The sequence below is a fragment of the Deefgea piscis genome (assembly GCF_019665785.1).
In the GTDB taxonomy this organism is placed as follows: Bacteria; Pseudomonadota; Gammaproteobacteria; order Burkholderiales; family Chitinibacteraceae; genus Deefgea.
Genome location: NZ_CP081149.1, coordinates 2,015,911 through 2,131,253, shown reverse-complemented (window position 1 = coordinate 2,131,253; position 115,343 = coordinate 2,015,911). Strand labels below are relative to the sequence as shown.

96 protein-coding genes and 2 pseudogenes (2 of these 98 only partly in view) are annotated in these 115,343 nt (G+C 47.7%); 33 read left to right on the top strand and 65 right to left on the bottom strand.

Annotated elements, in window-relative coordinates:
- Positions 1-3,775: the 5' portion of an NAD-glutamate dehydrogenase gene (locus K4H25_RS09860; protein WP_221020354.1), read on the bottom strand. It extends 953 nt beyond the left edge of the window; 3,775 of the gene's 4,728 nt are visible here — the first part of the coding sequence; its start codon is at positions 3,773-3,775; the stop codon falls past the left edge of the window.
- Between the two features lie 234 nt (positions 3,776-4,009).
- Between K4H25_RS09860 and K4H25_RS09855 the strand changes: the two genes are divergently transcribed.
- The 3 genes from K4H25_RS09855 to K4H25_RS09845 all read left to right on the top strand — a co-directional run bounded on the left by K4H25_RS09855 (position 4,010) and on the right by K4H25_RS09845 (position 8,931).
- Positions 4,010-6,148, top strand: coding sequence for a DUF1631 family protein (locus tag K4H25_RS09855; protein ID WP_221020353.1), 2,139 nt, complete (start codon positions 4,010-4,012; stop codon positions 6,146-6,148).
- Between the two features lie 298 nt (positions 6,149-6,446).
- Positions 6,447-8,378, top strand: coding sequence for an ATP-binding cassette domain-containing protein (locus K4H25_RS09850; protein WP_221020352.1), 1,932 nt, complete (start codon positions 6,447-6,449; stop codon positions 8,376-8,378).
- 61 nt (positions 8,379-8,439) lie between these two features.
- Positions 8,440-8,931, top strand: a complete 492-nt coding sequence (locus K4H25_RS09845) for a retropepsin-like aspartic protease family protein (protein WP_221020351.1) — start codon at positions 8,440-8,442, stop codon at positions 8,929-8,931.
- Positions 8,932-8,975: 44 nt separating this feature from the next.
- Here the strand turns inward: K4H25_RS09845 and K4H25_RS09840 are convergent, their stop codons facing one another.
- From K4H25_RS09840 to pnuC, 12 genes are all read right to left on the bottom strand, one after another.
- The gene (locus K4H25_RS09840; protein WP_221020350.1) at positions 8,976-11,756 is read right to left on the bottom strand and encodes a M16 family metallopeptidase; all 2,781 of its coding nucleotides are present in this window, start codon (positions 11,754-11,756) and stop codon (positions 8,976-8,978) included.
- Between the two features lie 118 nt (positions 11,757-11,874).
- On the bottom strand, positions 11,875-13,425 hold the full coding sequence (locus K4H25_RS09835) for an MFS transporter (protein WP_221020349.1): 1,551 nt from the start codon (positions 13,423-13,425) through the stop codon (positions 11,875-11,877).
- Positions 13,426-13,578: 153 nt separating this feature from the next.
- Positions 13,579-14,340: a flagellar brake protein gene (locus tag K4H25_RS09830; RefSeq protein WP_221020348.1), complete on the bottom strand. Its 762-nt coding sequence runs from the start codon at positions 14,338-14,340 to the stop codon at positions 13,579-13,581.
- Positions 14,341-14,362: 22 nt separating this feature from the next.
- Positions 14,363-14,929: an SCO family protein gene (locus K4H25_RS09825; RefSeq protein WP_221020347.1), complete on the bottom strand. Its 567-nt coding sequence runs from the start codon at positions 14,927-14,929 to the stop codon at positions 14,363-14,365.
- Between the two features lie 18 nt (positions 14,930-14,947).
- Positions 14,948-15,652 carry a dethiobiotin synthase gene (gene bioD, locus K4H25_RS09820; protein WP_221020346.1) on the bottom strand — a complete coding sequence of 235 codons (705 nt, stop codon included), beginning with the start codon at positions 15,650-15,652 and terminating at the stop codon, positions 14,948-14,950.
- Positions 15,649-16,545 (bottom strand): malonyl-ACP O-methyltransferase BioC, encoded by an 897-nt coding sequence (bioC, locus tag K4H25_RS09815; RefSeq protein WP_221020345.1) that lies wholly within the window; start codon positions 16,543-16,545, stop codon positions 15,649-15,651. Before bioC ends, bioD begins: the two co-directional genes overlap by 4 nt.
- On the bottom strand, positions 16,542-17,183 hold the full coding sequence (locus K4H25_RS09810) for a DedA family protein (RefSeq protein WP_221020344.1): 642 nt from the start codon (positions 17,181-17,183) through the stop codon (positions 16,542-16,544). Before K4H25_RS09810 ends, bioC begins: the two co-directional genes overlap by 4 nt.
- A 77-nt stretch (positions 17,184-17,260) precedes the next feature.
- Positions 17,261-18,196, bottom strand: a complete 936-nt coding sequence (secF, locus tag K4H25_RS09805; RefSeq protein ID WP_221022920.1) for a protein translocase subunit SecF — start codon at positions 18,194-18,196, stop codon at positions 17,261-17,263.
- Positions 18,197-18,213: 17 nt separating this feature from the next.
- Positions 18,214-20,037, bottom strand: a complete 1,824-nt coding sequence (gene secD, locus K4H25_RS09800) for a protein translocase subunit SecD (protein WP_221020343.1) — start codon at positions 20,035-20,037, stop codon at positions 18,214-18,216.
- Positions 20,038-20,082: 45 nt separating this feature from the next.
- Positions 20,083-20,409, bottom strand: coding sequence for a preprotein translocase subunit YajC (yajC, locus tag K4H25_RS09795; RefSeq protein ID WP_173534178.1), 327 nt, complete (start codon positions 20,407-20,409; stop codon positions 20,083-20,085).
- A 279-nt stretch (positions 20,410-20,688) separates the two neighbouring features.
- Complete coding sequence (locus K4H25_RS09790) at positions 20,689-21,204, bottom strand: AAA family ATPase (protein WP_221020342.1); 516 nt, start codon at positions 21,202-21,204, stop codon at positions 20,689-20,691.
- Positions 21,201-21,752, bottom strand: coding sequence for a nicotinamide riboside transporter PnuC (gene pnuC / locus K4H25_RS09785; RefSeq protein ID WP_221020341.1), 552 nt, complete (start codon positions 21,750-21,752; stop codon positions 21,201-21,203). The genes K4H25_RS09790 and pnuC overlap by 4 nt, the downstream gene beginning before the upstream one ends.
- Before the next feature lie 193 nt (positions 21,753-21,945).
- Between pnuC and K4H25_RS09780 the strand changes: the two genes are divergently transcribed.
- Both K4H25_RS09780 and K4H25_RS09775 read left to right on the top strand, forming a co-directional pair.
- On the top strand, positions 21,946-24,240 hold the full coding sequence (locus tag K4H25_RS09780; protein WP_221020340.1) for an HDOD domain-containing protein: 2,295 nt from the start codon (positions 21,946-21,948) through the stop codon (positions 24,238-24,240).
- A 94-nt stretch (positions 24,241-24,334) separates the two neighbouring features.
- Positions 24,335-24,871 carry a phasin family protein gene (locus K4H25_RS09775; protein WP_221020339.1) on the top strand — a complete coding sequence of 179 codons (537 nt, stop codon included), beginning with the start codon at positions 24,335-24,337 and terminating at the stop codon, positions 24,869-24,871.
- A gap of 93 nt (positions 24,872-24,964) precedes the next feature.
- On the opposite strand, the gene bamC is transcribed toward K4H25_RS09775, so the two are convergent.
- Complete coding sequence (gene bamC / locus K4H25_RS09770) at positions 24,965-26,113, bottom strand: NlpB/DapX family lipoprotein (protein ID WP_221020338.1); 1,149 nt, start codon at positions 26,111-26,113, stop codon at positions 24,965-24,967.
- Between the two features lie 31 nt (positions 26,114-26,144).
- Positions 26,145-27,020 (bottom strand): 4-hydroxy-tetrahydrodipicolinate synthase, encoded by an 876-nt coding sequence (dapA, locus tag K4H25_RS09765; RefSeq protein WP_221020337.1) that lies wholly within the window; start codon positions 27,018-27,020, stop codon positions 26,145-26,147.
- 531 nt (positions 27,021-27,551) lie between these two features.
- Here dapA and nagE point away from each other — a divergent pair.
- From nagE to K4H25_RS09735, 6 genes are all read left to right on the top strand, one after another.
- On the top strand, positions 27,552-29,054 hold the full coding sequence (nagE, locus tag K4H25_RS09760) for an N-acetylglucosamine-specific PTS transporter subunit IIBC (RefSeq protein WP_221020336.1): 1,503 nt from the start codon (positions 27,552-27,554) through the stop codon (positions 29,052-29,054).
- The gene (locus tag K4H25_RS09755) at positions 29,054-29,575 is read left to right on the top strand and encodes a PTS sugar transporter subunit IIA (protein ID WP_221020335.1); all 522 of its coding nucleotides are present in this window, start codon (positions 29,054-29,056) and stop codon (positions 29,573-29,575) included. The genes nagE and K4H25_RS09755 overlap by 1 nt, the downstream gene beginning before the upstream one ends.
- A 102-nt stretch (positions 29,576-29,677) precedes the next feature.
- Complete coding sequence (locus K4H25_RS09750; RefSeq protein WP_221020334.1) at positions 29,678-31,708, top strand: prolyl oligopeptidase family serine peptidase; 2,031 nt, start codon at positions 29,678-29,680, stop codon at positions 31,706-31,708.
- A gap of 88 nt (positions 31,709-31,796) precedes the next feature.
- Positions 31,797-32,729, top strand: coding sequence for an IS5 family transposase (locus tag K4H25_RS09745; protein ID WP_221020333.1), 933 nt, complete (start codon positions 31,797-31,799; stop codon positions 32,727-32,729).
- A 282-nt stretch (positions 32,730-33,011) separates the two neighbouring features.
- Positions 33,012-34,163, top strand: coding sequence for a response regulator (locus tag K4H25_RS09740; RefSeq protein WP_221020332.1), 1,152 nt, complete (start codon positions 33,012-33,014; stop codon positions 34,161-34,163).
- A gap of 348 nt (positions 34,164-34,511) precedes the next feature.
- On the top strand, positions 34,512-40,127 hold the full coding sequence (locus tag K4H25_RS09735) for a PAS domain S-box protein (RefSeq protein ID WP_221020331.1): 5,616 nt from the start codon (positions 34,512-34,514) through the stop codon (positions 40,125-40,127).
- A 196-nt stretch (positions 40,128-40,323) separates the two neighbouring features.
- On the opposite strand, the gene K4H25_RS09730 is transcribed toward K4H25_RS09735, so the two are convergent.
- The 5 genes from K4H25_RS09730 to K4H25_RS09710 all read right to left on the bottom strand — a co-directional run bounded on the left by K4H25_RS09730 (position 40,324) and on the right by K4H25_RS09710 (position 45,080).
- Positions 40,324-41,058: an SDR family NAD(P)-dependent oxidoreductase gene (locus K4H25_RS09730; protein ID WP_221020330.1), complete on the bottom strand. Its 735-nt coding sequence runs from the start codon at positions 41,056-41,058 to the stop codon at positions 40,324-40,326.
- 195 nt (positions 41,059-41,253) lie between these two features.
- Positions 41,254-41,997 carry an SIMPL domain-containing protein gene (locus tag K4H25_RS09725; protein WP_221020329.1) on the bottom strand — a complete coding sequence of 248 codons (744 nt, stop codon included), beginning with the start codon at positions 41,995-41,997 and terminating at the stop codon, positions 41,254-41,256.
- A 312-nt stretch (positions 41,998-42,309) separates the two neighbouring features.
- Positions 42,310-42,570, bottom strand: coding sequence for a DUF2164 domain-containing protein (locus K4H25_RS09720; protein ID WP_221020328.1), 261 nt, complete (start codon positions 42,568-42,570; stop codon positions 42,310-42,312).
- 61 nt (positions 42,571-42,631) lie between these two features.
- The gene (locus tag K4H25_RS09715) at positions 42,632-43,726 is read right to left on the bottom strand and encodes an anhydro-N-acetylmuramic acid kinase (protein WP_221020327.1); all 1,095 of its coding nucleotides are present in this window, start codon (positions 43,724-43,726) and stop codon (positions 42,632-42,634) included.
- Positions 43,727-43,745: 19 nt separating this feature from the next.
- The gene (locus K4H25_RS09710) at positions 43,746-45,080 is read right to left on the bottom strand and encodes a M23 family metallopeptidase (protein WP_221020326.1); all 1,335 of its coding nucleotides are present in this window, start codon (positions 45,078-45,080) and stop codon (positions 43,746-43,748) included.
- A 318-nt stretch (positions 45,081-45,398) separates the two neighbouring features.
- On the opposite strand from K4H25_RS09710, the gene K4H25_RS09705 reads away from it, so the two are divergent.
- Positions 45,399-46,223, top strand: coding sequence for a class I SAM-dependent methyltransferase (locus K4H25_RS09705; protein ID WP_221020325.1), 825 nt, complete (start codon positions 45,399-45,401; stop codon positions 46,221-46,223).
- 181 nt (positions 46,224-46,404) lie between these two features.
- Here the strand turns inward: K4H25_RS09705 and tyrS are convergent, their stop codons facing one another.
- From tyrS to K4H25_RS09680, 5 genes are all read right to left on the bottom strand, one after another.
- Entirely contained in the window at positions 46,405-47,679 is a 1,275-nt protein-coding gene (gene tyrS, locus K4H25_RS09700; RefSeq protein WP_221020324.1) for a tyrosine--tRNA ligase, read from the bottom strand.
- Between the two features lie 64 nt (positions 47,680-47,743).
- The gene (gene lolD, locus K4H25_RS09695; protein ID WP_221020323.1) at positions 47,744-48,418 is read right to left on the bottom strand and encodes a lipoprotein-releasing ABC transporter ATP-binding protein LolD; all 675 of its coding nucleotides are present in this window, start codon (positions 48,416-48,418) and stop codon (positions 47,744-47,746) included.
- The gene (locus tag K4H25_RS09690; protein ID WP_374706345.1) at positions 48,411-49,652 is read right to left on the bottom strand and encodes a lipoprotein-releasing ABC transporter permease subunit; all 1,242 of its coding nucleotides are present in this window, start codon (positions 49,650-49,652) and stop codon (positions 48,411-48,413) included. Before K4H25_RS09690 ends, lolD begins: the two co-directional genes overlap by 8 nt.
- Before the next feature lie 108 nt (positions 49,653-49,760).
- Positions 49,761-52,397 carry a bifunctional acetaldehyde-CoA/alcohol dehydrogenase gene (gene adhE / locus K4H25_RS09685; RefSeq protein WP_221020321.1) on the bottom strand — a complete coding sequence of 879 codons (2,637 nt, stop codon included), beginning with the start codon at positions 52,395-52,397 and terminating at the stop codon, positions 49,761-49,763.
- Positions 52,398-52,768: 371 nt separating this feature from the next.
- Positions 52,769-53,539, bottom strand: coding sequence for a hypothetical protein (locus K4H25_RS09680; protein WP_221020320.1), 771 nt, complete (start codon positions 53,537-53,539; stop codon positions 52,769-52,771).
- A gap of 137 nt (positions 53,540-53,676) precedes the next feature.
- Between K4H25_RS09680 and K4H25_RS09675 the strand changes: the two genes are divergently transcribed.
- Both K4H25_RS09675 and K4H25_RS09670 read left to right on the top strand, forming a co-directional pair.
- Positions 53,677-54,759, top strand: a complete 1,083-nt coding sequence (locus K4H25_RS09675) for a class I SAM-dependent methyltransferase (protein WP_221020319.1) — start codon at positions 53,677-53,679, stop codon at positions 54,757-54,759.
- A gap of 118 nt (positions 54,760-54,877) precedes the next feature.
- Entirely contained in the window at positions 54,878-55,171 is a 294-nt protein-coding gene (locus tag K4H25_RS09670) for a RepB family protein (RefSeq protein WP_221020318.1), read from the top strand.
- Here K4H25_RS09670 and K4H25_RS09665 read toward each other — a convergent pair.
- Positions 55,168-56,214: a tRNA dihydrouridine synthase gene (locus tag K4H25_RS09665; protein ID WP_308443205.1), complete on the bottom strand. Its 1,047-nt coding sequence runs from the start codon at positions 56,212-56,214 to the stop codon at positions 55,168-55,170. The genes K4H25_RS09670 and K4H25_RS09665 overlap by 4 nt on opposite strands.
- A 38-nt stretch (positions 56,215-56,252) precedes the next feature.
- Between K4H25_RS09665 and K4H25_RS09660 the strand changes: the two genes are divergently transcribed.
- From K4H25_RS09660 to dapD, 5 genes are all read left to right on the top strand, one after another.
- On the top strand, positions 56,253-56,840 hold the full coding sequence (locus K4H25_RS09660) for a LexA family protein (protein ID WP_221020317.1): 588 nt from the start codon (positions 56,253-56,255) through the stop codon (positions 56,838-56,840).
- 57 nt (positions 56,841-56,897) lie between these two features.
- Positions 56,898-57,725: an NADPH-dependent 7-cyano-7-deazaguanine reductase QueF gene (gene queF / locus K4H25_RS09655; RefSeq protein WP_221020316.1), complete on the top strand. Its 828-nt coding sequence runs from the start codon at positions 56,898-56,900 to the stop codon at positions 57,723-57,725.
- A 9-nt stretch (positions 57,726-57,734) separates the two neighbouring features.
- Positions 57,735-58,259 carry a peptide-methionine (S)-S-oxide reductase MsrA gene (gene msrA / locus K4H25_RS09650; RefSeq protein ID WP_221020315.1) on the top strand — a complete coding sequence of 175 codons (525 nt, stop codon included), beginning with the start codon at positions 57,735-57,737 and terminating at the stop codon, positions 58,257-58,259.
- Between the two features lie 87 nt (positions 58,260-58,346).
- Positions 58,347-59,540 carry a succinyldiaminopimelate transaminase gene (gene dapC, locus K4H25_RS09645; RefSeq protein WP_221020314.1) on the top strand — a complete coding sequence of 398 codons (1,194 nt, stop codon included), beginning with the start codon at positions 58,347-58,349 and terminating at the stop codon, positions 59,538-59,540.
- A 121-nt stretch (positions 59,541-59,661) separates the two neighbouring features.
- Positions 59,662-60,483, top strand: a complete 822-nt coding sequence (dapD, locus tag K4H25_RS09640) for a 2,3,4,5-tetrahydropyridine-2,6-dicarboxylate N-succinyltransferase (RefSeq protein WP_221020313.1) — start codon at positions 59,662-59,664, stop codon at positions 60,481-60,483.
- Between the two features lie 125 nt (positions 60,484-60,608).
- Here the strand turns inward: dapD and rpoS are convergent, their stop codons facing one another.
- The 8 genes from rpoS to K4H25_RS09600 all read right to left on the bottom strand — a co-directional run bounded on the left by rpoS (position 60,609) and on the right by K4H25_RS09600 (position 70,979).
- Positions 60,609-61,568 carry an RNA polymerase sigma factor RpoS gene (gene rpoS, locus K4H25_RS09635; RefSeq protein WP_173534153.1) on the bottom strand — a complete coding sequence of 320 codons (960 nt, stop codon included), beginning with the start codon at positions 61,566-61,568 and terminating at the stop codon, positions 60,609-60,611.
- 7 nt (positions 61,569-61,575) lie between these two features.
- Positions 61,576-62,550 (bottom strand): peptidoglycan DD-metalloendopeptidase family protein, encoded by a 975-nt coding sequence (locus K4H25_RS09630; RefSeq protein WP_221020312.1) that lies wholly within the window; start codon positions 62,548-62,550, stop codon positions 61,576-61,578.
- A gap of 39 nt (positions 62,551-62,589) precedes the next feature.
- Positions 62,590-63,255, bottom strand: coding sequence for a protein-L-isoaspartate(D-aspartate) O-methyltransferase (locus tag K4H25_RS09625; protein ID WP_255587493.1), 666 nt, complete (start codon positions 63,253-63,255; stop codon positions 62,590-62,592).
- Entirely contained in the window at positions 63,240-63,983 is a 744-nt protein-coding gene (surE, locus tag K4H25_RS09620; RefSeq protein ID WP_221020311.1) for a 5'/3'-nucleotidase SurE, read from the bottom strand. Before surE ends, K4H25_RS09625 begins: the two co-directional genes overlap by 16 nt.
- A 63-nt stretch (positions 63,984-64,046) precedes the next feature.
- Entirely contained in the window at positions 64,047-64,925 is an 879-nt protein-coding gene (locus K4H25_RS09615; RefSeq protein ID WP_255587492.1) for a DMT family transporter, read from the bottom strand.
- A 115-nt stretch (positions 64,926-65,040) separates the two neighbouring features.
- Complete coding sequence (locus tag K4H25_RS09610) at positions 65,041-66,180, bottom strand: aromatic ring-hydroxylating oxygenase subunit alpha (RefSeq protein ID WP_221020310.1); 1,140 nt, start codon at positions 66,178-66,180, stop codon at positions 65,041-65,043.
- Between the two features lie 228 nt (positions 66,181-66,408).
- Positions 66,409-68,994 carry a bifunctional aconitate hydratase 2/2-methylisocitrate dehydratase gene (acnB, locus tag K4H25_RS09605; protein ID WP_221020309.1) on the bottom strand — a complete coding sequence of 862 codons (2,586 nt, stop codon included), beginning with the start codon at positions 68,992-68,994 and terminating at the stop codon, positions 66,409-66,411.
- A gap of 500 nt (positions 68,995-69,494) precedes the next feature.
- Positions 69,495-70,979, bottom strand: coding sequence for a DNA recombination protein RmuC (locus K4H25_RS09600; RefSeq protein WP_221020308.1), 1,485 nt, complete (start codon positions 70,977-70,979; stop codon positions 69,495-69,497).
- 71 nt (positions 70,980-71,050) lie between these two features.
- Here K4H25_RS09600 and flgA point away from each other — a divergent pair, with 71 nt between their 5' ends.
- The 6 genes from flgA (at position 71,051) to K4H25_RS09570 (ending at position 78,947) form a co-directional block, all read left to right on the top strand.
- Positions 71,051-71,746, top strand: a complete 696-nt coding sequence (flgA, locus tag K4H25_RS09595; protein WP_221020307.1) for a flagellar basal body P-ring formation chaperone FlgA — start codon at positions 71,051-71,053, stop codon at positions 71,744-71,746.
- 87 nt (positions 71,747-71,833) lie between these two features.
- Positions 71,834-72,751 carry a bifunctional riboflavin kinase/FAD synthetase gene (locus K4H25_RS09590; RefSeq protein ID WP_221020306.1) on the top strand — a complete coding sequence of 306 codons (918 nt, stop codon included), beginning with the start codon at positions 71,834-71,836 and terminating at the stop codon, positions 72,749-72,751.
- A gap of 24 nt (positions 72,752-72,775) precedes the next feature.
- On the top strand, positions 72,776-75,655 hold the full coding sequence (gene ileS, locus K4H25_RS09585) for an isoleucine--tRNA ligase (RefSeq protein ID WP_221020305.1): 2,880 nt from the start codon (positions 72,776-72,778) through the stop codon (positions 75,653-75,655).
- On the top strand, positions 75,648-76,130 hold the full coding sequence (gene lspA / locus K4H25_RS09580) for a signal peptidase II (protein WP_221020304.1): 483 nt from the start codon (positions 75,648-75,650) through the stop codon (positions 76,128-76,130). The genes ileS and lspA overlap by 8 nt, the downstream gene beginning before the upstream one ends.
- Positions 76,127-77,056 carry a 4-hydroxy-3-methylbut-2-enyl diphosphate reductase gene (gene ispH / locus K4H25_RS09575; RefSeq protein ID WP_221020303.1) on the top strand — a complete coding sequence of 310 codons (930 nt, stop codon included), beginning with the start codon at positions 76,127-76,129 and terminating at the stop codon, positions 77,054-77,056. Before lspA ends, ispH begins: the two co-directional genes overlap by 4 nt.
- A gap of 121 nt (positions 77,057-77,177) precedes the next feature.
- Entirely contained in the window at positions 77,178-78,947 is a 1,770-nt protein-coding gene (locus tag K4H25_RS09570; protein WP_221020302.1) for a GGDEF domain-containing protein, read from the top strand.
- A 60-nt stretch (positions 78,948-79,007) separates the two neighbouring features.
- Here the strand turns inward: K4H25_RS09570 and rfaE1 are convergent, their stop codons facing one another.
- From rfaE1 to apaG, 31 genes and pseudogenes are all read right to left on the bottom strand, one after another.
- Positions 79,008-79,937 (bottom strand): D-glycero-beta-D-manno-heptose-7-phosphate kinase, encoded by a 930-nt coding sequence (gene rfaE1 / locus K4H25_RS09565; protein ID WP_221020301.1) that lies wholly within the window; start codon positions 79,935-79,937, stop codon positions 79,008-79,010.
- Positions 79,938-79,940: 3 nt separating this feature from the next.
- Positions 79,941-80,633 carry an orotidine-5'-phosphate decarboxylase gene (gene pyrF, locus K4H25_RS09560; protein ID WP_221020300.1) on the bottom strand — a complete coding sequence of 231 codons (693 nt, stop codon included), beginning with the start codon at positions 80,631-80,633 and terminating at the stop codon, positions 79,941-79,943.
- Between the two features lie 51 nt (positions 80,634-80,684).
- On the bottom strand, positions 80,685-81,857 hold the full coding sequence (gene lapB, locus K4H25_RS09555; RefSeq protein WP_221020299.1) for a lipopolysaccharide assembly protein LapB: 1,173 nt from the start codon (positions 81,855-81,857) through the stop codon (positions 80,685-80,687).
- An 18-nt stretch (positions 81,858-81,875) separates the two neighbouring features.
- Positions 81,876-82,181, bottom strand: coding sequence for a LapA family protein (locus K4H25_RS09550; protein ID WP_221020298.1), 306 nt, complete (start codon positions 82,179-82,181; stop codon positions 81,876-81,878).
- 123 nt (positions 82,182-82,304) lie between these two features.
- The gene (locus K4H25_RS09545) at positions 82,305-82,589 is read right to left on the bottom strand and encodes an integration host factor subunit beta (protein ID WP_173534136.1); all 285 of its coding nucleotides are present in this window, start codon (positions 82,587-82,589) and stop codon (positions 82,305-82,307) included.
- Between the two features lie 14 nt (positions 82,590-82,603).
- Positions 82,604-84,295 carry a 30S ribosomal protein S1 gene (rpsA, locus tag K4H25_RS09540; protein ID WP_254456631.1) on the bottom strand — a complete coding sequence of 564 codons (1,692 nt, stop codon included), beginning with the start codon at positions 84,293-84,295 and terminating at the stop codon, positions 82,604-82,606.
- A gap of 152 nt (positions 84,296-84,447) precedes the next feature.
- Complete coding sequence (cmk, locus tag K4H25_RS09535) at positions 84,448-85,119, bottom strand: (d)CMP kinase (RefSeq protein WP_221020297.1); 672 nt, start codon at positions 85,117-85,119, stop codon at positions 84,448-84,450.
- Between the two features lie 68 nt (positions 85,120-85,187).
- Positions 85,188-86,177 (bottom strand): aldo/keto reductase, encoded by a 990-nt coding sequence (locus K4H25_RS09530; protein WP_221020296.1) that lies wholly within the window; start codon positions 86,175-86,177, stop codon positions 85,188-85,190.
- Complete coding sequence (locus tag K4H25_RS09525; RefSeq protein ID WP_221020295.1) at positions 86,174-87,055, bottom strand: prephenate dehydrogenase; 882 nt, start codon at positions 87,053-87,055, stop codon at positions 86,174-86,176. The genes K4H25_RS09530 and K4H25_RS09525 overlap by 4 nt, the downstream gene beginning before the upstream one ends.
- Before the next feature lie 19 nt (positions 87,056-87,074).
- Positions 87,075-88,091: an N-acetylneuraminate synthase family protein gene (locus K4H25_RS09520; RefSeq protein ID WP_221020294.1), complete on the bottom strand. Its 1,017-nt coding sequence runs from the start codon at positions 88,089-88,091 to the stop codon at positions 87,075-87,077.
- A gap of 158 nt (positions 88,092-88,249) precedes the next feature.
- Positions 88,250-89,398, bottom strand: coding sequence for an MFS transporter (locus tag K4H25_RS09515; protein ID WP_221020293.1), 1,149 nt, complete (start codon positions 89,396-89,398; stop codon positions 88,250-88,252).
- A 112-nt stretch (positions 89,399-89,510) separates the two neighbouring features.
- Positions 89,511-90,083 (bottom strand): CDP-diacylglycerol--glycerol-3-phosphate 3-phosphatidyltransferase, encoded by a 573-nt coding sequence (gene pgsA, locus K4H25_RS09510; RefSeq protein WP_221020292.1) that lies wholly within the window; start codon positions 90,081-90,083, stop codon positions 89,511-89,513.
- A gap of 12 nt (positions 90,084-90,095) precedes the next feature.
- Positions 90,096-91,991: an excinuclease ABC subunit UvrC gene (uvrC, locus tag K4H25_RS09505; protein WP_221020291.1), complete on the bottom strand. Its 1,896-nt coding sequence runs from the start codon at positions 91,989-91,991 to the stop codon at positions 90,096-90,098.
- On the bottom strand, positions 91,988-92,482 hold the full coding sequence (locus tag K4H25_RS09500; protein WP_221020290.1) for a phosphatidylglycerophosphatase A family protein: 495 nt from the start codon (positions 92,480-92,482) through the stop codon (positions 91,988-91,990). The genes uvrC and K4H25_RS09500 overlap by 4 nt, the downstream gene beginning before the upstream one ends.
- Positions 92,479-93,441, bottom strand: a complete 963-nt coding sequence (gene thiL / locus K4H25_RS09495) for a thiamine-phosphate kinase (protein WP_221020289.1) — start codon at positions 93,439-93,441, stop codon at positions 92,479-92,481. Before thiL ends, K4H25_RS09500 begins: the two co-directional genes overlap by 4 nt.
- A 48-nt stretch (positions 93,442-93,489) precedes the next feature.
- The gene (gene nusB, locus K4H25_RS09490) at positions 93,490-93,966 is read right to left on the bottom strand and encodes a transcription antitermination factor NusB (RefSeq protein WP_221020288.1); all 477 of its coding nucleotides are present in this window, start codon (positions 93,964-93,966) and stop codon (positions 93,490-93,492) included.
- On the bottom strand, positions 93,963-94,430 hold the full coding sequence (gene ribH / locus K4H25_RS09485) for a 6,7-dimethyl-8-ribityllumazine synthase (RefSeq protein WP_173534125.1): 468 nt from the start codon (positions 94,428-94,430) through the stop codon (positions 93,963-93,965). Before ribH ends, nusB begins: the two co-directional genes overlap by 4 nt.
- Before the next feature lie 2 nt (positions 94,431-94,432).
- Positions 94,433-95,533: a bifunctional 3,4-dihydroxy-2-butanone-4-phosphate synthase/GTP cyclohydrolase II gene (gene ribBA / locus K4H25_RS09480; RefSeq protein WP_221020287.1), complete on the bottom strand. Its 1,101-nt coding sequence runs from the start codon at positions 95,531-95,533 to the stop codon at positions 94,433-94,435.
- Positions 95,533-96,141, bottom strand: a complete 609-nt coding sequence (locus tag K4H25_RS09475) for a riboflavin synthase (protein WP_221020286.1) — start codon at positions 96,139-96,141, stop codon at positions 95,533-95,535. The genes ribBA and K4H25_RS09475 overlap by 1 nt, the downstream gene beginning before the upstream one ends.
- Before the next feature lie 8 nt (positions 96,142-96,149).
- A complete protein-coding gene (locus tag K4H25_RS17125) occupies positions 96,150-96,317 on the bottom strand; it encodes a YfgJ family double zinc ribbon protein (RefSeq protein WP_221020285.1) in 168 nt (55 codons plus the stop codon).
- A 2-nt stretch (positions 96,318-96,319) separates the two neighbouring features.
- On the bottom strand, positions 96,320-97,429 hold the full coding sequence (gene ribD, locus K4H25_RS09465) for a bifunctional diaminohydroxyphosphoribosylaminopyrimidine deaminase/5-amino-6-(5-phosphoribosylamino)uracil reductase RibD (RefSeq protein WP_221020284.1): 1,110 nt from the start codon (positions 97,427-97,429) through the stop codon (positions 96,320-96,322).
- Positions 97,430-97,431: 2 nt separating this feature from the next.
- Positions 97,432-97,884 carry a transcriptional regulator NrdR gene (gene nrdR / locus K4H25_RS09460; protein ID WP_173534120.1) on the bottom strand — a complete coding sequence of 151 codons (453 nt, stop codon included), beginning with the start codon at positions 97,882-97,884 and terminating at the stop codon, positions 97,432-97,434.
- 207 nt (positions 97,885-98,091) lie between these two features.
- A complete protein-coding gene (gene glyA / locus K4H25_RS09455; protein WP_173534119.1) occupies positions 98,092-99,339 on the bottom strand; it encodes a serine hydroxymethyltransferase in 1,248 nt (415 codons plus the stop codon).
- Between the two features lie 117 nt (positions 99,340-99,456).
- Entirely contained in the window at positions 99,457-101,106 is a 1,650-nt protein-coding gene (locus K4H25_RS09450) for a CorA family divalent cation transporter (protein WP_221020283.1), read from the bottom strand.
- Between the two features lie 63 nt (positions 101,107-101,169).
- Positions 101,170-102,078, bottom strand: a pseudogene (locus K4H25_RS09445) (NCS2 family permease); the annotation flags it as partial.
- A 78-nt stretch (positions 102,079-102,156) separates the two neighbouring features.
- The gene (locus tag K4H25_RS09440) at positions 102,157-102,726 is read right to left on the bottom strand and encodes a TMEM165/GDT1 family protein (RefSeq protein ID WP_221020282.1); all 570 of its coding nucleotides are present in this window, start codon (positions 102,724-102,726) and stop codon (positions 102,157-102,159) included.
- Positions 102,727-102,986: 260 nt separating this feature from the next.
- The gene (locus K4H25_RS09435; protein ID WP_255587476.1) at positions 102,987-103,448 is read right to left on the bottom strand and encodes a low molecular weight protein-tyrosine-phosphatase; all 462 of its coding nucleotides are present in this window, start codon (positions 103,446-103,448) and stop codon (positions 102,987-102,989) included.
- Between the two features lie 22 nt (positions 103,449-103,470).
- Entirely contained in the window at positions 103,471-104,838 is a 1,368-nt protein-coding gene (locus K4H25_RS09430) for an L-serine ammonia-lyase (protein ID WP_221022915.1), read from the bottom strand.
- A gap of 113 nt (positions 104,839-104,951) precedes the next feature.
- Positions 104,952-106,187, bottom strand: a complete 1,236-nt coding sequence (locus tag K4H25_RS09425; RefSeq protein WP_221020281.1) for an amino acid permease — start codon at positions 106,185-106,187, stop codon at positions 104,952-104,954.
- Between the two features lie 202 nt (positions 106,188-106,389).
- Complete coding sequence (locus K4H25_RS09420; RefSeq protein WP_221020280.1) at positions 106,390-108,165, bottom strand: ABCB family ABC transporter ATP-binding protein/permease; 1,776 nt, start codon at positions 108,163-108,165, stop codon at positions 106,390-106,392.
- Positions 108,165-108,542: a Co2+/Mg2+ efflux protein ApaG gene (gene apaG, locus K4H25_RS09415; protein WP_182077262.1), complete on the bottom strand. Its 378-nt coding sequence runs from the start codon at positions 108,540-108,542 to the stop codon at positions 108,165-108,167. Before apaG ends, K4H25_RS09420 begins: the two co-directional genes overlap by 1 nt.
- A 153-nt stretch (positions 108,543-108,695) precedes the next feature.
- Between apaG and rpe the strand changes: the two genes are divergently transcribed.
- The 8 genes and pseudogenes from rpe to trpC form a co-directional block, all read left to right on the top strand.
- A complete protein-coding gene (gene rpe, locus K4H25_RS09410) occupies positions 108,696-109,373 on the top strand; it encodes a ribulose-phosphate 3-epimerase (RefSeq protein WP_173534109.1) in 678 nt (225 codons plus the stop codon).
- Complete coding sequence (locus K4H25_RS09405) at positions 109,373-109,711, top strand: ArsC/Spx/MgsR family protein (RefSeq protein WP_221020279.1); 339 nt, start codon at positions 109,373-109,375, stop codon at positions 109,709-109,711. Before rpe ends, K4H25_RS09405 begins: the two co-directional genes overlap by 1 nt.
- Positions 109,712-109,770: 59 nt before the next feature.
- Positions 109,771-110,436 carry a phosphoglycolate phosphatase gene (locus K4H25_RS09400; protein ID WP_221020278.1) on the top strand — a complete coding sequence of 222 codons (666 nt, stop codon included), beginning with the start codon at positions 109,771-109,773 and terminating at the stop codon, positions 110,434-110,436.
- Between the two features lie 357 nt (positions 110,437-110,793).
- On the top strand, positions 110,794-112,263 hold the full coding sequence (gene trpE, locus K4H25_RS09395; protein WP_221020277.1) for an anthranilate synthase component I: 1,470 nt from the start codon (positions 110,794-110,796) through the stop codon (positions 112,261-112,263).
- Between the two features lie 46 nt (positions 112,264-112,309).
- Positions 112,310-112,686 (top strand): annotated as a pseudogene (locus K4H25_RS09390) (GxxExxY protein).
- 43 nt (positions 112,687-112,729) lie between these two features.
- Positions 112,730-113,299, top strand: coding sequence for an anthranilate synthase component II (locus K4H25_RS09385; protein ID WP_221020276.1), 570 nt, complete (start codon positions 112,730-112,732; stop codon positions 113,297-113,299).
- Between the two features lie 177 nt (positions 113,300-113,476).
- Complete coding sequence (trpD, locus tag K4H25_RS09380; RefSeq protein WP_221020275.1) at positions 113,477-114,502, top strand: anthranilate phosphoribosyltransferase; 1,026 nt, start codon at positions 113,477-113,479, stop codon at positions 114,500-114,502.
- A 112-nt stretch (positions 114,503-114,614) separates the two neighbouring features.
- Positions 114,615-115,343 carry the 5' portion of an indole-3-glycerol phosphate synthase TrpC gene (gene trpC / locus K4H25_RS09375; RefSeq protein WP_221020274.1) on the top strand. Its footprint extends 81 nt past the window's final position, so only the first 729 of its 810 coding nucleotides appear in the window; the start codon lies at positions 114,615-114,617; its stop codon lies off the right edge, out of view.

Genomic DNA, 115,343 nt, shown 5'->3' with positions numbered 1-115,343 from the left:
TCACAATTTTGGCGTAAGCCATTAAAACGGCAATTTCGGGGCGAGAAAGTCCCAATCCAAGCGCTTGGCGTTCGATGAGCTGATTATTGCTTGGCAGGTATTCAATACGGCGCGATAGCTTGCCAGCCGCTTCCATCGATTGCATTAGGCGTAAATGGACCGAAGCCAATGATAAGGACTGCGAGAACTCTAGCGAAATGGCCAAAGTTTGCAATTCATTATCACGCAGTACTAAATGGCCGACTTCGTCAGTCATACTGGCGAGCACTTCATTACGCTGCTTGAGCGTTAAATCACCATCAGCAACGATGCGGCCCAGTAAAATCTTGATGTTCACTTCATGGTCTGAGCAATCCACGCCGGCGGAATTATCAATGGCATCTGTATGAATTCTGCCGCCGTTAAGTGCGTACTCAATACGGCCGAGTTGCGTAAAGCCTAAATTACCGCCTTCAGCAATCACCTTGCAGCGTAAGTCGCGACCATCGACGCGGACGGCGTCGTTATTGCGATCATTCACTTCGGCATGAGTTTGTGCGCTCGATTTAACATAAGTGCCAATGCCGCCGTTGTAGAGCAAGTCAACCGGCGCTTTGAGTAGGGCTTGAATCAGCTGATCGGGCTCAAGCTCGGCATCCTCAATGTGCAATTTTTGACGTATTTGCTCAGAGATTTTGATTTTCTTCAGCGTTCGGGCGAATACCCCGCCACCTTCTGAGATGAGCTCTGGATTGTAATCAGCCCATGAAGAGCGCGGTAGCGCATACATCCGAGCACGCTCAGCAAAAGCCGCGGCGCTATCTGGCTGTGGATCTAAGAAAATGTGGCGATGATCAAATGCGGCAATCAACTGAATGGTCGGCGTGCGAAGCAAGCCATTGCCAAACACGTCACCGGACATATCGCCAATACCCACGGCGGTAAAGGCGTCGGTATTGGTGTCGACCCCCATCTCACGGAAGCTGCGCTCAACTGAAATCCATGCGCCACGCGCGGTAATGCCCATTTTTTTATGGTCATAACCGACTGACCCACCAGAGGCAAATGCATCGTCCAGCCAGAAGTTATATTCTTGCGAGATGGCGTTGGCAATGTCAGAGAAAGTCGCTGTGCCTTTGTCGGCGGCAACCACCAAGTAAGGATCGTCGCCATCGCGGCGCAAAACATCGGCCGGAGGGATGATTTGTCCGTTGATAAAATTGTCGGTTAAATCCAGCAGGCCGCGAATAAAGGTTTGGTAGCAGGCAACGCCGCTAGCGAGTAAGGCCTCGCGCTCGAGGGGTGGGTTTTTAACGATAAAGCCACCCTTTGAGCCGACCGGCACAATCACTGTGTTTTTAACCATCTGCGCTTTCACCAAACCCAGCACTTCGGTGCGGAAGTCCTCACGTCGGTCAGACCAACGCAAGCCGCCACGCGCCACTTTACCGCCGCGTAAATGCACGCCTTCCATTTGTGGTGAATACACAAAAATTTCAAACATCGGTACCGGTTGCGGCATCATTGGCATTTGGCCAGAAGCGATTTTGAGCGATAAGTAAGTTTTGTTGCCGTTGTCTTGATAAAAATTGGTCCGCAGTGTGGCTTGTATTGCAGACAGTAGGCCGCTAATGATTTTTTCATCATCAATATTGGGCATGGCGCGCGCCGCTTGGGCGATTTCTTCGAGCGTAATTTCGGCCACAGCTGGCTCGGCCTGCTGTGGATGGTTCAGCAGTTCAAACGCATGCACTAATTGCTGAGCTTGTGTGCCATAGCGCAATAAGCAATCGGCGATGGTGTCCATATCGTATTTGAGTGCGACTTGCTTTAAAAAGCGCGAATACGCACGCAAAATCAGTACATCACGCCAAGCCAAACCGTTATGCAAAATCAGTTGATTGAGCTTGTCGTTTTCCGCTGCGCCTTTTGAAAGCGCGATAAAAGCCGCTAAAAACCGTAGCCGTTGCTCTGCAGATTCAAGCGAAGCTTGTGCCGGTAGGCGAATGCCGATGTCGACAATCCATGCGGTTTGATTTTCAAAGTGGATGGTGTACGGGCGCTCATCAAGAATGCGTACACCAAGGCTTTCGAGTAGCGGCAAAAAGTCGGATAACTCAATAGCTTGATGTTGATAAAGCTTTAGGCGCCAGACCATTTCATCGAGCGCGCTGCCCGGGGTAAGTGTGGCGACGAGTTGCTGCGATTGTAATGCGCGCTCTAACGCCTCTACATCATGAATGGCAACGCGCGCTGAAAAGTCAGCGCAGTAGGCGGCAGGGAAGGCATTTAAGTATTTTTGTTGTAGCGTGCCGCCTTTTTCTTCACCAAAACTTTGAATTAATTGTTGGTGTAGACCGTCTTGCCAGCGCTGTGCGAGGTGTTCAATTTCGATTTCAATGGCTTTTGCATCGTATTGCATGTCGCCAACGGCCGAGCGGCGAACAATGTAATGAATGCGCGCCAGTGGGTTGTCGCTCAGTAATACATTAAATTCAGTGGCGTTGCCATTGAGGTGCTGCATTAAGAGATTGCCGATTTTGATGCGCACGTCGGTACTGTAGTTGTCGCGCGGCACAAAGACCATGACCGATACATATCGACGGTAAATATCATCTCTAAAAAACGCGCGAACGCGATTTCGTTCGTGCAAATTGACGACGCCATTGGCAATGCGTGCTAGCTCAGCGACCTCAATTTCAATCAGCTCATCGCGTGGGTAGGTATCCAATACATTGAGTAGCGCTTTGCCGCGATAGCCGGTTAATTCTGCGCCGCACAGGGCCATGGCATGGTCGATTTTTTGCCGCAAAATCGGGATTTGTCGCGGCGGCGCGGTATAGGCGCTGGCCGAATACAGTCCAACAACTCTTAATTCACCCATCAATTGGCCATCGGCATTGATGTGCCGTAGCAAAACGGTATCTAAATAAACCGGCCGATGCACCATGGAGCGATGGTCTGATTTGGTGAGCATTAATAAGCGATCAGGCGTGTAAGCAATTTGCCGTAAATCCGGCGATAAACTGGCCCAAATATGAGAGGGCTGAGCTAAGCCATTGTCGCGCAGTAAGCCTTTGCCTGAGTGCGGCACAACATTAAGTGACTCGCCGCTAAATTGGTAGTCGCGCAAGCCAAGAAAAACAAAGTGTCCAGATAATAGCCATTCAAGATAGGCAATGGTTTCGGTGACGACCGAACGGGGTAGTGGGGGTGGGTCGCTGCGCAATTGTTCAAGTGCCGTCATAACGCGATCAGTCATGGCTGGCCAATCCGCTACCGAGGTGGCGATACTGTCGAGCGCTTGATTGATCTCTTGTTCGATGTGGGCCATGTTGGCGGCGTCACTGATGCGATTGATTTCAAAGTGCATCCATGATTCGGCACGACCTTTGGGATCGAGTTGAGTAATTCGCCCCTCGGCATCTCGCAACACTTTAAATACGGGGTGTATAACGCTGTGCGCTGTGTATTTTAAACGCGCTAGAACAATACCCACTGAATCGACTAAAAACGGCATGTCATCTTGGACGATTTCAATCACCGTGTGCGGGCATTGCCAGCCGTGTTCACTTAAATTGGGGTTGTAAACGCGAATCAAGCGTTGCTGTGGCTGGCGTGGAGCCGCCATGCGCCAGTGTGCGAGTAGCGCGCCAGCTAAATCTTCTGTGGCGCGGGACTGTAAATCGTCCTCTGGCACGTTGGCATAATATTGTTGTAGCGCCGTGGCGATATCGCCTGAAACATGTTCGGTTGCCCACGTTTGTAGGGCTTGCAAAGGCGTGCTTGTGCTCATTTTGACTGTGGCCTATCGACTGGATGCAGTCCTCCACTGTAGACGGAGTTGCAACTCCTTCCAACAAGGGTTACCACCTATTTAATGGCTTAATTGCTTTGGTGACAGCGTCATAAGGTCTTGAAGTAATGAGTGTTTGAATAAAACACACAATAAAAATGACCAATGGGTAATAATTCTATATTATTGAATGCTAATGTGTGTATTGTCCGCAGACAACAAAGAGGCCGTAGCATGAGCCAAGTTCGCTCTATCCTTGCTGATTCCACATCAGCCGTCATGACCGCATCGACCGATGTCGATCCAATGTTGCTCATGTGCCGTGATTTGGCGTTAAAAATGTTAAGCCAATCCATGGAAGGTTTTTTTGAGCGGCTAGAAGACACTTATTTTGAGTTGGCCGATACGACTTTTGATCGCAAGCTGCGCGATGATTACTTTGCGGCACGCGAAGAAACACATCAAAAGCGCGACATATTGGCTGAGCAATTTAAGCGCAACTTTTTATCGAGTTTTAATGATCGAATGAATAAGGCGGCCAGCACTGACGCTACAGAAGCAGGCAGTCCGTTTTATCGTGTTCAAGCCCATCCCGATCAACTGAGTTTGGTCGCCAACGAAGAATATGAAGAGCATCTTTCGGCAGATTTAATTGTTAAGGCCTTTAAACACACCGGGGGCGATGCGCTGACCGAGCTTGAGCAGCGTTTTGCCGGTTTAATGCCGGAGCAAGCCGATGGTGCAACGAATCCGATCTCGCCAGAAGCGATTTGCGATGCATTTATGCAAGCTTGCAAACAACTTGAAACAGGGATCGACGCTCGCTTAGTGGCGCTCAAAGCCTTTGAAAACGAGCTGTCTAAGCAAGTGGCCGACGTATATCGGCACGTCAATCAATACTTGATTGCGCAGAATGTTGAGCGGGTGATGCCTGGCTCGATTAAGCGTCAAAACCATACGGCACCAGCATTTTCGCCGCAAACCAGTGTCGATGCTATCGACACGGAGCAGGCATCGAGCGTGGCGACGCCAATGCCATTAGCGGCGCATTTAGCGCATTTGGCACAAACACCAATAGCCGAAAACGCAGTCGAGACTGCACCAGGCTGGATGTCGTTTTTGGATGTGTTGCAACATAAGCCACCGGTGGCGAGTGCGCTAAATGGCGCTGATGCTGCGGTTTTTGAGCGCAATATGTTGGGGGTATTGCGGCATTCAGGTTGGGCCAAAAATCTACCGCAAATGGACGCAATGACATTAGAGCTGATTGCTTTGCTGTTTGAGCGCATGTTTGATGATGCACGGCTCTCGGCGTCGGTAAAGGGCTTGATTGCACGGCTACAAATCCCGATTTTGAAAGTAGCCATGCTTGATGCGGGGTTTTTTGCCAATAAAAAACACAGTGCACGAGTCTTGCTCGACACCTTGGCGCAAATTACGCTCGACGCGCCCGATATGCTCGCTGGCGACGCACGTTATGATCAAATTGCCGTCATTGTTACCCAAATAAGCCAGCAATTTACCGATGATATTGCTGTATTTGATCAAGCGCTTGCCGCGCTTCAAGCACTGCAAGATGCAGAAGTTGCAGCGCTTGAAGACGCATTGCAAAGTAATGCTCATGCCTTACTGCAAAACGAAATGGCCGAGTTGGCAACGGTCACCAGCGAGGCCTTGGTGCAGTCGCGGTTGAGCCAACCGGATATACCCGCTTTGGTGCGAGATTTTTTGGCGCAGTATTGGCCCCTCGCTTTGGCGCAGCGCTTTGGCGTTGTTGGTGAGAGTGCGCCAGAATTTATCGCCGCACTAAAAACCATGGACGATTTGATTTGGAGTATTCAAGCCAAGCAAGGTGCAGATGAGCGTTTTGCCTTGGTTAATGTGTTGCCCGGCATGCTTAAATCACTAGAGGACATTGCCCGCGAGCAGGGTATGAGTGATGCGGCAGCTAAGTCGTTTTTTGCCGAATTAGTGCATTGCCATGCAGCGGCCATTCGCAATGGTTTACGCCCAGCAGTCGTGCCCGTTGCTGCTTCTTCCGAGCCTACTTTGCCATCGAGCGATAATGCAATCGCTAAAGAAAATAAAGCGGCCGTGCCGTGTGAATCTTTGCCGCCGCACAGTGAGTTTCCAGTTCGGGGAGAGTGGGTGGAGTGGGTCGGTGAGCAAAATGAAGTTTTACGTTTGCGTTTGTCGTGGATTAGCCCGAAGGCCACGCGCTATTTGTTTACCAATCGCCATGGCGGCAATAGCCAAGCCTTTTTACACGCTGAGTTGCTTGCAGCGCTCAATAGCGGCCGAATTCGCCGGATTCAAGCAGGCAATAGTTTGATGGATCAAGCTTTGGATGAATTAAAAAGCAATTTGAAATGAATTTGAAATGTGTTGGCTGAAAAACGACGGCGTGGATATGTCCATCGGCTTTTCCGATTTGCCATAAGGCGGCCCACTACCTTTATGCCTACGGTGGCGCCGTGCTTTAGCTAAAGTCTTCGTCGCGCACGTCGATCGTTCTTGGTGGGTAATCTCGATCATTTGCCGTGTTGATACGCATGGATTGGGCTGATCTTCGCGTTAGATGCATTCAAGTGGCATTATTTTTCAGTAAACTGGGTAATTTTCCTGGTCGCAAAGGCAATCCCTGCGGCTAGCTCTGTTAGAATCTTGCCCTATGATCAGACTTAAAACACTCACACTCCGTCGCGGCACCAAGGTGCTCCTTAATCGTGTCGAACTCACACTACAACCTGGCTCAAAAACTGGGGTAGTTGGAGCCAATGGCGCGGGTAAATCCAGTTTTTTTGCCTTATTGCGTGATGAAATTCATGCTGATGAAGGCGATTTAGAAATGCCACCTCGAGTGGCGATTGCGCACGTTGCGCAAGAAACCCCAGCTTTGCCGTGCTCGGCGCTGGATTACGTTCTTGATGGTGATGTTGAGCTGCGCAAAATCGAAGCCGAAATTGCCGCGATTACTTACGACGCCGATGATGATGGCATGGCGCATGGTGAGCTATTTGCTCGCCTTGAAGCCATTGACGGCTATACCGCGCAAGCGCGCGCTGCCAAATTACTCGCCGGTTTAGGCTTTTCTTTAGAAGAAAATTCACGTCCGGTATCGAGTTTTTCCGGTGGCTGGCGAATGCGTTTAAATTTGGCGCAAGCGTTGATGTGCCGCTCAGACTTGTTGCTGCTGGATGAACCCACCAATCACTTGGATTTAGAAACCGTGGTTTGGCTGGAAGAATGGCTCAAAACCTATCCTGGCATGTTGTTGATTATTTCGCATGATCGCGACTTCTTGGACAGTACGATCAAACAAATTTTGCACGTTGATAACGCGCAACTCACCGTTTACACCGGTACTTACGAAGATTTTGAAAATCAATGTGCTGAGCGATTAGCGCAGCAATCACAAGCTTTTGATAAGCAGCAACGACAAATCGCCCATTTAGAAAGCTTTATTACCCGCTTTAAAGCCAAGGCCAGTAAAGCCAAGCAGGCGCAAAGCCGAGTGAAAGCATTAGAAAAAATGGAGAAAATCGCTGCCGCCCATGTCGATTCGCCATTTAATTTCTCTTTCCGCGAACCAGATTCAAGCCCTAATCCTTTGGTGCATCTCGAAATGGCGTCAGCAGGTTACAGCGCAGATCATCCGATTTTATCGGGCATTAATCTTTCCGTTGATAACTCTGCGCGTTTGGGTTTGCTCGGGGTGAATGGTGCTGGTAAATCAACGTTTATTCGCTCATTAGCCGGTGAGCAAGATTTGCTGTCGGGGATTCGTACTGAAGGTAAAGGCTTAAAAATTGGTTACTTTGCCCAGCATCAGCTGGAATACTTGCGCATTGATGAGTCGCCGCTGTGGCATATGCAAAAAATCGACCCAACCACCCGCGAGCAAGAGCATCGTAATTTCTTGGGTGGATTTAATTTTCACGGCCAGATGGCGCTCAATCCGATTGCGCCATTTTCTGGCGGCGAAAAAGCACGTTTGGCCTTGGCTTTGCTGATTTGGCAAAAACCAAATCTCTTGCTACTCGATGAACCAACCAATCACTTGGACATCGAAATGCGTGAAGCGTTAACCTTTGCGCTACAAGATTTTGATGGCGCTTTGATTGTCGTTTCGCATGATCGGCACATTTTGCGCGCCACGGTTGATGATTTTTGGTTGATTGAAGACGGCAAAGTTCAGCCTTTTGATGGCGATTTGGACGATTACACGCGTTACAGTCAAGAAAAACGCAGTAGCGACAAGTCTGCCGTAGTGGCCGCCGCCAGTGTAAGCAGCAATAGCACAGCGCCAACGGTGAATCGAAAAGAGCAAAAACGCCTTGAAGCCGAAGCACGGCAAAAATTGGCCAATGCGCGAAAACCGCTGGAAAAAGATTTAGCGCGTATTGAAGCTGAAATGGCGCGAATTAGCGCCGAGCAAGCCTCCATTACCAGTACTTTGGCCGATGAAACCTTGTATTTGCCTGAGCGTAAAGACGCGTTGCAAAAAATCTTGGCGAGCGAACTCAAGCTCAAAGAAAAACTCGCCGAGCGTGAGCTCGCCTGGGTGAGTGTGAGCGAAGAAATCGACAACCTGTCAGTGTGATGATGTATTGCCCGCCAAGCAATGATGATATTAATCTGGCGGGTAATACCTAAGGGTGGTTATGCGATCAAATTGGGTTATTTTCTTGGTTTGGGCGCTGGTGTTAGCGTTGATTTATTGGGTGTTTAGTAGCTTTATTGCTCAGCAATATCAGCCCAAAATGCAGATCGTCCAAACTGGCAATACCACTGAGCTCACTTTGCAGCGAGCCAGAGATGGTCATTTTCGGATTAACGGCCATATCAATGGTGCTGCGGTCACGCTATTGCTCGATACGGGGGCGACTTCCATCACGCTAAGTGAGCGCTTGGCTGAACGCCTAGACTTGCCGCGCGGCGAATCGTTTATTGCCCGCACCGCCAATGGCGAGGTGGCCGGTTACGAATCTAGACTGAGTGAGTTAAGTTTTGGCCCGTTTCGTTTTGAAAACGTCCGAGTGGGTGTGTTGCCCAACTTGGGTGATGAAGTATTGCTGGGGATGAATATCATTCGACACTTTGATATTCGCACCCAAGACCAACAAATGCATTTAAAACTGATCGATAAGAATTGATTGATTGTGAATAAAAATAGGCCGCTTAGATCGCGGCCTATTTTTTATTGGGTGCTAACTAGTTGCTGTAAATCGACGACATCGTCACACATATAATTGCCAATCGCCCAGTGCTGAGGCTGAAACCAGATTTGTGCTGCGGAGTGTAAAGACTGCGCGGTGATTTGGCTTAAATCGGGTTGATTACTCGACGCATTACCATTTCTTAACCAAGCTGTGGCGTAAGACAGTGCGTATAGAATAGGCATATTGACCCGTTCGGCGTTAGATTTTCTTAGTCGATCATGAATGGCGCTAACTTCGGTTGTGCTAGGCGCGGTTTGTCGCAGCTTAATTAATTCATTGAGAACTGTTTTGCTACTTTGTTCGCAGTGCGCAGCATCGGTACGATAGGCAAAGCCTAGGGTTAAACCTTGCGGTGTATTGCGATTGGGAACCAGTGAAAGCCAATAAATATTGCCCGTTTTCTCTCTTAGTCCGTCGAGAAGGCGCTGATGCAATAAATCAGCCATCGCGGTTAACTGCCATTCATTTTCTGCGTTTGCCTTTACAGGTAGATATGCTTGCCAATGGCGATATGCGCCTGTATTGGCCCATCCTAATTGCACTTCTTTGACCGGCACTTGAGGTAGTGTACTTATCTGTGGCAGATTTGACTTCTGGCTAGGTAGGCTTGCTAGGTACTGCTCGAGCAAAGCTTCGGTGTTTTTATCATTGGCGACACCGGTGATGACAAAACGAAACGCCCCCGGATTGCCATAAAGCTGCTGCTTGGCCGTTTTTAATTGGGCTAACGAGGCTTCATAAAAAGGGCTGAGCATTTTTCGATTGCTAGGAAATAAATCCGGCGTTTGATAGCGTAATTGATTTAAGGTATTGGCTAAACTTAATTCATCATTTTTAGCCATGTTTTGTAAAGCCAGTTCACGACTCACGTTAGCAGCTTCTGCATTGTCATCGCTGGCGGTGGTCAATGCGAGATAATTAAGCTGTAATAATGCTTCAATATCTTTTGGAATACTCACTCCAGAAAAACCATGGGTGTCCACGCCAACAAACGGTAGTAGTTTGGTTTGTTTGTTGCTCATGATGCGCTCAATGTCATTTGGGTGCATTCCATCTAGTCCGGCGCGTAATAAATACTCTGGCAATATTCTAGCTGCGGGGTATAAATCAGCGCTCAGCGCGGTGATTCCGCCCAAAGCCTGCGCAGCAAAACCAATGTTTTCTGTTGTACTTTGTGGCGCAATGGTGAGGACTTCAATGCCATTACTTAATTGCCAAAGTGTACTTTTATTGGCGTCATCCTCTATTGAACGAATAATTTTACCTTTGGTGGGTAAGGTGCCCAGCAATTGATTTCGTGTGGTATTCGTTGTTACTGGTGTTAAGGTTTCTGCTTGGACTTCAGCGATTAAGTCCTTTAGCCAAAGTCGGTTAATATGATCTTCCGACTGGACTCGCGTGGATTTTAGTGCGTAAACCACTTGATCAGGATAGGCCAAAATATCAGTCATTAATTTTTGCAAATCAGCAGCTTGAGTCGCATCAAAAAAACGCTGGTGTTGAGTTGGGTAATCTGCTGGATTGCGAACTGACTCAGCAAAACGATAATGCATAAATAGTTGATTGGCCCAAGCTAAGTTATCCCAATTTGTTCCAATCATGGCTTTTCTGGTTTCAAATGCACTGTTTAATTCTTCAGCACTAAAACCAAACTGTTTGGCGCGAACAATTTCTCGATATAACTGGCGTAATGCCTCTTGGCTGCGATTATTTTTTGCATTAACAAAAAAACCATATTGAATTTGTCTAGTTGGTAAATCCGTGCCGTGCGAATTTAGCCAAATAGCGTCACTGAGTGCACTGTCTTGGTTTTGTGCCAAATTAGAAAGTCGGCGCTGCAAAATAATGCCGATTAATTCACGTTGATAGTCGCGTAAAGCTGCGTCGGCATCACTCATGGAGTCGCTAGGTAAAACCCAATTCCAGCCAACACGTGCTTGTGATAAAGACTGCACTTCATTTTCATTAACTAGGCGTAACTGATCGGTTGCGGCGGGGCTTGGGTAGTTAACGGCATGATTGCCGGCAGGCACGGCATTAAAATTTTTTTTGATTTGAGTTTCAATTTGACGTGGATTGATATCGCCAGAAACTAAAATAGCCATTTTTTGCGCTTGGTATTCGCGCTGATAAAAAGCGTTTACTTTTTCGAGAGGAATGCTCTTTATGATTTTGCTATCACCAATTGGCATTCGATTAGCGTAGTTTTGATTAGGGTAAATTGTTTTATATATTGATTGATAGATTGCATGGTCGGAGCGACGAATACGCTCTTCATTCAGTACGACTTCTCGCTCGGTATTGAGCTCGTTTTCATCGAACTCGATTTGATATGCCCAATCTGCAAGTAATTGCAGTGCCTGAGCCGCATCATCTGGTGAAACGGATAAAATATAAACTGTATTTTCATGACTGGTAAAGGCATTGCTATCGCCCCCCCAACGCATACCATGGCTATCTAAAAATGATTTGACTTGTCCTGCTTTAAAGTTTTTGGTTCGACGAAATGCCATATGCTCAAGTAAATGGGCGACACCTAATTCATCATCTTTCTCACTCATTGAACCAACATTAACGACTAAACGCATTTCAACTTTATTGCTCGGCTGTTGATTGGGCTTAATAAAATAACGTAGGCCGTTGTTTAGTTGCCCCTGAATAATATCTGGTGCAAGAACGGGTAAGATTTTAACTTGGGTTTGGGCGTAGCCAACAACTGATGCCAAACATAAAAATACCGTTGCACAAAAATTACCCATTATTACGCACACCTTGTTAATTTTTGATGTATATTCCAGCATCATTTCAATGGGTGCAAGTATTAAAATCTAAAATAAAATTTATGCAACGCCGTATGGGTTTAAAAAACCGATAAATTTATTGCCAATCGCCACGCAATAGATGCGTTTCTTGTTCTAGTTTTAATCGGGTAACTGATTCCGGTGCAATGGGCTTGCCAACGATTAGGCCGATTTTAGAGAAAATGCCGCGTGGCATCTTGAGCATGGCGGCACCATCTTTACGACTAAAAAAACTACCCCACAAGCCTTGTAGCGCCATTGGAATGACCGGCACGGGTGTAGTTTTAATTATTTGCTCAATGCCCGGCATAAAGCGATTAATTTTGCCATTGCTGGTAATTCGCCCTTCAGGAAAAATAGCCACGATTTCGCCATCCGCTAGAGCTTGAGCATTTAAAATGCCAGCGAGTAATAATAGTTGCGACACACTCAAACCGGCTTCAAGCAAGGCAATACTCATTCCTGCTGCAACGACCATAAATAATGAATTTAAAATATTATTGGCTGCAATCGCGCGTGAGGTAAATTCATGTTCAGTACGAATTTGAATTAGTGCGTATAAAGGCACAATAAAAAATCCGCCAAAAACACCGATCAATAAAATATCAATAATAATTCTCCAGCTAGAGAGTCCGGTCAAGAATGTATAGGCGGTATAACTGGCCGGAGCTAGATTTTGGCTGGCAAAAAATAAATCAATGGCAAATACTGAAAGTCCAATTGAGCCGAATGGCACCAATCCCAATTCAACGGTCGCATCAGATAGCTTTTCACATAGTAGTGAGCCAATGGCTACGCCAAGTGAAAATAATGTCATTAATAATGTGTATACAGTCGCATCACCATGCAATGTGTCTTTGGCAAAATTTGGAAATTGCGTCAGATAAATTGAGCCAAAAAACCAAAACCAAGAAATACCCAATAAGCTATTAAATACGGTTTTGTTTTTTCGGGTGTGGGAAAGAATTTTTGCGGTCTCGGCAAACACATTCCAGCCAATTTTTAGATTTGGTGCGGTGGGCGGTGCGGCAGGCATGGCGCGGCTGCAAAAGTAGCCAATGATTGCAAAACCAAGGCAGGCGATAATAATATAAATTTCGCCATAAGGTTGTTGCTGAATAATCAATGTGCCGGCAATTTGTCCTAATAAAATCGCCACAAAAGTACCCATCTCGATTAAGCCATTGCCGCCAAGGATTTCATTGCTCTTTAAATATTGCGGTAAAACGGAATATTTTAATGGGCCAAAAAAAGCAGAATGCACCCCCATCAAAAATAGACAGCACATTAAGATTGCAGCGTTATGCCAAATAAATCCAAGGCCCGCTAGCAGCATAATGATGATTTCTATGCCTTTAATCCAACGCGCCAATAATGCTTTGTCATATTTCTCTGCAAGTTGCCCAGCTAGCGTTGAAAAAAGAAAAAAGGGTAAAATAAAAATCCCGGCGGCCATATTAATCAGCACCGCACTATTGAGCCCAGCCGTGGAGAGACCATAAAATGCAATTAAAACCAAAAACGCATTTTTAAATAAGTTGTCATTAAATGCGCCAGTAAACTGCGTGAGAAATAAGGGTAGAAAACGCTTCTGACCCATTAGGTCAAACTGATTTGGCTTATGCATGATGATATCCACAGGGGGCAACAAAAAAAATCGATTGCGCATGGCAATCGATTCCGGCTATCTTCTTTTCGCTCAATTGGCAATAGTGCCTAGCCCCTGGGGCGTGATTAATGCGTTTTTGATGCAAGTAAAGATAACTTAAAAAGTCTAAAACTAGCCAATCAAGGCTTTACGTTCTCGCTCTAAATTAGCGAGCAAACGCTGCAAACTATTCTCGATTGGGCGCGGCAAGTCAACAAAACGTACACCCAATAGCCAACGCACTTTACCATCGGCCATGGTAACTGAATGTGTAGAGCGAATTTCAATATCTACTTTTGCAAAGCCAGCACTGGCTAAGTCAAAATTAACTTGATTTAAAATCAGACCGGACGGAAAATCATCTTTGGGCTCGTCTTTCAGCCAAATGCCAGCGCCACCTAAAGAAATATCATGCAGCTCAAGCTGCATTTTTTGCGAATTAGGCAGACTTAATTCACAAGTTAATGGATTGGTGATGGGGGTGAGTAAGCGAAAGAATTCTCTGCGCTGTAATTTAATCAGATCGCTAGGAAATTGAATCGTAAACGCCGCTTTGCCTTCAAATTGGCAGCGTTTAACAAGACCAACAGAAAATTGGATTTTGACGTTGTCCAATGCCGTAACAAATAAGACTTTACTCGCTTGAGTGATCGCTGTATTGGTGGCCTCGTGACCGCCAACGTCAATAATAAATTGCTGCGCTTTAGTATCGACACTTAATACGCGCGATAACATCATGTCGCGGCCAGCATTAAAATACAGCGCCAAATTGGCATTGCTTTGCGCTAAATTGCGCAATACAAAGGCAATTTCCATAATGGCGGTGATGCGGTAGGGGGCAATGTCTTCTTGCTCGCCAATTGGGGCAATGCCGCCATTCACTTCATCTGACATCGTATATCCTGTATTGATATTTTTATTCTGCTAATAGTAAATCTAAATCATGCGCAAATACAGCTGCACCGGCGCCATAATTAATCATGACACGGGTTTTTCCTTCTGGATCGATTAAATAACTACCCGCCGTATGATCCATCGTATAGCTATCTCCCTGTGGCTGCTTTTGGTAAATGATTTTATATTTTTGGGCAATATCCGCCAATTGGCTGTCGTTGCCGCGTAAACCTATAAATCGAGAATCAAAAGCGGGGACATACGCCGCAAGGATTGTTTGGCTGTCACGCTCTGGATCGACCGTAACAAATAAAACTTGAACGCGATTGGCTTTTTCGCCCAATTGTTGCATTGCTGATTTTAGTTCAGAGAGTGTGGTGGGGCAAACTTCAGGGCATTGGGTGAAGCCGAAAAATAAAACGACAACTTTGCCTTTAAAATCTTGTAGTGACCGTGGCTTACCGTGATGATCGGTGAGTTTAAAATCGCCGCCAATTGGGCCATTGCTGATGTCAGCCCCTTTAAACTCCGGTTTGCTGCAGCCACCCAATAAGATCAACAACAGGGTCATCAGAATTATTTTTTTCATATGATGCTCTAATTGGCGTTAAATTGAATCGGGCGACGATTTAAATTGTTCAAGTTGCGCGATTGCAGCTGGCGAAATGGCCGCATTTATTGCTTCTGACGAATAGCTGAGTTCTGCTAATAACGGCGCGGCAAGCTGTTGTTTTAAATAGGCTAAATTTTCATCGTATCGGCTAAATTGTGGATCGACTGGATTGGCGATCCAGCCGGCTAGCGTTAAGCCCTGCTGCTCAATGGCTTTTGCCGTGAGCATGGCGTGATTTAAACAACCAAGCCGCATGCCAACCACCATAATGACCGGCGCTTGCAAAACCGTTGCCAAATCAGCAATCGTTGCCTGTGTCGATAGGGGAGCGAACCATCCGCCCGCACCTTCAATAATGACGCGATCGGCAATGCTTGTCAGCTGCTCGGCACAATTTTTCAGATGCTGTAAATCTATAACGACACCAGCATCATGCGCCGCAATGTGTGGCGAAATCGCCGGCTCAAATAAGTAGGGGCTACAGAGTGCTGCTGGCGCTGGGACATTGCTGGCGGCGCGGTGTATTTCTACATCCGTATTGATGAGTATATCGCCAGACCTTATGCAACCTGACGCTGCTGGCTTCATACCTACGGTATTAAAACCAGCATTCACAAAGCCGCGAATCAGTTGCGCGCTGGCAACGGTTTTGCCAACGTCGGTGTCTGTGCCGGTCACAAAAAATAGTTTGCTGCTCATGCTGACGGTGTTCTCGGACGGAAGTTGATGATTTGGCTGCCATCGGGGCGCGCATTGCTTTTTAGCGTTGGTTTAAACGCATGGCCATACACGACTTCATACGTGCAGGGTAAAACGCCATCACGGCGAAATACTTCGTATTGCGCTTGGACTTTTAGCCATGCTGCTTTGCCCAGTAAGCCATTTGGCCGACCATCCATCTTATTGCTAGCACCAATATGTTTTAAATCTTGCATTACATCTTTGGCTTTGGCGTAGGTCATGGTGATGTGCTCCATGTCCATCACGGGCATCGTTAAACCATGCTTGACCAGCGCATCACCTAAATCATGCATATCGATGAACTGATTTACATGCTGATGACCATCAATGCCGACAAATGCACTGCGTAGTTCTTTTAGCGTATCCGGGCCTAAAGTGGCAAAAATAATCACGCCGCCGGGCTTTAAGATGCGATTAAATTCTTTAAACGCGGCATCGGGTGTATTACACCATTGCAGCGTTAAGCTAGACCAAATCAGATCGACCGATTCATCAGCCAGCGGGATTTGTTCAATATCGGCGCAAAGCGAATTGGTTTTGTTTTTGTCAAATACCGACAGCCATTGCTTGAATGTGCTGGTTTTGGCTTGCGACGCTTTGAGCATATTGAGCGCTAAATCAAGCTCAATATATTGGGCACTCGTAAAGCGCTGGCGTAAAAATGAACGGGCATAACCGGTGCCGCAGCCGGCATCGAGGATGACTTTAGGATCGATATTAATAACGGCAAGGCGGTCAAATAAGCGATCAACCACTTCTCGTTGTAATACTGCCGCCGCATCGTAGCTACTGGCGGCTTTATCAAATGCGCTGCGAATTCGGTCTTTCTGATTGTAAAACGTTTCGTTCATGTCGGCGCCTTCGCCATTTTGTGTTTCACGATTTCAATAATGCCCGGCAAAATTGAGAGGAAAATAATCCCTAAGATAATCGCGCTGAGGTTTTTTTGGATGATCTCGATGCCGCCTAATAAATAACCGGCATAAAGTAGTGAGCCAACCCACGCAGCGCCGCCGATCACGTTATAAGCAAAAAATTTCCGGTAGGTCATTGCCGCCATGCCAGCAACAAACGGTGCAAAGGTGCGAACAATGGGTACAAAGCGCGCGATAATAATGGTTTTTCCGCCGTATTTTTCAAAAAAATCGTGGGTTTTGCTTAGGTATTCTGGACGGAATATTTTTGAATCTTTTTTGGCAAACAAACGATGACCAAAGTATTTGCCAATGGTGTAATTGAGTGCATCACCCAGTACTGCCGCAATAAACAGCAGCACAACTAATAAATGGACATTCATTGCGCCGGTTGCGGCAATCATTCCGGCAACAAAGAGTAAAGAGTCACCGGGTAAAAATGGCGTGACGACCAAGCCGGTTTCACAAAAAATCACGGCAAATAAGATGGCATAAATCCAAACACCATATAGAGCAACCCATTGCGCCAGATACACATCCAGATGCAAGAAAATATTGATGAGATTAAAGTCCATGCTGGGCTCCGCAGAAGTGGCTCAAGAAAAACGCCGACGAAGGTTCGTCGGCGCTGATTGTATGCGATTGAAGACGCTTAAACTACCGCTTCTTCTTTCACTTTGACTGGCTTGATCATATTGTCGCGGGTGATGCCAAACATCAGCAATAGTGGCGAGGCCACAAGTACCGATGAATAAATCCCAAACACGATACCGATGGTGAGGGCCATCGCAAAACCATGTAGCGCAGCGCCACCAAACAACAGCATTGACAACACCATACACTCGGTTGAGCCGTGAGTAATCATGGTACGGCTAATGGTTGCCGTAATGGCGTTGTCGATCACTTCAGGAACTGTCTTGCCACGTAAAGCTGGTTGACGGAAGTTCTCGCGAATCCGGTCAAACACCACTACTGATTCATTCACCGAGTAACCCAATACCGCCAAGATCCCTGCCAATACCGTGAGGTTAAATTCCCACTGAAACAGCGCAAAGCAGCCCAAAATAATCACCACGTCATGCATATTGGCAATCACGGCCGATACCGCAAAGCGCCATTCAAAGCGCATCGCCAAATAAGCAATAATACCGACACACACCAAAATGAGTGCAGTTAGACCATGAGTAAATAGCTCATCACCGACTGATGGACCGATAAACTCAACTTTACGTAATTCAACATCACTGCGGGTTTTTTGCAGTGTGGTTAGCACTTCATTGGAAAGCTGAGCACTATTTTTGTCTTTAATATTCGGTAAACGCAGCATGACATCAGTGGTGGTTCCCATCGATTGCACTTGCGCTTCGCCGTACTTTAAAGCATCCACCTGATGGCGAATTTCACTCAAATTGGCCGCTTTTTGGTAGCGCAATTCCATGACGGTGCCGCCAGTAAATTCGATACCAAAATTTAAACCTTTAGCAACCAAGAAAAACACTGCCAATACAAAGGTTGCTAATGAAATCGCCGTTGTGAGCTTGCCGTAGCTCATAAATGGGATGTCACGTTTTACATGAAAAAATTCAATCATTTTTCGCTCCCGCCTTAAACTGCTAACGTGTTCACACGACGGTTGCCGTAGATGAGGTTGATCATGGCGCGAGACACAAAGACTGCGCTATACATTGAAGTCAAAATCCCGATGCAATGTACCCAAGCAAAACCACGAATCGCACCCGAACCAAAAATCAATAACGCTAAACCAGCGATCAAGGTCGTAATGTTCGAATCCAAAATCGTTGCAAACGCATGGTCGTAACCGTTTTTAATCGCCAATTGCGGTGGTGCGCCATTGCGTAATTCTTCACGTACCCGTTCATTGATCAATACGTTGGCATCAATCGCCATCCCCAAGGTCAAGGCAATCGCCGCAATCCCCGGTAATGTGAGCGTAACGCCCAGTAGAGACAGCAAAGCCAGCAAGAATAACAAGTTCGCGCCCAATGCAAGGGTAGAAACCACACCAAATACGCGGTAATAAAACATCATAAACACGGCAATCGCGAGGAAACCATACAAGGTTGAGTTAAAGCCCTTACTGATGTTTTCTTTACCCAATGATGGACCAATGGTGCGTTCTTCAACGATATTCATTGGTGCAGCGAGCGAGCCAGCGCGCAGTAGTAGCGCGGTGTCGTTGGCTTCGGCAACACCCATCGAGCCAGAAATCTGCACGCGACCGCCGCCAATCTCGCCACGAACGACCGGTGCAGTAACCACTTCGCCTTTGCCTTTTTCAACCAAGATCATCGCTACGCGTTTGCCAACGTTATCACGCGTTAACACTTTGAAAATTGCGGCGCCAGTTGAGTCTAAACCCAGATGCACTGCTGGTTCGTTTTTGTCATCAAAGCCCGCTTGTGCATCGTTGATGTTTTCACCTGTGAGTTCAACTTCTTTCTTAAGCAAAATCGGCACATTGCGGCCATCGCTACGACGCTCACTCATAAGCTCGTGACCAGCTGGCACGTTGCCATTAATGGCTTCAGTCAGCAGCGCTTGATCGTCTACCACCATGCGCACTTCGAGTGTGGCAGTACGGCCAAGGATGTCTTTGGCTTTGGCGGTGTCTTGCACGCCAGGCAATTGCACGACAATGCGGCCTTCACCTTGCTGTTGAATAACGGGTTCAGCCACGCCCAATTCATTCACCCGATTGTGTAGCGTGGTGATGTTTTGTAAAACGGCGTCATTTTTAAGCTTGGTAATCTCGGCAGCTGGATAGGTGATGACGAGTTTGTAAGTGCCATTTTCGGCAACGTCTTGAACTTTTAGATTGCCCAAGATTTTACGCACCGCGAGGTTAGCGGCTTTGAGTGTCGCTTCGTCGCGTAGTTGTACTTCAACGCGATCACGTTCGCGGCTAACTTTGCCGTAACGGATTTTTTTGTCTTTAAGTTCGCGGCGAACATCGCCGGCGGTTTTTTCTAGGGCTTTATCAACAGCCGCTTTCATGTCCACTTCGAGCAAGAAATGCACGCCACCGCGTAAATCCAGACCCAGCACCATTGGTTTGGCATGCAATTTGGTCAGCCAAACAGGGGTGTCCGAAATCAAATTCAACGCCACGATATAGTCGTCGCCTAGGGCCGCTTGGATCGCATCTTTGGCTTTGAGTTGAGTGTCAGTATCTTTAAAACGGACTTTAACTGAAGTGCCTTCGAAATAGCTGTCAACCGGTGTGACGTTGATTGCTTTTAAGATGGTATCGGCGCGTGCCACCATTGCATCGCTAACTTTAATCGTTGCTCGGGCGCTAGAAATTTGTAGCGCAGGGCTTTCACCGTAGAAATTAGGAATCGTGTAAATCGCTGCAATCAGAATTGACGCAACAATAAGAAGGTACTTCCAAAGAGGATAGCGGTTCATGCTTGGGCCCCAACAAATACGGCAGCAGGGCTGCCGTATCATTGATTATTTATTGTTTTTTAGGGTGCCTTTTTCCAGGCGCTGACCGATGGCCGCACGCTGAACTAAGATCTCAACATTGTCTGACAATTCAAGCGTAACAAATTGGTCGTTTAATTTAACGATTTTACCAACAACGCCACCAGTGGTGATGACTTCGTCATTTTTTTGCAGTGCTTCGAGCATGGCACGAAGTTCTTTTGCTTTTTTCTGTTGTGGGCGAATCATTAAAAACCAGAAAATCGCAAAAATAGCGATCATTGGCAAAAATGACATAAAGCTTGCTTCTGCGCCTGGCGCAGCAGCATTAGCGAAAGCAGGTGCAATCAACATATGGGTTCCAGTGTGTAAGCCAAACAAAGGCGGACTATTCTAGCGGGTGTCGCAGGTAAAATCCACCGCTCTGCATTTTAGAGACGGCCCTCATCATGACTAAGATGGGGTAAAAAAGTTCTGCGCAGGATCATAAAGTGCACAAGAAATGCTGGTTTAAGGCAAAAAACAGCGTTGATGTGGCGATTGCCGCGCATCGTCAGTAAAGCCAAACTACGTCCTGTGCAAAATACCAACTATTTAATGCAGTATATTCCGGTAGCTTTTATGCATCAAAGGCTACAGATCGATACCCATTATGCTTAATTGTTGCTGTGCACAAGCTAATCTTTGCGCGCCAAGTCCGGTCACGACTCGAAATGGGGTGCAGCCCATTTGTAAGCGTTGAGCGTAGCGCTCAAAGATTGCATTGCGATCGCTGGGGTTTTCTCGCAAGGGATCGGCTTGCCATGGCAAATCCGGCGCACAGAGCAAAATGCCGTCATAACTTGTGGCCAACTCTAATTGCGCAATCTCAAGCGGGCAGTGGCCAAACTTCACTTCAGCCCAAATCCGGCACACCAATGGCGAGGTATCACAAATCAAATGTGCATACTGGCTTGCCATCTCGTTCTCTTGCTGAAATTGCCTTTGTGCAATGTGGATGACATCGGTGATGCCGTAGTTTTGATGGGGGTGTGTGGCAAAATATTCCCGTGCATATTCAGCAACATAAGCACATTGAAAATGCGCTGCCAAGGCCATGCCGAGTGTTGATTTGCCGCAAGATTCAGGACCAACAATGGCGATTCTCATGACAATTTTTTGCGCCAAGTGAGCCAGCCCGTTATCGCTAAAACAGTCAAAATAAGATATAGCACTGCAGTAAGGTGTAAATCTTTATACCAATAGATGCCTGCAGCAATTAAGTCGAGCACAATCCAATAAAGCCAATTTTCTATTTTTTTACGCGCTTGCATCCATTGTGCAATTAAGCCAAAAATAAACACGCTGGAATCTAAGTACGGGACGTCAGTTGGCAAAAATTGCACTTGAAATTGTGCCACCAGCAACAGCAATACAATGCCGGCAGCATTAATGTAAAACCATTCTTTGCGACTTAAACGCTCGATTTTGACATCATCGTTTTGGGTTTGATGACGCCAATGATAAAAACCATAGGCAGCAATGCCGGCATACACCAATTGCAATAGGCTTTCGCCATATAAATGCGCATTTAAAAATAAATACACATACAACAAGCTAGCGATGATTTGCAAAGGCCATGTCATACGGTGTTGGCGTGTCGCTAAATAAATCGCCAGTAAACTAATTACAAAACCAATAATTTCAATCGAACTCATTCAATTTAACCTGTTAATCCATTACATCGTTAATGCGTGATACAAAAAAGAGGCTCGGTCAAGTTTTAAGTATTGTCTTGCTGATATGTGGATAACAACGTGAAAACACTTCAAATAAATGACATATCGCTCGGATGCTGCGTATTTTTCAGGCAGCAGACTATATTGAATAGAGAAAAAAAGGAAGCCAGAAATGAAAAGCTTTGCCAATGGCCGCTTTGTCGTTGAAAAAAAATTAGGGCAGGGCCAACAAGGCTTGGTTTATTTAGTCAACGATACCCAGCAGCAGCGACGTGTTGCGCTCAAAGTGCTGCATAGCCACGCCATTGATCAACTTCAATCGGCACAAATTTTAAGCCAGTTCAATCATCCCAGTATGGTGAGTCTGTACGAAATCTTGCTCGATCAAGGACACCCTTGCGTGGTCTTTGAGTTGCTAGAAGGGCAAACGATGGTTGATCATTTGCAAGCGACAGGACCGGTGTCGCCAGTCGTGGCAGTGCAATGGTTGCAGTGTTTATTGGAGAGCGTGACCGCGGCGGCCCAACTGGGGGTGACGGTACAAGGCAGTGTATTGCATAACGTGTTTTTAACCACCAATGGCCAAGTTAAGTTAATGGATTTTGCCATCAGCCCAGGGGTTTTAAATGGCGATGCTGCTTTACTTTCTGAGGCGATCGGTCGCCGTGTTGATCGTCAATCGGCGGTGGTTTTTGCTTATGGCTTGATGCTGTATCAGATGTTAAGTGGCCAATATTTAACGCAAGACGCACAGCCTGAATTATTGACGGCGATCGCCAGTGGGACTTTGTCATCTACGCACAATGCGGCGATTGACCCGCAATTGAATCATTTATTGATGGTGGCGCTGTGCGAGGGTGAAACGCCTACATATGCCGATATTGGCGCATTGCAAACGGCACTCTCGACATGGCTACTGAGTAGTGAGGGCCAGCAAAGTCATGCAGCGCAGCGTAATAGCACCTTTGAGTTTTTATTGCGACGAATGCGCCATACCGCCGATTTTCCATCTCTGTCGCAAACCATTAGTGCCATTAATAAGCTCAACGACGTTGAAGGTGAACGTTTGCAAAATTTATCGAGTGTGATTTTGCAGGATTTTTCTTTAACTAATAAATTACTCAAAATGGTCAATTCGGCAAATTATGGTCATTTTGGTGGCTCGATTAGTACGATTTCGCGCGCCATTGTGATTTTAGGCTTTGATACCGTGCGAAATTTAGCCATTACGATCTTGCTGTTTGAGCACATGCAAAACAAAGGGCAGGCCGAGCGTTTGCGTGAGGCGGTATTACAAAGCTTTTTTGGCGGGATTTTAGCCCGTGAATTGGGGGTAAAAAGTGCATGGCGCGATGTCGAGGAATTGCTTATTTGCGGCGTATTTCAGCACTTGGGGCGGTTATTGACCTTGTATTATTTTCATGAAGAAAGCTTAGAAATCAATAAACGAGAACAACAAAATCAAGAAAGTGAGTCGGTGGCGGCTGAGGCCGTGCTGGGGATTAGCTATCGAGAGCTCGCCGCTGCCGTGATGCAGACTTGGCATTTTCCGGAGCGGATTACCCAAAGCCTACGTGAATTGCCAAGCGTGCGATATGCCCCCCAAAATCAAGCTGAGCGTTTGCGTGTATTTGCTAATTTGTCTTTCGATTTATTGCCCTTGGTGAGTTTGTCGGGTAAGGCGTCATCGGTGCATTTGCAGCAAGTGGTGCAGCGCTATGCTGGGGCAGTGAGTTGGAAAGAGGCGGCTTATCATGAAGTGTTGCGATGTGCGGCGCAGCAATATTTGGATTATTTGTCGATTCTTGGTGTCGATATCCAAGGGAGTGTATTTGCCCGCAGTATTAAAAAAATCATAGCTCACAGCGATATACCTGTCGACGGCGCAGAAGTCGATGGTATGCAAGCGGCAGCAATTCGTCTGCAAGAGCAGGCACCAGCGCTTAATGCAGCCGCAAGTTTGGCCGCTGGGGTGCAAGACATTACCAATACGATGGTGGGTGAGTTTAAATTAAATGATGTGCTACGAATGATCTTAGAAACCATGTACCGCAGCGTCGGTTTTGAGCGAGTTTTATTTTGTACGCGAGACAGCAAATCGGCAGAGATGGTGGCACGATTTGGATTTGGCGCTGATATTGAACAGATTTTGCCGCAATTTAAATTTAAATTAGAGCCGGTACTCGACGTTTTCCAATGGGTGTTAGCGCAGCAAGCGGACGTGTTAGTCGAGGACATTAATGCCAAGAACATTACGGATCGAATTCCCGCTTGGTATCGGGCACTCTTGCCTGCTCAAACTTTGATCGTTTTTCCTTTGGTGCTAGATAAAAAAACCATAGGGTTGTTTTACGGTGACAAACGTCTGGCGCAATCTTTAGTCATTGCGCCTGAGCAGCTTAATTTACTTAAAACGCTGCGTAATCAAGCGATTTTGGCCATCAAACAAAAGCAACTTAGTGGTTAATGTTGCGCTGCACAAATAAAGCTTGACATTCGGTGGTCGCGAGCTAAAAATGACCATTGATGCAGTGCACAATTCAACCATTTGGAGATTCTATATGTTTAATACTCAACAACAGTTTGCTGATCTTGGCCAAGCCCAACTAGAAAAATCTTTACGTTTAACCAACATTGCTTTGAGCGGCGCTGAGCGTTTGTTCCAGTTGCAAATGGGTATTGCACGTGATTTGTTGACTGAAAACGCAAAAACAGCAAAAGCTTTGTCGGGTGTTAAGTCTGTTCAAGAATTGGTTGAATTGCAAAAAGGCTTGGCTCAGCCAAATGTTGAGAAAAGCATTACAGTTGCCCGTACCGTTTATGAAGCAGCAAGCAGCACTCAAGCTGAATTGAATAAATTGGTTGAAGAGCAAGTGCTTGAATTCAACAAAAATCTAGTTTCTAGCTTGGACAAAGCTGTAGCGCAAACACCAGCAGCCAGCCCAGCGGTTGCTGCAATGAAAAAAGCGGTTGAAAGCGCTACTAGCGCTTACGATGCCATCAACAAAACCAGCCAACGCATTGTGACTAACCTCACTGATGCTACTGTTGCTGCGGTAGAAACTAGCGCAAAAACTGTTGCTCACGCTGCAAAGTAATTTGGTTTAAGCCATAAAAAAATCGACCTTCGGGTCGATTTTTTTATGGCTCATATACACACCGCTTGCAATTGCAAGCGGTGTGTATTGGCTTTATTTCAATTGCTGCAACAGATCTTGCAAGATTTGTTTGCTATTGGCGTCGCTTGCGGCACCGTTGAGTGGTTTGGCGATGATCACAGTGCGATCCAACTCTTGTTTTAACTGAACTTGATATTGCTGCATCTGTGTTTCTTTTGGATTTTCTTTGCTACGCCAAAATGCCAAGCTACCTAGGTAATCAGTTTCTTTTTCTTTCGAAATATTCGCAGCAGCACGTTGCACAATAAATGTACCTTCGTTGCGATTGCGATCTTCTACGGTATAACCAATTCGATCAAAGGCTAGGCCAACACGGCGCCAAGCGCGATCGTAAGTATCTTTAAGTTCGAGTTGATTGCCCGCAGGGTTGAGTGCCGCACGTGACGGAATCGTGGTTGCTGTTTGCATTGCCGTAGTGGCTTGTTCTTTGCTCATGCCAAATTGCTGCAGCATCAATTTAAGCATTTCAGCATCTAACTCAGGATCAGAAGGTCGTGGTGTCCAGATGGTTTTGCCACCGCCGCCAGCGGCAGAGACTTTAGCTTCTTCTGAACCATCGGCAAACACTTCACGCATACCGCGGTGCGTGACATAGATTTCAACCGTGCCAGGTTCAGTGCCGCGCTCGATGCGAGTGCGGTAACGATCTAGCTCACCGGTAGAGATAAAACCATCTGCAACTTTACGTAACAAATTGGTCACAAAGTCGCCCGGCAAAGCTGCGCGATTCTCTAGCCAATCGGTTTCCATAACCCCAGTTTGCTCATTGTCTTGTGTGAGCAAAAAGCCATTGCTGAGCCAAAATTCACGCAATTCAGGCCAAATTTTGGCAGGATCACCTTTGACCACCAACCAGCGTGCGCCATTAGCTTGCATGATCTTGGCATTTTCATAGACCGGCAGTACGCTGCCGTTGTCACCACTGGTTTTATGCGCTTGCGCTTCATTGGCCAATACTGCGCTCTTGGGTACGACATAGTTGTTGTTCACATTCACCGCACTTAAATCTGGCGGCACTTCGAGTGAGTTTTTGGCTAAATTGTCGCTGCCACCACGATAATCAACCTTGCTTTGCATCAGCAGTTGATCAGTAGAGCAGCCCATTAGACTGCCAATCATGAAGGCACTTGATAGATATAAAGCTAATTTCTTTTGCTGCATGTTTGTATCCATAAATGTGGACGACACAAAGTTATAAAGCACCAGCCTGAGTAAGCGCTTGGCGCACTATACCCTGAGCACTCTCTGTAAGGCGAGTTAATGGTAGACGAATCCCTTCGGGTACTCGGCCCATTGTTTCTAGTGCCCATTTAACTGGGATCGGATTGGCTTCGATAAATAGGTGTTTATGTAGGCCTTGCAGGCTATCATTAATGCTTTTTGCAGTTTTAATATCGCCAACTAATGCCGCCGCACACATTTCATGCATGGCTTTTGGTGCCACATTGGCCGTCACTGAAATCGTGCCGTGTCCGCCAAGCAAAATAAACGGTAAAGTCGATGCATCGTCGCCACTATAAAAAGCAAAATCTTTTGGCGCACGTAGCATTAAATCTGCCGCACGCTCCATATTGCCAGTTGCGTCTTTAATCCCGACGATATTAGGCAGCTGAGCCAATTGCAATGCAGTATCGTTCGATAAGTCACACACGGTGCGACCTGGCACGTTATACAGCAGGGTTGGCAATGCAGTATTTTCTGCGATGGCTTTAAAGTGTAAATACAAACCATGTTGTGATGGTTTGTTGTAATAAGGAACCACGCTTAAACCATAATTGGCACCGACTGACAACGCGCGTTGTGAGAGGTGAATGGCTTCGCGGGTTGAATTCGCTCCGGTGCCCGCAATGACAGGGACACGGCCCGCCGCTTGTTCGACGACCACTTTAACAATCTCAATATGTTCATCCACTGAGACAGTAGGTGACTCTCCTGTTGTGCCAACGGCAACCAAACCGTCAGTGCCTTGTTCAATATGCCAATCGACCAGCTTTCTAAGCGCTGAGAAATTGATTTGACCATCCGCATCCATCGGAGTGACTAATGCAACTAGGCTTCCTGTGAGCATGAGCAAATTTTACCAGTGAGCAAAAGGGGATCATTCTAACCGAAGCAATTCACTCACGAAACCGACTTATTCCATTCAAAGCATGAAATATTGGCGTTTTTGATGCTGATGGAATTTTATTTGCCTTAACTTACATCTTTATATGTAAACATTTGTAACAAATGTTTAAGAAGTTGCAAATGCCATTGAGCTTGTTGAGCAAACTCAACAATATGGCAAAACTTGTAGCAGAGAATGAGTTTGGGTTTTGGTTGTTCTGGAAAAAGTATCGACAAAGATCGAAACCATTCATGCAAAAAACACTGAGCCAATAGCAAGGTGAGCCACAAAATGTCAGGCCGTAATGACACCAAAAGGATTAAGTCTTGTTATTGAAGTGGGTTCGGTGCTGCGTATTTTCAATCTGCGGTTGATTGATCAATACAAAGGAGCATGAATAAGTTCAGCTGTTTCTTCTACGAGCGAATAACACTGCATGCAGTCATGGTGCAGATCACCATTTTGGTGAACATGTAAAAAAGGGGATGCGTCGTGAATATTTTAGGTTATTTACAAAAAATCGGCCGTGCGCTGATGGTGCCGGTGGCAACTTTGCCAGCCGCTGCAATTATGATGGGTATTGGTTACTGGCTTGATCCAAACGGCTGGGGTGCTGATAGCGCCACTGCAGCCTTTTTGATCAAGGCCGGTGCTGCAATTATCGACAATATGTCGATTCTATTTGCAGTCGGTGTTGCATACGGTATGTCCAAAGATAAAGACGGTGCTGCGGCACTGGCCGGTTTGGTTGGCTACTACGTTTTGACGACACTTTTGTCGCCAGGCGCAGTATCGCAAATCGAAGGCATCGCACTCAAAGACGTGCCAGCGGCCTTTGGTAAAATCAACAACCAATTTATTGGTATCTTAACGGGTGTGATCGCGGCTGAAATTTACAACCGCTTTAGTCAAGTTGAGTTGCACAAAGCATTGGCCTTCTTCAGTGGCCGTCGCTGTGTGCCAATCATTACGTCGTTTGTGATGATTGTTGTTGCCTTTGTCTTGATGGCGGTTTGGCCAGTGATTTACAACGGCTTGGTTAACTTCGGTATGAGCATTAAAGATATGGGCCCTACAGGTGCTGGTATCTATGCCTTCTTTAACCGTTTGTTGATTCCAGTTGGCTTGCATCACGCCCTGAACTCAGTATTTTGGTTTGACGTTGCCGGCATTAACGATATTCCTAACTTCTTGGGTGGCGCTAAATCCATCGCTGAAGGCAAGGCAGTTCTCGGTGTAACGGGTATCTACCAAGCTGGTTTCTTCCCAATCATGATGTTTGGCTTGCCAGGCGCGGCATTGGCGATTTACCACACTGCAAAACCTGAAAACAAAGCACGCGTTGCATCAATCATGATCGCCGCTGGTTTTGCTTCATTCTTTACCGGTGTGACTGAACCGCTTGAATTCTCATTCATGTTCGTAGCACCAGTATTGTATGTATTGCACGCGTTCTTGACCGGTGTATCGGTTTACATCGCCGCAAGCATGCAATGGATTGCTGGTTTTGGCTTTAGTGCTGGTTTGGTGGATATGGTCTTGTCTTCGCGCAATCCATTGGCCAAAGACTGGTTCATGTTGTTAGGTCAAGGCGCAGTATTCTTTGCGGTTTACTACTTCGCTTTCCGTGCAGCGATCACTGCCATGAATTTGAAAACACCAGGTCGTGAAGACGAAATTATCGAAGAAATCGCAACACCAGAATCTGCAGCTGCTTCTGCTGCTGTAGCTTCAGGTAGTACTGGCGAATTAGCGATGGCGTATGTGACTGTTGTTGGCGGTGCCAGCAATGTGACCAACGTTGATGCATGTATCACTCGTTTGCGTTTGTCAGTGGTTGATGCTGATTTAGTGAACGAAGCTGCAGCAAAAAGCTTGGGCGCAAGTGGCGTGATTAAATTGAACAAACAAAGTGTACAAATCATTGTTGGCCCTAAAGCTGAATTGATTGCAGACGCTTTGCGTATTCAGTTGGCGTCTTCAACAAAAAAGTAATGGAAGTTGCGCCTGCTGCTGCACCAGCAGCGGCGAGCGTAGCACCCGTAGTAAATAGCAATGAAACGATCCTATTGGCACCGATTAGTGGTGAAGTAGTTGCGATCGAAGCAGTGCCTGATGCAGCATTTGCTAGTAAAGCGGTTGGTGAAGGTGTTGCCATTCGCCCGACAGGCAAAATCGTTGTGGCGCCTTGTGATGGTGAATTGGTGAAGATTTTTAATACCAATCACGCCTTTGCTTTGGTGACGGATTCAGGTGCTGAATTGATCGTGCATATTGGGATCGAAACAGTAAAATTAGGCGGGCAAGGATTTACTCGTCTAGCACAGCAAGGCGCACGTGTTAAAGCGGGCGACCCAGTTTTGGAATTGGATCTTGATTATTTAGCAGCCCATGCTGCGTCGATCATTAGTCCAGTGATTTTGTCCAACGCTGATCAGTTCCAAGCACTAGAAAGTGTGGCGAGCGGCTCGGTTGAGGCAGGCAAAACAGTGCTGTACACCTTCAAAGCCAAGTAATTAGTTGGTGTTTAAAAAGCCACGAGCTAGCTCGTGGCTTTTTTGCGTTGAAAGCTAACGCCATTGGCGTATATTGACGCGCTTCTCGTTAAGTTACCGCCTATGCCACATTCAGATCCTTTTGTTTTTCTTGAAAACCACGATCAAGCGCAAAGCTGGATTGCTGCGCAAAATTTGCGTACTCGCAACGCCTTAGACACCGATCCGCGCTTTGCTATCATGACCGAGCAAATCTTGCAATTTAGTCAAGATCAACAACAAATCCCGTATTTTGCCCAGCATGGCGACTGGCTTTATCATTTTTACCAAGGCAGCACGCAGCCGCGTGGTGTTTATCGTCGAACCACATTGGCGTCGTACCAAAGCACCGATCCGCAATGGCAAATCGTCTTTGATTTGGACCAATTGGCCGAGATTGAGGAGGTGAAGTGGCAGCTGGCGGGGATTTCACACTGCATTTTGCAAGCCAATTTGTGCTTAATCAGCTTGAGTATCAACGGTTCAGACGGGCATGTATGCCGTGAATACGATATTGAACAGCAATGCTTTGTTGAGAACGGCTTTCGATTTCCCTTTGGAAAAAATGTTATTCATTGGCGAGACGCCAATAGCGTTTTTGTTGCGCCAGCTTGGGACGAGAGTCAACTGACGCAAGCGGGCTTGCCGTGTGAAGTGTGGCTATTGCAGCGCGGGCAAGCTTGGGATGACGCAGATAATTTGGTGGTGCTGCCAGAAACAGCGCTCAGGGCGCAGGCTTGGCGGTTTTTAGATGGCGACCGCACGGTATTTGATGTGATCGAGGCCGCACACAGTCTTGATCAAAAAGCCTATTACCACTTGGATGATGCCTTGCAATTGCAGCATTTGCCACTGCCTTTGCGTTGCGAAATTTTGGCGTATAGCCAAGGTGATCTTATCGTTAAATTAGCCAGCAATTGGTCGCGACAAGGGCAGGTTTACCCGGTTGGTGCATTGCTGGCGGTGGCGTGCGATGCAAAAACCGCGCAGTTCGGTCGAATTGAACTGCTCATTGCACCAACGGCGCAGCAAAGCATTCAAACCATTGAGGCCACATTAAACGGTCTCGTAGTGGCGATGCTCGATTGCGTTAAAAGTCGGGTGCATGGCTTTGTTTGGCAGCAAGGGGAGTGGCAGCAGCAGCCCAATTTGTTGCCTGAGGGCGGTGTGATCGAGTTTGTTGATCAGCCTTGGCAAACCGATATTTTGTATTTCAATTACAGCGATTTTTTACATCCAGCCACGCTGTATCGTTACGATTTACTCGGCCAGCAAGCGCCAGAAATGCTGCGCCAACAAGTGGCGGCGTTTGATAGCCAACATTTTATTCAACAGCAACGTTTTGCCAGCGCCAAAGATGGCACGCTAATTCCTTATTTTATCGTGCATCATCAGTCTTTGGCTTTGGATGGACAAACACCGACCATTCTTTATGGTTACGGCGGTTTTGCGCAGTCTTTGTTGCCGTATTACGTCGACAATTTGGGCCCGCAATGGTTGGCTAAAGGCGGGGCTTTTGTTGTCGCCAATATTCGCGGCGGCGGAGAATTTGGCCCAGCTTGGCATCAAGCGGCGCAAGGCGCTGGGCGGCAAGTGAGTTTTGATGACTTTATTGCCATTGCTGAGGATTTGATGGTCAAGGGCTATACCTCGGCAGCTAAATTAGCGATACAGGGTGGTAGCCACGGCGGCCTATTGGTTGGCGCTTGTCTCACGCAGCGCCCCGAGCTATTTGAAGCTGTGGTGTGCGAAGCGCCGTTGCTAGATATGCTGCGCTACACCGAGCTGGGCGCAGGTGCTAGCTGGTTAAGCGAATACGGCGACCCAAAAATTCCGGACCAGCACGCTGTGTTAGCCGCGTATTCACCATATCAGCATATCGCCAGTGCAGCCACGAGCCGCTACCCAAAAATACTCCTCAGTTGCGCCAGTAGTGACGACCGAGTTCACCCCGCTCACGCCAGAAAAATGGCTGCAAAACTGGCCGCAGCAGGGCACGAAGTGCTGTTTTTTGAAAAAGCCCACGGCGGCCATCAAACCGGCCAAAACGCCACCGAAACCGCTAAAGAACTCGCCCGAACGCTGGTGTTTTTGCAGCAGCGATTGATGGATTAGATAGGTATTGCCATCTGCCACTGATTGGCTTTGTTGCACAAATCAGCGGCGCAATGCTGCTGGTAGAATAGCGATATAGAATAGCGATATGAGCAAACCAGCACCCCACAAATACAAAACCACCAACTGGCCAAGCTATCACGCAGCTTTGAAATCGCGTGGCGCATTAATGATTTGGCTTGATCCAGCGCTGAAATGGGCTGCTGAGCCCACTGGCAAGCGCGGACGAAACCCCACTTTTAGCGATGCTGCCATTCAATTCTGCCTCACCATCAAATGCCTGTTTGGCCTCGCATTGCGCCAAGCAACCGGCATGGTTGAAAGCCTACTTCGGCTCGCCAACTTAGATTGGAACGTTCCTGATTCGAGCACGATCTCTCGTCGACAAAAAACGCTGAAAGTCACGATTCCGGCCCGTCAAAGTCAGGGTGGACTGCATTTACTCGTCGATAGCACAGGCATCAAAATGCTCGGTGAAGGTGAATGGAAAACCAAAAAACACGGCGCTGAATATCGTAGGCAGTGGCGTAAAGTTCACCTCGGCATTGATGCCGAAACCCTTGAAATTCGTGCCATCGAGGTCACCGATAACAAAACAGGTGATGCGCCCATTTTGCCGGAATTGATGAATCAGATTCCCGAGTCTGAACAGATTGCGGCGATTTACGGTGATGGCGCTTACGACACCAAAGAATGCCACAATGCCATTGCGGCAAGAGGTGCGGCAGCGATTATTCCTACACGGAAAAATGCACAATTTCGGAAAGAAAATACGGCCGGAGCGAGAGCGCGGAATGACATCTTACGGGCGACCAAATACTTGGGTAGGGCCATCTGGAAAAAATGGTCTGGGTATCATCGACGTAGCTTGGTAGAAACCAAAATGCAATGCTTCAAACTATTGGGTGAACGAGTGATGGCGCGGGACTTTGATCGTCAGGTGGCTGAGTTGCAAGTGCGTGCAGCGATCTTAAATCGCTTCACGCAACTGGGTACGCCAATGACGGTAAGAGTGGGATAAATCCGTCTGGGGTTAGGGGTGACTTACCCTCTAGTTGATTTGTGCAACAAAGCCCCACTGATTAAATAATGGCTAGATGGCAATACCCATTATTATTAGCGAACTCACTTGCTGCGCCAAGCCGATCACCAGATAGTATATTGACGCCTTGCTGATCCTTATTTACGTGAATGCATTTTTTGACTTTCGATGTTATGCAATAAATCCCTGGAGCGGCTATAACAAAGTAGTGTTTATTCGATTGCTGACTACATACTTACTTCTATCGACTCGGGAATGACAATGGATGCGCTCGACTTAACAGAAAAAGCCACAATATTAGTTGTCGATGACACGCCGGTTAATGTTTCGCTGCTGTCGGCCTTGCTGCAAGATATTTACAAGGTGAAAGTGGCCACTGGCGGTGAGAAAGCGCTCAAGATTGTGCAGAGTGAAAACCCGCCAGATTTGATCTTGCTCGACATCATGATGCCCGGTATGGATGGCTATCAAGTTTGCGAGGTACTTAAAAAAGATCCGGCAACACGACATATTCCGATCATTTTTCTTACCGCAATGACCAGTACCGAGGATGAAAAAAAAGGTCTGGAACTGGGCGGTGCCGATTACATCACCAAGCCGATCAGCCCGCCGATTGTATTGGCTCGGGTGCATGCCCAATTGCAGGTCAAAGCGGCTGCTGATTTTCTGCTGGATCAGAATGCCTACCTCGAACAAGAGGTCGCCAAGCGCACGCGAGAAGTCATTGCGATTCAGGATGTCACCATTTTGGCGATGGCGACGCTGGCCGAAACGCGTGATTTGGATACCGGCAACCACATTCGCCGCACGCAATACTATGTACGCGCCTTGGCCGAAAAGCTGCAAAACCCCCCGCGTTTTGTCGATTACCTCACGCCCAGCAATATCAATATGTTGTTTAGATCGGCTCCGTTACACGATATTGGCAAGGTGGGCATTCCTGATCGCATCTTGCTCAAACCGGGGCGTTTCGAGCCGTATGAGTTCGAGATTATGAAACACCACACCACGCTGGGATATGAGGCGATTGCCCATGCAGAAAAATCGCTCGGCACGCAGGTTGATTTTCTAAGTATGGCCAAGGAAATCGCTTTATCACACCAAGAAAAATGGGATGGTTCTGGCTACCCGCAGGCACTTGCTGGCGATCAAATTCCGGTTTCGGCCCGCTTGATGGCGGTGGCCGATGTCTACGACGCATTAATTAGTCGCCGTGTTTACAAAACGGGTATGCCGCATGAAAAAGCCATACACATCATTTTCGATGGCAAAGGCCGCCATTTTGACCCCGATATGGTTGATGCTTTTCTGGAAATTCAGGATGAATTTCGTGCCATTGCCTTGCGTTTTGCTGATTCAGATGAGGATATACAGAAAAAGGGCGAATACATAAAGCAGGCGCTCGCCCAATAGCGGGCATCGGCCCCTGTTCGGTGGCGCCGGTGTATCTGGGTAATATCAAGAGCGCCATCGTAAGGGGTTCCGTGGTGGCCGCACCGGAATGAACAAAGTCGAGCTATGTTGCGCGACGGCGCCAGTATCCGCCTGTTGCTGTCGCCGCAAGCGGTGGTATTTGCCAGCCGCCCAGTGGATTCGTTTTCTTGACCAAGTTTTGAGTGAATAAAGGCTGCGTGCAATCGGCGAGTTAAAGCAATTTGGCAAGCAGTTCTAGAGCCGTAATTAGTCGCAACCCGCCGCCGTCACTGACCCAAGTTGAGTAGTGCGGATTGATGAGGTGGAGCATAAAGTATGAAAAGGCTAATGACTTTTTTTGAGCGCGCGGCCTTAAGTCGCAAGTTGGCATTGGGGTTTGGCGCCATCTTGCTGGTGGCGCTACTGGTTGGGGTGTTCGGCCTGCAGGCGCAGCGCCAAATTTCGACCGAATTTGCAGCGGTCGCAATCCGTGATTTTCAGGGTATATCCGATATTAAAGAGGCCCGAATTCACTATGGCCGCATGGGACTCTCTTTGCGCCAGTTTTTGATCTCCAGCAATCAGACTGACCGCGAGAAGGCGTTAAAAAAAATTACGGACTCCGAGGCTGGCCTTCACAGCGCGATTGAAGCCGCGCGTAAAAATATTAATACGCCAGAAGCTAAGCAGTATTTACAACAGTTTGATGACTATTTTGTGCAGTACCACCGTAATTTGGCGCGTGCCATTGAAGCATCAAAAGTCGGACAAAATGAACCACTCGCATTTGTGGCATCGCCTGACTATCAAAAAGTAGCGTGGGGTGCTGACGATGCCTTAGCCAATATTGTGAAGGTGAAAGAAGTTTCAGCACTGACTGCAGAGCAATATATCAAAGCATTGGCCGAAGCAAACGAGCGGCTGGTCATTCAGTTGTTGATCGGTGGTTTGTTGATTGGGGTCTTGTTTTCGTGGCTGCTCAGCCGATCGATCAGCAGGCCTATTGGCCGAGTGCGCGATGCAGTTGAGCAGCTGGCTGCAGGGAGGCTTAATCTGCTGGTGCCACACACTGACTACCCTAATGATGTGGGTGAGCTTGCTAGGGCCATCGCAGTGCTACAGGCCGAAGCCAAGCAATTGGCTGCGCAGCGCTGGAACAAGACGCATCTAGCTTCACTGTCTAGTGAGTTGCAAACGGCCAATTCATTCAGCGAATTAGGGCAAAAATTGCTGTCTACCATTGCGCCTTTACTCAAGCTTGGGCACGGCGCTTTTTATGTGTACGAAGCAGAGCAGCAGCACTTGCGCTTGTTTGGTGGCTATGCCAACTTTGAGCGCAAGCATCTAGACCAGTGTTTCAATATGGGGCAAGGCTTGGTGGGGCAGTGCGCATTAGAGCGCACGCCAATCATCATCACTCAACCGCCTGCTGATTATATTCGCATTGGCTCCAGCTTTTGCGAAACTGTCCCGCGCTGTATTGCTGTGCTACCCGTATTGCGAAATGATCGCCTGCTGGCGGTGGTTGAACTGGCAACTTTTGATTTGATCGACGCTGAACAACAGTCATTGCTTGATGATGTGATGCCCATGTTGGCGATGAGTTTGGAAATCTTGGCACGTAACGGCAAGACTCAGCAGTTACTCAAGGAAACGCAACAACAGGCCGAACAAATGCAGCAACAAGCAATGCGCCTAGAGTTGCAAACGTCTGCGCTTGAGGCTCAGCAAGAGGAGTTCAGGGCAACTGATGCTTGGTTTCGTGGCATTATCGAATCCGCGCCAGATGGCATGCTGGTGGTTGATGAGCGCTGTGTGATCGTGTTGGCAAACGCCCAAGTTGAAGCCATGTTTGACTACAGCAAAGCGCAATTAGCAGCATTGAGCATCGATGCCTTGCTGCCCGCCGCTCAAGAGCTGCACGTCGCCTTGCTCGATAGCCATTCCAGCGAAGTCAATGCCAACTCATTGGCCATTAAAAGTCTTGAGTTGCAAGGTATTTGCAACGGTGGGCGTGAGTTCCCAGTTGAAGTGGGGTTATCGCCATTACCGGCGTTGGGCGGCCGCGGAGGCTGCGTTTGCTTTACTGTGCGTAATATTTCTGATCGTAAAGCCGCTGAAGATCGAATGGTGGCGCTTGAAGAGCGTAGTCGGCTGATTCTAGGCGCGGTCGGCGACGGCATTGTCGGTATGGATATGGACGGATACATGACGTTCGTGAATTCGGCGGTGTTAGACATGCTTGGGTTTACCGAAGAAGAATTGATTAGCAATCGAATGCACGCCTTGGTACATCATCATTATCCCGATGGTCGCGAATATCCACGCAGTGAATGTGCGATGTATCTGACTACGGTCGATGGACAACCGCGCACCGTGGATAACGAAGTGTTGTGGCGCAAGGATGGCAGCCCAGTTCCCGTCGAATATTCAACTACGCCAGTCTATAAGAATGAGGTTTTGGTCGGTAGCGTGGTGGTTTTTCGCGACATCACTGAGCGCAAGGCCGCCGAAAATGCCCGCGCAGTCAGCGAAGAGCGCTTGGAGCTGGCATTGAACTCTGCCAATCTGGCCCTGTGGGACTGGCAGTCGGATATCAATGAACTGATTACCAATAATATCTGGTCGGAAATGCTCGGCTATCAGCGTGAGGAGCTCGATGCCTTGTACGGCAATACGGCCGAGCGCTGGATAAATATGGTTCATCCGGACGATGTAGACGACGCTGTGCAAAAATTTACCCAGTTTGTAAATAATGAAATCCCCGTGCATCGATTAGAGATACGCATGAAAACAAAATCCGGTGAGCCTCGCTGGATTTTGGCCGTCGGCGATGCTGTATCGCGAGATGAGAACGGTAAAGTACTGCGGATGGCGGGTATCCATCAGGACATCACTGAGCGCAAGCAATTTGAAGAGTCTATCCGTACTAGCCAAGCACAAACGCGCACACTGGTTGACAGTATCAATTCAGTGGTTTTTATGAAGGACCTGCAGGGGCGTCATTTGTTGGTTAACGACGAATATCAACGAGCGACTGGCATCTCCAAAACAGAAATTATTGGCAAGACCGACTTAGACGTCATGCCACTCGAAGTTGCTAACGCAATTACAACGCAAGACAGGCTAGTAATGGTGAGTCGTGAGCGGCAAACCTATGAAGAACGTGTACCGCATCTTGAGCTAGGGCCACGCGACTATATCACCACCAAATTGCCACTGATTAATGAGCAAGGCGAGGTATATGGCATGTGTGGTATTGCCACCGATATCACCGAGCGTAAGCAGGCCGAAAAAGCCTTACAGCACGCCAATTTCCTCAACGAACAAGCGCTTGAACTGACACGCGCTGGGCACTGGCATATCCCGCTGAATCAAGGCAGCGAGTATTACATCTCTTCAGAGCGTAACGCCACCATCTTAGGTGATCCGCCACGGCCAGATTGCTTGTATCACCTTGGCAAAGAGTGCTTTGCTAATGCTGAAAAAGCCAATAAAGAGGCTGCTGAGTTGATGTATCAAAACTACGCCGCAGCGTTGGCAGGAACCGTGCCGCGTTACGATGCGACTTATGCCTATCAACGGCCAAGTGATGGCCGCGTAATCTGGGTGCGCGCCATGGGGCAAGTGGTGCGCGATGAGCATGGCACGGCCACCGATATGTACGGTGTCACGGTGGATATCACCGAGAGCAAGTTGGCTGAAGACGCCATTCGCGACGCGAAGCAGATCGCCGAAGAGGCGACTCAAACCAAGAGCAACTTCCTAGCCAATATGAGTCATGAAATTCGCACCCCTATGAACGCGATCATCGGCATGTCGCATCTAGCACTGCAAACGCAACTCGACAAAAAGCAACGCAATTACATCGAGAAGGTGCACCGTTCGGGTGAAAACCTATTGGGGATTATCAATGACATTCTCGATTTTTCGAAAATAGAAGCCGGCAAGATGTCGATGGAGCAAACTGATTTCCGGCTCGAAGATGTAATGGACAACCTGGGGCATTTAGTCGGCATGAAGGCGGAAGACAAGGGCTTGGAGTTGTTATTTAATACTGCACCTGATGTGCCGACCACCTTGGTCGGAGATTCCTTGCGGCTTGGCCAGGTGTTGATCAACCTTGGCAATAATGCGGTGAAATTCACTGAGTACGGTGAAGTGATTGTTAGCATCGAAAAGGTGTTTGAAGACGACGACGGGGTCGAGCTGCACTTTTCGGTCAAAGACTCTGGCATCGGCATGACGCCAGAGCAATGCGGCAAGATGTTCCAATCGTTTAGCCAAGCAGACGCATCAACGACGCGCAAATACGGCGGCACTGGCTTGGGACTGGCCATTTCAAAAACGCTAGTCGAGTTAATGCATGGCCGGATTTGGGTTGAAAGTGAGGTTGGCAAAGGATCGGTGTTTCACTTTCATGCCCGTTTTGGTTTGCAGGCCAGCCCTGTGCAACGTCGGATGTTCCGCGCCGATGAGTTGCGAGGTATCAAGGTGCTGGTGGTCGATGATAATCCGTCGGCGCGTGAAATTTTATCGTCCATGTCACGCAGTTTTGGCATGGTGGCCGATGTGGCCGATGGCGGTCATGAGGCGCTGAAAATGCTAGATGAGGCACAAAGGAGTACGCAGAACTACGATCTGGTACTCATGGACTGGAAAATGCCCGTCATGAACGGAGTGGAAACGGTTATGCAATTACAAAGCCGGCCCTACACCAAATCCCCTGCGGTCATTATGGTGACCGCCTATGGTGGTGATGAGGCCGTTAGTGGCGCTACGGGACTGGCGCTGAACTCGGTACTGAGCAAGCCAGTCACGGCGTCGACTTTGCTGGTCGCGATAAGTCAAGCGCTTGGCAAAGACGTGGTCACAGAAACCCGAACCGACCAAAAAGATCACACTTATCAAGAGGCCATGGCCAAACTAGCTGGAGCTAGGGTGTTGCTGGTTGAAGACAATGATATGAATCAGGAACTGGCGAAGGAGTTACTAGGGCAAGCCGGAATGATCGTAGTCGTGGCCAATCATGGTCAAGAAGCGCTAGATATTCTAGCGCTCGATCAGCAATTTGATGGCGTGCTCATGGATTGCCAAATGCCGGTCATGGACGGCTACGCGGCGACGCGGGCGATTCGCCAGAATCCGCTCACCCGCCATTTGCCGATTGTCGCGATGACGGCCAACGCGATGGCGGGCGACCGAGACAAAGTGATTGAAGCGGGCATGCTCGATCACATCGCCAAACCGCTCAACGTCGGTAATATGTTTACCACTATCGCCAAATGGTTTTCGTCGGCTAAGCCGCCAGTTGCGAGCGTTGTGACAAGTTTGGCGGCCAAAGATGAGTCGGGTCTGCCGAATCTGCCTGGGGTCGAGGTGAGCGCAGGACTGGCAACGACGCAAAACAACATCAATCTATATCGCAAAATACTGGCTAAATTCAGGGAAGGGCAGCGCGACTTTGCCAGCTTATTTGCTGCTGCGCGTCAGGGAACTGATGCAAGGGCGGCAGAGCGAGCAGCACACACTTTAAAAGGTACTGCGGGCACCATTGGTGCCAAAGCGCTGCAGGCGGCGGCCGGTCAATTAGAGTCGGCTTGCGAGTTAGGTGCTGCCGATGCAGTGCTCGATGAGCTATTGGCCAAGGTGCTCGCCGAGCTAGTGCCGGTGATTGTGGGACTAGATGCACTGGATAAACCCGCTTCAGCTGATGCGACTGTACCTTGGGCGGCGCCTGCTGCACCTCTAGCGCTAGAGGCCTTGAGACCACTTTTAAAGCGGCTAAAAGCCTTACTGGAGGATAACGACGCAGAGGCCGCCGATCTGGCTGAGGAGATAGGCGATTTAGTCAAAGGCAGCGAGCTTGAAAAGGCGGCGCGCAAAGTATGCGCTGCAGTGAATGAATTCGATTTTGATGCGGCTTTGGATGAGCTGCTCATCTTGCTGGGGCAAATAAACTAATGCAGTAAGGTAACGAAAAAACTTAAATCGTGAACCACAGGACGTGCTGATTCGTGGAAAGGCAAAACCAATCAGAAACAAAAATAAGCGTTTGGTTTTTTAAGAACGCTCAAAGAAAAATGTATTTCAGGGGGCTGTGCCCCTGAAATACGTAACATCGAACGTCTGCAGGGCAGGCGCTGCCCGCCTTCTTACCCTACCAAGGCAAGCGATCGTCATTATGCCGCAGCTGGCCGTGCGGAAATTGCGCACGGTCTATGGTAAGCAGAGTCACGACCGTGCTGGCTCCCTCATCCACCTCCATCGGCGCAGCTTGTGAGCCAAGATCGGTTTTGACCCAGCCGGGGTGAGCCGCAGCGACTGCAATTCCTTGGTCGCTCAGCGTCTTTGATTGGATCAAGGTCAGCATATTTAAACCGGCCTTGGAACACGAGTAACCTGCCGCAGTAAATCCGGCCACTTGCTCCCAAGCAGCTTCTGCGTTGCTAATCGAGCCGAGTATCGACGATTGGTTAATCACCCGCGCATCTGTACTACGCGCTAGTAGAGGAACCAGCGCCTCAGTGATCGCGTAAGGCGCAATCAGATTAACCTCAAGGGTGCGGCGAACTTTGTCGGCATTGGTCGGATTGCCGTCAAACTCAAGCGCGATCCCTGCATTATTTACGAGTACATCGAGTTTGCCGAAAGTAGATTCGATATAACTCACCAAATGATGGATGTCGTCAGCCTGCGTGACCTCAAGGCGCACGGTGTGCGCATCGTAGCCAGCAGCCACTAATTCTGCCGCTGCGGCTGCCCCCGCTGTCACATCCCGCGCAGCAAGCACCACCGTGTAACCCAGTGCCCCGAGCTGCCGTCCAATTTCCTTGCCCAAGCCCTTGTTGCCACCCGTAATCAGTGCCACTTTGCCATTATTGCTAACCATCATTGTGCCTCCTGTTCGCCACCTGAATTTTGACCACCGGGCGCAAAGAAGCGGAAGCCTTTGCGCAAGTTCCGGATTTATCCACAAAAAGTCAGCCTCTAGTAAAACAATAAGTTGACAAGATAAATATAGTTGAATTTAAACTTGATGATAGTCTGACGATGCCACTCGTTGTTTGCGCCCTGATTGGCATGAGCACTATTGACTAATCGCATACTCCACCGTTACGACGACTCGGGCGAGTTTGGCGATAGTGGATTTGTCGTAAGCGCCACCGTAATCATCGTTGCTGCCGCCGCCTTGGGCAGGCAGGATATAAAATGCACCTTGGGTGGCTGATTTCATTGCGCCGACTTGTGCGCCACCAGTTTTGGCAAATTCAGTGGCACGATCATGCGCATTGCGGGTTGCGTTGGCAATTAGCGACATTTTGACGGCTTCGAGGGTGCTGACTAAAAACTCTGGGTCGTTCACTTGAATTGGCAAACCACTTTCAGTCAGCTGTACGATTTTGCCAGCGGCTTTATCCACCGCTTGCACATCATTGCTTGCGAGCATGACGTTTTGGCTGGCAATGTATTGCTCAATCTCGCGGGTCGGGCGGCCTACAGCGTCTTGCTTATAGACAATTTGATGCGCTTCGCGGCTGCTTGAAATCTGTTGATCTTTAAAACCCTGTTGCTTTAAAAACGTCAGCAGCATGGGTTGGTTGGCGCGCAAATGGGCAAAGGCCTCTGGCAAGCTAGCCCCAACCCCGTTTACAGTGATCGTCCAGCGCGCTTGATCGGCACTGACTGCTTTTTCGGCTAAACCTTTTACCGAGACTGATTGCTTGTTGTTACCGATGCGGTTGGCGGTATAACTGACAATTGCAGCAGACAGCACCAAACCCACTGCAATACTGATGCCCAAACCCAATAAAGACGCGCGTACACTTGACATGCTTTCATCCTAATGACTTGAAGGTGATGGTTAATTCTGCTGTATTACTAAGTTGCGTCAGTCATGATGATCTAGTTCATCCGGGGCACGCAAGAAAAATGGTTGCCAAGTTGCACGATTTTGGGCGCAACGTGCTGTTTTTTGAAAAAGCGCAGGGCGGTCATTAGCGCGGCTATTCGGCGCTAGACACGGCGCAAGAGCTTAGCCGCGTCTTGATTTTTTTGCGGCAACAATGGATGGATTGAAATTAAGAAATGTATTGGGGTATGTTGATCTAGTCTTTGTTAAATAAGATTTAGATTGATATACCCATCAGCGCTGGGCTTTTTTATTCCAATACCCTGTAGCGACTTCAAAGCAATGCTCCGGAAGCGACTCCACTTGTTGTGCCAGGTGGTTTTGCGCGTCGCGAATCGCTTGGTTGTAGATATGCGGGCCGATTTCACGCAGTACAAAATCCAGCACCAACGTCGCTTGCAGTTCGCCAATATCGGTATCGAGTTCTTCTTGGCAATAGCGCTGAATGGCGTGTTGTAATTGTGGGTGTAGCGATTTGTCGATTTTAATACTCATATGCTGTCTGCGGCCGTGTTTTGAATTGATTGGTCGTGTCAGTGTTTTGATTTTACTGAACTTAGTTTGGCCAGATGGCCCCTAAAATGCGTGGGCCTTGCGCGCCGGTAACAGCAGGTAGGTTGGCGCTTAGCCCGTTTATGCAGCGCTCGGCCAGCCATGCAAAAGCAAATGCTTCAACCCAGTCGGGATGAACGCCAACGCTGGCAGTGCTGCTTACCGGGCCAGGGAGTTGCTGGGCCAAAAGACGCATCAACTGCTGATTGTGTGCGCCACCACCACAGACCAGTACTTTATCTGGTCGCCCTTGGCTTAAAATGGCTTGGCTCATACTGTAAGCGCTGAGTGCACATAAAGTCGCTTGCACGTCAGCTGGTTTATCGTTCCGACCTAGCAAGTGTTGCTCTAACCATGCATGATGAAATAAATCACGACCGGTGCTTTTGGGGGCACTAAGGGCAAAAAATGGCTCGTTGAGCATGCGCGTCAGTAAATCAGGCAAGATTTGACCGCTGGCCGCCCAAGCACCATCGGCATCGTAATTGACCCCTAGATGTTGGTGGATCCACAAATCCATTAGCACATTGCCCGGGCCGCTATCAAAGCCTGTAATGGCCTGGTTTTGACCTAGCCAGCTCAAATTAGCAATACCACCAATATTCAGCACCACCCGATTTTGATGAGGGCTAGCAAACACAGCTTGATGAAATGCGGGCACTAGCGGCGCGCCTTGCCCGCCCGCAGCAACGTCCCGAGATCGAAAGTCACCGACTACGGTAATGCCTGTATGTTCAGCAAGCAGAGCATGATTGCCGATTTGCAGGGTATACCCTAGCTCCGGGCGGTGACGAATGGTTTGCCCATGATTGCCAATGGCCCGAATAGCATCGGGTTTGAGTTGCGCTTTTTCGAGCAGCATCGCCACCACATCGGCAGAGGCCAGGCTATGCGCATTGGCCGCGAGTTGCGCCAAATGAATTTCATCGTGCGACGCGCTTTGTAATTGCAATAATTGCGCGCGCAGTAGTGGCGGCAGTGGCGCGCCCAAGCTGGCGACCAAGCGTGGCGTTGTGCCTTGCATGTCGACGATGACTGCATCGATACCATCCAAGCTGGTGCCTGTCATGAGCCCAATATAAAGATTGCTCTGCGCCATTGCCGCTACATCCTGTGAATTAATCCAATTTGGCCAATTCTACCTTGCTCAGTAGTGCTAATTGTTGCTTTGTTCGCATCATTTGTGGTTTAAATTGCGCCAATTGCGTGGCATTGAGCGGTTTGCTATTGGGTAGCTTGAGCGTCAATGGATTAACTTGCGTGCCTTTGACTTTGAATTCGTAATGCAAATGTGGTCCGGTGACACGGCCCGTGCGGCCCACGGCACCAATCACCTCGCCCTTTTTAATGCTTTGCCCAGCTTTCAAGCCTTTGGCAAAGGCCGACATATGTGCGTACAACGTGCTGTATTGGTCGCCATGTTTGATTTCAACAAACTTACCATAGCCCGCATCACGAGTTACGCGTGTTACTACACCGTCGGCTGCGCTGTAGATGGGTGTGCCTGTTGGTGCAGCGTAATCAACGCCTTTGTGTGATTTCCATTTAAATAATACCGGATGGTAACGGCGTGAAAATCCTGAGCTAATCCGTGAGAACTTCACTGGCGAAGACATAAAGCTCTGTCCTGAAGTTTCGCCATTTTGATCAAAATAAGCGCCTTCAATTCCTGCGCCAGCAAACCAGTAAATCTCGTGTGTTTGGCCGTTATTGGTAAATTGTGCGGCTAAAATCCGGCCGGTACGTAAGTCTTCGCCGCCACTTTTCTCAACTTCGTAAATCACCGAGAAGTGATCCCCGGCTTTAAGGCTGTTATGAAAGTCGACTTTTTGCTCAAAAGCTTCGATTAACTGTTGGGCGACTTCATCGGGTAGGCCGATTGCATCGGTTGCGCCATAAAAAGAGCTGCTAATCGTGCCAGATTTTTGCTGGGTGTATTTCTCCGATACGGCGGGCGCAATTTGGGTGCTAAGTTGCTCGCCATTGCGAATCACTTGAATCAAATTGCCGGCTTTATTGAGGTAGCTCATTTGTAATAAACGACCGTCGGGCGTGGTTTGGGCGCGAATTAAACGCCCAGCCGACAACTCATACAATACTTTTGCGCTGGGGTCGGTGCGAATGAATTCCCATGCTTGGTTATCGTTGATCGATAGTTTATTAAACAACTTGCCCAGCCCGTCGCCGGTTTGAATGATTTCTTCACGCCAGAATGGCGTATCACTCTGCGCTGAAATAATTTTAGGGGTGATGAGTTGTTGTGTGACTTGGCGCACATTGACCGGCTCGATCGGGCCGTATTCAACCACACCGTAAGCGGTCACCATCAAGCTAAGTGGTAAAAACACGGCTGCTGTCAACCATGCTAAATGTCTTTTTTGCCAAGATGCTTGCGTCGAAAGCGCACTAGTGGCGCGCACCTTGGTGAATGATTGCGGTAAAATCCGTTTCATAATGTTCCTAGTCCAAACCGCATGGCGCGCTAAGGCGCACCGATCATGATTGATATAACTTGTCGCTAGCGCATGCCCGTATTGGTAGCGATTGGGCGGGGTAAAAGCCTAACAAGAAAATAGCGTCACTAAACAGACACTGAAGTCAATTTTTAGTTCGCTACTGTAGCATCGAAACCAATTGCGGCTAGTGGCACTTCTGGTAAGTGTAAATAGTCACATTGGCGCTTAAATTTGAATGATATGTATCTGTAAGAAGGCTTTGAAATGCCTTGCAGATGGAGCAATACCGAAAGAATTACTTAGATAGGATTTAATATGAACGCCATTCCAGAAATTCGCGCTGGCCAATCCATTGAGCTATTAAAAGCGCTGCATATTCTCACGCGCGATGGCAAACTAAATCAAGACAGCCGACGTAAGCTTAAACAGGTTTACCACCTGTTTAATTTTATTGAGCCCTTGCTCAAATCAACACTGGCTGATCATGAGAATGTCACGCTGGTTGATCATGGCGCAGGTAAGTCTTACTTGGGCTTTATTATTTATGATTTGTTTTTTAAAGATAAACCGGCAGGGCATATTTACGGTACCGAGTTTCGGGCTGAATTAGTACAAAAATCGCGTGAACTAGCCACGCTCTGTGGTTTTGAGCGCATGACTTTTTTGGATATGCTGGTTGAAGACGCCGCCAGCGCCAAAGAAATGCCGGCACAAATCGACATCGTGACGGCCTTGCACGCTTGCGATACCGCCACCGACGATGCCATCAAATTCGGCCTAGAAAAAAACGCCCGTCATATGGTGCTAGTGCCGTGTTGCCAAGCCGAAGTCGCCAGCGTGCTGCGCAAACACAAAAGCAAAGCCTTAGCTAGTACACCACTGGCGGAAATGTGGCGCCACCCCATCCATACCCGCGAATTTGGCAGTCAGCTAACCAATGTACTGCGCTGCTTGCAACTGCAGGCTAATGGCTATCAAGTGACCGTTACCGAGCTGGTCGGCTGGGAGCACTCGATGAAAAACGAGCTCATCATCGCCAGCCAAAGCAAAGATGCCCCGCGCAAACAAGCCCGAGAAAAAATAGCGCAGATTCTCGCTGAAACGAATTTGGGTGATATGACGGGGCGGTTTTTGTATTAATAAAACTAGAGCACGAAAATATTCGTATTCAGCGAGCAAAAGCAAGGCGCAGTGTGTGGGAGGCAAGATTTACACTGCCGACTCGCATTGACAACAAAAAGCCCAGCATTGATGCTGGGCTTTTTGTTGTGTATTCAATTGCAGATCTCAAAACAATTAGGCTGCGGCGCAATACCTTTAATTACTGCCAAACTACCAAAGCGTGGTTTTTCTTGCCGCGACGAAGTAGGGTGTAGCGGCCGAATTTGTAGTCGGCTTCAGTAATGGTTGCGGTTAAATCAGTGATTTTCGCGCCATTGACAATCGCTGCGCCGCTTTCGATAAAGCCACGGGCTTGGCTTTTTGACGTGGCAAGCTCAGTCGCAGCCAAGACATCAATCAAGCCATTGGCGTCGCGTGCCAATTTAAACGTTGGTAGACCATCAAGCGCGAGTTGCTCAAAGTCGAGTTCAGTGAGCGCGTTTTGGTCTTCGGCAAATAGTGATTGGCTGATGCGCTCGGCGGCGATGACCGCGTCTTTGCCGTGCACCAGCTCAGTCACTTGTTCGGCCAAAATGCGCTGGCCTTCGGGTTTTTTGCCGGACGCCAAATCGGCCGCTTCAATCGCGGCGATGTCATTCACGCTCAAAAAGGTGAAGTAACGCAGGAATTTGTACACGTCGGCATCGGCCGTCGACAACCAGAATTGGTAGAACTTGTACGGCGAGGTTTTTTTACGATCAAGCCAAATGGTGCCGCTTTCGGTTTTGCCAAATTTGGTGCCGTCTGACTTGGTTACCAAAGGCATCGTCAAGCCATGCACCGCTTGCTGACGCATGCGGCGGGTTAAATCCGTGCCGGCGGTGATATTGCCCCATTGATCTGAACCGCCGATTTGCAATTGGCAACCATATTGCTCGTTGAGCACCACAAAATCGTAACCTTGCAGCAGGCTGTACGTGAATTCGGTAAACGAAATGCCGTCGCCGTCGCGGTTAATCCGTTGTTTTACTGATTCTTTGTTAATCATATTGTTAACGGAAAAATGCTTACCGATATCGCGCAAAAAAGCCAAGATGTCCATCTTGGCGTACCAGTCATGGTTGTTGGCCATAATGGCAGCATTGTTGCCTTCAAAGCTTAAAAACGGTGAAACTTGGGCGCGGATTTTGCCGACCCAGCCTTCAATCACATCCAGCGTGTTGAGTTTGCGCTCAGCCGCTTTAAATGATGGGTCACCAATCATGCCGGTGGCACCGCCGACCAAGGCGATGGGCTTGTGGCCGGCTTGTTGAAAGCGCTTTAGTACCAAAATCGGTACCAGACTGCCGATGTGCAGGCTGTCTGCCGTTGGGTCAAAACCACAATACAAAGTGATTTTGTTTTCTTCCATTAGTTTGCCCAGTGCGACGGCATCAGTTTGTTGGGCGATCAGGCCGCGCTGTTCTAAGTCGGCCAATAGGTTAAATTGAGTCATTTGGGTTCCTTCTTAATCACAATAATTATGGGTATATGCTGCTAGGCAATCATTTTTGCTATGGCTAGCTCAATACCCCAAAGTCTAAACGCAGCGAGCGATCGCAGCGCGCGGCCAAGTCAGTATCATGCGTCACAATCACAAAGCCAGTGCCACTGTCCCGGGCCAGCTCTAGCATCAAGTCAAACACCACGCCGGCATTTTTACGATCCAAATTACCGGTCGGCTCGTCCGCCAATACGCAAGCTGGATTGGTGACCAGTGCCCGCGCAATAGCAGCGCGTTGGCGCTCGCCGCCCGATAATTCGCTCGGCTTGTGCTGACTTCGATGGCCAAGACCGACTTTGTCGAGCATGGCCTGCGCTTGTGTTAGTGCGGCAGCTTTATTCATTCGGCGAATGAATAGCGGCATCGCCACATTTTCGGCGGCGGTAAACTCGGGCAATAAATGGTGAAACTGATACACAAAGCCCAATTGATGGTTGCGCAATAAACCGCGTTCGGTTTCGTTGAGCAAGAATGGATCCTGCTCTAGTAGGCGAACTTCGCCGCTCGTTGGCGAGTCAAGCGCGCCAAGGCAGTGTAATAGGGTGGATTTGCCCGAGCCCGAAGCACCAACAATCGCCACAATTTCGCCGCGACTGAGTTCGAAATTCACCGCACTTAATACTGGGGTCTGTAGTTGACCAGAAAGGTAGGTTTTGCTCAGGTTTTTTGCTGAAAGAATGATGTTACTCATAGCGTAGCGCCTCCGCCGGATTAACACGCGATGCACGCCAGCTTGGGTAAAGCGTTGCCAATAGCGCCAATAGCAATGAAATAACACCGATGCTAATGACGTCGTTGGCGATGATTTTGGATGGCAACTCGGTAATTAAATACACATCAGCAGACAGAATTTGTGCGCCAATGATTTTTTCAATAAAAGGCACGATGGTGCCAATATTGGCCGCAACCAATACGCCACCTGCGACGCCGGCCGCAGTGCCGATAAAGCCCGAAATTGCGCCGTTGACCAAAAAGATTTTCATAATCGAAGCAGGGGATGCGCCCAGTGTTCGCAAGATCGCAATGTCGGCTTGTTTGTCAGTCACCAGCATTACCAAGGTCGATACGAGGTTAAACGCGGCAACGGCGACAATCAACGTCAAGATAATAAACATCATGCGTTTTTCGATTTCGACTGCGCGAAAATACGTTGGGTTTTCTTGGCTCCAATCAGCAACAATCAACTCGGGTAAGGTGCGATTGATTTCTCGCGCGACTTCGCGGGCTTTAAATAAATCATCGATTTTGAGTCGCACGCCGCTCACCGCTTCGCCAGTGCGATACAGTTTTTGTGCGTCCACCAGATGAATCATCGCCAGATTGGCGTCATACGGGTAGTAGTCGGCCTTAAAAATGCCGCCAACGGTAAATTGCCGCATGCGCGGCAGCAAACCAGCAGGCGTAACTTGTCCTTGCGGGGTGATGAGGGTGACTTTGTCGCCCACGCCCACGCCTAGCTCTTGCGCTAAGGCCCAGCCTAACACCACATTAAATTGCCCTTGTTGTAAGGTGTCTAGCCGGCCACTAACGATTTTGTCGGCCAATTCGCTGACTTTGGGTTCGAGCTCGGGGTTGATGCCGCGCACCAAAACGCCTTTGACTTGGCTGCCATTGGTGAATAAGCCTTGTCCCATCACATAGGGGGCTGCGCCTTTAACGTGCGGATTTTGCGCGCTGATTTGTGCTGCTGCATGCCAGTCTTGCAAGCTGTTTTCGGGGCTAGAGATCGTAATGTGCGAAGTCATGCCGAGCATGCGGTTACGGACTTCTTCTTGAAAACCATTCATGACCGACAAAACAATAATCAGCGCCGCAACGCCAAGGGCAATCCCTAGGATTGAAACCAAAGAAATAAACGAAATAAAGCCATTGCGCCGCTTGGCGCGGGTGTAGCGAAGGCCAATTAATAATTCATACATGCACAAGCGACCGGTTTTTTGGTGTGGGTGGGCAGTTTACCATGTGGATGCACAATCCTCCGACAGCAAAAAGCCCGCTTTTGCGGGCTTTTTAAGGTTAAAACGAGTTATTTCTTATTTGCTGGCTTTAACTTCTGCGACAACGCCGTAAGTTTCTTTGTAGGCGCGGCCGTGGAAGCTGTCGATAAGCAGTTGTTTGAGTTCGCTAATCAATGGGAAGCGTGGGTTGGCGCCGGTGCATTGGTCATCAAACGCTTCTTCAGCAATGCGATCAACACGCGCCATAAAGTCGGCTTCATTAACACCAGCATCTTTGATCGACATTGGGATGTTCAATACTTGTTTGAGTTCATCAACCCAAGCAATCAAGCTTTCCAATTTCTGGTCGTCATTTTTACCAGCCAGACCCAAATGCTCAGCGATATCAGCGTAACGGCACTTGGCTTGTGGGCGATCGTATTGGCTAAATGCAGTTTGTTTGGTCGGAATATCGACTGCATTGTAACGAATCACGTTGCTGATCAACAAAGCGTTAGCTAGGCCGTGCGCAAGGTGGAATTCAGCACCCAATTTGTGCGCCATTGAGTGACAAACACCCAAGAATGCATTGGCAAACGACATGCCGGCGATCGTTGCCGCATTGTGAACTTGTTCACGTGCTTTAGGGTCGTTCGCGCCATTGATGTATGACGATGGCAGGTATTGCTTGAGTAATTTGAGCGCTTGCAGAGCATGCGGATCAGAGAACTCATTGGCCAATACCGATACATACGCTTCAAGTGCATGGGTAACCGCATCAATACCACCAAAAGCAGTCAACGATTTTGGCATGTTCATGACCAAGTTTGAGTCGATGATGGCCATGTTTGGCGTAAGTTCGTAATCGGCGATTGGGTATTTCATGCCAGTTACTTCGTCAGTGACCACTGCAAATGGCGTAACTTCTGAGCCAGTGCCTGACGTGGTTGGGATGGCAATCAATTCAGCTTTAATGCCCATTTTTGGGAAAGTGTAGATACGTTTACGGATATCCATAAAACGCAGCGCCAAATCTTCAAAATGAACTTCTGGGTGCTCGTACATTACCCACATGATTTTTGCTGCATCCATTGGCGAACCGCCACCGAGCGCAATAATGACATCAGGTTTAAAGCTATTGAGCATCGCCACACCTTTGCGAACAACGGCCAAGGTTGGGTCGGCTTCGACTTCGTGGAATACTTCAACTTCTAAACCTTGTTGTTTCAGAACGCGGATGGTTTCATCACACATGCCGTTATTGAACAAGAAATGGTCGGTAACGATCGCTGCGCGTTTTTTGCTGCCGCCCAATTCTTTAAGTGCAATCGACAAGCTGCCACGACGGAAGTAAATGCTTTTTGGAAGTTTGTGCCACAACATATTTTCAGCTCGCTTCGCAACAGTTTTTTTGTTGAGTAAGTGTTTTGGGCCTACGTTTTCAGAGATCGAATTGCCGCCCCATGAACCACAACCCAAAGTGAGTGATGGTGCCAATTTAAAGTTGTACAAGTCACCAATACCACCTTGTGAAGAAGGGGTGTTGATCAAAATACGCGCTGTTTTCATTTTGTCGCCAAAGTAGGCGATGCGTTCAGCTTGCAAATCTTGGTCGGTGTAGAGCGATGAAGTGTGGCCAATGCCGCCTAAAGCCACCAAGGCTTCGGCTTTAGTTACTGCATCAAAGAAGTCTTTAGCGCGATACATTGCCAAAGTAGGGGAGAGCTTCTCGTGAGCGAATTCTTCTTCTTCGCCAACAGAAGTCACTTCACCGATCAATACTTTGGTGTAGGCAGGCACTTTAATGCCGGCCATTTCGGCGATTTTGATTGCGGATTGACCAACGATATTGGCGTTTAAGCCACCGTTAACCAAGATCACTTTACGAACTGCTTCGGTTTCTTTTTTGCTTAAGATGTAGCCGCCGTTTTGGTTAAAGCGCTCTTTAACTTGTTCGTAGATGCTATCCACAACGATAACCGACTGTTCTGAAGCGCAAACCACGCCGTTGTCGAATGTTTTTGACATCAAGATTGAAGCGACTGCACGTTTGATGTCGGCAGTTTCATCAATAACAACTGGGGTATTGCCTGCACCAACACCAATAGCCGGTTTGCCAGAGCTATACGCTGCCTTAACCATGCCTGGGCCACCAGTAGCCAAGATTAAGTTCAAGTCTGGGTGTTTCATTAAGTGGTTTGACAATTCAACCGTTGGCTCGTCGATCCAGCCAATAATGTCGCGCGGTGCGCCAGCAGCAATCGCCGCTTCTAGGACGATGCGTGCAGCTGCGCAAGTTGATTTGCGAGCACGTGGGTGTGGGCTAAATACGATGCCGTTGCGAGTTTTCAGAGAAATCAAAGCTTTGAAAATAGCCGTTGAAGTTGGGTTGGTCGTAGGAACGATGCCGCAGATAATCCCGATTGGCTCAGCAATTGTCATTGTGCCGAAAGCATCATCAACAGACAAAATACCGCATGTTTTTTCGTCTTTATAAGCGTTGTAGATGTATTCAGAAGCAAAGTGATTTTTGATAACTTTGTCTTCAACAATGCCCATGCCAGTTTCGGCGACGGCCATTTTAGAAAGTGGTAAGCGAGCATCGGCAGCAGCTAAAGCGGCAACACGGAAGATTTCGTCGACTTGCTCTTGTGAGTACGTGGCAAAAAGTTGCTGGGCTTTTTTAACCCGAGCGACCAGTGCGTCAAGTTCTTGTACGTTGGTAACTGTCATGGGGATCTCCGTAGTATTTCAGTTGTGTTGGTATATCTATAAATTATGCACTGATTTTATTTACTAGGCACTAAAGCTTTGCCTGGTAAATTAGCGTAACTATAAGCGTTGCTGGCTTAATAAAATCTCTATAGCTTGCTGCGACTTGAATTTCTATGCCGCTAGATTAAACGTCTACTGAGCGACGTTATTTGATATTTGTCATGTTTTTTACTGTACGGCAGTATATGTTCGCATAATGTATATTATGTAAAGCTAAGTGGGTGAGATTCATCTACGCCGCGCAAGTGCTAGGTTTCCCTTGTTTTGGCGTGTATTCCTTTGTTGGTATGGACCTGATTTAGCACGCATCAATCCCCTCCTCGTGCAGCTTAAGAAGTATTAAAACAATCGTCATGCCAGATTTTACTGAGTTGATTGTATTGATCACGCAAATATTGGGTTGAGTTCGCTCGCTGCTGCGCGCGGATGCGTTCTCGTTCGGATTCGATGTTTTTACAGTACGGCGAGTTGCGCTTGGATTCGTTATTGATGCGTGCAATCACTGGACTGTAGGTTTCTGGCGATGAGCTGACTGCGTTGGTTTGGAATGCGTCGGCCCTAGAGTGCTGCAATTCGGACTGGGTTAAAACCTTGATCGGCGTTAGCCCGTTATTTGAACAATTGCTTGCTTGATAAACAACACGGCCTTCGGCGGAAAGGCATTTCACCACCTGTGCCGAGGTTGCGGCTTCTGACTGGTAGCCGTTGGTCACTATTGTGCGATCAGACGGGTCCGAGTGCTGAATTTCTAATGTTGATTCTGAGTTCGGTGTATTTTCAGTGTAAGCGCTTAAGGCTTGGCGATTGGCTGCGATGATTTTACGGTTGGCGTCATCAATTGCTTCATCCTGTTGTTCTTGCTCGGCCAGATATTTGGCATCATCACGAATGAGCTCAATCTTATTGCTGTCAATTAAGAATGTGTAATGCGGCAAAAAGCCCGACCGATAACCTACAAAAAGCGCGATACTCAATACGCAGGAAAATACAAAAATCGGTAAGATTCGATTGGATTTGACTGGTTCATTGCCCATTCTGTCGTCGGTGTAGTTCAAGATTGATTTGCCCTGAAAAGCATGAAGTTCGGCATAGGCTGACATAATCACGCGAACAAAACCACTGTTAACCGTAAAATTGACGGGCTGCAGAATCGTGGTGCGGCAGGTTTTGTGCTGAGCTGCTAGAATTGCGCCTCGAACAAGATCGCTCGATCTGTAGCTTTTATAAAGAAAATTTGATGTCCGCTGATTTATTGCCCTCTGCGCCATTTGCTGCGCTTAATTTGCAACGCTATCCCGTTAAACACGCCAAAGATTTGCAGGCTTGGGATGCTGCAGATGCGTATTTAGCCAGTTTTATCCGCAAAGACGCTGCACTGGTCTTGCTAAATGATAGTTTTGGCGCTTTGCATGCAATGGCAATTCAATGTGGCGTTGCCGCAGTCTTTCATATTAATGATTCGTGGTGTTCACGGCATGCAATCGAAAAAAATACGCAATCTGAATTGATTGACTATGCGGGGCAAATGACGACTTGCGCGCTTGTTAAGCTGCCAAAATCATTGTCGATGCTTGAGGCGCAGTTGCTTGAGCTGGCCAATGGGGTGACAACGCCCGTCGAGGTGTATTTTTCGGGCATGCAAAAGCACGTGAGCAATGGACATTTGGCGTTAATCAAGCAGTATTGTGATGACGTTGAATACTTGCCAACACAGCGCAAAGCCAGAATGTATCGTGCTAATTTGCGACCGAATCAGCAGCGTATACAGCCCTTCCGTCAGTCAGTGCCTGAGCTTGGTTTGACATTGCAAAATGTGGCTGGGGTTTTTGCCGAGCAAAAAATGGACATCGGGTCACGTTTTTTTATCGAACATTTTTCGCAGCTACCTTCGGCAAAAACAGTCGCCGACGTGGGTTGCGGTAATGGCTTATTGTCTTTGGCTTATCATCAGCACCACCCTGATGCGGCTTTGTATTTATATGACGAATCTAAAGCTGCGGTTGAATCAGCGCAGTTCAGTTTTGCGGTCAATTGCCCGCAGGCGGCGGTAGAGATTTTGCATTGTGATGGATTGGTGAATGTGGCCCAACAGTTTGATTTGATTTTGATTAATCCGCCATTTCATCAGCAAAACACCATCACTACCGACATCGCCATTAGTATGTTTACCCAAGCCAAGCAATGCATGCGTGCCGATAGTGAATTATGGGTGGTGGCAAATCGACACTTGAATTATCAAGCAGATTTAAAAAAGCAATTTCGGCGAGTCAATGTCATGGCACAAAATGCAAAGTTTGTGATTTTAAAAGTGATGCGCTAAAAGTTGGTGTTACGGGTTGGTAATTTTTTAGTTAAAGTCAATCTAAGGTCGTCACCTATTGTCTGAATGCGCGTTCTGCAGGATAATAGAGCGCCATAAATTCGCGACATGTCACACTATGAAGCACCCTGGCGATCAGCATACGCTTGAACTACCTGAAATCCCCTTGTTAAAAAAACGCGGTCGCCCTGCAATTCATGGCAAGCCGATGAGTGCCGCTGAGCGCAAGCGCCGCTCGCGCTCAATGCAAGTTGGCCGTGCGACGCGCGACCATAATCAACGACTACCCAAGGCGCTTTCAGTGGAAATTGATGCCAGCCTGCATCAGCGCCTAAAGCGTTACTGCGAAGCCAATGGCATGACGCAGATCGAAGCCTTAGAGCAATTAATTCAGACTCTGCCTGAGGTTTAGTCAGTCATTCGAACCAGCGCTGGGCACGCTTGCTCGATTTCTTCGGGCAAATTCAAAGTGCGAATTTGCTGAAATAAAGTCTCTGCCTCTGGGTAATGCTTGCGAAGATAATTAAGCCACTGCTTTACCCTGCCCGCCTGGTATTTTGGATAGCAATGCGTTAAAACTTGCTGCCAAAAAACCAGAAATAAGGGCTGCAACTCTGACCAGCTCAGCGTTCTCCCCATTTTTGCTTCTAAGGCCAAACCTGGATTGGCGACAATCCCTCGTCCCAGCATGATGTCGTCACAACCTGAAATCTGCTGGCAACGTTTAAAATCTTCCAAGGTCCAGATTTCACCATTTGCCACTACCGGAATGCTGATGTTTGATTTTATTTCTGCAATCCATTCCCAGTAGGCAGGTGGTTTGTAGCCATCGACTTTTGTTCGGGCGTGAACCACAACCTCGGCGGCGCCGGCACTGGCAATTGCTTGGGCGCAATCAATCGCTTGGGTGGTATCTTCATAGCCAAGGCGCATTTTGGCGGTTACAGGAATATGCCCCGGCGTAGCTTGGCGAACCGCACTAACAATCTGATAAATCACCTCGGGCTCTTTGAGTAAAATCGCCCCGCCGCGATGCCGATTGACTGTTTTGGCTGGGCAGCCAAAATTTAAATCAATGCCGTGTGGATTGAGTTCGGCCAGTTTGGCGGCGTTGTCCGCTAGGCATTGCGCGTCAGAGCCTAAGAGCTGTACACGAACCGGCACGCCACTACTGGTATGGCTCTGATTGTTGAGTTCGGGGGCAATTCTTTGGAAGGTGCGATACGGTAATACACTGCCACTGACACGAACAAATTCAGTGACGCACAAGTCAATTCCGCCTGCACGCGTTAATACGTCGCGCAACACGCAATCGAGTAACCCTTCCATGGGTGCTAATAAAATCCGCACGGCAAACTCAAGCAATAAAATAAAGCGCCATTGTAATCGACTGTGCGCCGCTTGTATGGCTAAGTTATATGCCCTTTCTTGCTTGACAGCAGAACGAACGTTCAATACGCTATAGAGATATAATTGTTACTACGAGGTGCGCGATGGCCAATCCCAATCGTGATGCAGAATACCTAGGCAAGCTGCAAGACTACTACGCTGATTATCGCAATATCCCATCGTACTCAGCCATTGGTGAGCTATTAGGTATGGCTTCAAAGTCGGCGGTATCAGCTCTGGTGAAGCGACTGACTTTGGCTGGTTTTATTGAGGTGACGCCAGACAAGCGCTTGGCACCGACGAAACGGTTTTTTGAACGTGAATTAGCAGATTTTAACTTGCCCGCAGGCTTGCCTGCGGCTGCTAACGACGCGATGAGTGAGGCTATTTCGCTGGATGAATTTTTGATGCCACGCCCTGCTTCGTCGATTTTGGTGAAAATCAAAGGCGATTCGATGATGGAAGCAGGTATTTTTGATGGTGATATTGCTGTCGTCGAAAAGCGCCATGCCGCCTTGGTTGGTGATATTGTTGTCGCGATTGTGGATAATGAATACACACTAAAAGAACTGGGTAAGGACAAGGCGGGATATTTTTTGATTCCGCACAATGCCGACTACAACATTATCCGCCCAGAGGCGAGTTTGGAAATATTTGGTGTTATGGTAGGTTTGGTGCGTAAGTACCGATAAAATGCAGTAGATTATTGCCCACGGTAATGGCTGTTAACGATTTATGGATGCAAAGCAATGAGTGAAGTTGAGTTTTCGCCGCTAGGAAAAACGAGCGAATATATTACAGAGTACGACCCAAGTTTGTTATTTCCTATTGCCCGCGAGCAAAAGCGGCTAGAAATTGGGGTTAGTGAAAATCTGCCTTTTTTTGGGGTGGATATCTGGAATGCCTATGAGCTTTCTTGGTTGAATGCCAAGGGTAAGCCACAAGTGGCGATTGCAAGTTTTCATATTCCAGCCAATAGCCCAAACATTATTGAATCCAAGTCGTTTAAATTGTATTTAAATAGCTTCAATCAAACCAAGGTTGATGGTTTTGCTCAGCTGGGCGAATTATTGCAGCAAGATATTTCGGCGGGCGTTGGCGCACCCGTTCTGGTGAAGTTAACTGAGCCAGTCTTATTTGCACAGCAACAAATGGCCGAGCTCAGTGGCTACAATATTGATAATTTAGATATTGATGTTGATCTGTATTCGCCTCAAGCCGGTATTTTGCGCTGTGAAAACACTGAGGCGACCACGACTGAAACGCTGACTTCGGATTTATTAAAGTCTAACTGCCTCGTTACAGGTCAGCCCGATTGGGCTAGTGTGCAAATTCAATACACCGGCAAGGCGATTAATCGGGAAAGTCTGCTGCGCTACTTGATTTCGTTTCGCAATCACAATGAATTTCACGAGCAATGTGTTGAGCGAATTTTTGTTGATATTATGCGCGACTGTGCGCCGCTTAAGTTGGCGGTTTATGCGCGGTATACCCGTCGTGGTGGTTTGGATATCAACCCTTTTAGAACAAATTTTAATGCCGCTCAGCCCAGTAATGCGAGAACGGCGCGTCAATAAGGAAGTGCCATGCGTGAGACGATTACTTTGGCAGGCGGTTGCTTCTGGTGTGTAGAGGCGGTGTTTCAGCGTGTGCGTGGTGTTGAATCGGTGACTTCCGGTTATATGGGTGGGTATATCGATCAACCCACGTACGAACAAGTCTGCCAGGGCAATACCGGCCATGCCGAGGTGGTCCAAATTGGGTTCGACAGTGCAGTAGTTAGTGCGTCTGACTTGCTTGATATTTTCTTTGCAATTCATAATCCACGCACCCTCAATCGCCAAGGGCATGATGTGGGAACGCAGTATCGCTCGGCTATTTTTGCTAGTAGCCACGAGCAACTGATCATAGCGAAAGACAAAATCATTGCGTTAAACAAGCTGGGTGACGCCCCTATTGTTACCGAGCTTGCAATGGCTGCCGATTTTTGGCCAGCAGAAGTCATTCACCATAATTACTATCGCTCAAATCCAAATCAGCCTTATTGCATGGCAGTTGTTGAACCTAAGCTTCAGAAATTTATGCTCTATTTTGCAGAAAAAGTACGCTAAGCCTTGCTTTTGCTGTATCTAGCGTGGCGCAGGGCGCGCGCAAGAGGTTATAATTGCCGTCTTCCCTAACAGCCAAAGAGCCGCGCAATGTCGCCGCGACTAAATTTACTTCAGCCCTACCCTTTCCAAAAGCTGCGTCAGCTTTTTGCTATGCTGACGCCGAACAAAGATTTAAAGCCGATTAATTTGTCGATTGGCGAGCCCAAGCATGCTGCTCCCGAGCTCATTAAAGCCGCATTGCTTAATAATTTATCTGGGCTATCTAGTTATCCTGCCACTTTGGGCTCGGACGACTTGCGCGCCAGTATTAGTGAATGGCTGGCTCGTCGTTACAATATCCCAGCTCTTGATATAAGCACTGAAATTTTGCCAGTAAATGGCAGTCGCGAAGCGCTCTTTGCTTTCGTTCAGGCGGTTGTTGATCCAACAAAGGATCGTCCCGTAGTGCTGTCGCCCAATCCGTTTTATCAAATTTATGAAGGCGCGGCATTGTTGGCTGGGGCTGAGCCATGGTTTGTCAATTGCACCGCCTCGCAGCGTTTTCAGCCTGATTGGGATAGTGTGCCAGAAGCCGTTTGGGAGCGCGTGCAATTGGTTTTTGCCTGCTCACCCGGCAACCCCACTGGTGCCGTGGCATCATTAGATGATTGGCGTCGTTTGTTTGCCCTGTCTGATCAATACGGCTTTGTGATTGCATCTGATGAATGCTATTCGGAAATCTATTTTGGCGACAGTAAGCCCTTAGGTGGGCTTGAGGCGGCTCGTTTGCTGGGCCGCGATTATACTCGGCTGGTGGTTTTTTCTTCACTATCAAAGCGATCGAATGTGCCGGGGATGCGCTCAGGCTTTGTGGCCGGCGACGCGCAGGTTTTGGCGCAATTTTTGCTGTATCGTACCTACCACGGTTGCGCTATGAGCCCGATGGTCATGGCGGCTAGCGCTGCGGCGTGGCGTGATGAAACGCATGTGATCGAAAACCGTAAACTCTATGCCGAAAAATTTGCTGCTGTAACGCCTATTTTGCAAGAAGTGCTCGATGTTTCGCTGCCTGATGCGGCCTTTTATCTTTGGGCTAAAGTGCCGATGGATGATGAGCAATTTACGCGTGAGTTGTTTGAGCAGCAACACGTGACCGTTTTACCGGGCTCTTATTTGGCGCGTGAAGCGCACGGCGTGAATCCCGGACTTGGCTATGTTCGCATTGCATTGGTCGCCCCACTTGACGAATGTGTTGCGGCCGCTGAGCGTATTGTGAATTACTGCAAAGCATCAAAAAAATAAACATCGCTAATGCTTGTGCCCTGGTTTTGGGGCTGATATTCAAATAAGCCATTAAGGTTGGTTTGAATATCGATGTGACTATTGAATTTCTATTGATCTGCCAACCCGAGGACTAATTAAGATGAATCATTTGCAAGCCATTATTGAAACAGCATTCGAAAACCGTGCTGACATTACGCCAAGCAACGTCTCGGCCGATTTACGCGTGGCGGTGAATGAAGTAATTGCCGCTTTGGATCAAGGCCAATTGCGCGTGGCAGAAAAAATTGACGGCAACTGGCTGACTCATCAATGGATTAAAAAGGCGGTTTTGCTGTCATTTCGCATCAACGACAATGTGGTGTTAGATGGCGGTTGCACGCAGTTTTTTGATAAAGTGCCAAGCAAATTTGCCGATTACACTGAAGAAGATTTTCGCGCTGGTGGATTTCGTGTAGTACCTAATGCCATTGCTCGCAAAGGCGCTTATATTGGCAAAAATGTCGTATTGATGCCGTCTTACGTCAATATCGGTGCTTTTGTTGACGAAGGCACCATGGTGGATACATGGGCAACTGTAGGTTCATGCGCGCAGATTGGTAAAAATGTGCATCTTTCTGGTGGTGTTGGTATTGGTGGTGTGCTCGAGCCATTGCAAGCCGGCCCAACCATTATTGAAGACAATTGCTTTATCGGTGCGCGCTCAGAAGTGGTTGAAGGCGTTATCGTTGAAGAAGGTTCGGTGATTTCAATGGGTGTTTATATTGGACAATCTACGCGCATTTATGATCGTGAAACCGGCGAAGTGAGCTATGGCCGTATCCCTGCTGGATCCGTGGTTGTTTCTGGCAACTTGCCGTCTGCCGATGGCAAATACAGCTTGTATTGTGCAGTGATCGTTAAAAAAGTAGATGCTAAAACGCGCTCAAAAGTAGGTATTAACGAGTTGTTGCGCGGAATTTAAGTTCGCTTACTGTGGCTTAACATCAAACCCCGAGTTAGCTTTGCTACTCGGGGTTTTTGTTATGTCATTAGGTGCGGGATAAGGGGTTTGTAGCGCCCAGCTAAGGGTGGCTTTAAAATGATGAATTAGAGGACAACGTCACGAGCTACGCCATAGCGACGCAAAATTCTGCGCAATTGATCTAGCGCTTCGATTTGGATTTGTCGTACTCGCTCTCGCGTTAAGTTAAGGTTGGCCGCTAAGTCTTCTAAAGTACAGATTTCGTAACCGTTTAAGCCGTAGCGCCGCTCGATCACCATGCGCTGCTTGTCATTTAGCTGCTTGAGCCACTCTTTAACATAGCGTTCGACTTCGGCATTTTGCAGAATGGCTTCTGGTCCATCATGCTGCTCATCAGGAATCGACTCGCCAATCGACAGCATTGGATCGATATCGAGTGGCGCATCCAATGAAGCGACGCGTTCATTTAGACTCATTACTCGGCGGACTTCTTCTACATCTTTGCCAACTAAATGCGCAATGTCTTCAATCGCAGGCTCATGTCCCAAGCTGGCTTCTAAATGTCGCTGCGCACGTAAATAAACATTCAACTCTTTAATAACATGCACCGGTAGTCGAATCGTGCGCGATTGATTCATGATCGAGCGCTCAATACTTTGGCGAATCCACCATGTGGCGTAGGTCGAAAAACGAAATCCACGCTCTGGATCGAATTTTTCTAAGGCATGCATTAAGCCAATATTGCCCTCTTCGATCAAATCGAGCAAAGTCATGCCGCGATTGATGTAGTGCTTAGCGATGTTCACTACCAGGCGTAGGTTGTGCTCAATCATTTTCTGTCGTGCAGAAAAATCGCCCTGCACCACGCGTCGGGATAGTGCGCGCTCTTCATCAGGAGTGAGTAATTTACTTTGCCCGATCTCATTGAGATAGATTTGCGTTACATCGCCGGTGCTCTCAGCGGTATAACGGTCCGTTTCTTCTTTGGCTTCGGTATCGACTTCAGCATCATCCGAATCTGCCTCAATGAGTTCATCATCTTCGTCAGCAAGATCTTCTTCTAAAATATCGATTTGATCGCTCATACAGCCTCTAATTCAACTTGATGTAGTTGCTCGGATCGACCGGCTTGCCAAACTTGCGTAATTCGAAGTGCAGCTTGACCTGATCGCTATCGCTATTCCCCATTTCGGCGATTTTTTCGCCTTTTTTTACTAAGTCATTTTCTTTAACGAGTAGTTTGCTGTTGTGCGCATACGCGGATAAAAAGCCATCACTATGTTGAATGATGAGCATTTTTCCATACCCTTTCAATCCGGACCCTGCGTAAACAACCTTACCACTGCTTGACGCAACTATAGATTGCCCCATTTGTCCTTTGATATCAATGCCTTTACTTTCAGGGGAGAAAGTAGAGCTCACCTTGCCTGCTGTTGGTGGCGCCCAGGTCCCTGTAGTGGTGTTACTGTCTGCCGAATTTAAGTCCACTGTAGCGCCTGATTTCTCTAGGTTTGCAGTCTTGGCGGCCGATGCAGCTGCGCTGGCTGGTTTGCTAATCGTTGCTTTGTTCGGGCTTGAAATATTTTGTTGTTTTGCAACAACAGCTTGCCCTTCGGCGCGCATCGCAATGCTACTTGCTGTTTGGTTTGAATACGGCTCTTTAATTGCTCGAGGATACTGCTGCTTGCTGGCTGGCTTGATTGGCGCATCGCTGCTTGCTTCATCTGAGAGTAAGGGCCTTATCTCCACGCCCGACGAGGCAATGGTCGAGTTGGCAGGTCCAAGACGTAAAACTTGGCCAATTTTTAGGCCATTTACATCTTCAATTTGATTCCAGGCGACTAAATCTTTGTAAGCAACGCCATTTTCAAGCGCAATACGATAAAGGCCATCGCCAGCTTTAACCGTGTAGGTGTTGATCGCGGCTTGGCTAGTAGGTGCCGCTGATACAGGCGCCGCAACCGGTGAATTGCTGCGATCAACAATCGGTGCTGGGGTGTTAGGCGTACTGGAGCAGGCGCATAAGACGAGGGTTGAACAAATGGCGCTGTAACGAATAGCACTCACGCGCGTTCTCCTTTTATTTGAGTAAAGTCGGATGATGAATTACGAAATGCCCGGTAGCAATGGGACAAATTTTACTTTTTCCAGCCGGGTTTCAGTAAAACCTTCATCTAGTCGCTCAATCATTCTTAATTCTTGATCAACATCGCCAACTGGAAAGACCAAACGACCGCCAATATTGAGTTGGTCCATAAGGTGCTCTGGCACAATGGGCGCTGCAGCAGTAATAATAATGGCGTCAAATGGTGCAAGTTCGGGTAGGCCTTTGCTGCCATCGGCATGACGCAATCGAGCATTATGCACACCCAGAGAATTAAGTCGATCGCGGGTATTACGCACTAAGCCAGCGATCCGCTCAATGGTATGCACTGTTTTGAAAATCTTAGCCAGAATTGCCGTTTGATAACCGCAACCCGTACCGATTTCCAAAACTTTATTGTGTTTGGGTACGGCATAGAGCAGCTCTGACATTCTAGCGACGATATAGGGCTGGGAAATGGTTTGCGCAAAGCCAATCGGCAATGAGAAATCATCGTAGGCCTTATGCGCAAGAGCTTCATCGACAAAGGCGTGCCTCGGGATTTGTCCCATGATGGTGAGGATGCTTTCGTTAGAAATGCCCTGTGCACGCAGCCGCTCTATCATTCTGGTACGGGTGCGAACAGAGGTCATGCCACTACCTTGTTGCAGCATTATGAGTTTACCCATTCAGTCATAAAATCAATTTGTTGATGCGCTGTTAAATCAATAGAAAGCGGTGTGATCGATACGTAACCATTCGCAATGGCATCAAAATCAGTGCCACTACTGGCGTCGGCGACTTTGCCAATAGGGCCCACCCACCAGATCGGCTCACCGCGCGGATTTTCATCACGAATAACGGGGGCTGACTTGTGACGGCGCCCTAGTCGAGTGATTTTTGTGCCTGATAATGATTCATATGCGATATCGGGCACGTTCACGTTGAGTAGTACTGCGCCACGAAATGGATTTTGAATAAACCGCTGCACTAAATCATTCGCCACTTGCGCTGCAGTTTCAAAATGCACTGGATTGTGCGACGCCAATGAAATTGCAATTGCAGGAATACCTAGTAAAAAACCTTCCGTTGCGGCGGCAACCGTACCGGAATAAATCGTGTCGTCGCCCATATTCGGGCCGTGATTAATTCCGGCTACGACCATGTCAGGCAAGTTAGGCATTAAGCCGGTTGCGGCCAAGTGCACGCAGTCGGTCGGCGTACCATTGACGTAAAAAAACCCAGATGCAGACTGATTGACAGAAAGTGGTCGATCCAGCGTAAGTGAGTTGCTTGAGCCACTTCGATCACGCTCAGGGGCACAAACAAAAGTATCACCTAGCCCACCTAAGGACATCGCTAAAGCGGCTAAGCCAGGTGAAAAATAACCATCATCATTGCTGATTAAAAAACGCATATTTGACGCCCTTTTGCTGGGGATTTTAATTGCTTATCATGGTACGAAAAAATATCGACTTTACTATGAAGGTCGGCTTGATCTGGCGCCGATTCCCGCCAGTACAATCATCAGCATGGCGACGAAAGCCAGTGAAGTTGGCGCACTCCCCCAGACTATCCAGCTCAATAAGGTAGAAAACAATACAGTCAAATACGCCAAGCTGACAATAACCAGAGAACGACCTTTGCGGTAGGCTCGCGTCATGGCCAGCTGCGCTACTGTTGCACAGCTCCCCATGCCAAAAACAACTAATACATCATACAAACTCGGCCGAAGTAAAGGCTCGGCTTGAAGTAGCATAAATAAACCAGCGCCCAGTGTTGAAATCAATGAAAAGTAAAATACAGTTCGCCATTCCGGCTCACCATGTTTACCTAACTCGCTGACATTCATATAGGCCACACTCGCCAACAGGCCGGATAACAAACCCATTAAACCGCCTAACCACTGCTCGGCAGCAAACGTGGGCTGCAATAAGGTAACGACACCTAAAAATCCTAATGCAATACTGCCCAATAATTGCCATTGAGGCCATTTCTTTTGTCGAACGATGGTAATTAATACAAAAAATAGCGGAGAAGTGTAATTGAGTGTCACTGCCATAGGTAGCGTGAGCTGACTAATCGCATAAAAATACAGCATCAGCGCGATAAACCCAGCGATGCTGCGTGAAAAATGCAATTTGAAGATCGGATAGCTGACTTTTAGCGTTTTACCCTGAGGCAGAATCATTAACGCGATAAAAACCAATCCCGCTGCGCAGCGATAAAAGACCAGTTCTGCGGTGCTAAAATGCGTTGACCCTAGTTTAACGAATACCCCCATGGCGGCAAAAGAGAGGCTGGCCATGACCATCCAAAACGATGCTGATTCACGGCAGAATGCAATAATTTGCTTCATTAAATCCTTGGGTATGTCAATGTGAACGATAATTTTAAAGGGCTAGCAAAGTATACATTAGCTTAATGCAAAAAACTGTTGAATAAAAACAAAGGCCGCCGAAGCAGCCTTAGTGTTATTCAGTATCGTGAGTAGGAATGTATTCAGCGAGTTCTCGTCGTAAAAACTGATGAAAATGCCGCATACCATCTTCCATAGGACTTTGATACGGGCCGACTTCATTTCGGCCTTCGGCATACAGAACTTGTCGCCCAGCTTCCATTCGATTAATGATTTCTACATCTTCGACCGCAGTTTCTGCGTAAGCTGCCTGCTCAGCCGCAATAAATTCAGGCTCAAAATACGCGATGTCTTCGGGATAATAAAATTCGACCACATTTTTGTAACTGCGTGGCCCAGTAGGGATAATGGTCGAAATCACCAGTGTATGCGGATACCATTCGACCGTAATATTGGGGTAATAAGTCAGCCAAATTGCACCATATTTTGGTGTTTTGTCTTCAGAATACCGTTTTACTTGGCGATGCCAATCTTGGTAAACCTTAGAGCCTGGTCGTGCCAAATCATGATGTACGCCAACGGTTTGCACTGAATACCAGTCGCCAAACTCCCATTTGAGCTGATTGCAATCAACAAAACGCCCCAATCCGGGGTGAAACGGCACAACGTGATAGTCTTCGAGATAGACCTCGATGAAAGTTTTCCAATTACCTTGGTATTCATCGATCATCACGTTATGAAAAACATACTTTGAAAAATCTAAATCTTCACGCACACCCAAGTTCTTTAGGTCGCGTTCAATGTCCCGACCAGACTCAAACAACATACCATTCCAAGATTGCAGCTCTGTTTCAGGCAAATGCAAGCATGGTTTTTCAGCAAAGTGCGGTGCGCCTAATAGTTTGCCGTGCTGATCATAAGTCCAGCGATGCAAAGGGCAAACTGTGTGCGCAGCATTGCCTCGGCCTTCAAGCATTGTGGCTTGGCGATGGCGGCAAATATTGGAAAACAGCTTGACGCCCTCATCGGTACGTTTTAAATAACGCGCGCCCTGACTCGACTCAAGAACATGGTAATCCCCTGCTGCTGGCACCATGAGTTCATGGCCAATGTAGCGTGGGCCTTGATTGAAAAGCTGTTTGATTTCTTGCTGATAGAGTGCTTCATCAAAATAGGCCGCCACTGGTAGTGGTGTCGTTAAATCAAGTGCTGAGCTTGATTCTTGTGGCGTGGTTACTGTAGCCAGATTGGACATGTCCAATACCCCCTGGGCTAGAAGGTCTTGCCACTTTGTTCGCCAATATTACCGACGCCCGATGGGTGGGCAAGCCATCAAATGAGAAAAATCAAACCCATGAGTTTGATGCGAAAAAAGGCGCTAATTTTGCCCGATATTCATGTGCCAGGCAAGAAAAAGCAGTGTGCAATGAAGTGCTTAGCAAAAAAAAGACCCGCAATGCGGGTCTTTTGAGTTGTTAGCAAATTAAACCTTAACTTGATCTGCTTCGGCTTGATACGACTCGATTTGATTGAAGTTGAGGTATTTATAAACTTCAGCTGATTTTGGCGCCAAAATAGCCACGTCCGCCATGTATTCAGCCACGGTTGGAATACGGCCCAAGCGAGATGCAATCGCCGCCAATTCAGCAGAAGATAAAAACACATTGGTGTTTTTGCCTAAGCGATTTGGGAAGTTACGCGTTGAGGTTGAAACCACCGTTGCGCCTTCGCGAACCTGCGCTTGATTGCCCATGCATAATGAGCAGCCTGGCATTTCAGTGCGCGCACCGGCAGCGCCAAACGTGCCGTAGTAGCCTTCTTCAGTCAGTTGCTCCGCATCCATTTTGGTTGGGGGTGCAATCCACAATTTGGTTGGCAAATCGCGCTTACCTTCAAGCAATTTACCCGCCGCGCGGAAGTGGCCAATATTGGTCATGCAAGAGCCGATAAACACTTCATCAATCTTGGTGCCGGCCACTTCAGACAAAATTTTCACATCGTCTGGATCATTTGGGCAGGCCAAGATTGGCTCTTTCACATCCGCTAAATCAATCTCGATTACAGCAGCATATTCAGCATCTGCATCCGGTTCGATCAAACTTGGATTGGCCAACCAGTTTTCCATGCTTGCCACACGGCGCGCAAGAGTTTTAGCGTCGCCATAACCGTTAGCGATCATCGATTTAAGTAAAACGATGTTCGATTTAAGGTATTCAGCAATTGGCTCTTCATTCAGGCGAACCGAGCAACCGGCAGCCGAACGCTCTGCTGACGCGTCAGTCAATTCAAATGCTTGCTCAACCTTAAGATTTGGCAAGCCTTCGATCTCAAGAATGCGACCCGAGAAAATGTTTTTCTTGCCCGCTTTCGCTACGGTCAACAAACCCGCTTTGATGGCATACAAAGGAATGGCATTCACCAGATCACGCAAGGTGATGCCGGGTTGCAATTCGCCTTTAAAGCGCACCAATACCGATTCCGGCATATCCAGCGGCATAACACCGGTTGCTGCTGCAAATGCGACCAAGCCTGAGCCCGCTGGGAATGAAATGCCGATTGGGAAGCGTGTATGTGAATCGCCACCAGTACCAACGGTATCTGGCAATAACATACGGTTAAGCCAAGAGTGAATTACACCATCACCTGGGCGTAGAGAAACGCCGCCACGATTGCGAATAAATTCTGGCAAAGTGTGGTGCGTTTTAACGTCAACTGGTTTTGGATAAGCCGCAGTGTGGCAGAACGATTGCATCACCAAATCAGCTGAGAAACCCAAGCATGCCAAGTCTTTTAGCTCGTCACGCGTCATTGGTCCGGTGGTATCTTGCGAGCCAACCGAAGTCATTTTTGGTTCGCAATAAGTGCCTGGGCGAACGCCCTTGCCTTCTGGTAAACCACAGGCGCGACCAACCATTTTTTGCGCTTGCGTAAAGCCTTTGTTTGATACTGCTGGATCTTGCGGTAGACGGAAGATTGTTGACGCAGGCAAGCCCAATGCTTCACGCGCTTTTGATGTTAAGCCACGACCAATAATCAAGTTAATGCGGCCGCCGGCGCGAACTTCATCGAGTAATACATCGGTTTTTAGCGCGAAAGTGGTGATGACTTGACCGTCTTTTTCGACTTTGCCTTCAAATGGGTAAATTGTGATTACGTCGCCCATATTCAAATTCGTTACATCAAATTCGATTGGCAGTGCACCTGCATCTTCCATGGTATTGAAGAAAATCGGGGCAATTTTACCGCCGATGCAATAACCGCCAAAACGTTTGTTTGGAACGAATGGAATGTCTTCACCCGTCCACCACAATACCGAGTTTGTGGCTGATTTGCGGCTTGAACCCGTGCCGACAACATCCCCAACGTAAGCAATTGGGTGACCTTTTTGTTGCAGCTCAACGATTTGTTTCATTGGACCAACAGCGCCTGGCACATCTGGATTGATGCCTTCGCGTGGGTTTTTTAGCATCGCCAATGCGTGCAATGGGATATCTGGGCGCGACCAAGCATCTGGTGCTGGCGACAAATCATCGGTATTGGTTTCGCCGGTAACTTTAAATACAGTCAACGTCACTTTGGCCGGCACTTCTGGGCGGCTAGTAAACCATTCTGCATCCGCCCATGATTGCAACACAGATTTAGCATTGGCATTGCCAGCGTCGGCTAGCTCTTTAACATCATGGAAGTAATCGAACATCAGCAAGGTGTTTTTTAAACCCGCTGCAGCGATTTCACCCACTTCGGCATCGCCTAATAAGTCGATCTGCGGCTTAATATTAAAGCCACCTAGCATGGTGCCGAGTAATTCAGTAGCCTTGGCGCGAGAGATTAAAGCACAGCTTTCGCTGCCTTGTGCCACGGCGGCTAAAAATGCTGCTTTTACTTTTGCAGCATCATCCACGCCAGCTGGAACGCGGTGCGTAATTAAATCAAGCAAAAAGGCTTCTTCGCCTGCTGGTGGGTTTTGCAGCAAAGCAATTAAATCGACGGTTTGCTGAACAGACAGTGGCAATGGAGCAATGCCTTGCGCGGCACGCTCAGCAACATGTTGACGGTAGGCTACTAGCACGGCGATACCTTTTTTTGAATTTTAAGGGGAGTAAAACTTGATCAAAAACAAATCCAGCTCATTTTACCTGTAGTGCCGCACGCTGTGAACTGATCAGTAGCCGAATTTTGCCGACTACATTTACAGCTAGTCATTGATTAGCTGATCGTTGCTTGTCAAAAAATGAAAAATTTGAGTAACACTCTGAGTGGAATCAAATAGATAGCGTGTGAGTTTAATGCAATGTTTGGCGTGACAATACCGCTGGATATACGGGGTATACAAAGCCAAACTTTGTATATTAAGCGCCACACGCATATACCTAGCAAATAGACTTTTGTGGATTAACCGCAATCACCTAAACGGCGATCAGTCAAAAAAACGCGTATTTTTATTTTTACTGACCGCCGTTACTCAAGCCTCGGGATATTCCCCAATAAATCGATTTCTTGCGAAGAAAGAAACACTTGAAGCGCAATTTTATCCGTTTTAAGCCAATGATGCGCCATCAGCGCCTTATTTCACTCGGTTTCAACGGCAACTAGCACTGGCGCCGACTCTCCTTCAAGTCGAACTTGCTCAATATTGACAAACTGGCGGGAAATTTTTTCACTGGTAATACTCACTTCCAGCGCGTCTTCATGGGCTTGACGAATATGTGTGGCTAGGTTTTTCATTCGTTTATCAAAGCGCCCAAATTCTTGTCCCAACTTGCCAAGCGCCTCTTTGATAATATGTACTTGCTTACGTGTTTCGACGTCTTTAATCACCGCGCGCGCCGTATTTAGCACTGCCATTAGGGTAGTTGGCGACACAATCCACACGCGGCGTTGCATTGCATATTCGACCAATTCGGGGTGATAAGCGTGAATTTCAGCAAACACGGCCTCTGCCGGAATAAACATTACCGCGCCGTCGGCGGTGACATTCGGAATGATGTATTTATTGGCAATGTCATCCACATGTTTTTTAACGTCAGCTTTAAAAAATCGGGTTGCGGTTAACTTGTCCATATCACCACCAAACATCCGATGATAGTTTTCTAATGGAAATTTCGAATCCACTGCAATGGTGCCGGTCGGCTCTGGCAGTTTAAGTAGGCAATCGACTCGAGCGCCGCCCGGTAGCGTGGCTTGCAGTTCGTACGTTTGCGCTGGCAGCACATTACTGACCAAATGATCCAGTTGCACCTCCCCAAAAGCACCGCGTGAACGTTTGTCACCCAGTAGCTCTTGTAAACTGACCACATTGGTGGTCAAACCGTCGATTTTCTTTTGTGCTTCATCAATTGTGGCGAGGCGCGCCATCACATTGGCAAAAGTTTCATTGGTCTTTTTAAAGCCTTCATCAAGGCGCTCGGTGACCTTGCCAGAAATCTCAGCCAAACGTAAATCTGTCGCTTTGGTCAGCTCACCTACGCTGGCAGTTAGTGTTTGGCTCGACTGCAACAGAGCCGCCTGTAGCTGTTCCATTTCGCGTTTGGATTGTTCAGCCAGCATGGTGGAGAGTTTGAGTAGCATGTCTTCGCGTAAAGCGTCTTGCTTGCCTTGTAGTGCGGCTGAAATATCACTAAGTTGCTTGAGCATTTGTTCGCGAGATTCGCCAAGGCTGGCGACCAAGGTCAGTCGCAACGTCGATAGCGCTTCGCTTTGCACTGTTTGCATGCGCACTATGGTTTCGCGGCTTTCTTTCATTTCATGATTGACACCATGACGCAAACGCTCAAATGATTCACTCATGCTGTCACGTAAGCGCTCGCTAGTCCGATTGACGGTTTCATTGAGTAAGCTGCCATGTTGAATCAGCCCCTGTTGCATTGATTCGGTTTGCTTACTCATGCCCTGATGCAAATCATTGAGCATCTCACGATGCTTATTCTCAAAATCTTGCGTTAAGGTGTCGAGCACCTCACGCTGCGCGCTTGCTAATTGATGTAAGCGACTCACCACCAAGATGCCCGCCAATAAAACCACCAGGGTTGTTACGCCAAACAGCAGTTCTAGCATAATGTGATGCTTCCCAATCCAAGAAAACGACGATTGTAGGCTAAGGCATCCGATGCGACTATAATTTGCGAATGCGAAAAATATTAATCTCGAGCTTTGCTCTGCTTTCAAGTTTGCTAACGCCGCTATTTGCGGCGCCGACGACGCAAGATTTGAAAGTCATTACTCATGAAGTCAATCAATGGCTCAATGCTGAATTAGCCAATAGCCCAGGCACTGCGTCATTTGAAGTGCGTCCAGTGGATACCCGCCTCAAATTAGCAGCATGCGAACGCCGTGAGATTAGTCTGCCTGCGGGCTATCGTTTGCTGGGTAATACCATGTTGCGGGTTAAATGTGTTGATGGCGCTAACTGGAGCTTTAATTTACCGACCAAAATTAGTATTGCCGTCAGCTATGCAGTCGCTGCTCGGCCTTTGGCGGCCAATCAAATTTTGGATGTTGGTGACATTGCCATGCAACAAGGTGATCTTGGTGTGTTACCGGGGTCGGTATTTTTAGATCCGACCCCCATCTTAGGGCGAACACTCAATAGCCCCGTTTCGGCTGGGCAAGCATTGCGGCAAGAGCAATTGCGCGCTTCTATGGCGATTTTGCAAAATCAAAAAGTAAAAATCATTTATCGACAAGACGGCATTGAGATCACCAACGAGGGTATTGCCATGAGTGCGGCAGCCGAAGGGCAGCCGGTACGAGTACGTATCGACAAAAACAAAATCATTAGTGGCACGGCGCAGCAAGGCGCGATCGTGATGGTTAATCAGTAAGCTAAAGGTTATTCTGACAATTTTCACGCTAGGCGTTAGAATCTTAGGTTTTATGATTTGCCGCCCAGCGCGGCCACGATACGCTCAATGCATGTATTACGCGGCACTCCGCACACTCCACTTCCTCGTTCTGCACTCACGATTGGCAATTTTGATGGCCTGCATTGTGGACATAGTGCCATGCTGGCGCGGCTGAAAGCCGAAGCGAAAGCACGTCATCTGGTGAGTGTCGTCATGACGTTTGAGCCGCATCCGCGTGAGCTATTTACGCCTGATTCGGCTCCGGCTCGTTTAACAAGTTTGCGCGAAAAAATCGAGTTATTACGCGAGGCGGGTATTGATTACCTGATTGTGCAGCATTTTAATCGTGCCTTTGCCAGTATTGACGCCCTTACCTTCCGTGACCATATCGTTGCTCGGCAACTGAATGCGCAATTGGTGTTAGTGGGGGATGATTTTCAATTCGGTGCTAAGCGCAGTGGTGACTTTAATTTACTCGCGGCCTCGAGCGACTTTGAAACCTATAGCTTACCGACGCTCAAGCAAGATGGTGAACGCGTTTCATCAACCGCGGTGCGTTTGGCGCTACAATCTGGACAAATGGCGCATGCGGCCAAGTTGCTTGATCGACCGTATTCAATTGCGGGCCGAGTGGTGGGCGGCGATCGTTTAGGCCGAGAATTTGGCTTTCCTACGGCCAATATCCAGCTCAAGCACAATAAACCACCGTTATTTGGTATTTTTATCGTTGAAGTTTTAGGCTTAGATCGCACCTATCAAGGGGTGGCTAGTCTTGGTTTTCGGCCCACGATTCACGGTGGCGATATCAAGCCCAAATTAGAAGTGCATTTATTTGATTTTAATCGCGATATTTATCGCCAGCATTTACGTGTTAACTTTCTTGCCAAGTTACGCGATGAAGAAAAATACCCTGATTTTGATACGCTGATCGCCCAGATTCAAAAAGATTGCGATCATGCCCGCGCTTGGTTCGCCGCGCGTTAACCCATTGAGTACAAAGAGACGACTATGAGCAATAAACCTGCTAACAAATATCCAGTCAATTTATTGGATACGCCGTTTCCAATGCGTGGCGATTTAGCTAAACGCGAGCCCGGATTTTTAAAGCAATGGCAAGATGCCAAGATCTACCAGCAATTGCGTTTAGCAGCCAAAGAACAAAATCGTCCAAAATTTATTTTGCATGATGGCCCTCCTTACGCCAATGGGGATATTCATATTGGCCATGCAATGAATAAAGTTTTAAAAGACATTATTTTAAAATCGAAATCACTCAGCGGTTTTGATACGCCTTACGTTCCCGGCTGGGATTGTCACGGCATGCCAATTGAGCACCAAATTGAAAAATTGGTAAAGTCAGATAAAGACGCCATTAAAGCCAATCCAGCAATTCACGCACAAATTGTGGCGTATCGTAAAGCCAATCAATTGGATGAAAAAGAAATCCATTTGCCAAGTTCTTTCATTCGCGAATTGTGCCGTGAATACGCGGCAATTCAAATTGAACGACAAAAAGTTGATTTTATTCGTTTGGGCGTACTTGCTGATTGGGAAAACCCATATCTGACGATGAATTTCAAAACTGAAGCCGACATCGTGCGTACGATGGGCAAAATTCATCACAATGGTTATTTGGTCAAAGGTCAAAAACCGGTGCATTGGTGTGTCGACTGCGGCTCGGCTTTGGCTGAAGCTGAAGTGGAATATGAAGACAAAGTATCCGCAGCGATTGATGTGGCCTTCCAAGTGGTCGATATGGCCGCTTTGTCTGCCGCCTTTGGTGGCGTTAATGTGGGCGAACAAACTGCTAGCGCAGTGATTTGGACCACTACGCCTTGGACTTTGCCTGCCAATCAAGCGGTTTCGGTGCACCCAGAATTCACTTACGATTTGATCGCAACTGAAAAAGGCTTGCTCATCTTAGTGCGTGAGTTGGCTGAAGCGGCCTTAAAACGTTATGACATTGATGCCAATGAAGTGATTGCGCAAGCCAAAGGTGAAGCGCTCAATGGTTTGTTATTACAACATCCATTCCTAGCCCGCCAAGTGCCGATCATCTGCGGTGAGCATGTGACGGCGGATGCGGGTACTGGCTTAGTGCACACTGCGCCAGCGCATGGTCTAGAAGACTACCAAGTCGGTCTTAAATATAAATTAGCGGTTGATAATCCGGTGGCTAACGATGGTCGTTACATCTCAACGGCAGAATTTTTTGCCGGTGAAACCGTTTGGAAAGCCAACCCTAAAGTCGTTGCCTTGCTGGAAGATCGCAGCGCACTGCTGGCCAACAAAAAACTAGAGCATAGCTACCCACATTGCTGGCGCCACAAAACACCGCTGATTTTCCGTGCGACAACGCAATGGTTTATTGGCATGGATAAAAAAGTCGGCGCTGAAACCTTACGCGACAAAGCCAATCGTGCGGTCGATGCCACTGAGTTCTTCCCTGCTTGGGGTCGAGCACGCCTTGAGGCGATGATTAAAAACAGCCCTGATTGGTGTGTGTCACGGCAACGCACGTGGGGCGTACCGATGACGTTCTTTATTCATAAAGAAACGGCCGAGTTGCATCCACGCTCGACTGAGTTGCTTGAGGAAGTCGCTAAGCGCATTGAAAAAGAAGGTATTGAAGCTTGGTTTAAGCTCGATGCGATCGAATTGCTGGGTGATGAAGCTGCGCATTATGAAAAACTAAAAGACACCATCGATGTTTGGTTTGACTCGGGTTCAACGCACTTTGCCGTCATTGCGCAACGTGAAGAACTCAACCATGGCGACGCAAGTCGCCCTGCTGCCGATTTGTATTTGGAAGGTTCAGATCAGCACCGTGGTTGGTTCCAATCGTCGTTAAAAACCGCTTGCGCAACAGTGGGCCATGCACCGTACAAGCAATTGTTAACGCATGGTTTTGTGGTCGATGGCAAAGGCATGAAAATGTCAAAATCCAAAGGCAATGTGGTTGCGCCGCAGCAAGTGATTAATCAAATGGGCGCCGATATGTTGCGCCTGTGGACGGCGAGTACCGATTATTCGGGCGAGGTGTCGATTTCAGATGAAATCTTAAAACGTACCACCGACTCATATCGTCGTGTTCGCAATACCTTGCGCTTCTTGTTGGCTAATTTATCTGACTTTACACCCGAAGATAAACTGCCAGTGAATGAACTACTGACATTAGATCGTTATGCTTTGGTTGAATTGGCCAAATTCCAGCACAACCTGACCGCATTTTATGACAAGTATGAGTTTCATTTGGGCGTACAAGAAATTCATCGCTATTGCGCCGATGAATTGGGTGCTTTCTATCTCGATATTATTAAAGATCGCCTGTATACGATGGCAGCTGGCTCACATGGCCGCCGCTCAGCACAAACCACCCTATGGTATATCACACAAGCGTTGGTGCGTTTGCTCTCACCGATCTTGTCTTTTACCGCCCATGAAGCATGGGATGTCCTGAAAAATGAAGGCAATGTTTTTGTGGGTGAATGGTTAACTCTGCCTGAAATTCATGATGCTGACACCTTGCAAGCGGCTTTTGCTTTGATTCGTGAAGTGCGTGCGAATGCGCAAAAAGACATCGAACTGCAGCGCGCTGAAGGCGTTCTTGGTTCAAGCTTACAAGCGGAAGTAACCATTCATGCGCAAGGCGAAGTATTTCAAGCGCTTGAGTCTTTGGGCGATGAACTGAAATTCATCATGATTACCTCGCAAGCGCACATCCAGCCCGGCACGCTGGCGATTGAAGTGGCTGCGGCAACAGCAGAAAAGTGTGAACGCTGCTGGCACTACCACCCAAGTGTAGGCTCGATTGCAGCACATCCAACGCTGTGTACTCGTTGCGATTGCAATTTGCATGGTGCCGGAGAGACTCGTCAATATGCCTAAGCGTTTTGTGCAATTTATATTGCTGGCTTTGGTGGTTTTATTCTTAGATCAAATCACCAAACATGCTGCCGAGGCTGCGTTTCAATATGCTGAGATATTAACCGTTATTCCTGGTTTTTTTGATTTAACGTTGAGGTATAACCCCGGTGCAGCCTTCTCATTTTTAGCTGACGCAGGGGGATGGCAGCGCTACTTTTTTACCGGCTTAGCACTCATTGTTTCGGTGGTTTTGGTTTTTTTAATCAAAAAACATCACGCCGAAACGCGATATGCGTTGGCCTTGTCATTGATTTTGGGCGGCGCCTTAGGCAATGCCATTGACCGTATGGTGTTTGGTCATGTGATTGATTTTTTGCTGTTTCATTGGAAAAATCAATGGTATTACCCCGCGTTTAATCTTGCCGATTCAGCCATCTGTGTCGGTGCGGTGCTAATGGTGATTGATAGTTTTAAAAAACCCGAGAAAACCACATGAGTATGAATATCATTTTGGCGCAGCCACGTGGATTTTGCGCTGGCGTTGATCGCGCGATTGCCATTGTTGAAAAAGCCTTAGAGAAATATGGCGCACCGATTTATGTGCGCCATGAGGTGGTGCACAATAAATTTGTGATTGAAGATCTAAAAGCCAAAGGCGCGATTTTTATTGAAGATTTATGCGATGTGCCGAGTGGCAATACGCTGATTTTTTCTGCGCACGGCGTTTCGCAAGCGGTGCGCGCTGAAGCGGCTGAGCGCGGTTTAAATATTTATGATGCAACCTGCCCTTTAGTGACCAAAGTCCATTTGGAAGTGAAACGTTTGCGCGAACAAGGTTTTGAAATCGTAATGATTGGCCATAAAGGCCACCCCGAAGTTGAAGGGACAATGGGCCAAGCGCAATCGGGCATGTATTTAGTCGAAGAACCTAGCGATGTAGCTCATTTGCAAGTGAACGATGCCAGCAAATTGGCTTATGTCACTCAAACGACATTGTCAGTTGATGATGCCCAAGTAGTTATTGAAGCATTACGAGCGCGTTTTGCAGATATCGTTGGTCCTAAAAAAGACGATATTTGTTACGCGACACAAAACCGCCAAGATGCAGTGAAACAACTGGCGCGTGATGTTGATATTTTAATTGTGGTTGGCTCGCCGAATAGCTCAAACTCAAATCGCCTGCGTGAAGTAGGCGCTAGCTTGGGGATTGATGCCTACATGGTTGATAATGAAACTGAACTCAATGCAGCCTGGTTTGAGCAAAAAATGAAAGTCGGCATTACCGCTGGCGCTTCTGCTCCAGACGTTTTAGTGCAACAAGTCATCGCTAAAATTAAAAGTTTTGGTGCAGATTCAGTCGTTGCAATGGACGGTATTGAGGAAAATGTTATTTTCTCTTTGCCAAAAGGTTTGCTGTCATAGGCTGGTTTTGGTACTTAAAATGCAAAACGCCGCGATTTTCGTGGCGTTTTGTTATTTAAATTGCGGAGCATCACTTTGGCTCAACTATAATGCGCTTACCTTTCGTGGCTAGAATCGACAAATGACCAAGCTCACCAATCCCACAGAAATCGCGCGTGAAACGCTGAAACAACTGGCTGTCCGGCGTATTTTGCCTTCGCCAGATCATTATGAAGCGATTTATCATGAAATAGCACAAACTCCAGACGATGCCCGCCTACACCCAGGGTTTAAAGAATTGGTGGCTGCGTTTGAGGCCTTACCGATTCAATCTCCTGCATTAAGTCGGCAGATCAGCCAAATTCGTACTTCGATTAGCACCGAAAAATGGGGTGAGCTGCCAGAACAAATATTTCGCATTATTAATAGCCAAAGTGGCCAAACCGAACTGACCAAAACTTGGTCTGATTTGATTCGTGAATTGATCCTGCAGTGGGATTTACGCAATCCAAGCTATCCGCCAAGTCGAAAAAAAGATGCGCTTGAAAAAGTGTTGCTCAATTTTAAGCAAGACAGCAATGTTCTCAATGAAAAACTCAGTGGCTTAGTGAATTCTTGGGCGGAAACTGGCGTTGCTGGTTTGGGCTCAGTGATCGAGCCAACTGCCAATGCAGAAAATACCGCAAACAGCAGCACTGATAATGTAGATATCCGTTGGCAAGAGTGGCGTGATGCATTTACGCAGGCCTTAGAGTTCGGGCTATCAGCACGTTTATTACATAACCCCGATTTACAAGCTGAAACCAATGCCATTGCTCAAGAAGCAAAAAGTGTAGATAACTCAGCATCCATGGAGAAGTGGCTGCCTCGTTTAAGAAAATTTTGGCTCAAGTTGGAGTTAGAAAACGATAATGAGCAGCGTTTATGCGACGGTCTAATGGGTTTACTTAGACTGCTAACTGACAATATTGCCTCAATTGTCATTGATGATGATTGGGTGCGAGGGCAAATTGCAGTTGTGCAGCACATCATGGCTCAGCCACTCGATATGCGAGTAATTTATGATGCGGAGATGGGGCTTAAAGAAGTTTTGTTTAAACAAAGTCAGGTGAAGCACAGTTTAGTCGAAGCACAAACCGTACTCAAAACCATGTTGACTTCATTTATTGATCGACTCGGCGTGATGTCAGAAAGCACGGATAAATATCACGACAAAATCAATCAATATGCGGAAAAAATCGACTCGGCGAATGATTTAACTAGTATCCGCCATGTCATGGAAGATTTGCTGCTGGACACACGAAGCATGCAATTGGATGTGCAGCGCTCTAGAGATGATTTATTTAATGCTCGAAAACAAGCCGACGAAGCCCACAGTCGCGTGATTGAATTGGAGCAAGAACTCAGCTCGCTGAGCGATAAAGTAAGGTCTGATCAGCTCACTGGCGCTTTAAATCGTCGTGGCTTAGAAGAAGCTTTTGAAGTTGAGGCGGCAAGAGCGGTACGCAATTCATCATCTCTGGCGATCGCACTGTTAGATATCGACAATTTCAAAAAGCTCAATGATTTACAAGGTCATGCCGTTGGTGATAAAGCACTGGTGCATTTAGTACAAGTCGTAAAAGATTTAGTGCGTCCGACCGATAGCGTCGCTCGTTATGGTGGTGAAGAATTTATTGTGCTGATGCCTGATACGGATTTAGAGGCTGGGGTGCAAGTGATGCAAAGAGTGCAGCGTGAGCTAACACGACGCTTTTTTACGCACAATAATGAAAAGGTATTGATTACTTTTAGTGCAGGCGTGGCGCTTTTCCATGCAGAAGATAGTCGTGATGCGGTTATCGAACGCGCCGATCAAGCAATGTATATCGCAAAAAAATCAGGAAAAAATCGAGTGGAGATCATGGACTAAGAAGGTATTGCTTGCAAATGCTTTTAAATTACGGCTTAGCAAGCAATACCCCACATAGAACTACGCAAATAGTTCTGCGTTTGTTGCGACCGCTGTTCCTAATTTAGCAACAACAATCCCTGCTGCGCGATTTGACCAATCCATTGCTTCTGGTAAGTCCAATCCCGCGGCCAGCATCAGTCCCATCGTGGCAATCACAGTGTCGCCAGCGCCCGAAACATCAAAAACTTCTCGTGCTTGGGTTGGCTTATGTACCACTTGCCCTTCTCGAAATAACGTCATTCCCTCTTCGCTGCGCGTAACGAGCAAGGCATCTAAGTTAAATTGGGTTCGCAATTGATTGGCTTTTTCGATCAAGTCGGCTTCATTACTCCACTTTCCAGCGACTTGTTTGAATTCACTACGATTAGGTGTAAGTAATGTTGCGCCACGATACGCTTCGTACTCATCCCCTTTAGGGTCCACTAAAACCGGCTTATTCATCGCGCGTGCGGCCAAAATCATTTGCTGCACATGAACTAAACTGCCTTTACCGTAATCCGATAAAATGACCACATCGCAATCAAGTAAAGAGGCTTTAAAATCATCTAGTTTGGCGGCCAAAATTTCATGGCTCGGGCTATTTTCAAAGTCGATACGAAGTAATTGCTGTTGTCTGGCCAATACACGCAATTTAACCGTGGTCGAGATTTCAGCGTCCCGATGCAATACAGTTTCAACCCCTTGTGCAATAAGTAAGCGCTCAAGGCTGGTGCCCGCTTCATCATCCCCAACGACGGATAGTAATTTTGCTTTCCCGCCTAAGGCGACCACATTACGTGCAACATTCGCCGCACCACCCGCTCGCTCATCCGTTTTGGTGATCCGAGCAACAGGTACTGGTGCTTCTGGTGAAATTCGCTCGACATCACCAAACCAGTAGCGATCTAGCATCACATCGCCAACCACAAGCACCTTGGCATTTTTAATTCGTTCAATCAACGTTTGCATAACTTAAACCAACTCTGCGTTAATTTGCTGCAAAGTTAAAATTGGATCAATACTCTGGGTAATTGGGCGTCCAATCACTAAATAATCTGAACCTGCTTGCATTGCAGATTTTGGCGTCATGATCCGTGTTTGGTCATTGCTATCACTGCCTACAGGGCGAATGCCGGGCGTAATAAGCTTAAAGTCTGCACCACAAATTTGCTTGAGTTGATTAGCTTCTTGTGCAGAACAAACCACGCCATCTAAGCCGCATGATTGTGCTAACTTAGCCAGACGTTCAACTTGTACGGCTGGCGCAGGCAAACCCATTTCTGCCAATTCTTCTGTACCCATACTAGTCAACACTGTGACAGCAATGAGAAGTGGTCTTTGTGGCAAAGCCTCTAGTGTATCTCGAGTCGTTTCTAGCATTTTACGACCACCAGATGCATGCACATTGACCATCCACACCCCCAAACTGGCCGCTACTTTACAGGCCTGAGCAACAGTGTGTGGAATGTCGTGAAATTTCAAATCTAAAAATACATCAAACCCACGAGCAACCAACTGTTCAACCAAAGCGGGCCCAGTTGCGGTAAATAATTCTTTACCTACTTTTAATCGGCATAAGCTTGGATTGACGCGATCAGCAAAAGCTAAGGCAGCAGCAGCACTTGAAAAATCGAGAGCGACAATAACACGTGGATCAAAATTCATAATTATTCCTATCAAGCTTTATATCTAATAAGTACCAATGCAATAAATAAACTACACGACTGAACGGCTTTTTCCGCGAACTGGGGCGTATGTTTCCCACTGATTGCAGCCTGGACAATGCCAGAAAAATTGCCGGGTTTTAAAGCCGCATTCACTACAGTAATACATACTGTAACTGCGGGTATTGTCGTGCAGTAGTTTACCAATGACTTCTAGCTCAGACTTTTGATCCGCTGGTGCGACCAATAAATGAGCATCTAATAGTTTTTTTAGCCCAGGCATGCTTGGATGTTCACGCAACCGTTCGCGAACAAAGTCATAAGCAGCATCAATGCCTGCTGTCGCTAGTAATTGTTCATAGATCAGATCAACAACATCTAATTCTGGATATTGCTGAACATAACGAATTAAAAGCGCAATCCCATCTGCAAGTTGATTTTTGCTATGGTAGGCAGCAATAAGATGCCTTGCTGCGAGCGCTAAATAATGAATATCTTGTGCTGGCATTTTAAGCCAATGTTCAATTGCTTCATCTGGCCGCGCTTCTGAAAGCGCAATTTCACCCAGCATCAGGCGTGCGCGCGCACTATGCCGATGCTCTTTTAAAGCAAGATTAAGTTCGTTAATGGCTTTTTCATTCTGATTTCGAATCAGGCTTTCTGATGCCAGCTCACAATAAAATTGGGCAATCTCATGCTGAAAGCTATTGCTTTCATCACGCAGTAGTTCGGCGGTTGCAATGGCTTTTTGCCACTCATGCTCTTGCTGATAAATCGCCAATAACTCTACGCGCGCTAACCGCGCAGAGTCGGTATTGGATAAATCATGCAAAATTTTCTCAGCGCGATCGAATAAACCCGATTTAATAAAATCAATGGCCAAATCTAATTGTGTTTGCTGTCTTTGTGACTCACTTAAGTCGCGACGAGATAGGATTTTTTGATGCATACGAATTGCACGTTCAAGCTCCCCTCTGCGACGAAATAAATGTCCGAGTGTCACTTGGAGTTCAATGGTTTCGGAATGATTCTTTGCAATTTCTATATAGATATCAATTGCTTTATTCATCTCGCCGGCTAATAAATGATTAACCGCTTTGAAGTAAGCTATTGGCAAAGAATGGCTTTCGGCAATAACGTGTTTAATGTCGACGCGAGCGGCTAGCCAACCAGCACCAAAGAAAATAGGTAGGATGGCTAGCCACCAAAATTGGATTTCAATCATGTATAAACGCTTTAAAAATTAAAGGGCATCACGCGGCGGTTCGAATGCGACGGTAGGAGGAGCGGTAGCAATACTATTTATGGGTTGACGCTTTTCTTTACGTAAAGCAACGAGTTCTCGTCGCAAGCGAATAACCTGACCTAGGCTTGCTAAAAGGCCAATCACTGCGCCAGAAACAAAAAATACTAATAGAATCAATGCCAGTGGTGCGTGCCAAGTATAATTAAAGAAAAAATTCAATGTCACTGGATTTGCATTGTGCATTGCAAAGCCAAATAGCATAACAAAGGCTATAAATTTAACTGCCCAAAATAAATATCGCATTATATTAAAACCTCCTGTTTTTGATATTGTAGCTTAATTACACATTATTTTTTTGGTTTAAGTACCCAACAAAAAGGCGACACTCGAAAGTGTCGCCTTTTTTATGCCACAATGAATTAAGAATTACGCATCAATATCAACACGTTCTCGTAATTCTTTGCCCGCTTTAAAGTGCGGAACAAATTTCTCCGGTACGGATACTTTCGTGCCCGACTTTGGATTTCGTCCAGTCCTTGGCGGGCGGTAGTTCAGGTCAAAGCTGCCAAATCCACGAATTTCGATACGTTGGCCTTGCGAAAGGCTGCGTGCCATCGCATCAAGTATCGTTTTTACGGCTAACTCTGCGTCTTTTGCTACCAACTGCGGATAACGAGCAGCAAGTTTCGCAATGAGTTCTGATTTGGTCATTCTAGCTAATACCCTTACTCAGCAGAGCCTGACAATTTAGCTTTTAACAATGCACCGAGGTTAGTCGTGCCTGCATTGTCATCACTAGAAGACAATTTGCTCATTGCTTCGCTTTGTTCAGCTTGATCTTTCGCTTTGATCGACAAGTTGATCGAACGGTTTTTGCGGTCAACATTGATGATGACAGCTTCAACTTCGTCGCCTTCTTTCAGAACAGTGCGGATATCTTCAACACGGTCACGCGAAACTTCAGTCGAACGCAAGTAGCCTTCTACATCATCCGACAAGGCAATTGTTGCGCCTTTAGCGTCGAGTGATTTAACAGTTCCCTTAACGATCGCGCCTTTGTCAGACGTAGAAACGTAGTTGTTAAATGGATCACCTTCCATTTGTTTGATGCCGAGGCTGATGCGCTCTTTTTCAACATCAATAGAAAGAACCATTGCTTCAACTTCGTCGCCTTTCTTGAAGTTGCGAACGGCTTCTTCACCAGCAACGTGCCAAGACAAGTCAGACAAGTGAACCAGACCGTCGATACCGCCAGCCAAGCCAACAAACACACCGAAGTCAGTGATCGATTTGATCGCGCCTTTCAGTTTGTCGCCTTTCTTGAAGTTTTCTGCGAAATCATCCCATGGATTAGCCATGCATTGTTTCATGCCGAGGCTGATGCGACGTTTGTCTTCGTCAATATCCAAGATCATCACTTCAACTTCATCACCTAAAGAAACAACTTTAGATGGGTGAACGTTCTTGTTAGTCCAATCCATTTCAGAAACGTGAACCAGGCCTTCAATGCCTTGTTCGATTTCAACGAATGAACCGTAGTCAGTCAAGTTAGTTACTTTACCGAACATGCGAGTGCCCGATGGGTAACGACGTGACAGACCCACCCATGGATCTTCGCCCAATTGTTTCAAGCCAAGAGATACACGGTTTTTGTCTTGATCGAACTTGAGAACCTTAGCTTCAAGTTCATCACCCACTGCCAATACTTCAGATGGGTGCTTAACACGACGCCATGCCAAGTCAGTAATATGGAGCAAGCCATCAATACCGCCCAGATCAACGAACGCGCCGTAGTCAGTGATATTTTTAACGATACCCTTAACAATCGAACCTTCTTTCAAGGTTTCTAGCAATTTCTGACGTTCTTCACCCAATGAGTCTTCGAGGACTGCACGACGTGAAACAACGACGTTGTTGCGTTTACGATCAAGTTTAATAACTTTAAACTCAACCATTTTACCTTCGTACGGCGTAGTATCTTTAACCGGACGAATGTCAACCAATGAACCTGGCAAGAAAGCGCGCAAGCCGTTGACCATAACAGTCAAACCGCCTTTTACTTTGCCAGAAATAACGCCAGACATGATCTCGCCGCGTTCGAGGCAGTCTTCCAACTCGATCCAAGACGCGAGGCGCTTGGCCTTTTCGCGAGAAAGCTTAGTTTCGCCGTAACCATTTTCAAGGCTGTCGATCGCAACAGGAACAAAATCACCGATCTTAACGTCGATTTCGCCGTTGTCGTTTTTGAACTCTTCCAACGGGATCAGCGATTCAGACTTCAAACCTGCATTCACAGTTACGAAGTTGTTGTCGATACCGACCACTTCAGCAGTAATCACTTCACCCGAACGCATTTCTTGACGGGTTAAGCTTTCCTCAAATAGGGCGGCAAAGCTTTCCATAGTATCAATAGTCATATTTAGTGGAAAATTCCATTAGCTAGTGTGGAATACACCAGCAGGTTAGTTAATCAATCCCGACCCACGAATATGGGGCGAGCATTCAAAATCAGCACATGCCAAAAACGAATCTGGCGATTATACGGAAATCTTCTTGCTCTATCAAGTGCTTAGAGCGTTTTAGTCGATTTATCACGCCACCAAAGCAAGACTTGATTTACTGCTGCATCAATCGATAAATTCGACGTTTCTAGTAAGTAAGCATCCGCCGCTTGAACTAGCGGCGCAACACTTCGTAAACGATCGCGCTCATCTCTGGCTTGCAAATCGGCAGTGATCACCGCTAAATCGGCCGGTTCGTTGCGAGTAAGCAATTGCTTAAATCGGCGCTCTGCACGAACTTCAGGTGTTGCTGATAAAAATATTTTTAATTGCGCATGAGGAAAAACGACCGACGCCATATCTCGACCATCAGCAACTAGTCCCTGTTCGCTAGAAAACGCACGCTGTCTTTGCAATAAGGCCACGCGGACTGCAGGCAAGGCAGCAACTTGAGAAGCGCCAGAGCCAATTAATTCCGAACGAATCTCGACTGAAACGTCGTCTCCCGACAATAAAATAGACTCACCAACAAAGACCACATCCAGTTTCGCGGCCAACTCAGCCACTGCCGCCTCATCAGTCCACAACAATCCAGCGCGTTGCGCCGCCAATGCCGTTAGGCGATATAACGCTCCCGAATCAAGATAAGCAAAACCAAGTTGATTGGCGACCTTTTGCGCGACCGTACCCTTGCCTGATGCGGATGGGCCATCAATTGCAATCACTGGAAAATGATTCATATTGTTCCTTAAATTAAAAAACCAGCGATAAACACGCTGGTTTTTTAATTATACGGACTCGCCACGCCTTACGTCGACGCTAAAATACGCTCTATTTCCTGCAACTCTGCCGAAGAAAAAGCTAAATTAGCAATCGCGCCAACGTTTTCGTCTAACTGTGAAACACGACTCGCGCCAATAATGACGGAAGTAACCGTAAGCAATGCCCACGCCAAAGCCATTTGCGCCAAAGTTTGCTCGCGCTGCATGGCCAATTCATTTAATTGGCGCAACTGGGCAAGGCGTGGTGTAACCGCATCGCCATTTAAAAAATGATTGTCGAGAGCCGCAGCCCTAGAGTCTGCAGGAATCTCATTCAAATAACGGCTCGTTAACAAGCCTTGCGCTAAAGGACAAAATGCAATACTTCCCATTCCGGACTCACTGAGCACTTGCGTTAACCCTTGCTCAATTTCACGCTCGAACATTGAATACTTAGGCTGATGAATCAGGCATGGTGTACCCAGTGCTTTTAAAATACTGGCGGCCTCTAAGGTTTGCGCTGGCGAATAGGATGAAATCCCGACATAAAGCGCCTTGCCTTGTCGAACGATCGCATCTAACGCGCCCATCGTTTCCGCCATTGGCGTTTCGGGGTCTGGTCGATGTGAATAAAAAATGTCGACATAATCTAAGCCCATACGCTGCAAGCTTTGATCCAAACTCGCCATCAAATATTTACGACTACCCCACTCACCATAAGGACCGGGCCACATTTCCCAGCCGGCCTTAGTGCTCACAATCATTTCATCACGATATGGACGTAAATCTCGCTTTAAAACTCGGCCAAAGGTTTCTTCGGCGGCACCAGGACGTGGGCCGTAATTGTTGGCCAAATCAAAATGCGTAATACCCAAATCAAAGGCGCGTAACAACATTGACCGACTATTGTCAAAGGGCTTGTTGTCGCCAAAGTTATGCCACAATCCCAAAGAAATTGCCGGCAACTTTAGGCCGCTATGACCGCAGCGGCGATAAGGCATTGAGGTATAGCGATTCCCTGCAGCTTGATAAGTCATTTTTTACCCTTTAACGGCTTACCCCACTCAATTCGAGCCAAGCTTGCGCGTTGAATGTAATTGGTTAAAGCGACACCGTCGCTCGACTCAACCAACTCGATTAAAGACTGCAATTGCTGCATATTGGCGCGCAAATCATTCAAAATTGCGCTTTGATTGGCCAGCGCAATATCACGCCACATATCCGGATGCGAACCGGCAATGCGAGTAAAGTCGCGAAAGCCACTAGCCGCAAAATCCAAACATTCAGCCGCATTGTAACGATCGAGCACTGAATTCATATACGCAAACGACAACAAATGCGGCACATGGCTAACTGAAGAAAAAATCTCATCATGCGCCAAAGCGCTCATTTGATACACCTGAGCACCACAGGCCAGCCACCAGTTGCGGACTCGTTCAATCACAACAGCATCCGACTCAGGTAACGGCGTTAACACCACCCGGCGCCCTTCATACAAACCAAATTGCGCCGCTGCCGCACCCGACAAATCTGAACCTGCAATTGGATGCCCTGGCACACAGTATGCCAACTGCTCAGGTAAATAGGCTTGATATAAATCAGCGACATCTTGCTTGGTGGAGCCACCATCGGTCACGATACAATCGGAAGACAAATGCGGGGCGATTTTTTGCATTAAAGCGCCCATTTGTCCTACTGGCGTACCGATAAACACCAAATCTGCACCTACGACCGCATGCGCTGCATCATCGCTGATGGCATCAACCACATTTAAATCGAGCGCACGCTGCAGATTGTCTAAATTTCGCCCAACGCCAACCACGTGCTCAACCAAACGGGCGCGTTTTAATGCCAAGGCAAACGAGCCAGAAATCAAGCCCGTACCCAGTAAAACCAATTTTTTTACTGCCTGCATAATTTAAAAACGCCAAAGTTTAAATCGTACGATTGAGCGCGGGAGCAATTGCGCGCAAGGTCGACAGCAAAGTCGTGAGTTGGCACAAATCAAGCGACTGATCTGCATTGCGCCAAGCGGAATTCGGATTAGGATGCACATCTAGCCAGATGCCATCAGCGCCAGCTGCCACCGCCGCCTGCGCCAAAGGTGGCACCAACCAAGACTTGCCAGCGGCACTACTGGCATCAACCACCACCGGCAAATGGGTTTCATGCTTTAGCCATGCAATCGTTGCCACGTCTAATACATTACGCCCTTCACTACCCAAGGCCCGCGCGCCGTGCTCACAAAAAACAATATGATGATTGCCACCCGCCGCAATATATTCCGCCGCCATCAGCCATTCGGCCTGTGTTGCGGCATGACCGCGTCGCAATAAAATTGGCTTATTAATCCGGCCTAATTCTTTGAGTAAAATCCGGTTTTGCATTTGTCCGGCGCCCACTTGAATCAAATCCACATCGTGCGCCATCAAATCATCGAGCATTTGCAAATCAACTAATTCAGCCGCAAAGGGCAATTTGAACTGACTGGCCACCGACTCTAGCAAAGATAAATTGTCGTGCTCATTGCCTTGAAATTGATAAGGACCATCGAGCGTTTGGGCAATATCGCCCCATAAAAACGGACAACCCAAGTCCACAATACCTTGCGCCAAAGCACTCATTTGCGCGGTATTTTCGATTGAACTACTACCGGCAAAGACTTGAATCTGCTGGCCGCCCAAAGGAACGCCTCGGATTTTAACTACAGAGCCCGCTGGATGGGTATCACGTGCAACGATACGGTACTGCTTGGTAACGCGGGACACCCGATCAACGCCAGGTAGCATTTCAAAACGCGCCGGATTGAGCGCGTCTTCGTCACCGATCGCGCCAATAATCACCAGTTCCGCACCCCGCGAAACATGTTCAGTCAAACCGGCGCTGCGAATATAGGCAATAACTGCCGTCACCTCAGCCTCACTGGCATTAAACTTCATCACAATAATCATGCAAGCCTCACGCGGATGTATTTAAAGCAAGGCTATGCTCAGCAAGCATTCACTGGCAATACCTCTATGCATTGAATATTAAATACTCAACGCTAAGATTGAAGTTTCACGCCTTGGCGCTTAGCAAAATCCAAGCTAAGCCACAGCTAAAGCGCAAATTAAGTCTCGTTTTTATTGATGCCGGCCCAAGCCACGACAAAACCCAGCAAAGCCATGCCAGCGGATAACATAAACACCAGCGCCCCGCCTTGCGGCCACAACACACCGGCCAAAATACCGCCTAAACTACCACCAAGACCAAATGACACGGCAATATTTAATGCCTGCCCTTTGGCTTGATGCGCGCCAGAAAAATGCCGATGAATATAACTCATCGTCACCGCATGATGGCTACCAAATGTGAAGCCATGCGCCAATTGCGCCACAATTAATAGCACAATAAAGTCAGCGGCCAAGCCAATCAGCATAAAGCGCAACACTGCCAGCATTAAACCGCATAAAAATATTTTTTTAAGCGTAAAACGCTGCGTAATCGACGGCATTAACCAAAAAACCGCAATCTCTGCAATCACACCTAAAGTCCATAACCAAGCAACAACTCGCTTGCTATAACCGTGCTCCACCATATAAATGGAATAAAAACTGTAATACGCCCCGTGGGCCAGCGCCATTAAAAAACACGCCAATAGCAAGGCTCTAACTTCTTTTTTGGCTAAAACATCAAAAAATTTCACATTGGCTAGCTGGTTTTTAATGACTACAGGCGCTTCGGGGACGTAAAAAGAATAAATCGCCAGACCTGCCATTACGGAAACGACGGCCATTGGCAACACGCCTACTCCGAAAGCCTCGATCAAATAGCCAGCGAGCAAAGCGGCAACAACAAAACCAATTGAGCCCCACACGCGCAGTCGAGCATACGCCCCACTATTGCCGGCAAGTAAAGTCATGCTGGTCGCTTCCACCAAGGGCAGCGCCGAACTCCAGAAAAAACTCGCGATCCAGACCGTAATCAATAAGGGCCAAAACGAATGCGTTAACAGCAGCGGCAAGAAAAAAACCAAACCCATGACGCCCGCCAAACGTAATATTTTTTGCCTTTGCCCACTGCGATCGGCCAACCAGCCCCATAGTGCTGGCGCATAAATTCGATTGATTTGCGTTAGAGAAGTCAGAATGCCAATTTGCCAAGCAGGAAACGACAGCTCGGCCAGATACAAACCCCAGTACGGAGAGAACAGGCCGTTAAAAGCAAAATAACAAAAATAAAACCCGGCGATCAGCAGTAATGCTTTTGACTTTTGCATGTCTTAGATGGGGTATGTAAATAGAGAGGAGTAATACAGATAACTAGCGAGCAATACCCTTGAAATCAACTATACGGCGTTAAGCGTTGACGTTACGCAAACGCCGTATGGCTTATCCATGCTCACGAAATTGCTCCGCAGCGACGCGTAGGTAATAAAACATCGACCAAATGGTTAAGATCGCAGCAATATACAGCGCCAAAGTGCCCAATAGCTGCGTCGACACCCCCGGAATCAGCGGCTCAGACCAAAGCAACAACACGATCGCAATCATTTGCGCCGTGGTTTTTAGTTTACCAATCAAATTCACCGCAACACTTTTGGCCTTACCCAATTGCGCCATCCATTCGCGCAAGGCAGAAATGGTGATTTCGCGGCCAATAATAATCACCGCCAGCCAACTTTCGGTTCGATCTAGTTGCACCAACAAGATTAATGCCGCTGCCACCATCAATTTATCGGCCACCGGATCCAAAAACGCGCCAAATTGCGAGGTTTGATTCCAGCGCCGCGCTAAAAATCCATCAAACCAATCGGTCACTGCCGCCAACATAAAGAGGCTGGCGCCAACCATATTTTGCCAAGCCAAAGGATATTCAGCGTGCGGCAATGAAAACACACCCACAAAAACGGGAATCAGCGCAACGCGCAACCAAGTCAGGAAAATAGGTAAATTAAATGGCATTAGGACACTTTATTAGCCGCGCAAAGCGGCGTGAATTTTCTCAGCAAGCGCTTGGTTAATGCCATCAACTTGCACTAACTCATCGACACTTGCAGCTTTTACTCCTTGCAAACCACCAAAGCGGGCCAGCAATTTTTGCCGGCGTTTGGGGCCAACGCCTTCAACGTCTTCAAGCGTTGAAGCGAGTCTAGCCTTGCCACGCCGAGCGCGATGCCCGGTAATCGCAAAGCGATGCGCTTCATCCCGAATCTGCTGAATCAGATGTAAGCCAGGATGGTCGCGGCGTAATTGTACCGTGTTTCCTGACTTGGGCACGATCAATTGCTCTAAACCGGCTTTGCGCGTCTCGCCTTTGGCCACGCCAACTAACCATGGCGTGGTCAAGCCAATTTCATTCATGACCTCGATAGCAATGCCCAGCTGTCCTTTTCCGCCATCAATCAAAATCACATCGGGCATCACGCCTTCACCCGCTGCAACCTTCTCGTAGCGGCGTAACAACACTTGCCGCATAGCTGCGTAATCGTCACCTGGCGTAATTAACGCAAAGCCATCTTTGGCTGAGCCGGAGTTATCGGTGCCAATGTTGTAGCGCCGATACTCTTTGGGTTGCATGGCTTGTCGATCATAAACCACGCACGATGCCACAGTGGCTTCGCCTAAGGTATGCGAAATATCAAAGCATTCTAAACGTTGCGTTTCCTCTGGTAAGCCAAGCGCTTCAACTAAGGCCGCCAAACGACTCGCCTGATCGGCTTGTTGGCCTTTTTTCTGCAGTATAGCCAGCTCAGCGTTGCGCTTAGCCATTTCTAGCCAGATACGTCGCTCACCATTGGGATTGACATTGAGCAGTACTTTTCTCGCCGCCTGCGCGCTAAGCAATTCAGCCAAGACCTCGCACTCATCTGGCTCTGGCGAACATAAAATCATCGTGGGGGTAATTCGGTCTAGATAATGCTGCGCTAAAAATGCATGAATCGCAGCTGCAGGCGTGTAGTCATCGGCATGACTTGGGAATAGGTTTTTGTCCCCCACATGGCGCCCGCCTCTGACCATTGCCAAATTGACACACAACATGCCCTCGCTTTCAACACAGGCCACAATATCCACGTCCATTTCACTGGTATTGGACGAAACAAACTGTCGCTCTTGTACCTGTGACAACGCTTGGATTTGATCACGCACTGCAGCAGCGGCTTCAAATTGCCATTCTGTTGCCAGCACTTGCATTTTTTCTTCGAGGGTATTGAGGACTTCGTTTTCTTTGCCAGACAAAAACAGCACCGCGTTATGCACATCCTGTTGATACGCCTCAGGCGTAATCAATCCAACACAAGGGGCTGAACAGCGTTTGATTTGGTGTAATAAACAAGGTCGAGAGCGATTGGCAAATACGGAGTCTTCACAGGTGCGCAGCAAAAAGACTTTTTGCAACAACTGGATACTTTCTTTGACCACATAGCCATTGGGAAACGGGCCAAAATAAGTGTTTTTTTTATCTAAACTACCGCGGTAATACGCAAGGCGTGGGCTAGCGTGACCGCTGAGCATCACATAGGGATAAGACTTATCATCCCGAAATAAAATATTGTAACGAGGACTTAAGGCTTTAATTAAATTGTTTTCTAGCACCAAAGCTTCGGCTTCAGAACGCACCACTGTCGTTTCAACAGTTGCCACTTGCGCCAACATTAAGCGAATTCGCGGGCTTTGATCATTTTTTTGAAAATAAGACGACACCCGCTTTTTAAGGCTTTTAGCCTTACCGACATATAACACCGTGCCATCGGCAGCGATATAACGATAAACGCCAGGCAAATCGGGCAAAAGACGTACGGTATCGACTAAAGCCGCTCTTTGCAGTTGCGCCTCGTTCAATTCGGGTAATTCAGCAGGCGAATCGATCATAAATAAGCACGAAGCAAATACAGCGGAATCATGGCAAAAACAGCAGCCAAAATATCGTCGATCATGACACCAAATCCGCCTTTAACATACTGATCCAACCAACGAATCGGCCAAGGTTTCAGAATATCAAACACACGAAACAAAACAAAAGCCAGCGTCCATGCCAATACGGTCGGCGGTGCAATGCAAAGAACCAGCCACATGGCGACGATTTCATCGATCACAATGCCGCCATAATCACTCACCCCCAAATTGCGGCCAGTTAGCTCGGCGGCCCAAGTGCCAATAATAAATGCGGGAATACACAGCAGCGCGATGGTCAGTGGTGTAAAAAAATACTGCAAAAGCGCAAACAAAGGAAGCGCCGCTAAAGTACCCCAAGTGCCTGGTGCAACTTTAGGCAAACCACTTCCAAAGCCCAGCGCAATAAAATGCGCTGGGTGCGCCAAAAGAAAGCGAAGATCAACAGCGATCTGAGGTTGTTTTTTCATTTAAAGTGATCAAAACCAGTAAACGGGGTCGCGATGACGTTCCCTGATGCATCAAATACTTGCACTAAGGGCGATTGAGGCTGCTGGGTGATGATTTCCCCGACCCGATACAAGGGTGTCGCCAAGCTTTGTCCAATGGCTAAAATTTGCTGGCGCTGCAAAGGCGATGCTGTAAAACAGAGCTCATAATCGTCCCCTCCTGCGAGCACGGCTTCTAAAGCCAGCGTGCTCGGGAGCGCCTTGAGTTCAGCGGCATATGGCATCAAATCGAGTTCAAGCCGTGCCGCGCATTTTGATTGCTCACAAATATGCGCCAAATCGCCCAGAATGCCATCCGACAAATCCAGTGCCGCACTTGCAATACCGCGCAATGCCATACCCAGTGCCAGCCGAGGCGTAGGCTGATCTAAGCGCAAATCACAGCGTTGGGCGATATCGGCAGGTAAAGCAATGCGACCCGTACGATGCATCACGGCCGCAGCGGCGGCACCTAAAGCGCCAGACACCCACACATCGTCGCCGATTTGAGCGCCGCTACGCAGCAAAGCTTGCCCGCTTGGAATCTCGCCGGCAATTTGAATTGAAATGGTTAATGGCCCTTTGGTCGTGTCACCGCCAACCAAAGACACCGCATGTTGATCGGCCAAGGCAAATAGTCCACGACTAAATGCTGCCAACCAAGCTTCGTCCATGGCTGGCAAGGCCAGCGACAGCGTAAACCAAGTCGGTTTTGCCCCCATTGCCGCCATGTCGGACAAATTAACGGCCAAGCATTTATGCCCTAACCGCTCAGGATCGGCATCGGCAAAAAAATGCCGACCCGCGACCAGCATATCCACCGAAATGGCCAATTGATGCTGAGCGGTGATCGACATTAATGCGGCATCATCACCAATACCTAAATCGGCATTGACCGCTGGGCGGGTAAAATATTTAGCGATTAAATCGAATTCATTCACAACATTTAACCCTGCCCAAGCAACTGGGCAGTTAAGGGGGATTTTAAATTAACGACGTTTTGCTGCCGCAGCAGCAAACTCTTCGGCGCGCACCAAAGCGGCCAACTTGTCGAGTACACCATTCACAAAACGATGACCGTCTGAACCACCAAATGTTTTGGCCAATTCAATCGACTCATTGATAATGACCGGATATGGTGTTTCTGGCATTGAAATAATTTCGAAAGCGCCAGTATATAAAATCGCCATTTCAACGATGCTAACTTCTTCCAATGGGCGCTCAACGTGTGGCTCAAGTGCTTTGGTTAAAGCACCGGCGTCTTTAATCACGCCAAACAAAATGCCACGGTACAAAGCTTCATCGCACTTGTTAAAATAAGAAGTACTGTTGTGAATAAAAAGATCAATATTATTGACCGTATCCCGCGTCATTAGCCATTGGTAAGTCCCTTGAACGGCAAATTCACGCGCACGGCGACGAGCCGATTTGGGTTTTGGACGAGGTGCTACGATGGCTTCAGTCATACTTGTAATGCCTTAATTAAATTAGCCGTTTCCACGACAGTGCGAGCCGCATCACGGCCCTTTTCTTTGATACGAATTTCTGCTTGCTCATCCGTGTCGGTAGTTAAAATCGCATTCGCAATTGCAATCCCAAAATCCAAGCCCACACGTGTTACCCCAGCGCCCGACTCATTGGCCACCAGTTCAAAATGATAAGTATCGCCTCGAATGACCGCACCAAGTGCAATCAAGCCATCAAAACGATCGCTTTCAGCCATGGTTTGTAAAACCACGGGAATTTCTAAAGCGCCGGCCACCGAACACAGCACGATATCTTGCTCGGCCACACCGAGCGCCAATAACTCAGTCAGGCAAACATCACGTAGGCCTTCACAAACGGGGGTGTTAAATCGGCTCATTACCACACCAATCCGCAATCCCGCACCAGACAAAACGGGTGCAATTGTTGGAATATTTTTTGACATTTTCATTTTCCTTCTGGGGCAATAAAGCCCGTAATTTCTAATCCAAATCCCATCATGCTCGGGATTTTACGCTCTGGTGACATTAGGCGCATCCGGCCAACGCCTAAGTCTTTTAACATCTGCGCGCCAATCCCATAGGTGCGTAAATCCCATTTTTGCGGCGGATTGAGCTTTAACTCAGGTAGCGCACGGCCCAAAAGATCGGAGCCCAGCTCGGTGCGATGCAATAAAATCACCACGCCTTCACCTGCGGCGGAGATGGCATTCAACGTCGCTTCAATAGACCAAGAGTGCGCAGATGAATCTAGATCAATCCAGTCCATCACCGATAATGGCTCATGCACTCGAACCAGAACCTCACGATCAACTGCAGGCTGACCTTTGATTAACGCTAAGTGCGTTGCTGCGGTTAATTTATCGCGATAAACCGCCAATTCGAACTCACCGGCCAAGGTGCGAATCATACGCCGACCCACACATTCGACCAGTGATTCTGTTTGACTACGGTAATGAATTAGATCGGCAATAGTACCAATCTTCAGTTGATGCGTTTTCGCAAACTCAAGCAATTCTGGCAAACGAGCCATAGTGCCGTCTTCATTCATGATTTCGCAAATGACTGATGCTGGGGTTAAACCCGCCATCATCGCTAAATCACAGCCTGCCTCGGTGTGTCCGGCACGAACCAGAACGCCGCCCGGTTGCGCCATAATCGGAAATACATGGCCAGGTGAGACTAAATCACTGGCTTTAGCACCAAAAGCAACCGCTTTTTGAATCGTCAGCGCGCGGTCATGCGCTGAAATACCGGTAGTGACCCCTTCGGCCGCTTCGATTGAAGCGGTAAAGTTGGTGCCAAACGAAGAACCATTGTTTTTGACCATCGTTGGTAAATTAAGCTGCTGGCAACGCGTTTGATCGAGTGTTAAGCAAATTAAGCCACGCCCAAATTTAGCCATAAAGTTAATGGCTTCAGGCGTCACAAAATCGGCGGCCAGCACCAAATCACCTTCGTTTTCGCGGTCTTCTTCGTCGACCAAAACCACCATGCGACCGGCTTTTAATTCGGCAATAATTTCATTAACAGGTGCGATCTGGCTCATTATTTTGACTCCAAAGAAACCATACGTTCAACATAGCGAGCGATCAAATCAATTTCTAAATTAACGCGCTGACCTGGCTCAATCGCCCCTAACGTCGTCACTGACAGCGTATGTGGGATTAGGTTAATCGAAAATTCACAGCCATCGATCACGTCACGAATCCAGTTAGTCGTTAACGAAACGCCATTGACGACCACCGAGCCCTTTACTGCCAAATATTTTGCTAAGCCAGCCGGCGCCAAAATAATTAATTCGCGATTGTCCCCCACTGAATCAAAACTGCGAACCAGCCCAACGCCATCCACATGTCCTGAAACCAAATGACCGCCAAGCATATCACCCAAGCGCATGGCTTTTTCTAAATTCACTGCGCCGATTGCATCTAATCCTACGGTGCAACGCAAAGACTCATCGGAGACGTCGATTAAATATTTGCCATTGGGTATTTGCTCGACAACAGTCATGCATGCGCCATTGTGGGCAATACTGTCGCCTAAACCGACATTCGATAAATCTAAATCACCCGCATCGATGGTTAAGCGTACGCCGCCATCAAAAGGCGTAACGGCTTCAATCTGGCCGATCGCTTGAATAATGCCTGTAAACATAAACGTCCTTATTTTTCCGGTTGAGCGGGAAAGACCAGCGGATTGGCTGCCTTGACGCGCTGTGACGACTTTAATTCATTGCAATGATTGCAAAAAAAGTTACTCGCGCCACATGCTTTTAACACTTCAATTTCCTTGCCGCAATCAGGGCAAACAATGATGGGTTTTGAATTCATTTTTATTTTCCTAACCATTCGGTTGCTGGATCAGTAAAACGCAGAATAATGCGCTGATCATCACCCACCATACGTCGAGCAATGTGCGTTGGGACTTGTTTTTGACTTAAATCACTCAAGCAAAACTGTGCCATCGCCTGCCCTTGCCCCAGCAATACCGGCGCTTGATACAGCCACAATTCGTCAATTAAACCTGCCGCAAAAAAAGCGCCGACTAAAGTACCACCGGCCTCAAGCGTCACTTCATTGCAACCGCGTACTGCCAATACGTCACATAGTGCAGCCAAATCAATCCGAACGCCGGATTGATCAGGGCACAAAATCACTTCAGCACCTGCTGCTTCCAAAGCCAATCGGCGCTCTGTCTCTTGCGCCGCGACAATCAAAACTTGACCCTGCTGTAAAATTTTAGCCGATACGGGCGTGCGCATTTGACTATCTAAAATCACCTTAATCGGCTGACGCTCAACTGGGAAATCACGCACATTGAGCTGGGGGTCGTCATGCAAAATCGTTGCAATGCCAGTGATCATCGCACATGAGCGGGCACGAATTCGTTGTACATCCGCACGAGCAGCAGGCCCCGTAATCCATTGGGACTGCCCATTACTAAGTGCAATCTGCCCATCCAAACTGGCGGCAACTTTACAGCGCAGCCAAGGCCGTTGACGGATCATCCGGCTAAAAAAACCTTGATGGTGCGTCAATGCCTCGGCAGCCATTAAACCATGCTCAACGACAATGCCATGCTCGGCCAGTCGCTGTAAGCCCTGCCCTGATACCAGAGGATTTGGATCCAATAATGCGGCAATCACTCGTGTCACGCCAGCAGCAATCAGCGCGTTGGCGCAGGGCGGCGTTTTTCCAAAGTGACTACATGGCTCTAAAGTGACATACGCAGTGGCACCTTGTGCGGCCGAACCCGCAGCACGCAGCGCCATCACTTCGGCATGCGCGCCACCGGCGGCTTGGGTATGGCCCATGCTGATTATTTGATCGTTTTTAGTCAAAACACAGCCAACACTCGGATTGGGCGAGGTGTTATTTTGGCCCAATTTGGCCTGATGCAGCGCCTGAGCCATCATAAGGTAGTCGATCGAACGCCAAGCCATGCCTATTCCTTGCTGACTTCACGAATGACGTCACGAAAATCTTCAACGTCTTGAAATGAGCGATACACTGAGGCAAAGCGGATATAGGCGACTTTATCGAGCTTGGCGAGCTCAGCGATCACCATTTCACCGATCTGTCGCGACATAATTTCTCGTTCGCCAACAGTCAGTACTTTTTGAATAATTCGGGAAATGGCTTCATCAACCAAAGGGGTTGGCACTGGGCGCTTGTGTAAGGCGCGCATAAAACTGGTGCGAATTTTTTCTCTTTCAAATTCAACACGCTGACCAGTTTGCTTCACTACTTGCGGCATACGTACTTCAGCAGTTTCAAAAGTGGTGAAACGCTTATCGCAAATCGCACAACGACGACGACGACGTACAGTATCCCCTTCGTCAGAAACGCGAGAATCCACGACTTGAGTGTCGGGTGAACCGCAAAATGGGCATTTCATAGCACGAAAACCTAAAAAGAACGAATAAAGAGCATCTTAAGCTGTTCATTTCATATTGAACAGCCAAGCCAAGGCACATTGGTAGTAATACGCTTGGTATATTAATCCAAGTCAACTGAGAATTGCCTTGGATTAATATACCTAATCTTGGTACATCAAAATGCAAAAAGGTGGTGCAGGTGCACCACCTTTTTTAATTGCGTGAAATTATACTTCGTAAACTGGGAAACGCGCCGTTAATGCTTTTACTTTTTCGGCAACCGCGGCCAAATTAGCTTCATCATTCGGGTTGTCTAATACATCAGCAATTAAATGCGCAACTTGAATGGCTTCTGCTTCTTTAAAGCCGCGAGTGGTAATGGCAGGTGCACCAATACGAATCCCCGAGGTTACAAATGGGCTTTCTGGATCATTTGGGATCGCATTTTTATTAACGGTAATGTGTGCTTTGCCCAAAACGGCATCCGCAGCTTTACCAGTCAAGCCTTTAGGGCGCAAGTCAACCAAGAATACGTGCGATTCGGTACGACCAGAAATAATCCGCAAACCACGTTCAGCCAAGGTTGCCGCCATGGCTTGTGCATTGAGCAACACTTGTTTTTGGTAAGTTTTGAATTCTTCTGTTGCCGCTTCTTTAAATGCAATCGCTTTACCTGCGATCACGTGCATTAGCGGGCCGCCTTGCAATGTTGGGAACACATTAGAATTGATTGATTTTTCAAACTCAGCTTTAGCTAAGATAATCCCGCCACGTGGACCACGCAATGTTTTGTGCGTAGTCGATGTTACAAAGTGAGCGTGCGGTACTGGATTTGGATAAACGCCTGCCGCGATCAAACCAGCGTAATGCGCCATATCAACCATGAAGTAAGCGCCAACTTTGTCGGCGATTTCACGCATACGCGCCCAGTCAAAACGCAGTGCGTAGGCTGATGCACCACCGATCAACAATTTTGGCTTGGTTTCTAGCGCAACGCGCTCCATATCGTCGTAATCGATTTCTTCGTTTTCATTCAAACCGTAAGCCACGATATTGAATAATTTACCTGATAAATTAGCTGGCGAACCATGCGTTAAATGACCACCATGACCCAGATTCATACCCATAATGGTATCGCCCGGTTTCAAGATAGAAAAATACACCGCTTGATTAGCTTGTGAGCCAGAGTGCGGCTGCACATTGGCGTATTCAGCGCCAAACAAAGCTTTTACACGATCAATAGCGAGTTGTTCGATGACGTCAACGTATTCACAGCCACCATAAAAACGCTTACCAGGATAACCTTCGGCGTATTTATTTGTCAGTTGCGAGCCTTGAGCCTCCATCACTGCTGGGCTAGTGTAGTTTTCCGATGCGATCAGCTCGATGTGTTCGTGCTGACGAACAACTTCGGCCGCCATGGCAGCGGCGAGATCAGGATCATACTGGGCAATGGTTTGAGACTTAGAGAACATGAGTTAACGCATCCGTATTCATCGTTAAAAGATGCGCAATTCTACCACGACATGAGCAACTTACAGCACTCCGATCAACAAAACATCTGCTCACATCAGCATGCATTCCTTTCATGCTCAGGTTTTTATATGCAAAAACTGCTTGATTTTACTCAACCAGAGCACTCGATCATCCGATAACACATCCAAAAACTCAGATAAACTTTTTGATTTAGCGACTGTAAATAGAATCAACAGCGTAATTGGAATACTCACGCCAATGAAATACCACAAGCGATTCCAGCCACTTTCTTCCGCCAAAGCAAATAGATTCATCCCCAAGAAACCGGTAATTGTCGTACCCACCAAACCTAAAATCGTCACCACGGTCAATCGAACCACTGTATCGGCTTGTCGGCGTAAGTCTTCATTTTCAAGGTATTGGCTCATTGCCTGCACCGATTCTCGTACGTCGGCATACAAGGTTTCGGTATCTAGCTGGCGTTTTAGCATCAAAAACAATTGGCTGCTGATGGCTTGGTTGGAAACTTCGCGAAACCAGTAGCGCTGTGTAAAACGCAAAAAAGCCGCCTGAAGCAGCCGCGTTTCACGCTTAAAATTGCGGATTGAGATTTCATCTTGCACATTGAGCTTGGCCAGAGCCACCGCTAGGCGATCAGAAAACATCAATAACGAAGCTTTGTGAAAGTGGGCGATCAATGTCAACAAAAAATATTGATGCCGAAATTGCCCTAGAGAGCCAGTATAAGGATCAACAAAAAATGGATTGCCCGCCATCCCCACCATCACAAATGCTTGGCCATTGCACATCAACCGTGTTGAGGCCATTGGGCTATTATTTTCAGGGATCCAAAATCGATCGTAACAACAATTGGCTTCAAAAGCCGCAAACACCTTACTAGAAAAAGGTAGCGCATCCATGTCACTCGGTCGACTAACCGTCCCTAAACGATAAAAATCTTCGTCAGACAGCACAAACGGGTTCTCAAATGACAAGTAAGCCAACATCGGCATTCGATGGTATTCGATTTGTCGGTAGCGTAAATCGCCTACCGCATTAGAATGATGCATCACCAATGGGCTGAGTAAATACTCCCAGTGAGAAGCCATTTTGGGGGCACAAAATTGCCCCATATGCTGCAAATAACCTGCTCGATCTTCGTAATCACTAGAAGCTATCACATCCCCGGCCGCATCGAGCCAAGCTACTTTACGTAGGCAACTCGTTGCTGTTTCGTTTTCGTCCCACTGCGCGGGAAAGGTACGACCAAAACGAAACATGGCATCTTGCACACGTCTGAGCGATAAATTGTCACCGCCCAATTCCAGCGCCAAAATAACGACATCCAGATCGTAAAAAAAATACAGGTCTAAATGAATCACTTTAAAATGGTGTGTTTTACCATCTTTAAAGACCATTAAGACCTGTTGAATATCTTTGCGTCGAAAGACATGCATAGGCGAGTGCCCATAATTAGCGGCATCACCTGCTTCGCTACGCCCTTCCCCGTACAAAAAACGCTGTACATAAGGCAAAAAAGTGACAAATTCTCGATAGTGCCGCTCTTTAAATTCGGCTGGGTCGCCATCAAACTCCGTTGGCCTGGGCTGCCAAGGCGAACCGGCAGCTGACATCGCCGACATCACTTCCCAATGACGCCCCATCGCACGGCTTCGCCCTCTAACTTCGGGCAAAGGCATTAATTGCAACGGCCAAATCAGAATTTGTCGATAATGCTTAACTACGATATCGGTGCTGCTGCCCATGATGTCTCCATGGCTGCAACACGCACCAAAAGCGGGATTACAGCCCTTTTACCGCATAAATCCATAAGCGGTACTTGAAGAGGTACCCATCACAGCACCGGCAGTAATTGCAACTGAATCAGCCAGCAAAGCTTTTTTCAAGCGGGGCAACTTGCCATCTTTATCTAACAAACCAGCGCGGTGTGAAACCCCCACTAAAGTGCCGGTGGTATCAAACAAATCGACAAAGAACAAAACAAACACCACGCCCAACAAGGCAACATCTAATGCGCCCATCAAATCCATCTGCATGAACGTTGGTGCCATTGACGGTGGGGCAGAAAACACGCCCTTAAATTCAGACAGACCCATGCCAATGGACAGTAAAGTCACTGCCAAAATTGAAATAATAATCGAGCCATGCACCTTGCGGTATTCCAAAGCAACGATCAAAAAGAAGCCAAAAATCGCCAGTAATGTTTGCGGCGCATGAATATCGCCCAACGTAACCAAGGTCGCAGGTGAACCAGTCACAACGCCGGCATTTTTCAGCGCAACAATCGCTAAAAACATACCAACACCAGCAGAAATGGCTAATTTAAGTGAATGTGGAATCGCATTTACGATCGCTTCACGGATTTTAAATAGCGATACGCAAAGAAAAATCACCCCGGAGATAAATACGGCACCCAGTGCCACTTGCCAAGAAACCCCCATCCCCAAAACCACGGTATAGGTGAAATAGGCATTTAAACCCATGCCCGGCGCAAGAGCGATAGGATAATTGGCCACTAAAGCCATAATTGCAGTACCCAATGCTGCAGCTAAACAGGTAGCGACAAACACCGAATTAAAATCCATCCCAGTTTTAGCTAAGATCGACGGATTAACAAAGACGATGTAAGCCATCGTTAAAAATGTAGTAAAACCTGCAATAACTTCGGTTCTTACATCGGTACCGTTTTCTTTTAGCTTAAAGAACGAGTCCAGCATACCTACTCCCTGAGATGTTTTTTAATTAACGAATAACAAAAGCGAGCACAAGGCTCGCCTTCTCTTTCAACTACACTTTTAACCCGCAACACCCATCAGGGCCAAGACACCTAGAATCGCAAAGACGCCAGCCGCAACAAATCGAATCATTTGCAATAAATGCATTCGTGCTGCAATCCAACTACCCAAGTACACAGCGGGCACATTGGCTAGCATCATTCCTATCGTTGTTCCCATAACCACCTGCCACAATGGGGTGTACTTTAAAGCCAACGCGACCGTTGCGATTTGCGTTTTATCACCAATTTCGGCAAAAAAGAACGCTATTGTTGTCGCAACAAAAGCCCCGTACGGTTTTACTTGTGATTCTTCTTCGCTGATTTTATCTGGCACCAAAGCCCACGCCGCAATCGCCAAGAAACCAAGCCCAACAATCCAGCGCAAAATATCGGCAGAAATCAAACCTGCCACCTGCTGCCCTATCCATGCGGCAGCAAAGTGATTCAAAACAGTTGCAACAAAAATGCCCGCCACAATCGGCAACGGCCGACGAAAACGGGCAGCAAGAATCAACGACAGCAATTGTGTTTTATCGCCCATCTCGGCAATAGCCACTACACCCGTTGAAACTAACAACGTATCAAACATAAACAGCACTCCGGATGGGCAGAAACAAGAAGTCATTGCGCGTAGCCCATCCAGGAATACGCGACAATAACTTCAGGTCTCGTCAGGCGAAGCAAAAAGCTCGCTATCTATGCCATGCGCTCAGCTGCAAATATGTTGACACAGACCCTGCTCAAACGCTTAGGCAATAGACCTAAACTCAGGCAGGCGACTACTCCCCCGAAGGGTAAGGCGGCATTTTAATGCTTTTTATGGCCTAAGTGCAAATCGGGGTTTACCCGCTAACGCAGAGATTGCAAAATACCGTCGCATGCATCTTCAATCAAATCAAGCACCAACTCAAAACCCGCATCCCCACCGTAATAAGGATCAGGCACCTCACGTTCAGTCGATTGAGTCGCAAAAGTCATAAATAAGCGCAGCTTATGCTGATGAGCAACTGGACAATGCTGTTTCAAGTAAGCTAGGTGACTTTTATCCATCGCTAAAATCAAATCATACTCAGCAAAATCCATGGCATTCACTTGCCTAGCGCGTAAAGAAGATAAATCATAACCTCGGTGTAAAGCATGTTTTTGCGCGCGACGATCGGGCGCCTCACCCACATGATAACTTTGCGTTCCAGCGGAATCGACTTCAATTTGCCCCGCCAAATGCTGCGACAGCACTTTATGTCGCAACACACCGTCCGCCGTCGGGCTGCGGCAAATATTACCGGTACAAATCATCAGCACTTTTTGCATCTGCTTGCCTCTTGTTATTGGCTTAACACGCCGGCACTCCCACCGTCAGCGCCAAACCACCCAAAGATGTTTCCTTATAGATATTATGCATATCCATGCCCGTGCGGTACATCGTCGCAATGACTTCGTCCAAACTCACCTTATGCTCGCCGTTTTCCATCAGCGCCAATTGTGCGACTTTAATCGCTTTTTCAGCAGCAACCCCATTGCGCTCAACACACGGAATTTGCACCAAGCCACCAACAGGATCACACGTCAGTCCAAGATGATGCTCCATACCAATTTCAGCGGCATTTTCAACTTGCTCTAAAGTGCCACCCAGTACCGCACAATATGCACCAGCAGCCATGGAACACGCCACGCCCACTTCACCTTGACACCCCACTTCAGCGCCAGAAATAGATGCATTCATTTTATACAACATGCCAATCGCAGCGGCCGTTAGCAAAAAATCCACCACACCAGCATCATTAGCGTTAGGCGTAAAATTGCGATAATACTGCAATACTGCGGGGATAATCCCTGCGGCACCATTAGTCGGAGCCGTTACAATTCGCCCGCCACTGGCGTTTTCTTCTGAAACGGCAATCGCATAAATCATTGGCCACAACATAAAATCAGCCCGACCCGTTAGCTGCATGCCAACCATTTTGCGGAAAATGCCTGGTGCTCGACGTTTTACGTGATAGCCGCCAGGCAACTCACCCTCACGAGTACAGCCATTATGAATGCACTGCTGCATCACATTGGCGATTTCCAATAACTGAGCGCGTACGGTTACTTCAGATTGAGTCGCCAGCTCATTGGCCATCATGATTTGAGCAATGGACTTGCCTTGTGTACGGCAATGAACCAATAGATCTGCGGCATTTTTAAACGGAAACGGCACTGTCGCAGATTCACGAGTCTGACCAAACTCAGCCTCGCTCACTACAAAGCCGCCACCAACCGAAAAGAACACATCATTGGCCAACTCAACATCATCGGCATCAAAAGCACGGAAACGAATACCGTTGGAATGCTGCTTTAAAAACAGATGCTTATGCAACTGAACATCACGCTGAAAATCAAAAGCAATCGGGTGCGTCCCCGCGATCAACAACTGCGCATCACTTTCTTTAAGTTGCTGAAAACGTAAACCAACGCGTTCTGGTTCAACAAACTTAGGGGTATCACCCTCTAGACCAACCAAAGCGGCACTAACAGAGCCATGCCCCTCGCCTGTTAAGGCTAAAGAGCCGTAAAAATCAACGGATACCCGACGCACTTGTAGCATTTTTCCTTGCGCGAGCAAATCATCAACAAACGTTTTTGCCGCGACCATCGGCCCCACTGTATGTGAACTCGATGGGCCAATACCAATTTTAAATAAATCAAAAACACTTAACATCATTCACTCCCGTTAGCAGGATCGCCACTAACTGATAAATAAAATGGATCAGGCGAGCGATGAGCCCGACTGATCCAGCAAATCAAAACCAACTGATTTAGTATCGGTACAAATTACAAATAACTACCGACAAAATCACCAACAATACCGACCAAACCCATCACAAAGATAAATCCAGCGGTTTTTGATTGATAGATAAACAAACGCGGAATTCGTTTCATCAACATCACAGGCATCAAGTACGCATAAATCGCAATAATTGGTGCCGACAAAGCGCCGATGATTTTTAGAATTGGTGGGTTGTAAACCGCCAAGAACCAAAGACCAATCATCATGACAATGGTCACGATCATATTGATTTTTTTAAGATTTAAATTTGCTTCTGCTGCTGGATTATTCCAAGTCATCACTCGAGTCGTAATCCCCACCAAACCTTCACGGGTACCGACAAAATGACCAAAATACGAGCTAGCAATGGCTAAAAACGCAATCAGTGGAATCAAATATTGCAAGAATGGCTGCGAAACTATTAAAGACACCGTTGTCAAAATATCAACGTTTTTCGCTTGTGATGCCGCCAACACTTCAGGTGACGTCGCCAACACCATCGAAAACACAAAGAACATCACAAAAACCAACAAAATCAATGAAGTCCATTTGATAATGCCATCGGTGCGTTTTACGGCTTCATCAGCAGCATATTGCGAACGATACGAAGCTGCTAGTGTTGAGCAAACTGGCGAAAAATTCATCGCAAAAACTAACACTGGGAACAATAACAGCATATTTTTAAACACATCACCCACCTCAAACGGCGCGCTTAAAATCGCTGTATTCCATTGTGGAATCATATAAATCGACAAACCAGCTAGCATAATGATCAACGGAAACGTCATCATCGACGTAATGCGAACCATGAATTTTTCACCAGCCAAAATGACACCGGTCAAACCAGCCAAGAGCAAAAAAGTCAGCACGGTGCGTGACGTACCGACAACGCCCAATTGATTGTGTAAGAAAGACTCTACGATATTGGTCACACCTGTGGCATAGCCCACACAGATGGTCACAATAGACAAGAAGTAAAGAATAGAAACAGCAAACCCGACATTACGACCAAGGTCATATTCAACTGCGCCAATAATGTCTGTTGGCTTAGGGCACGATGCCACAACCCGCGTAATCCCACGATGCGCAACAAACGTAATTGGGAAAATAATTGCCGTTAAAATCAACATCGGCCAAATCCCACCCAAACCAGCTCGGATAGGGAGGTATAAGATCCCAGCCCCTACTGCTGTTCCGAAGCACGTCAATACCCATTCCCAATCTTTACGATCTAACGACATATGCAACCCCCAAAATAATAGCGCCACACACTGACGTACAGTATGTAGTCGATGTGGGCGCTATTACACGTGATTCGCATAAATAAAACTGTGACAAATTTACATAAAAACCTTACATTCTGATTGGCGTTTGATTTTTAACAACAAACCCAAAATGGCTAGGGCTTTACTGTATATGATTTTGTAAGAAACAATGCGTTGCTTACTCTGCACTCAACTGCAACGCCCACATTTGGGCATAAACACCATCCAAAGCCAGCAATTTACGATGATTGCCACGCTCAACAATGCAGCCATCACGCATCACCAAAATTTCATCAGCATCCGAAATCGTCGACAAGCGATGCGCTACGACTAAAGTCGTTCGATTTAGAGAAATCGCTTTTAATTCAGCCTGAATCGCCTTCTCGGTATGAGAGTCGAGCGCACTGGTGGCCTCATCAAAAATCAAGATTGGCGGGTTTTTCAACACCGTACGCGCAATCGCTACCCTTTGCTTTTCACCACCTGACAATTTCAAACCTCGCTCACCGACGGTGGTATCAAAACCTTCGGGCAAAGCCATAATAAAATCGTAAATATGCGCTGATTTTGCCGCCTCAATCACTTCATCACGACTCGCCGTTGGCTTTCCGTAAGCAATGTTGTAGTAAATTGTATCGTTAAACAAAACGGTATCTTGCGGCACAATGCCAATGTGCGAGCGCAAACTAGCCTGCGTTAAATCACGCAGATCAACACCATTTATTTCGATTGCACCCGAATTCACATCATAAAAACGATATAACAAGCGCGACAAGGTCGATTTACCCGCACCACTGGCACCAACCACTGCGACTGTTTTCCCTGCAGGGATGCTAAAACTAATGTCTTGCAAGATTTGTCGATTTTGCTCATAGCCAAAATCAACATGTGAAAAGGTAATGGCCGCGCTCGGGGTTTGTAAGGCTTGAGCATTGGGTTTGTCTTTGATTTCAGCGCCTTTACTCATTAAGCCAAACATTTTTTCCATATCGGCTAAAGAATTCTTAATTTCGCGGTAAACAAAGCCCAAAAAATTCAATGGTGCATACAACTGCAATAAAAATGCATTCACCAAAACCAAATCGCCCAGTGTCATCGTGCCTTTAACCACCCCGTCGGCTGCCATACCGACCAAAAGCGTCACCCCTACGGCAATAATGATCGCCTGCCCGGCGTTTAAAAACGACAAAGAGACCTGATTACGCACCGCCGCGCCTTCCCATTGCTGCATGCTGGCGTCGTAGCGCTCGGCTTCCCAGCGCTCATTGCCGAAGTATTTGACGGTTTCATAGTTAATTAAACTATCAATGGCCCGGGTATTGGCATTGGAATCTAAGGTATTCATTTCACGGCGATAGCGCATTCGCCATTCGGTGACGCCCAGCGTGAATGCGATATAAATCGCCACCGTTGCAAACGTGACTGCGGCAAACCACCAATCGTATTTTTTAAGCAAAATCACCGCGACTAAAGCAATCTCAACCAAGGTTGGCAAAATATTGAACAACATAAAGTTCAATAAAAACGCAATCCCCTTGGTGCCGCGATCGATATCGCGACTCATGCCACCAGTTTGGCGCTCCAAATGAAAGCGCAACGACAAGCGATGCAAATGCTCAAAAACCTGCAAGGCCACTCGACGAATTGCACCTTGGGTGACTTTGGCAAAGACTGCATCGCGCATTTCACCAAACACCGCCGAACTCAATCGCAGTGCGCCATACGCCAAAATCAACGTCAGTGGCAGCACCAAGGCCTGATTTTGCACATCCAGATGGTCGACAATATCTTTGAGCACCAAAGGCACCGACACATTGGCGAGTTTTGCGGCAATCAGCAGGCTAAGGGCAGCAAAAACCCGAAACTTATATTGCATCAAGTAAGGCAATAAAGTGGATAAGGTTTGCCAATCTTTACGTGGTGGTTTTAAGTTTTTTTCTACTGTTGATGTCATTAATGCAGTGTCCGGGGCATAGAAAGAATAAATGGCGCAATCGTGGCTTCAAATTCAGTACCATCAGCCGCCATCATTTGATAACTACCGCGCATGGTGCCAACCGGGGCATTGAGCGTTACGCCACTGGTGTATTCAAAGCTCTCGCCGGGTGCTATTTCAGGATGTTCACCGACCACACCCAAACCGCGAACTTCTTGTTTCTGACCTTGGCCATCTTCAATCACCCAATGCCGCGCCATTAATTTTGCGGGTACATTGCCTTCATTGGTAATCGTAATTTGATACGCAAAAGTGTATTGCTCTGCGCTTTCATTGGACTGCTCAGCGAGATAAAACGGCCGAGCCGTAACGCTTATTTTGTAAGTGGCTTCCAATTTGTTTTCTCCGTATGTCTGCAATAGTTCGGGTCGATGTGGCAGTTTACCAGCGCGGCGAACGCATATTGAGCAAAGTCATCTTGTTTTCGCGTTAAACTGGCACACTAGAGCCTACTAGTGCCTATTTTTGCCTTCTTAGGAGCCGGATTTATGACTTATCGCATCGCCCCAAGTATTTTATCGGCTGACTTTGCCCGTTTGGGTGAAGAAGTAAAAAACGTTATCGCTGCTGGCGCCGACATCATTCACTTTGATGTGATGGACAACCATTACGTGCCTAATCTCACCATAGGCCCTTTGGTTTGCGATGCCATCCGGCCATGGACCGACGCGCCGATTGATGTGCATTTAATGGTAAAGCCAGTAGATCGCATTATCCCTGACTTTGCCAAAGCGGGCGCCAACATCATTACCTTTCACCCCGAAGCCTCTGAGCATATTGATCGCTCTTTAGGTTTAATTAAAGAGTCGGGCTGTAAAGCAGGCTTGGTATTTAATCCGGCAACCCCACTGCATTACCTTGACTACGTAATGGACAAAATTGACATGATTTTGCTGATGTCAGTCAATCCCGGTTATGGCGGTCAATCCTTTATCGCCGAAACTTTAGTCAAAGCACGGCAGGCCCGCGCACTCATCGATGCCTATACCGCCAAAACAGGGCGTGAAATTTGGCTGGAAATCGATGGCGGGGTCAAAGTTGACAATATTGCCGCATGTGCGGCCGCAGGGGTCGACACCTTTGTTGCGGGTTCCGCCATTTATGGCCAGCCCGATTACAAAACCGTCATTGACCAAATGCGCGCCGAACTGGCCAAGGTGGCGTAATGCAGCTGCTGCACAATCCACGCTGTAGCAAAAGCCGCGAAGCCCTAAGCGAACTAAGTGTACTAGGGTATACACCCGACGTTCGTCTTTACCTTGATAACGCGCTGAGCGTCGATGAAATCACGGCTTTATTGGCGATGCTCGACATCGCTGCGCTGGATTTGGTGCGGCAAAAAGAACCGCTCTGGGCTGAGTTATGCCAAGGGCGAGCATTAAGCGCAGCGCAGATTATCGCGCACTTAGCTGCGCACCCACAGTTGATCGAGCGGCCGATCTTAATTCACCAAGGCAAAGCAGCAATCGGCCGCCCTTTTGCGCGTTTACTCACTATTTTGTAAATCGATACGATCAATTCAGATTTTTGACTTAGATTTTTGCAGACATGAATGAGGCTTCAATGAGTATTATTGCTTGTGCATTTGACCTTGACGGCACTTTAGTCGATTCAATCCATGACTTGGCCCGTGCCGCCAATTTAGCCCGTGCCGACGCGGGGCTGTCCCCACTGGAAAGTGACCGCGTGGCGAGCTTTGTTGGCGATGGCGCGGCGAGTTTAGTAGCAAGGGTATTGGCCGACAGCCATGATGCAGAATACACTGGTAGCGATATACAGCGTGAGGGTATGCTGAGCTTTAATGCGCACTACCTTGCCGGACTACATATCGCAACGCGCTTTTACCCAAAAGTGCTTGCCACCTTACATTTACTACGCGAGCGGCAAATCCCATTAGCACTGGTCACCAATAAGCCAGAGCGTTTTACCCTACCCTTGCTACGCGAGATGGGCATCGACACGCATTTTGATGTGGTGGTCGCGGGCGACACCGTCAGCAATAAAAAACCATCGGCTGATCCGCTACTGTATGCCGCCAGCCGATTAAACGTCCCCACCAGTCAATTGCTGATGGTCGGCGACTCAATCAACGATGTACTTTCTGCCCGAGCGGCAGGTTGTCCAGTTTTAGCGGTGAGTTATGGTTATGGCAGCGACGTTGAGTCGCTCAATGCCGATGCGGTAATTCATAGCTTTGCTGATTTATGTGACTTTCTCGATCTCGCTTAAGCATCAACGTGCGGGCAAGCACATCACTAGCGTCAGCGAATTCAAGTTTGAACATCGAGGGTGATGAACAACTTAAATCGCTGACTATTGTTCCTGCTTACCGCCTGAATTGGGCATAACTGGCGGATTTAACGCCTGTAGCTTGCAAACCAATCAAGCAATGTCACACCAATGGCGCGTGAATTTGACGGTATTGTTCAGTTCACGCACAATTGGGGCTTACTCCTCGATTTAAATAGATATCAATTCACATGGCTTTTTACTCCGCACAGCAGCAATACGAAATTTTTGAATGGCGATGGCGTCGCTGATCTCGCGCGCAGACGCCCTTCTTCTATTCTATTTGGAGTAACACCCATGATTTCCCGCATCGAATTTGATGCCTTGGCCAGCCAAGGCTTTAACCGCATTCCGCTGATTCAAGAATTATTTGCTGATTTAGATACCCCGCTATCGGTGTACCTTAAACTCGCCAATCGCCCGTATTCTTATTTATTAGAATCGGTCGTCGGTGGTGAGCGATTTGGTCGCTATTCATTTATTGGCTTACCCGCGCGCACCCGAATCAAAGTATGCGGCATGCGCACCGAGCTGATTCATGATGATCTGGTCATTGAAACGCATGATGGCAATCCACTGGATTTTATCGAAAGCTACCAAGCCCGCTTTAAAGCACCACCAAGCAAAGGCTTGCCACGTTTTATGGGCGGTTTGGTCGGTTATTTTGGCTATGAAACGATTCGTTATATCGAGCGCAAACTCGCGCAATGCCAGAAAGACGACCCGATTGGCGCGCCCGATATTCAGTTATTACTCTCTGAAGAAATCGTCGTGGTCGATAACTTGAGCGGCAAACTGTATTTAGTGGTGTACGCCGATCCGCAGCAAGCGGGCGCATTTGACACTGCCAGCGCACGCATTCATGAATTAAGAATGAAATTACGTGAGCCGGCCAATATGGCGCTCTCTTTACCGACTGGCAATGTGGGCGTACCGGTGTCTGAATTTGGTGAAGCGCCGTTTAAAGCGGCCGTACTCAAAGCCAAAGATTACATCAAAGATGGCGATGTGATGCAGGTGGTGCTAGCGCAACGCATGAGTGCGCCAATGCACGCCTCGGCGATGTCCTTATATCGCTCTTTGCGCAGTATTAATCCATCGCCGTATATGTTTTATTACGATTTTGGCGATATGCAAATTGTTGGCGCGTCGCCAGAAATTTTGGTGCGACTTGAAGACGACACCGTGACTGTGCGCCCCATTGCTGGTACGCGAACTCGGGGCAAAGATCGCGCAGAAGATCTCGCGCTCGAGCAAGAGCTACTCGCTGACGAAAAAGAAATCGCCGAACACGTGATGCTGATTGACTTGGGCCGCAATGACGCAGGTCGCGTGGCACAAACTGGCTCGGTCAAACTCGTCGACAAAATGATTGTTGAGCGCTACTCCCACGTGATGCACATTGTGTCGAGCGTCGAAGCCAAGCTCAAACCCAAACTCAGCGCGGTTGACGTACTTAAAGCCACCTTCCCTGCGGGCACCGTTTCTGGCGCGCCCAAAGTACGGGCGATGGAAATCATTGACGAGTTGGAACCGACTAAACGCGGTGTTTATTCCGGCGCAGTCGGTTATCTGGGCTTTAACGGCGATATGGACGTCGCCATTGCGCTGCGCACCGCAGTGGTTAAAAACCAAACGCTGTATATGCAAGCCGGCGCCGGCATTGTGGCCGATTCAGTACCGCAAAGCGAATGGCAAGAAACACTCAACAAAGCCCGTGCAGTGCTCCGCGCCGCCGAGCTCGCTGAACAAGGCTTGGACGCTTAAAACCCGACGCAAAGACGCAAAGACGCAGAGGCACGGAGAATAAGCGATGCAATACAATGAGCTCAGCGAACAAGTAATTGGAGCTGCTATTGAAGTGCATCGGCATTTAGGTCCAGGACTTCTTGAGGGTGTTTATGAATCCGCAATGTTGCATGAATTAAGCTTGCGAAAGCTAAACACACAAAGCCAATTAGCACTGCCTTTGCATTACAAAGGAAAAGATCTAGCCACTTCATTTCGTATTGATTTACTGATTGAAAACAAGCTAATTGTCGAAATAAAAGCGGTAGAAACTATTCTGCCGGTACACAAAGCACAATTATTAATTATTTACGTTTAGCTCAAAAACCATTAGGGCTACTCATTAATTTCAACAGCGCACGATTGATAGAAGGCACGCATAGAATTGTTAATCATCTTTGATTTTCTCTGCGTCTCTGCGTCTCTGCGTTGAAAGGGTTTTACTATGTTACTGATGATCGACAACTACGACAGTTTTACTTACAACTTAGTGCAATATTTTGGTGAACTCGGCCAAGAAGTCCAAGTACATCGCAACGATGAAATCAGCATCGAACAAATCGAAGCTTTAGCGCCAAAATATCTGGTGATTTCACCCGGCCCTTGCTCACCTAGCGAGGCGGGCATTTCGGTAGCGGCGATCAAGCATTTTGCTGGCAAGCTGCCAATTATGGGCGTGTGCTTGGGGCATCAAGCGATTGGTGAAGCTTTTGGCGGTGTGGTTTTGCACGCCAAAACACTGATGCATGGCAAGGTATCGCCTGTTATCCATAACGATATCGGGATGTTCAAAGATATACCGTCACCGGTTACGGTAACGCGTTATCACTCACTGGCCATTGAGCGCGACACACTTCCCGATTGCCTTGAAGTCACAGCATGGACCACCGACGGCGAAATCATGGGGGTGCGCCATAAAACGCTAGCCATCGAAGGCGTGCAATTTCACCCTGAATCGATTTTGACCGAGCATGGCCATCAAATGCTGGCTAATTTCTTACGCGAATTTTCTTAACAAGCCTTCAACGCAGAGACGCAGAGGCACAGAGATCAATCATTAATCGTTAATAAGTCACTACTCAGTCTTATTGGGATGATTTTTTCATCACAATCAATTCACTAACGATGTCATTTAAGATTTGAATTTCTCTGCGCCTTTGCGTCTCTGCGTCAGGTTTTCTGTGGAAACAACATGATTACCGTACAAGCCGCACTCAATCGCCTGATCGACAATAACGAATTGTTTTACGATGAAATGCTGCATCTAATGCGGCAAATCATGTCGGGCGAAATGACACCCGCGCAAATCGCAGCGCTCTTGATTGGTCTGCGTACCAAGGTCGAAACTGTCTCTGAAATCGCCGCTGCGGCCACCGTGATGCGCGAATTTTCGACCAAAGTGGCAGTGCAAGATCAACGCCACCTCGTTGACACCTGCGGCACCGGTGGCGATGGCGCGCATACGTTTAATATTTCCACCTGCTCCGCTTTTGTTGCTGCGGCAGCAGGCGCCAAAGTCGCCAAACACGGCGGCCGATCAGTATCATCGAGCTCTGGCTCGGCCGATGTGCTCGAAAGCTTTGGCGTGAACCTCAATCTGACTGCCGAACAAGTCGGCCAGTGCATCGACGAAGTCGGTTTGGGCTTTATGTTTGCCCCCAACCACCACAGCGCAATGAAATACGTCGCGCCAGTGCGCAAAGAGCTTGGGGTACGGACGATTTTTAATATCCTTGGCCCGCTCACAAATCCTGCGGGTGCTGACAATCAAGTGATGGGCGTGTTTCACCCTGATCTTGTGGGTATTCAAGTGCGAGTATTACAAAAGCTGGGCGCCAAGCACATACTCATCGTCCATGGCAAAGACGGCATGGATGAAATCTCAATCAGCGGCCCAACGATGATTGCTGAACTCAAAGACGGACAAATCACCGAATACGAATTTGACCCACGCCAGCTGGGATTTGAACTTGCCGACATTAAAACACTGCACGCCAGCAATGCTGCTGAGTCCAAAGCGATCATCGACAGCGTCCTTAACGGTGAAACCGGCCCCTGCCGCGACATCGTCTTACTGAATGCTGGTGCTGCCATCTACGCCGCCAACTTAGCCGTCACCCTCGAAGACGGCATTAACGCGGCGCATGAAGTGATTGCCAGTGGCGCGGCGAAAGCGAAATTGGATGCATTAATTCGTTTTACACAGGCGCTCGCCTAAGCCGATAGCTTGACGTAGGGTGGGTTAGCCGCTTTTCGGCGTAAGCCACCACCTTAAAAATTTAAATATTGGCGGGTTACGCCTGTGGCTAACCCGCCCTACGAGTGAAGCCATGTCCGACATCCTAAAAAAAATCTGGGCGACGAAGTTTGAAGAAGTCGCTGCGGCTAAAAAACACCTTCCGCTCGCCGAAATCCGTGCGCAGGCGGAAGCCAATCAAGAGCACCGTGATTTTGTTGCGGCGATTCGTGCCAAACACGCGGCAGGCAAAGCGGGGGTGATTGCGGAGATCAAAAAGGCCAGCCCAAGCAAAGGCGTGATGCGCGATCCGTTTGTGCCGGCAGAGATTGCCGCCGATTATGCGGCCCATGGTGCGGCGTGTTTGTCGGTACTGACCGATGTGCAATATTTTCAAGGCCACGCTGATTACCTAAAAGCCGCGCGCGCGGCCTGCGCTTTACCAGCGCTGCGTAAAGACTTTATGGTCGACGAGTATCAGTTTTTTGAAGCGCGCGCTTGGGGCGCCGATTGTATTTTACTGATTGCCGCCGAGCTCGATTTAGCGCAAATGCGCGATTTTGAAGCGCTAGCGCATAGCCTAGGTATGGCGGTCTTGGTTGAGGTACATAACGGCAAAGAGCTTGATGCGGCGTTGCAATTAACCACGCCATTAGTCGGCGTGAATAACCGCAACTTGCGTACGTTTGAAGTCAGCTTACAAACGACGATCGACTTATTGCCACGGATTATTGATGCTGGTGGCAACCGAATCGCCGTCTGTGAAAGTGGTATTCATGCGCCCGGTGATGTGCAACTTATGCATGATCATGCGGTACATACT

Bases quoted from the DNA above. Each gene is read 5' to 3' on its own strand.
- bioD (WP_221020346.1), bottom strand. From the start codon at position 15,652: ATGAGCAGCAAACTATTTTTTGTGACCGGCACAGACACCGACGTTGGC.
- K4H25_RS09745 (WP_221020333.1), top strand. From the start codon at position 31,797: ATGAGCAAACCAGCACCCCACAAATACAAAACCACCAACTGGCCAAGC.
- K4H25_RS09425 (WP_221020281.1), bottom strand. From the start codon at position 106,187: ATGTCGTTAGATCGTAAAGATTGGGAATGGGTATTGACGTGCTTCGGA.
- K4H25_RS09740 (WP_221020332.1), top strand. From the start codon at position 33,012: ATGGATGCGCTCGACTTAACAGAAAAAGCCACAATATTAGTTGTCGAT.
- K4H25_RS09405 (WP_221020279.1), top strand. From the start codon at position 109,373: ATGCAGCTGCTGCACAATCCACGCTGTAGCAAAAGCCGCGAAGCCCTA.
- rpoS (WP_173534153.1), bottom strand. From the start codon at position 61,568: ATGAGCGATCAAATCGATATTTTAGAAGAAGATCTTGCTGACGAAGAT.
- K4H25_RS09570 (WP_221020302.1), top strand. From the start codon at position 77,178: ATGACCAAGCTCACCAATCCCACAGAAATCGCGCGTGAAACGCTGAAA.
- bamC (WP_221020338.1), bottom strand. From the start codon at position 26,113: ATGCAGCAAAAGAAATTAGCTTTATATCTATCAAGTGCCTTCATGATT.
- K4H25_RS09830 (WP_221020348.1), bottom strand. From the start codon at position 14,340: ATGTCAGATGAAGTGAATGGCGGCATTGCCCCAATTGGCGAGCAAGAA.
- K4H25_RS09600 (WP_221020308.1), bottom strand. From the start codon at position 70,979: ATGCTAGAACTGCTGTTTGGCGTAACAACCCTGGTGGTTTTATTGGCG.
- cmk (WP_221020297.1), bottom strand. From the start codon at position 85,119: ATGAATCATTTTCCAGTGATTGCAATTGATGGCCCATCCGCATCAGGC.
- K4H25_RS09615 (WP_255587492.1), bottom strand. From the start codon at position 64,925: ATGAAGCAAATTATTGCATTCTGCCGTGAATCAGCATCGTTTTGGATG.
- K4H25_RS09720 (WP_221020328.1), bottom strand. From the start codon at position 42,570: ATGAGTATTAAAATCGACAAATCGCTACACCCACAATTACAACACGCC.
- secD (WP_221020343.1), bottom strand. From the start codon at position 20,037: ATGAACCGCTATCCTCTTTGGAAGTACCTTCTTATTGTTGCGTCAATT.
- K4H25_RS09730 (WP_221020330.1), bottom strand. From the start codon at position 41,058: ATGATGGTTAGCAATAATGGCAAAGTGGCACTGATTACGGGTGGCAAC.
- K4H25_RS09715 (WP_221020327.1), bottom strand. From the start codon at position 43,726: ATGGCGCAGAGCAATCTTTATATTGGGCTCATGACAGGCACCAGCTTG.
- lspA (WP_221020304.1), top strand. From the start codon at position 75,648: ATGCCTAAGCGTTTTGTGCAATTTATATTGCTGGCTTTGGTGGTTTTA.
- uvrC (WP_221020291.1), bottom strand. From the start codon at position 91,991: ATGATCGATTCGCCTGCTGAATTACCCGAATTGAACGAGGCGCAACTG.
- rpsA (WP_254456631.1), bottom strand. From the start codon at position 84,295: ATGACTATTGATACTATGGAAAGCTTTGCCGCCCTATTTGAGGAAAGC.
- pyrF (WP_221020300.1), bottom strand. From the start codon at position 80,633: ATGAATTTTGATCCACGTGTTATTGTCGCTCTCGATTTTTCAAGTGCT.
- K4H25_RS09780 (WP_221020340.1), top strand. From the start codon at position 21,946: ATGAAAAGCTTTGCCAATGGCCGCTTTGTCGTTGAAAAAAAATTAGGG.
- ribH (WP_173534125.1), bottom strand. From the start codon at position 94,430: ATGTCAAAAAATATTCCAACAATTGCACCCGTTTTGTCTGGTGCGGGA.
- K4H25_RS09735 (WP_221020331.1), top strand. From the start codon at position 34,512: ATGACTTTTTTTGAGCGCGCGGCCTTAAGTCGCAAGTTGGCATTGGGG.
- dapC (WP_221020314.1), top strand. From the start codon at position 58,347: ATGTCGCCGCGACTAAATTTACTTCAGCCCTACCCTTTCCAAAAGCTG.
- K4H25_RS09680 (WP_221020320.1), bottom strand. From the start codon at position 53,539: ATGTCAGCCTATGCCGAACTTCATGCTTTTCAGGGCAAATCAATCTTG.
- K4H25_RS09825 (WP_221020347.1), bottom strand. From the start codon at position 14,929: ATGAAAAAAATAATTCTGATGACCCTGTTGTTGATCTTATTGGGTGGC.
- K4H25_RS09775 (WP_221020339.1), top strand. From the start codon at position 24,335: ATGTTTAATACTCAACAACAGTTTGCTGATCTTGGCCAAGCCCAACTA.
- K4H25_RS09835 (WP_221020349.1), bottom strand. From the start codon at position 13,425: ATGCATAAGCCAAATCAGTTTGACCTAATGGGTCAGAAGCGTTTTCTA.
- ileS (WP_221020305.1), top strand. From the start codon at position 72,776: ATGAGCAATAAACCTGCTAACAAATATCCAGTCAATTTATTGGATACG.
- dapA (WP_221020337.1), bottom strand. From the start codon at position 27,020: ATGCTCACAGGAAGCCTAGTTGCATTAGTCACTCCGATGGATGCGGAT.
- K4H25_RS09530 (WP_221020296.1), bottom strand. From the start codon at position 86,177: ATGACTTATCAAGCTGCAGGGAATCGCTATACCTCAATGCCTTATCGC.
- tyrS (WP_221020324.1), bottom strand. From the start codon at position 47,679: ATGACTCAATTTAACCTATTGGCCGACTTAGAACAGCGCGGCCTGATC.
- nrdR (WP_173534120.1), bottom strand. From the start codon at position 97,884: ATGAAATGCCCATTTTGCGGTTCACCCGACACTCAAGTCGTGGATTCT.
- K4H25_RS09590 (WP_221020306.1), top strand. From the start codon at position 71,834: ATGCATGTATTACGCGGCACTCCGCACACTCCACTTCCTCGTTCTGCA.
- ribD (WP_221020284.1), bottom strand. From the start codon at position 97,429: ATGGCTTGGCGTTCGATCGACTACCTTATGATGGCTCAGGCGCTGCAT.
- K4H25_RS09400 (WP_221020278.1), top strand. From the start codon at position 109,771: ATGAGTATTATTGCTTGTGCATTTGACCTTGACGGCACTTTAGTCGAT.
- yajC (WP_173534178.1), bottom strand. From the start codon at position 20,409: ATGTTGATTGCACCTGCTTTCGCTAATGCTGCTGCGCCAGGCGCAGAA.
- K4H25_RS09430 (WP_221022915.1), bottom strand. From the start codon at position 104,838: ATGTTAAGTGTTTTTGATTTATTTAAAATTGGTATTGGCCCATCGAGT.
- K4H25_RS17125 (WP_221020285.1), bottom strand. From the start codon at position 96,317: ATGAATTCAAAACCCATCATTGTTTGCCCTGATTGCGGCAAGGAAATT.
- flgA (WP_221020307.1), top strand. From the start codon at position 71,051: ATGCGAAAAATATTAATCTCGAGCTTTGCTCTGCTTTCAAGTTTGCTA.
- K4H25_RS09750 (WP_221020334.1), top strand. From the start codon at position 29,678: ATGCCACATTCAGATCCTTTTGTTTTTCTTGAAAACCACGATCAAGCG.
- K4H25_RS09845 (WP_221020351.1), top strand. From the start codon at position 8,440: ATGCGATCAAATTGGGTTATTTTCTTGGTTTGGGCGCTGGTGTTAGCG.
- K4H25_RS09435 (WP_255587476.1), bottom strand. From the start codon at position 103,448: ATGCAAAAAGTGCTGATGATTTGTACCGGTAATATTTGCCGCAGCCCG.
- K4H25_RS09790 (WP_221020342.1), bottom strand. From the start codon at position 21,204: ATGAGAATCGCCATTGTTGGTCCTGAATCTTGCGGCAAATCAACACTC.
- K4H25_RS09625 (WP_255587493.1), bottom strand. From the start codon at position 63,255: ATGGGTAAACTCATAATGCTGCAACAAGGTAGTGGCATGACCTCTGTT.
- bioC (WP_221020345.1), bottom strand. From the start codon at position 16,545: ATGAACGAAACGTTTTACAATCAGAAAGACCGAATTCGCAGCGCATTT.
- K4H25_RS09440 (WP_221020282.1), bottom strand. From the start codon at position 102,726: ATGTTTGATACGTTGTTAGTTTCAACGGGTGTAGTGGCTATTGCCGAG.
- K4H25_RS09810 (WP_221020344.1), bottom strand. From the start codon at position 17,183: ATGGACTTTAATCTCATCAATATTTTCTTGCATCTGGATGTGTATCTG.
- K4H25_RS09670 (WP_221020318.1), top strand. From the start codon at position 54,878: ATGAAGCACCCTGGCGATCAGCATACGCTTGAACTACCTGAAATCCCC.
- dapD (WP_221020313.1), top strand. From the start codon at position 59,662: ATGAATCATTTGCAAGCCATTATTGAAACAGCATTCGAAAACCGTGCT.
- glyA (WP_173534119.1), bottom strand. From the start codon at position 99,339: ATGTTCTCTAAGTCTCAAACCATTGCCCAGTATGATCCTGATCTCGCC.
- K4H25_RS09610 (WP_221020310.1), bottom strand. From the start codon at position 66,180: ATGTCCAATCTGGCTACAGTAACCACGCCACAAGAATCAAGCTCAGCA.
- pgsA (WP_221020292.1), bottom strand. From the start codon at position 90,083: ATGCCATTTAATTTACCTATTTTCCTGACTTGGTTGCGCGTTGCGCTG.
- K4H25_RS09450 (WP_221020283.1), bottom strand. From the start codon at position 101,106: ATGGGCAGCAGCACCGATATCGTAGTTAAGCATTATCGACAAATTCTG.
- queF (WP_221020316.1), top strand. From the start codon at position 56,898: ATGAGTGAAGTTGAGTTTTCGCCGCTAGGAAAAACGAGCGAATATATT.
- lapB (WP_221020299.1), bottom strand. From the start codon at position 81,857: ATGATTGAAATCCAATTTTGGTGGCTAGCCATCCTACCTATTTTCTTT.
- K4H25_RS09705 (WP_221020325.1), top strand. From the start codon at position 45,399: ATGAACGCCATTCCAGAAATTCGCGCTGGCCAATCCATTGAGCTATTA.
- K4H25_RS09725 (WP_221020329.1), bottom strand. From the start codon at position 41,997: ATGTCAAGTGTACGCGCGTCTTTATTGGGTTTGGGCATCAGTATTGCA.
- K4H25_RS09710 (WP_221020326.1), bottom strand. From the start codon at position 45,080: ATGAAACGGATTTTACCGCAATCATTCACCAAGGTGCGCGCCACTAGT.
- K4H25_RS09420 (WP_221020280.1), bottom strand. From the start codon at position 108,165: ATGACATCAACAGTAGAAAAAAACTTAAAACCACCACGTAAAGATTGG.
- K4H25_RS09850 (WP_221020352.1), top strand. From the start codon at position 6,447: ATGATCAGACTTAAAACACTCACACTCCGTCGCGGCACCAAGGTGCTC.
- rfaE1 (WP_221020301.1), bottom strand. From the start codon at position 79,937: ATGCAAACGTTGATTGAACGAATTAAAAATGCCAAGGTGCTTGTGGTT.
- nusB (WP_221020288.1), bottom strand. From the start codon at position 93,966: ATGACTGAAGCCATCGTAGCACCTCGTCCAAAACCCAAATCGGCTCGT.
- K4H25_RS09500 (WP_221020290.1), bottom strand. From the start codon at position 92,482: ATGAAAAAACAACCTCAGATCGCTGTTGATCTTCGCTTTCTTTTGGCG.
- K4H25_RS09855 (WP_221020353.1), top strand. From the start codon at position 4,010: ATGAGCCAAGTTCGCTCTATCCTTGCTGATTCCACATCAGCCGTCATG.
- lolD (WP_221020323.1), bottom strand. From the start codon at position 48,418: ATGAGTAACATCATTCTTTCAGCAAAAAACCTGAGCAAAACCTACCTT.
- K4H25_RS09545 (WP_173534136.1), bottom strand. From the start codon at position 82,589: ATGACCAAATCAGAACTCATTGCGAAACTTGCTGCTCGTTATCCGCAG.
- K4H25_RS09675 (WP_221020319.1), top strand. From the start codon at position 53,677: ATGTCCGCTGATTTATTGCCCTCTGCGCCATTTGCTGCGCTTAATTTG.
- adhE (WP_221020321.1), bottom strand. From the start codon at position 52,397: ATGACAGTTACCAACGTACAAGAACTTGACGCACTGGTCGCTCGGGTT.
- trpD (WP_221020275.1), top strand. From the start codon at position 113,477: ATGATTACCGTACAAGCCGCACTCAATCGCCTGATCGACAATAACGAA.
- ribBA (WP_221020287.1), bottom strand. From the start codon at position 95,533: ATGAGCCAGATCGCACCTGTTAATGAAATTATTGCCGAATTAAAAGCC.
- K4H25_RS09660 (WP_221020317.1), top strand. From the start codon at position 56,253: ATGGCCAATCCCAATCGTGATGCAGAATACCTAGGCAAGCTGCAAGAC.
- K4H25_RS09475 (WP_221020286.1), bottom strand. From the start codon at position 96,141: ATGTTTACAGGCATTATTCAAGCGATCGGCCAGATTGAAGCCGTTACG.
- msrA (WP_221020315.1), top strand. From the start codon at position 57,735: ATGCGTGAGACGATTACTTTGGCAGGCGGTTGCTTCTGGTGTGTAGAG.
- K4H25_RS09515 (WP_221020293.1), bottom strand. From the start codon at position 89,398: ATGCAAAAGTCAAAAGCATTACTGCTGATCGCCGGGTTTTATTTTTGT.
- K4H25_RS09755 (WP_221020335.1), top strand. From the start codon at position 29,054: ATGGAAGTTGCGCCTGCTGCTGCACCAGCAGCGGCGAGCGTAGCACCC.
- ispH (WP_221020303.1), top strand. From the start codon at position 76,127: ATGAGTATGAATATCATTTTGGCGCAGCCACGTGGATTTTGCGCTGGC.
- K4H25_RS09550 (WP_221020298.1), bottom strand. From the start codon at position 82,181: ATGCGATATTTATTTTGGGCAGTTAAATTTATAGCCTTTGTTATGCTA.
- K4H25_RS09520 (WP_221020294.1), bottom strand. From the start codon at position 88,091: ATGATTATTGTGATGAAGTTTAATGCCAGTGAGGCTGAGGTGACGGCA.
- trpE (WP_221020277.1), top strand. From the start codon at position 110,794: ATGATTTCCCGCATCGAATTTGATGCCTTGGCCAGCCAAGGCTTTAAC.
- K4H25_RS09840 (WP_221020350.1), bottom strand. From the start codon at position 11,756: ATGGGTAATTTTTGTGCAACGGTATTTTTATGTTTGGCATCAGTTGTT.
- rpe (WP_173534109.1), top strand. From the start codon at position 108,696: ATGACTTATCGCATCGCCCCAAGTATTTTATCGGCTGACTTTGCCCGT.
- surE (WP_221020311.1), bottom strand. From the start codon at position 63,983: ATGCGTTTTTTAATCAGCAATGATGATGGTTATTTTTCACCTGGCTTA.
- pnuC (WP_221020341.1), bottom strand. From the start codon at position 21,752: ATGAGTTCGATTGAAATTATTGGTTTTGTAATTAGTTTACTGGCGATT.
- K4H25_RS09385 (WP_221020276.1), top strand. From the start codon at position 112,730: ATGTTACTGATGATCGACAACTACGACAGTTTTACTTACAACTTAGTG.
- K4H25_RS09525 (WP_221020295.1), bottom strand. From the start codon at position 87,055: ATGCAGGCAGTAAAAAAATTGGTTTTACTGGGTACGGGCTTGATTTCT.